The sequence below is a fragment of the Sphingopyxis sp. genome, assembly GCF_016704835.1.
GTDB lineage: Bacteria > Pseudomonadota > Alphaproteobacteria > Sphingomonadales > Sphingomonadaceae > Sphingopyxis.
On the sequence record NZ_JADIZJ010000001.1, the window covers coordinates 1,227,736 to 1,337,518 of the forward strand.

The window sequence follows — 109,783 nt, forward strand, 5'->3', positions numbered from 1 at the left end:
CCGTCGATCCAGTCGAGCGTCATCACCTTGCTGGTGGTACGGTCCCAGTCGATCGCGGGAACCTCATAGGTTGGCACCCCGACCATTGCGTCCTTGAGTTCGGATGCCGAAGCCGCCTCGCGCCGCAAGTCAAGCTCGCGCAACGTCCAGCGGCGGAAATTGGCGATCACCTCGCGCGGGCGCAGCCGCGTCGCTTCGCCGCCCAGCGCCTCCAGATGCGCCGCGGCCCATTCATAGGTGTCGATGTCGCGCGCAAACTGCTTATCGATGCCGGGGCGGCGGATCTTGACCGCCACTTGGCGGCCCTCGGTCGTCACCGCGCGGTGGACCTGCGCGATCGACGCGGAGCCGACGGGCTCGGGGTCGAATTCGGCATAAAGACTTTCCAGCGAAGCTTCGAAAGCCGCCTCGATTTCCTTCCGAATACGGTCGAACGCAACCGGAGCAAGGGCATCTTGAAGCGTCAACAGATTGCGCGCGGCTTCTTCGCCCACGATATCGGGGCGCGTAGCCAAGGTCTGGCCAAGCTTGACTGCCGCGGGACCGATCGCCTGAAACGCGGCGGCATAGTCGGGGATTCTCGGCTGAATTGTCCCGAAGCGCGCGATGCGGCAGAGGCGTTTAACCCCTAGCGGCGTGGTCGGCGCACTTTCGATCCCGCGCAGCGCCCCGTGGCGCGCGAGGATGCGACCCCATTTCAGCAGGCGCAGGATATGGGTGACGGGACGGGTCAAGCCTTCCACCCGCTATGAATGGCAACCAACCCGCCCATGATCGGCTCGACCTTGACGGCGGTGAAACCCGCAGCGCCGATCATTTTGGCAAATTCGGGCATCGTCGGGAAACGGCGGATCGATTCGATCAGATAGCGATAGCTATCCTCATCCTGCGCGATCAGCTTGCCGAGTTTGGGCACCAGATGATGCGAATAGGCGTCATAGGCCTGCGCGAACCCCGGCCATTCGTTGGTGGAAAATTCGAGGCAGAAGAACCGCCCGCCATAACGCAGCACGCGGTGCGCTTCCCTGAGCGCGGCGGGAATGTCGGTGACGTTGCGGATGCCGAACGCGATCGTGTAGGCGTCGAAAAACTGGTCGGGGAACGACAAGGTCTCGGCATTCTGCTCGCTCCATACGAGCGAATCGATCCCGCGCTCGGCGGCGCGCTCCATGCCTACGCCCAGCATGTCCGGGTTGATGTCAGCGACAGTGATGCTGGCGCCCGAGGGCTCCATGCGGAAAGCGATGTCGCCGGTGCCGCCCGCCATGTCGAGGATCGCCTCGCCTTCGCGCGGCTTCACGCGGCGCACGAAGCGGTCCTTCCACAATCGGTGCATACCCCCCGACATCGCGTCGTTCATAATGTCGTATTTGCGCGCGACGCGGCTGAACACCTCGCCGACCTTCGCGGTCTTCTCGGTTGCCGGAACCTGTTCATAGCCGAAGCTGACGGTGTCGGGAGTGGACATTGCGTGTACGCCTTTGCGCGGGGAGAAACGAAGTCGCACCGGCCTTTAGCCAAGGGTTGAAGCGCAAGCAAATGGCGCGTAGCCGCAGCAGGTCAGGATGATCTTATGCCCGAGCTGCCCGAAGTCGAAACCACCGTTCGCGGCTTGACGCCGCACCTGACTGGCCAGCGGCTGGTGCGCGTCTCGACGCTGCGCCCCGACCTGCGCCGTCCCTTTCCCGTTGATCTTGCCCAGCGCCTCACCGGATCGATCGTCACCGGTCTGTCGCGGCGCGCCAAATATGGCATCATCGCCACCGACCGCGGCGACCATATGATCTTTCATCTCGGCATGTCGGGCAGCTGGCGGATCGGTAACGGCGAGCCCGGCAAGCACGATCATCTGCTCATCGACACCGCGGCGGGACAGCGGCTCATGCTCCACGACCCGCGCCGATTCGGGTCGGTCGATCTGGTCGCGGGCGATCCGTTGACGGAATTTCCGGCGTTCATCACTCTCGGTCCCGAACCTTTGTCAGAAGCCTTCGACGCCGCCTACCTCGCCCGCGTGCTCGCGGGTCGCCGCGCGCCGATCAAGGCGATGCTGCTCTATCAGACGATCGTCGCTGGACTCGGCAATATCTATGTGTGCGAGGCGCTTAACATGGCGCGCATCCACCCGACGAAGCCTGCCGCCGATGTGTCGCGGGCAAAGCTCGCGGTGCTCGTCCCCGCGATCAAGGCGGTGCTCGAGGCGTCGATCGCGGCGGGCGGATCGACCCTGCGCGATTACAAGCAGCCCGATGGCGAACTTGGCTATTTCGCGAAAGACTGGCGCGTCTATGGCCGCGAAGGCGAGGCGTGCGAATGCGGCGGCGCGATCGCGCGGATCGTCCAGAGCGGCCGCTCGTCCTTCTATTGCCCTAAATGCCAGCGGTGATGCGGGGGCTTTTCCGCAAAAGCCATTGACCAAATGGGCCATGCTGGCTATGCGCGCACCCTTCGAGCAGGGTCCGGGTTACCGGAACCGGCCGTATCCGGACATTGATTCGCCTGTTTGCGCGATTCGGCTGCTCCGGTGACGCTGCGCTCCGACTGACTTAGACCGTTTGGAAACCGAGGAATTTATGGCCAATACGCCGCAGGCAAAAAAGCGCATCCGTCGCAACACCGCGCGCACCATCGTGAACAAGAATCGCGTCTCGCGCATCCGCACGCTGGTGAAGAAGGTCGAGAACGCGATCATCGCCGGTGACAAGGACGCTGCGGCGACCGCGCTGAAGGCGGCGCAGCCTGAGATGGCACGCGGCGTTGCCAAGGGCGTGCTGCACAAGAACACCGTCGCGCGCAAATTCTCGCGGCTGACCAAGAGCGTCAATACGATCGCCTGATCGGCGCTGTCCCGAAAGGGAACAAAAAAGACCCGCCGGTGTAGAGCCCGCGGGTCTTTTTTTGCGCCTCCGATTGTGACCGGACGATGGCAATTGTGTTGCGGTGCGGTAAGTGGCGGATTTACTGCGATTCGTTGATCTGTAACCGGATCGTAATATCTAAACAATTGAAAATATTAGAGAAAATACGGGTTTCGCGCGATTCCGGCCCCCCTGCCGAGTCAAGATTTTTATTTCAGTATTTTTACACCACCACCCCTTGCTCGACTCGCTTCGTCCTGACTAGACAGATGCGTCGTCGGCCTTCGCCGGTGGCCGCCACATCGACATGATTCGCACTTCTTCGGGCGCTTGATCCCGGAAAGGATGCTTGCGTTTGCGCGCAAGCGACGACTCGGCGTGTGGAGTGGCTGCGCGAAGGTTTCGAGGACGGGGGATCAGCGGGGGCGGTGCGGCGTGACAGAGAGCGGAAGACTTCATGGTGATGGTGCAAGGGATGGAGCGATGAGCGGTGACGCCGCCACGCTCTGGCCGCGCGTCGCCGAAGGCTTGCGCCGTGACCTCGGCGTGCGCACCTTTGACCATTGGCTGAAGCCCGTGCGCTTTGGCGATTATTGCGCCATGTCCGGCGTGGTGACGCTCGAAACCGTCAGCCGCTTTTCGGCCAATTGGATCAACGAACGCTTCGGCGACCGGCTCGAACTGGCTTGGCGCCAGCACCTGCCCACCGTGCGCGGTGTGACCGTGCGTGGCGGCGCCGGCGCGAGCGACCGCGCCGCGATCCTCGCGAACCCGCCGCTGCCGACCTTCGACACGCCCGTTCCGGCGGTGATCACCGTTCCGTCACCCTTCGATCCGCGCCTGTCGTTCGACCGCTTCGTGATCGCGCGGAGCAACATCCTCGCCGCCAACGCCGCGCGCCGCATGGCGATGGTCGAAGCGCCGCAGTTCAATCCGCTCTACCTCGCCTCTGGCACCGGGCAGGGCAAGACGCACCTGCTCCAGGCGATCGCGCAGGATTACGCCTCGGCGCATCCGACCGCGACGATCATCCTGATGTCGGCGGAAAAGTTCATGCTCGAATTCGTCGGCGCGATGCGCGGCGGCGACATGATGGCGTTCAAGGCACGGCTGCGTGCCGCCGACCTGCTGCTGCTCGACGATCTGCAATTCGTCATCGGCAAAAATTCGACGCAGGAAGAACTGCTCCACACGATCGACGACCTGATGACCGCGGGCAAGCGTCTGGTGGTCACCGCCGACCGTCCGCCGTCGATGCTCGACGGGGTCGAGGCGCGGCTGCTGTCGCGCCTGTCGGGCGGATTGGTTGCCGACATCGAAGCGCCCGAGGATGATCTGCGCGAACGCATCATCCGCCAGCGGCTGGCGCTGATGCCGATGCTCGATGTCCCCGACGATGTCGTCGCCTATCTGGTCAAGCATTTCACCCGCAACATCCGCGAGCTTGAGGGCGCGCTCAACAAACTGCTCGCTTATGCCGCGCTGACCGGCACGACGGTCGACCTTCGGCTGGCCGAAGACCGGCTCGCCGAAAATGTGCGCACCGCGCGCCCCCGGATCACGATCGACGAGATTCAGCGCGCGGTCTGCGCCCATTACCGGCTCGACAAGTCCGAAATGGCCTCGAAGCGCCGCGTCCGCGCGATCGCGCGCCCGCGCCAGGTCGCAATGTACCTGGCGAAGGAACTGACTCCGCGCTCCTATCCCGAAATCGGACGGCGCTTTGGCGGGCGCGACCATTCGACGGTGATCCACGCGGTACGCACGGTTGAGGCATTGCGCATCGCCGACAGCGAACTTGATGCGGAAATCGCAGCGATCCGGCGCAGTTTGAACAGCTGATTCACAGGCTTATCCCCGGAGTTATCCACATTGTGCAATGGCGGTGATGCGGGTGACGCCTTTGGGGTGGGAATCGGCCTTTCCCATTTCGCCCTCTCCGCGGAGGCCGGGATCTCAACCTCTCGGATTAACGCGCCGGCGAGATCCCGGCTTTCGCCGCGATGACATGGTTGTGGGTGACCGCATGTGGTCGCTAGTTGCCATTCGCAGCTGCAGAATATCAAACGCATCGAAAGGCCGTACGGCAGGGCTGGACATTCTCGCCCCCCTCTGGTGAAGCGCGCAGCATGGCTGAGGTCAAACTGCATCCCGACTGGCTCGCAGCGATCGGCGGCGAGTTCGCGCAGCCCTATATGGCGGCGCTGAAGGCATTTCTCAGCGCCGAGCGCGACAAGGGCAAAGTCATCTATCCGCAGCTGCGAGACTGGTTTGCGGCGCTTGATGCGACGCCGCCGCAGGATGCGCGCGTCGTCATCCTCGGGCAGGATCCGTATCACGGGCCGGGGCAGGCGCATGGGCTGTGCTTTTCGGTGCAGCCGGGGATGCGCGTGCCGCCGAGCCTGGTCAACATCTACAAGGAAATGCAGAGTGACATTGGCATTCCCCGCGCGTCGCACGGATACTTGGGGCATTGGGCGGAACAAGGCGTGCTGCTGCTCAACACTTGTCTGACCGTCGAGGCGGGACAGGCGGCGTCGCATCAGGGCAAGGGGTGGGAGAAGTTCACCGACGCCGTCGTCGCGGCGGTCGCCGCCGACCCGGCGCCGAAGGTTTTCATCCTGTGGGGCAGCCATGCGCAGAAGAAGGCGGCGGATGTTGCGGATTTGGGCGCGGGCAGCCCGCATCTGATCCTGCGCGCGCCGCATCCCTCGCCATTGTCGGCTCACAACGGCTTTTTCGGGTCGCGGCCGTTCAGCCAGGCGAATGATTTTCTGGCGGCGCACGGGCGCGGGACGATCGACTGGGCGTTGCCCGCCGTACCGCGGGAAACGTCAGGCGCGACACCTGCGTGAGCCTGTTATCCGATCCCCTCACGCTGCTCGTGCTCGCCATCTCGGTGATCCTGCTCGGGTTGGCCAAGGGCGGATTGTCGGGGGTCGGCGCGCTGGCGACTCCGATCGTCGCGCTCGTATTGCCGCCGACGCTCGCCGCGGCGCTGCTGCTGCCGATATTGATCGTGCAGGACGTCGTCAGCGTCTGGTCGTTCCGCAGGACATGGGACGGGTGGATCATCGGCTGGATGCTGCCCGGCGCTGCGGTCGGGATCGCCGCGGGCTATTTTTTCGCCGAGCAGGTTGATGAGGCTAAGCTGATGGCGGCGCTGGGCGCGATCACGCTGGCGTTCGGCGTCTATCGCCTGTGGGTCGAGCGTGGTGGGCGCGTCGTCGCGGCGTCGAGTTCACCCGGCTGGATCGGCAGCCTGTTCGGGGTCGCCACCGGCTTCACCAGCCAGATCGCGCATGCCGGCGGGCCGCCGTTTCAGATGTGGGTGACGCCGCGCCGCCTGCCGCATCTGGCGTTCGTCGGGACCAGTTCGGTGCTGTTTGCGGCGATCAACTGGATGAAGGTACCCGCCTATATCGCGCTCGGCGCGTTTCCGCACGAGGTGCTGGTCGCAGCAGCGCTACTGATGCCATTGGCGATCGTGTCAACATTGCTGACGGTGCGGTGGCTGAAACGGATCGATGGCGCGCGCTTCTATGTCCTGATTTACCTGTTGATGGTGCTGCTCGGTGCGAAGCTGATGTGGGACGGATTGGCGGGATAAGGGGCGACTTGTGGCGGCAAAAGGCGTAGGCTGCGCAGCGACGGGCACAGGCGTCCGCCCCCTTTCAAGGTATTGACCATGGCCAAAGGCCAAAAGAAGACGAGCCGCGAAGTCCGCAAGCCCAAGGCCGAAAAGCCGAAGAAGGCGAACGCCAGCAACCCGTCGACAAAGGTCGGGGTGGTCGCAGGCCTCGACAATATGAAGAAGTAACCGCGCCGCCGCCATGACCACAGCGACGATATTGGTCGATGCCGACGCCTGTCCCGTGAAGGACGAGATCTACCGTGTCGCTTGGCGGCACGAGGTTGCGGTGAAGGTGGTAAGTAACAGCCGCCTGCGCGTGCCAAACCACCCTCTGATTGAGCGGATCGTAGTGTCCGACGGCTTCGACGCCGCCGATGACTGGATCGCCGATGCGGCGGATGCGCAGAGCATCGTGGTCACCGCCGACATCCTGCTTGCCGACCGCGCGTTGAAGGCGGGCGCGACGGTGCTTGGCCCCAATGGCAAACCCTTCACCATGGCGTCGATCGGCCCTGCGATCGCGACGCACGCGATCATGGCTGATCTGCGCGCTGGCGGCGATCAGATCGGCGGCCCGCCGCCTTTTTCCAAGGCCGATCGCTCGCAATTCTTGCAGGTGCTCGACAGTGCGCTGGTGCGGCTGAAGCGCCGATAGCTTTTTCTTTCGTTTTATTTCAATGTTTTGATTATTTTCTTTGCGGCCAGTGACGGCGATCACGGCGGCGCCCCGCGGCGCGCGCCATAAATCGGTGCATCGGGAGCATCCCGAGCGAAATTCAAAACCCGATCACAGCAATCGAAAGGAAGAGACGATGACCAAGAAGATGCTTCTCGCCCCCGCGTTCGCGCTGACTCTCGCGCTGTCGGCGACCCCGGCAATGGCGCAGTCGGCGCAGCCCGCGCAGGGTAGCATGACGATTGTCACCAACCCGGTGCAGATCCTGATCGGCCTGCTGCTGCCCGCGGTGCAGAAGGTCCGCGAAGCCGCGGCGCGCTAAACGGCCGGAATATTCACCTCTGGCCCGGCGCACCACGCCGGACCGGCACCAACCCTTCCGCCGAAGCGACCCCGGCGGGAGGGTTGTTGTTTTGTGTATCCCTCGTCAGTTGCCAGCGCGGCGGTGCATGGCGAACGCGAATAGCAGCACCGCGGTGACGACTCCGACGATCACCCCGGCAGTAGAGGTGATCATGCTGATCGAAGCGGCGGGATCGGGCGCGTTCCACGCCCCGCTGCGCGTCTGTCCGACCATCCACCAGGCGCCGATGATTACGACCAGGTCGAGCCCGACCATCCCGACCAGCGCGCGCGTCGATTTTTTCATGGATCCATCCCCTTGTTGCCAAGGACGCCAGTCTATCATGATGTGCCGCCGATCGAAGCCGAAATCGCGCGGCGGGGCCGACTGGCATCGCGGGTCTTGACCGTCCAGCTTGCGCGCCGCATCCTCCCGCGATGCCGCGACTCTACACCAGCTTCGCCGATTTCTGGCCGTTTTACCTGCGCGAGCACAGCAAGGCGTCGACGCGGGCGTTGCACTATATCGGAACCAGCCTGGTCGTCTTGATTGCGATCGGAGCGGTGGTGAGCGGGCGGTGGGGGTGGCTGATCGCGTTGCCGCTCGCGGGCTATGCCTTTGCCTGGGCCGCGCATTTCGGGGTCGAGAAGAACCGGCCCGCGACTTTTACTTACCCACTGTGGAGTCTCGCGGCCGATTTCAAAATGTGGGGGCTATGGCTGACCGGGCGCCTCGGCGGCGAGCTCGGCAAGGCGGGGGTGCAGCGCTGATGCGCAGCCCGTCCAATCCCTATGTTCCAAGCCAAGGAGATATCGCATGACCGTCAATCGCGCATCCGCCCGCTACGAAGGTTTCGGCAAAGAGGGCAAGGGATCGATCACGACCAAGTCGGGGGTGCTCGACAAGCAGCCCTATGGGTTCGGGACGCGGTTCGAGGGTTTGCCGGGGACCAACCCCGAGGAGCTGATCGCGGCGGCGCATGCGGCATGCTTTACGATGGCGCTGTCGTTCGGGCTGGCGCGTGCGGGCTATGCGGGCGACACGCTGGAAACGAGCGCCGCGGTGACGCTGGACCAAGTCGAAGGTGGCTTCGAGATCAGCAAATCGGCGCTGACTCTGACCGGCAAGGTGCCGGGGATCAGCGCCGAGGAATTTGCCCGCATCGCCAAGGAAGCCGAGATGAACTGCCCGGTGTCGAAGCTGCTCGATTGCGAAATCTCGCTCGAGCATAGCCTTGAAAATTAGGCGGCGGCGAAGAACATCAGATAGACAAGCCGCCCATCGGCGAGGGTCGTGCCGAAACCCGCCGCGCTGTTGTGGAACATCCACGGGCTGAACAGGTTCGGCCGATTGCAGCGCATCGGCGGTGAAGCTTTTTTCCCAGCGCGCCGGGCCGGCACTGTCACGCGTGACCACCGCGTCGACCAGCGGGTTGATGTCGTTATATCCCGCGGCGGCGATGCCGCCGCGCGTGGTCGGGACGTGGTCGAGTCCGTTGCGGCAGTGACGATAGAAATCGGTGCCGCCCCGGCAATGTTCGGGCAGTCTGAGGTAGAGGATGCCCGAGTATTTGCGGGATCGATGTGAACGCCGCTGCGCCCGCGATCGCCCTTCAGTGTCAGGCGGCAGTGGCCGTGGCGGGTGCCCGCAGCTCCGATAACGGGCGTGCCGACGACGCGCGGGACATCGTCGTCGAGCCCTTTGACCGGCAGCGCGCGCGCCGACACGATGCCCGGATAATTGGCATTCTCGTCCCCGGTTTCATGGCCGAGCGCCAGCGACTGCCGCCGCAGTTCGTGCGGGTCGGCCGCGAAATCGTCGATCATAACAATGGCGGGGGTTATCGATGGGTCATCAGGTGCCGACGAGCAGGTTCCATTCCGCGTGCGGGGTATAGGGGCTCTCGCCGACATCGGGCAGTCTGGCGCGGTTCGCCTGCCAGTCGCGATGGTGGTTGCGCAGCATATAGGTGATGAAGCGCTCGGTCGCGGTGGGACGGTCGGCGGCGTCGATCCCCGCGTCGTCGGCGGCAAGCGTCTCGACCGCCGCCAATTGCGTGCGCGGGCAGCGCAGCACCAGGCTGGTCCACAGCCCGTCGTCGTCATGGTCCCCCTCGAACGCCGACGCGACACCGGCGTCAAACAGCCGTTGGCGTAGCGCACGAATGTCGGGATCGGCGTCGAGCGCAGTGACGCGGGAGACGGTGCTTGCGCTCCATGCCGCAGCATCCGGACCTGCCGCCTCGGCGTGCGACACGCGGTCACTCACCGCAATGCGGTCCTCGGCATCGCCGGGGAACTGCATCGCGCAACTGGTCAGGCCGATCAAGACGACCCGCGGCCGCAGCGCCAAGCTTAAGCGCTGTTTGGCCGCGCCGATTTCCAGCACGTCACGGGCTGCCATGATCCCTCATCATCCCTTCACCCAAGCGACCGATCAGCGACGGGGCGCAGCGCCGCCGTCAGAGCGGTCCATTTCCTGTTCGATCACGCGCCCGATTTCGGAGCGCTGCGATGGCGCGTAGAGATTGTTGGGGCTGGAATAAAGCCCCTTGAGAAAGCCGAAATCCCATTGGGTCAGCGTCACCGGCACTTCGCTGTCGGCGGCGGCGTCGAGGATGCGCAGGATTGTCTCCGGGGCCGCGGCGTCGATCCGCGCCGGTTCAATGCGAGCGAGCGCGCGCATCGCGGCGTAGTCGGCGAGTTGGGTTGTGGTCAGCCCGTCGAGCGCCTTGTTTTCGACAACGACGACCGCGGCCATAAACGCTGGACGAGCCGCAGCTGTTATCCGCGACGGGGTGCGCGTTGAGCGGTTGATCGGCATATCGGCCTCGTTCGAGATTGGGCGGCCGTCCGCGTTGACCATCGTCTGGATCTGCCACGCGGCAGAAGGGCCGGGCTCGGCGATGATCTTGCGGATCTGCGTCGGGGTCCGATCGCCGAACATATAGCTATGATCCTTGCCCAGCGCTTTGATAAACGAGGTTTTGTCAGCGGTTACCACGACAAGCAGATTGGGCTTGCAACCGGGCGCCGCGACATCGAGTCCGACCTCCTTTGCCACCGCCCGGATGCGATCGCGGACCGTGTCGCGCTGAGCATCGGGGATGCCAAAGGCGCCGGGGCAAACGGCGGCTTCAAATCGCGCGATCTGGCCACGCGGCGACGCCGGCGTGAGCGCGCCGACGAAGGATTCGATCTGCTGTTCGATATCGCGCTGGCCGATGACGACGATCGGCGCGTCATTCTGCGCCGCGGCGGGCGCGGCGAGCATTGCGGCGGTGAGCAGGACAAAGCGCATGGCAGGCTCCCGAAACTGGACGGCGACGATGCCGAAACCCGGCCGCGGGGACGGGCCGCCGCGCAGGTTCCGACAGCGTTCCATATGGCCCAGCCGGGCCGCCGCGTCGCGCGCGCTTCGACCAAGGGCAGGCGGGCGCCGACGAGAGGACGGACGCATTGGCAATGTGCGGCGCCCCTCCATCGACCTGCGACAGATCAGCGGCAGCGGCGTGGCGGCGCAATATCGCCGCCACGCCTAAGCTGGCCGAGGTTTAGCGGCAGCGCACGTCGTTGTTGTTGCCGCTGCGTTCGATCGCGCGTCCGGCGACCGCGCCGCCGATTGCGCCGAGGATGGTGCCGAGCGTTTCGGACCCGCCCGGAGCAATGACGTTGCCGGCGACGCCGCCGGCGATGCCGCCGACGATCAGCCCGGTCGAGCCGTCGTTGCGGCGGCAATAATATTTATTGTCGCGGCCGCGATACACCCGGTCGTTCGACGACAGGCGGCGTTCCTTGTAGCGGCGGTCGGTGCGGTAGTAATTGTCGGCATAATAGCCGCCATGGCGCGGGTCGGGGCGGTCATAATCATAATTGCCGTACTGGCTGTAGGTGTCGCGGTCATAATAGCCATAGCCGCCATCGTCATAAGCGGCACCAGCCCCGATACCGCCATAACCGCCGGTCGAGGCGCAGCCAGCCGCGAGCGCGGTCACAGCGGCGAGGGGGATCATCATCATCTTTTTCATCGAGGTCTCTCCAATGAGGTCGCGTGCGGGGCACGCGGGGTCGTATGTTTTACCCCTCTGGTTGATAGACCCCCGGTGGAGAGCTTGGTTCCGCGGTAGCGCGAGCGTTGCGGAGGATCAGTCGATGATCGGCGCGCCCTCCGCCTGCAAGCGGGCAAGATTGGCCTTCATCGCGGCGAGCACTTCGGGCGGGTGCGGCTCCCAGCTTGCGACTTCGCCGACGATGCGCAGCGGAGCGCGGCTGCGATAGCTGCGCGTCGGGTTGCCGGGGAATTTCTGGTCGGTCAAATTGGGATCGTCGCACCAGTCGCCGGTGGGTTCGACGATGTAGATGCGCTCGCGGCCGTCGACCGCCGCCAGCTCGCAACCCCAGATTGCGGACTCCAGCGCGGCGGAGAAATAGATCCACGACAGCGGCTTTTCGGTGCCATAATTGCTTGTCCAGCCCGCGGCGAGCAGGTCGCCCACCTGCAAATCGGCGCGGGTGCCATGGTAGAAGGTTGCGCCCCGATCGGGGCCGGTGGGTGAGGGGGCGTCGGTCACGAGACATTCGCTTGGTTGAAGGGCGGCGGTGCGGCCAAAGGGGCGTCCTTATGCGTCATCGGTCAGGCTGACCCAAAATGAAAATGCCGCGGATCGTCCCTTTTCCTGACTGGGCCATCATGGCTAAGCGGCACGGCGGCGTCGCGCCGTTTTTGCTCAAGATAAATTTACCATCCGCCGCTATACCGCGGCGATGCCCGATGTCCCCAACAGCCCAGCGAAACGCCTGATCGTGGGCGGGGTGCTGGTCGTCGGCGTTTCGGTCGCGGCGTCGATGCTGTTCACCCACCTGAGTTTCGTGGAGTTTGGCGACCTGAAATATGAAGGCGCGATGTGGGCGGCGGCGATCGTGCCGTTGCTGGTTGCGCCGACCGCCTATGGCTGGGTGGCGCTGCTGAGCTGGCGGTTGCACAAGGCGAACGCTGCGCTCGACACGCTGGCGCGGCGCGACGCGCTGACCGGGCTGCACAACCGCCGCGCTTTTGTCGAGGCGGCACGCGCGCGATTGGCAGCAGGCGCGCGGGTGCTGTTGCTGATCGCCGACATCGACCATTTCAAACGCATCAACGACAGCATGGGGCATGCCGCGGGCGACCTGGCGCTGGTCCATGCCGCCGGAGTGCTGGCAAAGGCGGCGCCCGCGGGCAGCATCGTCGCGCGGATCGGCGGCGAGGAATTCGCGCTGCTGGTCCCCGCGGCCACCGACCCCGCCGCGCTGGTGGAGCGGATCGCCGCCGAACTGGCGCATATGCCGGTGCTCGCGGCCCCGGGGCTGAAACGGATGACGTGCAGTTTCGGGGTCGCCGCGGCGCAGTCCGGCGAAGGGCTGGACAGCCTGTTGTCGCGCGCCGACGCCGCGCTTTATGCGGCGAAGGACGGCGGCCGCGACCGGATGGCGCTGGCGAGCTGATTTGCCGCGGCTAGCGGCTATTCGACATCGTCGGAGGGATCGAGCCGAACGGTCCACATCGGGTGGCGCTGCCCCGTACTGGAGGGCGGCGACAGCGCGATGTCGTGGCTGGGGACCATATCCTCGCCGGTCTCGATCCACCCGCGCCCGTCGCACTTGGGACAGGGGACGCGGATCGAGCGGTGGCTGACCAGGTCGATCTGGCTGTTCCACTGCCCATGGCCGCTGCAGACCGGGCAACGCACGTCGAGATCGCCGGTCCGGTGGCGGACCGAAATGCCGTCGAGCGCGTGCGGATCGTGCGGGCCGGTGCAGTGGACGATCTTCGAGGGGTGCGACATTGTGATACCTTCGTGGGGGCGGCCCTTGTTATCGGTCGGCTGCCAAAGTTCAGGCAAGTTCAGCCCAATGACGATGCGGTAACGGAGACGGAGCGAAAGCCCGAGGCAGTGCTGCCGCAGCGTCCGATACGTTGAAGCAGATGTGCAGATTGTGGGAAAGGGTTTTTGGGGCCGCGGTGCGCGAAATAGGATCGGGCCGTCCCATCCGCCATTGGCCGAAGGTCCGCAGAGCGGTGCGGAGGCGATCGCACCACCGGTCGCGGCGGCTTAACTTTGTCGCCGGGGAGCGGCATGATGCCGCCACCATGTGCAACCACTTTCAGAATCCCCCCTAGGCGCCGCCGACGTGGCGGCAATATGTTGGGATCGATCCGCACGATTATGAGCCGCCCTTTTCTCAGACGCGGATCGATGTGTGGCCGCGCCGGATGGCGATGTCGCCCGCACGGTCGATGGCGTGCGTTGCAGGCGAGATGGGGTGGGCAGTGCGGCTCACGCTGGCCGGGCAAGCGGCCGGAGACGACGGCGACCACATATGTCACCAACGTCGGCAACCTGGCCAGCCCGTTCTGGGCCAATATGCTGAAACGCCCGGCGCAGCGGTGGCTGGTGCCGATCAGCCGCTTTGCCGAACCCAGCCGGGGCCGGACGGCAAGGAGGCAAAAGATGAGCATTGGTTCCGCGTCGCGGACGGCGAGGTCGCGGGGCTGTGGCGCCGAACCGCGGTCGGCGATGCCCATGCATTCCTGACCTGCGCCCCCTACCCGCCGGTCGAGCTGCTGCACCCCAAGGCGATGCCAGCGAACTTGGCCGAGGAGGATTATGCGACATGGCGGGGCGGCGAAGCCGACGCGGCGGGGATGCTGACGATGCCGTTTCCGTCGCAACTGATGGTGGTGGGGTAGCGGCGGGTTACCCGATGATAACCAAGGCCAGCTTATCATGCCGCCCATGCCGAGTGAGATATTGGCCCTGATCGACAAACCGTTGCTGCTGGCACTTGTGCTGGCGGTCGGTGCGGCAATTGGCGTGGGGGCCGAGCGGATCGTCGAGGGGTGGAAGCGCGCCGAGCGGCGTGAGCGGTGGCAGAAGCGCGGCGGCAAGCGGCCATGGAGCGTCGGCAAGGCCAAGGCCGTGCCGGTGGCACCGCCGCCAAAGCCCGCCAGCCCGGTCGCGACCGCCGCCGAACAGCTCCGCGTCGTGATGGAAGCGGCGTTCACCGCTCGGCCCTTGTTCAATCAAGGCGAGCGGCGCTTGCTGACCGTGCTCGACAAGGCGCTGGCCGAGGAAAGCCCGGGCTGGCGCGCGATGGGGCAGGTGTCGCTCGGCGAGATTTTGGCGACCCCCAACGAGGCGGCCTTCTTTGCGGTCAATTCGAAGCGCGTCGATTTGCTGATCGTCGACGCCGACTGCCGCCCGCTTCACGCGGTCGAGATGCAGGGCACGGGGCATCATCTGAGCAACAACACCGCCGCGCGCGACGCGGTGAAACGCGAGGCGCTGCGCCGCGCGGGTATCGGCTATGTCGAGGTGGTCAGCGGCGATACGCCCGCCGAGGTGCGGACGATGGTGCGCAAGCTGGTGGGGCGGGCTCCCGGGGTCGGATAATCTGCCGCTTCAATGCGGCAGCGACGCTTTGTCTGCCACGATGGTCCGCACCTTGGCGGGTTCCAAGCATTGGCTCCTTTGACGACTGGACGACATTCCGCCGCAGGTCTGGTAAAAGCCCCTATCGGGCCGTCGGCATCGGTCGCGCGAAAATCGTGGGGGCAAGGCGAGATGATGGAGTGTTTCGGGGCACTGGTGGGCTGGGATCATCATGATGCGGGTGATCGCATCATGCTCCGGCTCGAAAGCGTGCAGTCTTCGGAAGCGGCAAAGAATCACGACCCCGACTTGTTCCGGTTCCTGATGACCAAGCAGCAGGCGGCGATCCTGGGCAATTATCTGGTTCGCATTTCCGGCCAGTCGCCGGTCGTTCCCAAAAAGCGGGGCTGGTTTCGTCGTCGCTTCAGCTGAGATTTCATTATCGTCACCCCGGGCTTGATCCGGAGTCCACGACTTCAGCGCTTTGCAAGTCTTCGCTCATGCGGCCCCCTGCTTATTTCAGCATCTGCCGATCGGCCCGACGGGTCAACCGGGTAGCGGTAAATGATGGCAGCACAGGGCCGATTTAACCCTGCCGGGGAAATAAGTGTTATCCGCCGAATCGCGCTCAATCGTGTTCGCGCCCGCCGGAACCCAGATAAAGTTCGCGGCCCGATTCTTCATAGACTTCGCTCATCTGCGCCATGCCCTTCTCCGCCTCTTCGACCGCAATGAAACCTTCGGTTTCCTGATTTTGCAAGCGGGCGAACTCCCGCACTTCCTGGCTGATCTTCATCGAGCAGAATTTCGGGCCGCACATGCTGCAGAAATGCGCGGTCTTGGCGCCTTCCGCCGGCAACGTCTGGTCGTGATATTGCTCCGCCGTGTCGGGGTCGAGCGACAGGTTGAACTGGTCGCGCCAGCGGAATTCGAAGCGCGCTTTCGATAGCGCGTCGTCGCGGACCTGCGCAGCGGGGTGGCCCTTGGCGAGGTCGGCGGCGTGGGCGGCCAGTTTGTAGGTGATGACGCCGACCTTCACATCGTCGCGGTCGGGCAGGCCGAGATGCTCCTTGGGCGTGACGTAGCAAAGCATCGCGGTGCCGTACCAGCCGATCTGCGCGGCGCCGATGCCGCTGGTGATATGGTCGTAACCCGGCGCGATGTCGGTGGTGAGCGGCCCGAGCGTGTAGAAGGGCGCCTCGCCGCACGCCTCCAGCTGCTTTTCCATATTCTCCTTGATCTTGTGCATTGGGACGTGGCCCGGACCCTCGATCATCACCTGTACGTCGTGCGCCCAGGCGCGCTTGGTAAGTTCGCCCAGCGTGTAGAGCTCGGCAAACTGCGCCTCATCGTTCGCGTCGTAGATGCTGCCGGGGCGCAGGCCATCGCCCAGCGAATAGGCGACGTCATAGGCCTTCATGATCTCGGTAATCTCGTCGAAGCGTTCGTAGAGGAAGCTTTCCTTGTGATGCGCGAGGCACCATTTCGCCATGATGCTGCCGCCGCGCGACACGATGCCGGTCATGCGCTTTGCGGCGAGGGGGACGTAGGGCAGGCGGACGCCGGCGTGGATGGTGAAATAGTCGACGCCCTGTTCGGCCTGTTCGATCAGCGTGTCGGCGAAGATTTCCCAGGTCAGATCCTCGGCGACGCCGCCGACCTTTTCGAGCGCCTGATAGATGGGGACGGTGCCGATCGGTACCGGTGAGTTGCGGATGATCCATTCGCGCGTGTCGTGGATGTTGCGCCCGGTCGACAAGTCCATGACGGTGTCGGCGCCCCAGCGGATCGACCAGACCATCTTGTCGACCTCGGCCGCGACGTCGCTGGCGACCGCGCTGTTGCCGATATTGGCGTTGATCTTGACGAGGAAGTTGCGGCCGATCGCCATCGGCTCGGATTCGGGGTGGTTGATGTTGTTGGGGATGATCGCGCGGCCGCGCGCCACCTCGTCGCGGACGAATTCCGGGGTGACATAATCGGGGATGCTGGCGCCGAAGCTTTCGCCGTCGCGCTTATATTCGGCGAGGCGCGCGCGGCCTAGATTTTCGCGCTCGGCGACATATTCCATCTCGGGCGTGATAATGCCGCGGCGGGCATAGTGCATCTGGCTGACGTTCTGCCCGGGCTTGGCGCGGAGCACCTGGCGGCGGACGTTGGGGAAGGCGGGGACGCCGCCCGAGCGATCCGGGCCGAGCTGGCCGTTATCCTCGGGCTTCACCTCGCGCTGGGCGACTTCCTCGACATCGCCGCGGCCGCGGATCCACTCAGCGCGGATCTCGGGGAGGCCGGCGTTGATGTCGATGGTGGCATTGGCGTCGGTGTAGGGGCCGCTGGTGTCATAGACGCGGACGGGGGGCTCGCCCGACGAGGGCTCGAGCATGATCTCGCGCATCGCGACGCGGATGCCGCTGCCGGTCTGGGTCGCGACATGGATCTTGCGGCTGCCGCGGATCGGGCCGGTAGTGACACCGATGGGCTGGGCTTGCGCTTTGTCGAGGCGGGAATCGATGTCGGCCATATGTTGTCGCTCCAAAATGTCGGAGCGAAAGACGGTTTTCCGGTGCGGAACGCCGACCCTCCCTCCGCCGGTATTATCCGGATCAGGTTCAACGGGTCGCGGTCTATTCCGCTCTCAACCTGCGTTTGCGCGGCAGGCTCCCCGGGGATGGCAGAGGTGTAGCGGGCCGTAGCGTCGCTGTCCATCGTAAGCGCCGCGGCCTGGCGGCGCTGGCGCGGTGTACCGGTGTGATCATGGACATTATTTCTGTGCGGATCAGCGATTAGGATCGCCTTTTCAGTCAGATGCGAAAGCCAAGCATCATGCGATCCGTGAACTGGCGAGCCGGGTGGGGCAATCGCTCGCAGTCGTGCTGGCCTGCTGGCTGTGGCCGTCAGCAGCGCAGGCGCAGAAATATGTCTGCAACGGTCCCGGGCCGCGAGCAGCTGCTGGGAATGTCGCCGGGCGGTCCGGGCGAGGCGCCCATGCCCGTCGGTGTGCGCGACGACGGAGGCGCCGCTCGCTAGTCGAGAAAGGGTCCGCGCGCACGGCGGCGGGCGGTGCTGGCGGAAACGCCGGCGAGGGTGCGGAAGTCGCGCGCCATATGCGCCTGGTCGGCAAAGCCGCGATCGGCGGCGTGGTCCGCAAGGGTGGATTCGCCGGGCAGCGTTGCGAACGCGCCCTGAAAACGCAGCAGGCGGAGGTACTGGCGCGGCGCCATGCCGACGTGGCTGGCGAACCAGCGTTGCTGCGCGCGCGGGTTCATCCCGGTCGCCTCGCCCATCGCGGCGACGCTGGTGGCAGCGACGATCGCGCGGCCGATGGCGGCGAGTTCGGGCGTGGCCGCCAGCCGTGTTTGGATGCCGGCAAAATCGGGGGATGGGATCGCCTGCCAGCGTCCGTGGAGCGCGGCGAGCGGGATGTCGCCGATCAGCTTCCACGCCCATGGCCACAGCCGTAGCGCCTCGAATGCGGCGTCGCCGCTAATTTCGAACGGCTGCGGGCGGTCGACGAGCCCGACGACGAAGCTGGCGGACTGTGCGCAGCCCCAGCGCGAGCGGCCGCGGGTGCGGCGGATGACTTCGATGCAACCATCGGGGGTTGCCTGTTGCGGCAGCCATTCGTCGGCTGCGCCGTCCGCTGCGAGCGTCCAGCGCGCTTTGACAAGCCCGGCGAGCGGCGGTGGCAGTGGGGTCTCGCGATAATCCATTGCGGCGGTTAGACGATGATTGTCGTGTCGGTTCAAGCCAGCATGCCGCGATGCTGGCAGGCGGGGGCGACAGGAGGCAGTTATGAAAATAATTTTGGCGATGACGGCTGCGGCGGTGCTGGCGGCGGCGAGTCCGGCGGCGACCGTCGACGATCTGGCTTGGCTCGCGGGGCAATGGAGCCGCGAGGAGGTTGAGCGCTGGACCGAGGAAAGCTGGACCCTGCCGCGCGGCGGGGTGATGTTGGGGCATAGCCGGTCGGGGCGCGGCGACAGCTTGCGCGAGTTCGAGTTTCTGCGGATCGCGGCGGGTGCCGATGGCGTCCCGGCCTATATCGCGCAACCCGGCGGGGGCGCAGCGGTAGCGTTCCGGCTGGTGCAGCGCGGTGGTACGAGCGCGACGTTCGAAAACGCCGCGCATGATTACCCGCAGCGCATCATTTATGTCCGCGACGGCGACGCGATGACCGCGACGGTGTCGCTGATCGACGGGTCAAAGCCGATGCGCTGGACCTTTCACCGCCGCTGATGGCCGTCATCAACGAACGCGACGCGCCGACTTTCCAAGATGGAAAATTATCACTTGCCAAAGTGGAAAGCGCGACCTATGACTTTCCATATTGGAAAGCATGGAGACAAGTGATGGACCCGATCGAAGCCCAGGCGGCGCTCGACAGCATGGCCGCGGCTCAGCGTGAATTCGCGGCGAGCGGCCCGAAATATCCACTGTGGCGGCATGTCGCCTTTGCCGCCGTAATCGGCGCTATCGTGCTCAGCCAGGGGTTCGGGCCGCCGCTTCAGATCCTGTTGTTCGTTCTTGCCATGGCGGCGGTTGCCTGGCTCGTTGTCGACGACCGACAGCGTTACGGGGTGTTCGTCAGCGGGTATCGCAAGGGGCGGACGCTGGGCGTGACATTGGCGTTGGTGGCGCTCGTGCTTGGAGCCATGAGCGCCGAAATCCATGCGCGGGTCAACGACCTATCGCTTGCGGTGAAATGGGGGATTGCGGCTGGCGCCTTTGTTGTCGCGCTTGCCGCCAGCCTGCTCTGGACGCGCATCTATGACCGCGAATTGCAGGACGGGGCGGCGTGACGATGGACGGCATCGACATGCTGCTCCATGCGCCGGCGCGGCTCCAGATCGCGGCTCTGCTCGCCAAGGTGACCGAGATGGAATTCGCCAAGCTGCGCGAGCTGTTAAAGGTCAGCGACTCGGTGCTGTCAAAGCATCTCTCGGCGCTGTCCGACGCCGGTTATGTTGCGCTGCGCAAGGCCGCCGAAGGCGGGCGGCAGCGCACCTGGGCGTCGTTGACGCGGGCCGGGATCCGCGCGCTTGATCGCCATGTTGCGGCGCTGCGCGCAATTGTTGCCCATCTGCCCGCTGCGGCCGAATAGGCGCGCTGACCCAGGTCAGCCCGTCCGGCGCGCCAGCCACACCCCTGCGACCATCAGCGCTATACCCGCGAACCGCCTGGCATCGACCGGAAAACGCAGCGATCCGAACAGCGCGAAATGGTCGATCACCGCGGCGCTGATCAGCTGGCCGACGAGGACGAAAAAGATCGCATTACCGACCCCGAATTTGGGCGCGATGAAGGTCACCGCGATAACGTAGAAGGCGACGAACAGCCCGCCAAAGTAGAATTGGACGGGGATGTCGGCGGTGAAACGGATCTGGCCGAGCGACCCGGTGATCAGCGCGCCGCCGGCGGCGATGAGGAAGGCGAGCCCAAACAGGATCATCGAGGCCGCCATCGGGCTGCCGAGGCGCGCACCGAGACCGCCGTTGAGCGCCGCGAGAATCGGGATGCCGACCCCGGTCAGCAGCATGATCGCGGCAAAGGCGGGGGCGTTGTTGGCGGTCATCGGGGCGGCTCTTTCGCGGATTGCGCGGCACGATAGTCGAGCACGGGCAGCCCGCCGATGCCCCAATTGCCCAGATCGACCTCGTCGATCGTCACCACCGTGGTCGCGGGATTCTTGCCGAGAATGCGCTGAAGCAATTCGGTAACGCCGCCGATCAGCTCGGCCTTTTGCTCGGGCGTCGCGCCTTCGCGGGTAATCTTGATGTTCACATAGGGCATCGGTCGGCTCCTCAGTTGGCGGTCTGCGCGGGCCAGCCCGGCATCGCGGGAAAGCCCGGCAGCGCGGCGATCCGGTCCGTCCATTCGCCGATTGCCGGCCAGCGGGCAAGGTCGATGTCCGCCTCGCCCGCGAGCGCCAGATAGGGGCTTGCGGCGAGGTCGGCGATGGTCAGCCGGTCGCCGACGAGCCAGCGATGCTGCGCCAGATGCGCCTCGATCACCGGCAGGAAGCGCGCGGCGACGGCCTGCGCCTGATCCTGGGCGATCGTCGCGCCAAACTGGCGCGCGAGGCGGAGCGCGGCGGGGCCGTTCGCGATTTCGTTGGCGGCGTGCGACAGCCAGAGCGCGATCTCACCGCGTTCCTCGGGGGTGCGGCCGCCCCAGTCGCCGGGGCGGTGGCGCGCGGCGAGATAGGTCAGGATCGCCTGACTGTCGCGCAGCGTGAGGTCGCCTTCGACATAGACGGGGATCTGGCGCATCGGGGTAAGCGCAGCGAAAGCGTCGGATTGGCGCGCGGCTGCGTCGGTCGGCCGTTCGTCCCAGGACAGGTCGAGGAAGGCGAGCGCCATGCGGACCTTGTGGGCGTTACCCGACAGCGGGGTGGCGAAGAGTTGAATCATCGTCAGTCTCCGGAAAGCTGGGCATGGAGCACGGCGTTTTCGGCGCGCAGCTGGTTGAGCTCGGCCGCCATCGGCTGGATCGCGGCGGAAATTTCGGCCTCGGTAAAGCGCGGCGTGATGTGCTGCGAACAATTCCATTCCCAGCCGATCACGTCGATCAGGAAGGCGCGTTCGGGGACCGCGCGATACCCTTCGGGCATTAGCGACGTCACCAGCGCGGGATCGTCGGCGAGCTCGATGCTGCGGGCGTGGCCGACAAGCTTCAGTCGGTCCTTGTTCGGATAGTCCATCAGGAACAGCGAGACGCGGTCGTTGCCCGCGAGGTTCGCGGTGCTGATATATTGCTTGTTGCCGCGAAAGTCGGCGAAGCCGATGCGGTTGCCCTCGATATGAAGCAGGAAGCCCGCGGGGCCGCCGCGGTGCTGCATATAGGGCCAGCCGTCGCCGTTGACGCTCGCCATGTAAAAGCTGTCGCGGAGCGCGATAAAGGCGAGCTCCTTGGCGGTCAGGTAGTCGGGGGTGCCGTCGGCGCCGGCGTCGAGTTTGAGATAGGAAGCACGCGACCCGTGCTGTTCCTGAAGCGCTTTGACCGCGTCGTCGAAAAGTGTGTGGCGATAATGTTGTGCCATCGTTCGGGACCCCTTTGCGATAGGAAGCGAGCGAAGACCGGGAGGAGGGACAGGCCTTCGTTCGCCCGACAGGATGTAGATAGTTGCTGAGTTTGTGATAATGAGAGAAGATCGAACAAGTTAATTCCTACAAACGGAATAATCATGGATCGCTTGCTCACCCTGGAAATGTTCGTCGCGGTCGCGAGCGAGGGCGGCTTCGCCGCGGCGGCGCGCAAGCTGGGTAGCTCGCCGCCCGCGGTAACGCGCGGGATCGCGGCGCTTGAGGCGCGGCTGGGGACGAGTCTGTTCCACCGTTCGACGCGCGCGGTCTCGCTCACCGATGCGGGGGCGGCGTTTCTGGAACAGGCGCGGCGCATCCTGGCCGACCTTGCGGGCGCCGAACGCGAGCTGCGCGGCGCCGAGGCCGAACCGCGCGGCCAGTTGCATCTGACCGCGCCCGTGATGTTCGGGCGGCTGCATGTGCTGCCGGTCGTCGGCGAGCTGATGGCGCAGTACCGCGAGCTGAGCATGCGGATGATGCTGATCGACCGCAACGTCCGGATCGTCGAGGAAGGGATCGACGTCGCGGTGCGGATCGGCCCGCTGGCCGATTCAAGTCTCAAGGCGGTCCGGATCGGCCGGGTGCGCCAAATGCTGGTCGCGAGCCCTGCCTATCTGTCACGGCGCGGTGCGCCGGCGAGCGCAGGCGACCTGGCGGGGCATGATCTGATTGCTGCGATGGGACCGCGCGCGGCGAGCGAATGGCAGTTCGCGTCGGGCCGCTGGCGGATCGAGCCGCGGCCGCGGCTGGTGCTCAACACGGTGGACGGCATTTTGGCGGCGGCCGAGGCGGGACTGGGGATCGCCAATCTGCTGAGTTATCAGGTCGTCGAAGCGGTCGATGCGGGGCGGCTGATTTCCCTGCTCGCCGACGACCAGCCGCCCGCGCTGCCGGTGCATCTTCTGTTCGAACCGGCGCGCGCGGGGTTGCCCGCGGTGCGGATGTTTGTCGAGGCGATGAAGCAGCGCGCGCGGCTGGCCGGGCTGGGATGACGAAAATATAAAGGGGTGACGGTCAGGTTAGATGCGCCGCCGACCGCACCCGCTCAAAACTGGTACGCCAGCCCGCCGCCGAGCAGCCATTGGTCGGCACTGCCTACTTGTGACACAAGCGGTGAATCAGCGAAGCGCGGCAGGAGGCGACCATATTGGGCGCCGCCGATCAGCACAAAGCCTTTGCGAAGATCGCCCGACAGGCCGTATGCGCCCGCGACGCCAATCGAATATTTACCCGCGCCCGCCTTTGTGCCTGCGCCGGTGTAGACCGGCAGGCCGCTTGCGGCGCTGCCAACGGGGTCGATGTCGTAATAATAGCGGCCAAAGCCTTTGCCATAGAAATTGACCGACGCCGATACGCCGATGAAGGCACGTTTCGAGAGCGGGCTGCCGTAATCGATCGTCGGCGACGCCGCCCAGCTGCCGTGGCCTCCCGACACGTCTTTTAGCGCTACGACGCGAAAGCCGATCTGATCATACTCACTGGTGAACACGCCGCTGTGGGTGACGCCGGCGAAAATTCCCGCTTCGACTGCCAGCTTACGTTTTCCGAGTGCCTCGACTTGCGGATCCTTGACGCTGCCGGTGCGGTCGGCGCGCAGGCTGATGATCGGGCCGAACTTGAAATCGGTTTTCTGGCCGCGGCGTTGCCGAATGAGATCGACCTGAAGATTGGTGCCGCGGGTCGAGAAAGAATAGCCGTCGTACCGGCCGCGAACATAAAAACCAGGCAGTAGTCGGCGCTCGTCCGAGCCGCTGTAATCGGGCGCGGTCAAAATCCCACCCGCCACCGAAATATAGTTGCGCGACCATTTGCGATCGCTGTCGCTATCGTCATCGCGCGCTGCAGGGAGAATGATATCATCATCGATATCGCCGGGTCCCTGGATATAGCCGGCCGTCTGGTCGTCACTTGGCGGCGGTGCGATTTGCCCCTGTTCGATCGGTACTGCGCGCGCCGTCGTCTCTTCGCCGGCTGCGGGCCGAACCGCAAAACCGACCATGATGAGCATGGCGACGCATGCGATTGGCCGCATCGGGCGAACAGAGCGGAGGAGCGGGGTCAAAGCGCGCATAATCGTCCTATATCTTGCCCCTCTTGCCGAGGCTGTAAGCGAAGGTCCAGATATTGCAAAGGCTTCGTCTTGCCCAAAGCTGGTTTTGGCCGCATCGTGCTTTTCATGCATCACCGCCACCTTGCCGCTTGCCTATCGCGCAGCTTTGCCGTTGGTTCCTGGCATAGCGTTATCCTGTTTGTCCAACCCATGCTGTCGCCGGCATGAACCGCATGCCGCGCTTGATCGGCTATGCGCTGATGGCGATTGCGGCGGCGCTCGCGCTGGCGCAGCGGCGCGGCGCGATCGACAGCGTCGGGCCGGTTCCAGTCGCTGCGCTCGCGCTGCTCGTCGGGATGATCGGGGTGATGCTAGTGTTCACCGACCTTATGGTGCGCGGGCTCTATGCGCAGATCGGCGCCGCAAAACGCGACGAAGGCGACGAGGGCTAGCCCCTTTTCGTTCGACAGTATCGGTGGTTACCATTATGACCGTGCGATGACCGATCGTCCGTCAACGCCGCTGCTCGACACGGTGGATGTCCCCGCCGACCTCCGCAAGCTGAAGCCCGAAGACCTCCGCCAGTTCGCCGACGAGCTGCGCGCCGAGATGATTTCGGCGGTCGGCACCACCGGCGGCCACTTGGGGTCCGGGCTGGGCGTTGTCGAGCTGACCACCGCGCTCCACTATGTGTTCGACACCCCGCGCGACAAAATCGTGTGGGACGTCGGGCATCAATGTTATCCGCACAAGATCGTCACCGGGCGTCGCGACCGCATCCGGACGCTGCGCACCGGCGGCGGCCTGTCGGGCTTCACCAAGCGCAGCGAAAGCGAGTATGATCCGTTCGGCGCCGCGCACAGCTCGACCTCGATCAGCGCGGCGCTGGGCTTTGCCATCGCCAACAAGCTGAAGGATCAGCCCGGCCGCGCGATCGCGGTGATCGGCGACGGGTCGATGTCGGCGGGCATGGCCTATGAGGCGATGAACAACGCCGGCGCGCGGGATGCCGGCTGATCGTCATCCTCAACGACAACGACATGTCGATCGCGCCGCCGGTTGGCGGGCTGTCGGCGTATCTTGCCAAGCTGGTGTCGTCGCGGCCGTTCCTCGAACTGCGCGAAATCGCCCGGCGTTTTGCGCGCAAATTGCCCGAGCCGCTCCATAAGGCAGCGAAAAAGATGGACGAATATGCGCGCGGCATGGCGATGGGCGGGACGCTGTTCGAAGAACTCGGCTTTTATTATGTCGGGCCGATCGACGGGCATAATCTCGACCATCTGATCCCGATCCTCGAGAATGTCCGCGACAGCGACCATGGCCCGGTGTTGATCCACGCGGTGACGATGAAGGGCAAGGGCTACGCCCCCGCCGAGGCCGCCGCCGACAAATATCACGGCGTCCAGAAATTCGACGTCATTACCGGCGAGCAGGCGAAAGCGCCGCCGGGACCGCCGCAGTATCAGAATGTGTTCGGCGAGACGCTGGCGAAGCTCGCCGATACCGATCCGCTCATTGTCGCGATTACCGCGGCGATGCCGTCGGGGACCGGGGTCGACAAATTCGCGAAAGCGCATCCGACGCGCAGCTTTGACGTCGGCATCGCCGAACAGCATGCGGTGACCTTTGCAGCGGGGCTCGCGGCGCAGGGGATGCGGCCGTTCTGCGCAATCTATTCGACCTTCCTGCAGCGCGCTTACGACCAGGTCGTCCATGATGTGGCGATCCAGAATCTGCCGGTGCGCTTCGCAATCGACCGTGCGGGGCTGGTGGGCGCCGACGGCTCGACGCATGCGGGCTCGTTCGACGTCACTTATCTGGCGACGCTGCCCAACATGGTGGTGATGGCGGCGGCCGACGAGGCCGAGCTGGTCCATATGACCTATACCGCCGCCGAATATGACGCGGGGCCGATCGCCTTCCGCTATCCGCGCGGCAACGGCACTGGGGTGGCGCTGCCCGAGGTTCCGGTGAAGCTGGAGATCGGCAAGGGGCGCGTCGTGCGCAGCGGCAAGACGGTCGCGATTTTCTCGCTCGGGACGCGGCTTGCCGAGGCGCTGAAAGCTGCCGACACGCTGGAGGCGCGGGGGCTGTCGACGAGTGTCATCGACCTGCGCTTCGCCAAGCCGCTCGACGAAGAGCTGATCCGCAAGACACTCGCGAACCACGAAGTGTGCGTGACGGTCGAGGAAGGCAGCGTCGGCGGGCTCGGCGCGCATGTGCTGACGCTCGCCAGCGACGAAGGGCTGATCGACGCCGGGCTGAAGCTGCGCACGCTCCGCCTGCCCGATGTGTTCCAGGATCAGGACAAGCCCGAACTGCAATATGACGCCGCGGGACTGAACGCGCCGCAGATCGTCGATTGCGTGCTCAAAGCGCTGCGCCACAACAGCGCGGGGGTCGAGGAAGCGGGCGCGCGGGCTTAGTCGGGATCGCAGGCAGCGGGGGCGCCAATGGATTTCCTGAAACTCATCCAGTCGCTCGACGAGCTGCTCTATGAGATCATGTCGTGGCTGGTCTTTTATCCGGTCACCTTGTGGCGCGCGCTCACCAAGCCGCTCAAGATGATGGATTATTCGGAGGCCGAGCTCGGCGATCCGGCTGAGCAGCAATATAGCGACACGCTGTCACCGCCGTTGTTCCTGTTGCTGACCGTCGCGTTGACGCATGCCGTCGAACTGTCACTGGTCGGTCAGGATCAGCTTGTTACCGACCGAACCGGGCTGAGCGTGTTCATCAGCGACGACAGCAGCCTGATCCTTATCCGCGTTGCCTTTTTCAGCATTTTTCCGCTGATCATGGCGGCGCGGATGGTGCGGGCGCGGCATGTGAAGCTTGACCGCGGACCGCTCAAGCCGCCCTTTTACAGCCAATGCTATGTCACCGCGCCGTTCGCGATGATAATCAGCGCTGCGTCGATCCTGATGCGGATGGGACGCATCGAGTGGGAGGTGGCGGGGCTGGCGCTGCTCGTATTTGCGCTGTTGTGGTTCGGCACGTTGCAGATCTTGTGGTTCGCGCACCATTTGCGGACGGGATACTGGCGCGCCGCGGGGCATGCCTCGCGCGCGATGGTCGAGGCGCTGGTGCTATTCACGGTGGTGTCACAGATTTTCCGCTGACCGCACCCAAGAAAACGGCCCGGAAAGCCCGAGCCGTTTTTCGTCGAACTTGCAGAGTGATCAGGCGCCAGGAATCGCCGCCTGTGCGTCGCGACCGTCACCTTCGGGGGCGGCGAGGATGTCGCGGACGACCAGACCCTTGTCAACGACCTGGGTGTCGGGGCTGCCGACCTGGCTGCGGATGCCTGGGTCGGCGCGGGCGCCGTCGGCGCTGCTGATCACCGCAGCTTCGTTGGGACTGCGGGCCGAGGGGCCGCCGAACAGCGCGCGCAGAGTCTGTTCCGCTGTCGATTCGCCGCCGGGGCGCGCGGTGCCGGGGGCGGGCGGGGTCAGCGAAAAGTCGGGCGGCACCACGAGCGGCGCCTGACGCGACACGGCAAATTCATCGGGACGGTCGCGGCTGAACAGACTGTTCGACCCGCAGGCCGACAGGGTGGTCGCGAAAATCGAGGCGGCCAGGATGGCGGTGGTCCGGTTCACTTGAATATTCTCCTATGCGCCCCGTTAATCGGCGCCCCCGTTTATTTGGCTGACGGCTTACCGTCCGTGCTGGCCGCCTTTTCGCCGAAGAGCAGCGCGCGCGCAACCAGCAAAAGCACACCGATCGAGATGCACGCATCGGCGACGTTAAAGATCATGAAAGGGCGAAAATCGCCGAAATGCAGATCGGCGAAATCGACCACATAGCCATAGCGGACCCGGTCGACGATATTGCCGAGCGCGCCGCCGAGGATCATCGCGAGCGCAATGACGTCGCCCTTTGCCTGTTCGCGCGTCATCCAGATGCCGACCGCGCCCGCGACGAGTGCGGTGACCGCCACGAGCGTCCAGCGCGTCGTGTCGGTGCAGCTGGCGAACATCGACAGCGAAATGCCGCAATTTTCGGCCCAGGTGAGGTTGAAGATGTCGACGATCTCGATCACGCGCTTCGCTTCCAGCGACAGCGGGGTGATGATGACCCATTTGGTGACCTGATCGAACAGGAAGGCGAAGGCCGCGATCAACAGGCCGAAACGCAGGTACGGCGAACGAGAGCTTGTCATGCCGCGTCCAATACCGTCTCGCAGCGATTGCACAAGCTGCCGTCCTCGGTCACTTCGGGGAGGTGGCGCCAGCAGCGGCCGCATTTGTGGTCGGTGGTCGGGGCGATCGTGATACCGTCATGACCAGGAACCAGATGCACGGTCCCTGAAATGAAAGCCTCCGCAAGATGATTGCGGTCCAAATCTTGAAGAATTGCGTTGAGATCGTTCATCGTGATTTCGGCTTCAAGGCTTGACCGAACCTGCTTTTCCCGGCGCAGCGGTTCAATCGCTTCCGTCACTTGCGCACGCAGAGCGCGGAGTTCCGTGTTGCGGATCACAAGTGCCTTGTCGCGCTCGAATGCCGGAAGCTCCGGCCACTCCAGCAGATGCACGCTTCCGGCTTCGGGATAACGCGTCCGCCACACCTCTTCACTGGTGAACACCAGTACCGGCGCCGCATAGCGCACCAGCGCGTGAAACAGTGTGTCGAGGACGGTCCGATAGGCGGCGCGCTCTGCGGTCTGCTTGCCAGTCGCGAGATTGACGTCGCAGTACAGCCGATCCTTGCGGATGTCGAAATAGAAGGCCGACAGATCCTCGTTGCAGAAATCGGCGAGCAGGCGCGTGTAAGTGTTGAAGTCGAAGTCATCGACCGCCTGATGCATCTTCGCGTCGAGGTCGGCGAGCAGCGAGAGCATATAGCGTTCGAGCTCGGGCATCGCCGAGACGTCGGAGATGCGTTGCTCCTCGGTGAAGCCGTCGAGCGCGCCGAGCAGATAGCGGAAGGTGTTGCGCAGCTTGCGATACTGGTCGGCGACACCTTTCAGGATTTCGTCGCCGATGCGGTGATCCTCGGTGAAATCGACGCTCAGCGCCCACAGGCGGATGATGTCGGCGCCGTTGGTTTCCATCACCTTGACGGGATCGGTCGTGTTGCCGACCGACTTCGACTGTTTGAGACCCTTCGAGTCCATCGTGAAGCCGTGGGTCAGCACCGCCTTGTATGGCGCCTGTCCGCGCGTGCCGCAGCTTTCGAGCAGGCTCGACTGGAACCAGCCGCGATGCTGGTCGCTGCCTTCGAGATATAGGTCGGCACTGTGGGTGCCGCCGTCGTGGCGGACGAGCGCGGGCCAGCGTCCGCTTTCGAGGACGAAGGCGTGGGTGCAGCCCGAATCGAACCAGACGTCGAGGATGTCGACGATGCGTTCGTAATCGGCAGCGTCATACGCGTCGCCGAGATACTCCTGCGCGCGCGTGTCGCTCCACGCATCGACGCCGGCCGCCTTCACCGCCGCGACGATGCGGTCGTTGACTTGCGGGTCGTTGAGGTACTGGCCGGTCTTGCGGTCGACGAACAAGGTGATCGGCACGCCCCACGCGCGCTGGCGGCTCAGCACCCAGTCGGGGCGGTCCTTGACCATCGACCCGATGCGGTTGCGTCCTTTTTCGGGCACGAAGCGCGTGCGGTCGATCGCGTGCATTGCGGCCTGCCGCAGCGTCGGCGCGGCGCAGAGATCCTCCTCGGCCGGGTTGATCGCGCCGCCTTCGCTTTCCCAGCGCTGCTCGCGCGGCGCCTTGGGCTCGATATGCGTCATCACCCGGTCCATCGGCACGAACCATTGCGGGGTGCAGCGATAGATGACCTTTGCCTTCGAGCGCCAGCTGTGCGGATAGCTGTGCTTGTAATCGGCCGAGCCGGCGAGGAGGCCGCCGGCGTCGCGCAGGTCGGTGCAGATCGGGCCGTCGGGTGCGTTGAATTTCGGGTTGATGACAGAGCCCTGACCGCCGAGCCAGCCCCAGTCTTCGCGATATTTGCCATCGCCCTCGACCGCGAACACGGGGTCGATGCCGTTCGCCTTGCACAGGTCGAAATCGTCCTCGCCATGATCGGGCGACATATGGACGAGCCCCGTGCCGCTGTCGGTGGTGACGAAATCGCCCGCGAGGAAGGGGCGCGGGCGGGCGAAGAAACCGCCGAGTGCGTGCATCGGGTGACGAGCGATGGTGCCGGCGAGGTCGGAGCCTTTGAAGCTGAGGCTACTGGCGTAATTCAGTTGTGCCACAGCGTCGTCGAGTGCCGGGGCGTCACCTGTTGCGCGAAACGACAAGCCAGTCCGCTGCAAGAAGCTTTCAACCAGATCGAAGGCTACCAGATAATCTCGGCCATCATCTGCTTTGACCAGATAATACTCGATCTCCGGGCCATAGGCCAAAGCCTGGTTGACCGGGATCGTCCAAGGCGTCGTCGTCCAGATCACCGCATGCGCGCCGACCAGTTCGGCGATCGGGCTCTCGACGATCTCGAAAGTGACATCGATCTGGGTCGAGACGATATCCTCATATTCGATCTCGGCTTCGGCGAGCGCGGTCTTTTCGACCGGCGACCACATCACCGGCTTGGCGCCGCGATAGAGCATGTCGTTCGCGGCGAATTTGAGCAGCTCGCGGACGATGGTGGCCTCGGCCTCATAATCCATCGTCAGATACGGGTGGTCCCAGTCGCCGCCGATGCCAAGGCGCTTCAATTGCTCGCGCTGGGTGTCGACCCAATGCTGCGCATAGGCGCGACATTCGGCGCGGAATTCCTCGACCGGCACCTCGTCCTTGTTCAGCTTTTTCTTGCGATATTGCTCCTCGACCTTCCACTCGATCGGCAGGCCGTGGCAGTCCCAGCCGGGGACGTAAGGCGCGTCCATGCCCTTCAGCGTCTGGGTGCGGACGACCATGTCCTTCAGGATATGGTTGAGCGCATGGCCGATGTGCATGTCGCCATTGGCATAGGGCGGGCCGTCGTGGAGGATGAACTGGTCGCGGCCGGCACGCGCGGCGCGAATCTGCCCCTCCAGATTGCCCTCGAGCCATTTCGCCAGAATCAGCGGCTCCTTCTGCGGCAGGCCGGCCTTCATCGGGAAGTCGGTCTTGGGCAGGAAGACGGTGTCGCGATAATCGCGTTGCTCGGCGGCGGGCGTGCTCTCGGTCATGGGGGCGGCGCTTAGCGCAGATTTGCGTGGGAGCAAACCTCTCTCCCTCTCCCTTCAAGGGAGAGGGCAGCGAGACTTGCCAGCTTGCTGCCTTAGTCGCAGCGGGTGAGGGGGGTGCTGTCGGAGGAGGAACCTCCCCGGGGGGCAGCAAGCTGCCAAGGCTGCGCAACCCTCTCCCACAAGGGGAGAGGGATTTACCTCTGCCGCGGCCGCAGCGCCGGCCCCACTGCGCCGATATCTTCGACCCAGATATAGCCGTTGAAACTGGCGGGGATTTTGGCGAGTTGCTGGGGAGTGGTCAGGCCCTCGTTCGATTTGCCGCGTTCATAGGGGCCGAACACGATCACGCGCGCGCCGACGCGGTCCATGCGGGCGATCAGGCGGTCGGGCCAGCCCCAGAACGCCCATTGATAGTTGATCGGGATCGCGATCACGCCGTTCCGGCAGCTTTCGGGAACGATGCCCGTCCAGCCGTACATCACATAGTCCTTGGAGCAGGCCAGCGCCTCGCGCTTGAGGTCGAACGACCAGTTGTCCGGGAGCAGTTCGCGCATCCGTTTGACCGGACGTTCGGCGCCGTAGAAGGCGTCGCCGAGTTTCTTGCTGTCGCGGCCCGAGGCTTGCAGGATCGCGAACAGCTGGTCGGCCTCGCGGGGGTTTTTCGATTTGAAGTTGAACAGGATCGGGTGAACGGGCAGCGCCGCGAGCCCCTCCTCGACGGTTGGCATCTTGCCGACGCCCTTGCCGCGCAAGGGGAAGGTTTTGCCGCCGTCGGCGGTGTAACCGTAACCGATGTCGAGGGTTTTGAGCTCGGCCAGCGTCAGGTCGCGGGTGTCGCCCTGGCCGTCGGTGCGGCAGTCGACGGTCCAGTCGTGGAACAGCACCATCTTGCCGTCCCTGGTCGGCGCGACGTCGATCTCGACCATATTGGCGCCGAGCCCGACCGCCCAGCGCATCGATTCGGGGGTGTTTTCGAACACCTCATGCTCGGGTGGGTAGGCGAAAGCGGCGGTGCAGGTGTCGCGGCCGACGGCGGCGCGCTTGTCGTAGAGGTGATAGACGCCGCGATGCGCGATGAGTTTGGGTTTGCCCGCGGGTGAAGGGGCGAGCCAGCTCGCGTTGCCGAGGGTCAGCCAGGCGATGAAGACGGCGAAGAGCCACAGCGCGATTCTGTTGCGGCGCTTCATCGGCTTCTTCTTTGGGTCTTCGAGCGCCAATGCCCAATCCGAATTGTCCGTCATCGTCCCCCCAATCTCGTCACCCCGGACGCGATCCGGGATCCATTCCCGCCGCGCTGCAGGGACCCCGGATCCCGTCCGGGGTGACGATGGGTTATCGATCGGCCAACAACAACTTGGCCGCGTCGCAATCCCTCGCAATCTGCGCCATCAGTGCGTCCATGCTGTCGTACTTCGCCTCAGGCCGGATGAAGGCGCGGAAGGCGACGTCGATTTCCTGCCCATAGATATCCTCAGCAAAGTCGAAGAAATGCGGTTCGAGCAATTCTTTCGGCGGATCGAAGCTGGGGCGGATGCCGAGGTTTGCGGCGCCTTTCAGGATGCGTCCGTCGGGGAGCTTTCCGGTGACTGCATAAATGCCGTAACGCGGGCGGAGGTAATTGCCCATATCGACATTGGCGGTCGGGAACCCCAGCAAACGCCCGTTTTTGTCACCATGCTCGACCCGCCCGCGCACGGTGAAGGGGCGGGTGAGCAGGCGCGCGGCAGTGGCGCAGTCGCCCGCGTGCAGCGCCTCGCGGATGCGGCTCGACGAGATGACTTCGGACTCGTCATCGACCGGGGCGACCATTTCGGTGAAGAAGCCATGGGTACGCGCGTGCTCGGCCAGCGTCACGACATCGCCGCCGCGGCCTTTGCCGAACACGAAGTCGCTGCCGGTGACGACCCCGGCGGCGCCAAAGCGATCGAGCAGCAGGTCGGTGATGAAATCCTGTGCCGTCGTTCCCGCGAGCGCGGCGTCGAAGGGCAGGACGAGCATCGCATCGGCGCCCGCCGCGGCGAACAGTTCCTGCCTTTGATCGAGCGTCGTGAGGCGGAAGGGCGGGATGTCGGGCTTGAAAAAGCGCACCGGATGCGGATCGAAGGTCGCGACGATCGCCGGGCGGCCCTCATCCTGCGCATGGCGGACGGCGCGGCTGACGACCGCCTGATGGCCGGCGTGGAAGCCATCGAAATTGCCGAGCGCAATCACCCCGCCGCGCAAGGCTTCTTCGATACGCTGGTGGCCGTCGAGGCGGATCATGGCGCGGGCGGTGCCAGCGGGACCAGCCCAGCCCTGAGCACGCGGACAGCGTTGCCACCCATTGCGGCGCGGACTTCGTCGTCGCTGAAGCCGGCATCGATCAGGGCCTGCGTCACCTGCGCCAGCTTCGACGTGTCGAAGCGCACGGTGGTGGCACCGTCATAGTCGCTGCCAAGCGCGACATGATTTATACCCACAAGGTCGCGGACATGCTTCATTGCCTTGGCGATGCTGGCGGGCGAGGTGTCGCAGATCGCGGCGTCCCAATATCCGATGCCGACCAGGCCGCCGGTCGCCGCGACGCCGCGGATCTGTTCGTCGCTGAGGTTGCGGTTGACCTTGCATGTTGCCTGCACCCCCCCGTGGCTCGATACGACCGGGCGGCGCGCCATTTTTAGGATGTCAGCGACGCAAGCGTTCGAGCAATGCGCGATGTCGACGACCATGCCCTTCGCTTCCATCGCGGTCACAACCTGCCGCCCGAGCGGAGTGAGCCCGCCTTTCTTAAGCCCGTGCATCGAGCCGGCGAGATCATTGTCGAAGAAATGGGTGAGCCCCGCCATGCGAAAGCCCGCGGCGTAGAGCTTGTCGAGATTGGCGAGCTTGCCTTCGAGCGGATGCAGGCCTTCGATGCTGAGCAGCGCGCCAGTGGTCAGCGGCTTGCCGCTGCGCGCCGCGAACAGCCCATCGAGATCGGCGGCAGTCGCGACCGCGCGCAGCTTGCCGTTCGACGCGGCGACCGCGCGGTGCAGTTTTTCGGCATGCCACAGCGAGCGTTCGAACAGCGAGTTCCACGTGCGCACCGGCTGGAGCTGCGCGATCACCAGGCTGGTGATATTGTCGGTGTCGCCGCTGTTGGCGTCATAATTCTGCCCCTTGGGCGACTTCGTCGTGCTGGCGAGGATTTGCAGCGCGACATTGCCGTCTTCGAGCCGCGGCAGGTCCATATGGCCGCGGTCGGCGCGGTCGAGAATGTTCCGCTTCCACAACAAGGTGTCGCTGTGCAAGTCGACGATCGTCAGCGTCTGGTGCAGCGCTTTCGCGCGGTCGCTGACTGCCGCGAGCGGCTTGCCGTCGATCTGATTGGTGCCGCGCTCGATGATGCCGGGGGCGAGCGCGAAGAAGGCGAGCGCGGCGACGGCGATGACGAGCAGGATTCCGATCAGCCAGCGGCGCATAGTCTAAATCCTTGTCAGCGTGACGAAGCTGTAGGCAGGGCGTCCGGCATCGTCGGCAGGATGATCTTCGCGCGCCACTTCGCGCCATGCCGCGTCCGGATATGCGATCACCGCGTCACCTTGGGGTTCGAGTGCAACTTCGGTGAGCTCGATGCGGTCGGCGAGCGGAAGAAACAGAGCGTAGATTTCGGCGCCGCCGATCACCATCACATGCGGGGCGTTGGCGCGTTTGAGCGCCTCTTCGACGCTCGCGACGGGCTCGGCGCCCTCGTCGAGCCAGTCGGGGTCGCGGGTGAGGACGATGTGTCGGCGTCCTTCGAGCACCGCGGGCAGGCTGTCGAAGGTCTTGCGCCCCATGATCATCGGGCGCCCCATCGTCAGCCGCTTGAAGCGGCGCAGATCGGCGGGCAGGTGCCAGGGCATCTTGCCGTTCGCGCCGATCACGCCATTGGCGGCGCGCGCGAGGATCAGGGTGATTTCGGGGTGGTTCATGCGGGGTTGGTTCCGACCCACGTGGCGTGGCCCAGCTTGCGGCCCGCGCGTACGTCGGTTTTGCCATAATGATGGACGTGGCACGCGCCGTCGGCGAGGAGCGCGGGTACGGTGGCGATGTCGGTGCCGATGAGGTTGCGCATCGTGACAGGCAGCGCGGTGGTCGCGGTGCTGCCGAGCGGCAACCCTGCGACGGCGCGGATGTGATTTTCGAACTGGCTGGTCACCGCCCCCTCGATCGTCCAGTGGCCGCTGTTGTGCACGCGCGGCGCCATCTCGTTGAAGATCGGGCCATCGTCGGTGGCGAAGAATTCGCCGGTAAGAACACCGACATAGTCGAGATCGTCGGCGATGCGCGCCATCAGCGCGCGCGCTTCGTCCTGCTGGTCGAGGATGATTTGCGGCGGCGGCAGGGTCGAGGTCGCGAGGATGCCATCTTTGTGCACATTGACGCTGCAGTCCCAGAAGCGCGTCTCGCCGTCGATGCCGCGCACCAGCAGCACGGAAAATTCATGCGCAAAGGTGACAAAGCCTTCGAGGATTGCGGCATGGCGATCGATGGTTTCCCATGCCGTGTCGGCATCGGCAGGGGTGGTGAGGCGGGCCTGTCCCTTGCCGTCATAGCCCATGCGCAGCGTTTTCAGGATCGCGGGAGCGCCGATGCCGGCCAACGCGGCGTCGAGCGCGGCGCGGTCGGGAACCGATGCAAAAGTGGCGGGGCGCCCGCCAAGCCCCGCGACGAACTGTTTTTCGATCAGCCGGTCCTGGGCGATTTCAAGCGCCTGCGCGCCGGGGCGCACCGACACATGCCCCGACAGGAAGCGCACGGTATCGACCGGCACATTCTCGAACTCGATCGTCACCGCGTCGCACGCAGCGGCAAAGGCGGCGAGGCGCGGTTCGTCGTCCCACGCCGCGTGGATATGGTGCGCGGCAACCTGCGCCGCGACGCTCTCACGCTCGGGGGCGTAGCTGTGCACCTGATAGCCGAGCTGCGCCGCGGCGACCGCGAGCATGCGGCCGAGCTGGCCGCCGCCCAGGATACCGATCGTCGAACCCGGTGCCAGCAAGCGATCAGCCCTCGCGAACGGGGATGGGAGCGACGTTGTCGGTCTGTTCGGCGCGCCATGCGTCGAGTTTTTGCGCCAGATCGGTGTCATTGTTCGCGAGCAGCGCGGCGGCAAATAAGCCAGCGTTGATCGCGCCTGGCTTGCCGATCGCGAAGGTCGCCACAGGGACGCCGCCGGGCATCTGGACGATCGAATAGAGGCTGTCGACGCCGTTCAATGCCGCTGACTGAATCGGGACACCGAGGACCGGCACCCGCGTCATCGATGCCACCATTCCGGGCAGGTGCGCGGCGCCGCCTGCTCCGGCGATAATGGCTTTGAGGCCGCGGTCCGCCGCGCTTTTGGCGTATGCGACGAGGCGGTCAGGGGTGCGGTGCGCCGAGACGATCTGCACCTCGTGCACGATGCCAAAATGTTCGAGGATCTGGACCGCGTGTGCCATCGTCGGCCAGTCCGATTGACTGCCCATGATAACCGCGACTTGCGGCGCGCTGTCGCCCATCACCCAACCCTCCACAAAGCGGCCGCGGTTCACCGGGTGAATCGCCGCCGCATCTCCCCTAGCGACTGCACCGCGCGCGGGCAACGGCACCCGTCATGCGAAAGTGCTGTGAATCGATCTCGGTCGGAGCCGGCCGTGCTGGCATAGGGATGGTGAGAAAACGCGCCGATCGAGCAGGCCGGTCCCGGTATCGACGCTTTGCCAAAGAAACCGCCAGCGGGAGCGATCGGCGCAGATCTCATCTACCTCGTTTTGGCACCCCGAACGGGTAATTGAGCTTCACTACCTTAGCGTTTACCGATTGGTATCAAGTCGCGTTTAGGTTGTGGCTCGAATAGTCATCGGCATCGGGCCGGGGAGCAAGCGTAGGTTTCGGGGACGTTGAATGGACAGCGTAGGGGGGGCACGGATCGCGGTCGATCAGTTCGGCGCACTATCCGTTGACTCCATCGAGGACCAGCTGCGGGACATCCGCCGGGAACGCGACGCGCTGCGTCGCGAAAACCGCGTATTGAAGATCGCGGTTGCCGAACTGGAGCGCGTGTCCGAACGCGACACGCTAACCCCGCTGTTCAACCGGCGCTATTTCCTGACCGCGATCCATCACCGGATGGCGCGCTTCGAACGTCATGCCGAGCGCGCGGCGGTCGTCTTTGTCGACGTCAACCAGCTGAAGTTGATCAACGACAGCTTTGGCCATGCCGCGGGCGACTTTGCGTTGATGGAGATTGCCAAGCGGCTCGCCGAATCGATCCGCGCGACCGACGTCGCAGCACGTATTGGCGGTGACGAATTCGGGCTGATCCTCGACCAGTCGAGCGAAGAGGGCGCGCGCGCCCAGATCGCGCGGCTTGGCGATGTGCTGACCGCGGCGCCGGCGGAGTATGACGGGCATCGGATCGCGCTGTCGGCATGCTTCGGTATCGCGATGCTCCAGTCGGGGATGACCGAATCGGACATATTGGCCGCCGCCGACCGCGACATGTATCGCAACAAACAGGGGCAGGGCTCGGCCCCCGGGCACCGCTGACATTGGTGCTAACCGCCTGTTAACCATAAGAGCGCATCGTCGGGACAGGACAGGGGGTGAATATGCGTACCCAAACCGACCCATATCATGACATTCAGGATCGGATCACCGGCCAGATCGGCGCACTTGCCGAAGCGCTGCCGCACTGCGCGCTGGCGCAGATCGTCCAGGGCATCGACGACATTCGCTGTCTGGCGCGCGATAATGGCTTTGCCGCGGTCGAAACGCTGGCGAGTCGGCTCGAATCGGCGGTCGCGGGGGGCGGCTATCGCGCCGCGATCCTGACCTATCTTGACGCGATGAGCGACGCTGTCCGCGTGCCCCGCGGGCCGCTACCCGCCGCCACGCACGAAGCGTGGCTGGCATCGGTCGCGATGCGCTTGGGGCATTGACCCGCTTCACCTGACGATCCAAACCCGAATTCATGGATGCAATCATGCTTGCGCTGGTGGCGGTACTGCTCGCCAACGCCGACGGGCGCAGCGGGATATTCCTGTCACGGCTGCTGAGCGCGCGATCGGACCGGCGCGTCGTCGTGGGCATCGCCTTTGGCGCCTTCCTTCTCAATGCCGTCATTGCGGCGACGGCGGGAGCGATCGCGAATCGCATGATCGGGCAGGGCGTGGCCGCGCTGCTCGTAGCGCTGGCGATGCTATCTGCCGCCGGGGCGCTGCTATGGCGCGGGCGGCCGTCGCTGTTCGATGACAAGGCTTTGGCGGTGACCCCGACGATGCTGGCAGGACGGATGCTGCTCGCGCAGTTCGGTGACCGCAGTCATTTCATGATCGGCGCGCTCGCGGCAACCAGCGGCGCTGGGCAATGGGCCGCGGCGGGCGCATTGGTCGGCTGGACGCTGGCAATGCTGCCCTTTCTGGCGTTTGGTCCGGGGCTCGCCGAACGGCGCGCAGCGCATGGCGTGCGCTGGGGAAGCGCCGCGATCCTGACGATCTGGGGCATTTTCACCGCGATGGAGGCTTTCGGGTTAATCGCATAAATCTGTCGACATTGTGCATCGTCATCGCTTTTGTCGATGACAGCGACCGACAGCTTTCGCGGGCAAAGCTTGTCTCGGCGCGCTATATGGTGGCCAGATAGAAAGGATATTTCCCATGTCCCAGAACAATCAGCCCGCCGTCGCCGATGCGCTCAATGCGTTACTCGCCGACAGTTTTACGCTCTATCTCAAGACGAAGAATTATCACTGGCACGTCCAGGGGCCGCGTTTTCGCGAACTACACCTGCTGTTCGACGAACAGGCGGCGCAGATCTTTGCGACCACCGACCTGATCGCCGAGCGGGTCCGCAAGAATGGCGTGCGTACGCTTCAGTCGATCGGCGACATCGGCCGCCGTGCGTCGATCCGCGACGATGACGCGGCGGGTCCCGACGCTGAAGCGATGATCCGGGCGCTGGCGGACGACAACAAGACTTTGCTCGCTCAGCTCAAAGAAGTGAAGGCCGCGGCGGAAGCCGATGGCGACATCGCGACGAGCGGCTTGGTCGACACTTGGGCCGACGAGACGCAGCAGCGGATCTGGTTTCTTGAAGCGACGCTGGGCTATTGATCGCGAAACACCGTTCCCCTTGATAGGGAGGGATAAGAAGCCTTGCCTCGTAGCGGCTAGGCGAAGTTGGTAGGGTGGCGGTGCGTTTTTGCACAAGGGTGTCAGGCCGAGACCGCACCCCACTGCCCTCAGAAAGGGGGAAGATTTTGATGCTGCTAACGAGGCGGGCAATCAATCTGATCAGCGCTGCTTCTTGGCCGTGGTCGCGGTGAAATCGGGGTCTTTTTTGGCCACCCAATCGACAAATTTGCGCACATTGGGGTCGGCCAGCAGGCCATCGACATCCATTCCGTGACGCTGCAGTTCCGAATTGGTGAAATTGGCGATCAGCGTTTGCTGGCAAATGGGGTGCATCGGCACCACTTCTCGCCCGCCCCGGCTCTTGGGAACGGGATGATGCCAGACAATCGTCTTGCCGGTGGGCCGGCCACAGAGCCAGCACGGCGGTACAGCCGTCGCCGGAGCCTCTTCGGTGCGATGCAGGTCCCCATAAGGGTCGTGTTTTGAATTTTTGCGGGCCATGCTGCTACCTGTAATGTCTGAGATCTGGAGCGATGCGGTCAGCATTGGTACAGCCGCGCCAATATGGGGCGCGTCGATCCCCCAATGAAAAGGGCGGCCCGCGAGCCGCCCTTTTCGTTTTTCTGTGCGACCGATCAGTCCTGATGCGGCTGAATGTTCACCGCGGCGAATTTGCCGCGGTCATCGACTTCGATGTCGAACGCGACGCGGTCGCCTTCGTCGAGGCCCGCCATGCCGGCGCGCTGCACCGCGCTGATGTGGACAAAGGCATCGGCCTGTCCGTCGTCGCGCGCGATAAAGCCGAAGCCCTTCGTCGTGTTGAAGAATTTGACGGTGCCCGAGGTGCGTTCGCCGGTCAGCTGACGACGGCCGCGCGCGCCGCCCGGGGCTGCGCCGGGGCCGCGATCGTCACGGCGCGGTCCGCTATCTTCGATCGGCATCGGCTCGCCTTCGATCTTGATATCGATCGCCGACACCTTGCCGTTGCGCTCGACGAGGGTGAAGCCGAGCGGCTGGCCCGAAGCGAGCCCCTGAAGCCCCGCTTGTTCGACCGCGCTGATGTGCACGAACACGTCCTCGCCGCCATCGTCGCGCGCGACAAAGCCGAAGCCTTTCGCCGCGTTGAAGAATTTGACGGTGCCATTGCCTTCGCCGACAACCTGTGCCGGCATGCCGCCGCCACGTCCGCCGCCGAAGCCGCCACCGCCGCCGCCGCGATCACCGCCACCGAAGCCGCCGCCTGGACGATCGCCGCCGCCGAAACCGCCACCGGGGCGGTCACCGCCGCCAAAGCCGCCGCGGTCGCCAAACCCGCCACCGCGATTGCCGCCGCCATAGCTGTCGCCGCCATAAGGTGCAGGTTCGAAGCTGTCGAAATTGCCGAAATCATCGCGCTTGCCGCGCCCCCGCTGGCCGCGGCGATCCTTGTTGAAACTCATTGTCTAATAGTCGCTTTCGGTTCGTCCATACCCCATTCGATCGGCGCCTTGCGCCGGACGGGGACGCACTACACCACGGGCACAGACTCGCCCCATGCCGCTAACGACGCAATATATAGCTTAAACAGATGGCATCTGCGAACGGAAAATTCAAAACTGCGATGCGGTCTGTCGCACAGTTTATCCCATCGTTGCGGCGGGCTGCTCGGGACCGCGAAAACCAGTCATTGAGCGGCAAGGCGGCTTCGCCTAAGGCGGGCGGATGACCGTATATTTCCACGAAGAAGATTTGCCCGCGGGTACGCTGGGTCCCGGCGCCGTCGCGATCGACACCGAAACCATGGGCCTCAACCCGCTGCGCGACCGGCTGTGTCTGGTGCAGATCAGCGACGGGTCGGGCGACGAGCACCTCGTCCGCTTTGCACCGGGCAGCGCTTATGACGCACCGGTACTCAAAGCGATATTGACTGACCCCAAAAGATTGAAATTATTCCATTTTGCGCGATTCGATATCGCGGCCCTGCAGCAGGCGCTCGGCGTCGTGACCGCGCCCGTCTATTGCACCAAGATCGCCTCGAAACTGATCCGCACCTACACCGACCGCCACGGGCTGAAGGAATTGGTGCGCGAATTGCTGGGCCAGGAGGTGTCGAAACAGCAGCAGTCGAGCGACTGGGGCGCCGCCGAACTCAGCGACGCGCAGCGCGATTATGCGGCGAGCGACGTGCGCTTTCTGCACGCCATGAAAGAGATCCTCGATGTGCGGCTGGCGCGCGAGGGGCGCACGCAATTGGCGCAGGCCTGTTTCGATTTCCTGCCGACGCGCGCCGTGCTCGACCTGGCCGGTTGGCCCGAGGTCGATATTTTCGCGCACACCTAAAGAGCGATTCGCATGTCCGAACGCGCCGATCTTGACCGCACGATGCGCCGCCTATGGGCGGCGAGTGGGTCAAGTCACGACCGCGTCGTGCGCATCCTGCGTTATGGCCTGCCGCTCGTCATCGGTGTCGTTGCCGCGGTGCTGGTTTTTTCACCTTTCTCTCAGCGCTCGGAAATCAGCTTCCTGCTCGCCAAGGACAAGGTCGATATGGCGACCGAGCGAATGAAGGTGACCCGCGCCGAATATCGCGGCCAGGATGCGAAGGGCCAGCCCTTTGCCCTGCTGGCGGGCAGCGCGGTGCAGAAGAGCTCGGCCGAACCGATCGTGCGCATGACCGACCTGTCGGGGGCGATCCGCCTGACCGACGGACCGGCGACGATCGTCGCCCGGAACAGCGCCTATAATATGGAAACCGAAAAGGTCGCGGTGCCGGGACTGGTCCAGGTCAAAAGCGCCGACGGATACAGGATCGATGCCAGCAATGTGTCGATCGACCTCAAAACCCGAACCCTGACCGGGCAGGGCGGCGTCAACGGGACGTTGAACATCGGCAATTTTTCGGCCAACCAGCTGTCCGCCGATCTCGACCAGCGGATCGTGCGCCTGCAGGGCAATGCGCGGCTGCGGATCAACCAGGGAGTGCTCAAATGAACCGCTTTTCGCCGATGAAGAGCCTGGTGGTGGCCGGTGCGGGCTTTGCGCTGACGAGCCTTGCTCTGTTGTCAGCGGGTACCGGCGGCGACCCCGCGCAGGCGCAGGCACTCGCGAACCACAACAGCAACGCCCCGGTCGATTTCGCCGCGAACAGCATCGAGGTGCAGGACCGCGCCGACCGCGTCGTGATTTCGGGCAATGTCCGCGTGACGCAGGCAGGGATGACCTTGACCGCGGCGCGGATGACCGTCGCTTATTCGCGTCAAGGCGGCACCGACGTCAACCGGCTGGACGCGACCGGCGGCGTCGTGGTGACCAAGGGTGACGAGCGCGCTTCGGGCAATGTCGCGATCTATGATCTCGACCGCCGTCTGATCACGATGGTCGGCAATGTCGAGTTGCGTCAGCGTGGCAATAATCTGCGCGGCGGGCGGATGGTGATCGATCTCAACAGCGGCCGCGCGACGGTCGACGGGCGCGGCGCGGCGCGCGGTCCCGATGGCAATCCGATCGCGGGCGGCACGGGCGGGCGCGTCACTGGCACCTTCACGGTACCGGAAAGAAAGCAGTAACCAGCGCTTTTTACGCTTCTGCAACCATGCGCCTTCACCATCGGCGCAGGGACCAGAACCATAGCGGTGCCGGGGGGACGCCGCGTTTCGAAAGCAAGCCCCCATGCGCTTCTCCCCGCTTGTTCCGCCGCGCCGCCCGTTGTTTGGCCGCCGTACCGAACCGCCTGCGGCGACCATCCCGGCCCCGACGTCCGAAGAACGGCGCCTGATCGACCGGATCCTGCGGCATGTGGGACCGCGCGAGAAATTCTAGCACGGCCGTCCTTATGGCCGTCATCCCGGCGAAGGCCGGCATCTCTCCGCTGCGGTTCGGCGTGCCGTTGAGATTCCGGCCGTTGCCGCGATGACGAATTGACACGGTTGCTTCATTTCCCCGTTCAGTTCGCTTGGCCTTCCGCCGCCGTGCCTCTACATGGGCGCCCATGCCGCCCGACACGCTCACTTCCGCCGACGCGGCCAAAGAACCGCCCGTTCTCGACACGCTGAAGCGTTTCCTGCCCTATTTATGGCCTGTGGGCCATACCGGGCACAAGGTGCGGATCGTTGGTGCGGGGCTGATCGTGCTCGCGTCGAAGGGCGTCCAGCTGTCGATGGGGTTCCTCTATGGCGCCGCGATCGACAAGATGGTGCCGGGGATGGAAGAGGGCGTCGCGCTAGCGATCGGGCTCGTCCTCGCTTATGCCGGCGCGCGCTTTGCCGGGGTGCTGTTCGATAATCTGCGCAACGTCGTGTTCGAGCGCGTCGGGCAGGATGCGACGCGCGAGCTGGCGATCGCCACCTTCAGCCACCTGCACGCGCTGAGCCTGCGTTTCCATCTCGCGCGGCGGACGGGCGAGGTGACCAAGGTGATCGAGCGCGGGACCAAGAGCATCGACACGATGCTCTATTTCCTGCTGTTCAACATCGCGCCGACGATCATCGAATTGCTCGCCGTGCTGATTATCTTCTGGACCAAGTTCAGCTTTGGCCTCGCCAGCGCGACCGCGCTGATGGTCATCGTTTATATCATCTTCACCCGCAAGGTGACCGACTGGCGCAACGCGCTGCGCACCCAGATGAACGACCTCGACACGCTGACCATCGGGCGCAGCGTCGACAGCCTGCTCAACTACGAGACGGTCAAATATTTCGGCGCCGAAGAGCGCGAAGCGGCGCGCTACCGCGACGTTGCCGATCGTTATGCCAAGGCCGCGGTGAAAAGTGAAAACAGCCTGGCGTGGCTCAACATCGGCCAGAGCCTGGTCACCAACGCCGCGTTGGCGGGCGCCATGGCGTACACCGTGTGGGGCTGGTCGACGGGTGAATATAAGGTCGGCGACGTGGTGCTGGTGAACACGCTGCTCGCGCAGCTGTTTCGCCCGCTCGACATGCTCGGCATGGTCTACCGCGTCATCCGCCAGGGGCTGATCGACATGGAGGCGATGTTCCGCCTGATCGACACGCCGCCCGAAATCAGCGACGCGCCGGGCGCGGGGCCGTTGGTGGTGAACGGCGGCGCGGTGGCGTTCGATAATGTGGTGTTCGGTTACGAGCCCGACCGCACGATCCTTAACGGGGTGAGCTTTGCGGTCGGTGCCGGCGAAACGCTGGCGATCGTCGGGCCGTCGGGCGCGGGCAAATCGACGATCGCGCGGCTATTGTTCCGTTTCTATGATCCGCAGGGCGGGCGGATCACGATCGACGATCAGGATATTGCCGCGGTGACGCAGGCCAGCCTGCGCGGCGCGATCGGCATCGTCCCGCAGGACACCGTGCTGTTCAACGACAGCATCGGCTATAACATCGCTTATGGCCGCGAAGGGGCGGGTGCCGACGAGGTCGCGGCGGCCGCCGAGGGCGCGGCGGTCGACGGCTTTATCGCGATCCTGCCGCAAGGTTATGATACCGAGGTCGGCGAACGTGGGTTGAAACTGTCGGGCGGCGAGAAACAGCGCGTCGCGATTGCGCGGACCCTGCTCAAAAACCCGCCGGTGCTGATCCTCGACGAAGCGACGAGCGCGCTCGACAGCCGCACCGAGGCGGCGATCCAGGACACGCTTGAACGGATTTCCGAACGCCGCACGACCTTGGTGATCGCACACCGGCTGTCGACGGTGACGGGTGCTGACCGCATCATCGTGCTCGACCACGGCCGCGTTGCGGAGACGGGGACGCACGACCAGCTGCTGCGGATGCGCGGGCTTTATGCCGATATGTGGGCGCGGCAGCAGGCGGAGAAGGAGGAGGGGACGGTTTAGTCCGCTTCTCTCACAACATTTCGAATATTATCGAATTATCCATTGACGCCCCGCTCTGATTTCCATATTTCGACAATTATCGAATCACGGAGGTGGCGATGGAGTCGGAGACGGTTGTTCGCGCGCTGAGCGCGCTCGCGCAGGAGCATCGGTTGGCGCTGTTCCGGCTGCTCGTACAGGCGGGGCCGGAAGGGCTTGCCGCGGGCGCGATTGCCGAGGCGCTGGGGGTGCCCGCGTCGTCACTCAGCTTTCACCTCGCGCAGTTGAACAACGCCGGGCTGATCGCGCAGCGGCGCGACGGCCGGTCGCTGATCTATTCGGCCGATTATGGCGCGATGACCGCGCTGCTTGGCTTCCTGATGGAAAATTGTTGCGGGGGCGCGGTCTGCGTGCCTGCCGCGCCCTGTAACACCAAAGATACGACAGAAAGGACTGCCGCATGAGCCGGTTTCATTTGCATGTCGGGGTTGCCGACCTCGACAAGTCGATCGCTTTTTACTCGGGGCTGTTCGGCACCGCGCCAAGCGTGACCAAGCCCGATTATGCGAAATGGATGCTCGACGATCCGCGAATCAATTTCGCGATCTCGGTGCGCGACGGCGCGCATCGCGGGATTGAGCATGTCGGCTTGCAGGTCGAGGATGAAGCGGAGCTGGCGGCGGTCTATGGGCGACTGAAAGATGCCGGAGCCCCGGTTTTGGAGGAAGGCGCGACGACCTGTTGTTACGCCAAATCCGAAAAGAGCTGGGTCGCCGATCCCGATGGCGTGGTGTGGGAAGCCTTCCTGACCAACGGCGAAGCGACGGTGTACGGCGACAGCCCCGATTTTGCGCTGCTGGCATCGGACAATGCCGCCGAGGGCGCGTGCTGCGTTCCCACCATGCCGCAGGCGGCTCCGGTCAAGGTCGGCTGCTGCTGACATGACCGCGGGGGAGGGGCTGAACATATTGGTGCTGTGTACGGGCAATTCGGCACGCAGTATTTTGGGCGAAGCCATCATCGCGCGAAAGGGCGCGGGCCGGGTTCGCGCGTACAGTGCAGGGAGCCAGCCGAAAGGCGTGCCGCATCCCGGCGCGCTCCGGCTCCTGGCGCGCGAGGGCTATGACATAGCGGCTTTCCGCTCGAAAAGCTGGGATGAATTTGCCGCGCCCGGCGCGCCGCGCATCGACATCGCGATCACCGTTTGTGCCAATGCGGCGGGCGAGGCGTGCCCGCTGTTCACCGGCGCGCCGGTGCGCGCGCATTGGGGGCTGCCCGATCCCGCCGATGTCGCATGCGACGAGGCGGCGGTCGATGCCGCCTTTGCCGAAACATACCGCCTGCTCGACATGCGCGTCCGTGCGATGCTGGCGCTGCCGCTCGAAACCATGACCCCGGCGGAGCGGCGCGCTGCGCTGAACGCCATTGGCGCGATGGAAGGGGCCGCCTGACATGCAACGCCGCCGCCTCGGCTTTCTCGACCGTTATCTGACGCTGTGGATTTTCCTCGCGATGGCATTGGGCGTCGCGCTGGGGACGCTGTTTCCGGCGCTGCCGGCGCGGATCGACGCGATGAGCGTCGGGACGACAAACCTGCCGATCGCGATCGGCCTGATCCTGATGATGTACCCGCCGCTGGCGCGGGTGCGCTATGCCGCGCTGCCGCAGGTGTTCGAGGATCGGCGGGTGCTGATGCTGTCGCTGGTCCAGAACTGGCTGATCGGCCCGGTGCTGATGTTCGTCCTCGCGGTGATCTTCCTGCGCGACGAGCCCGCCTATATGACCGGGGTTATCCTGATCGGCCTCGCGCGCTGCATCGCGATGGTGCTGGTGTGGAACCAGCTGGCGAAGGGCGACAATCAATATGTCGCGGCGCTGGTCGCGTTCAACTCGCTGTTCCAGATTCTGTTTTTCAGCGCCTATGCGTGGTTTTTCCTGACCTTCCTGCCGCCGTTGCTCGGGCTGGAGGGGCAGCTGATCGCCATCGACACCTGGATGATCGCCGAGGCGGTGCTGATCTATCTCGGCATCCCCTTCCTCGCCGGGTTCCTGACCCGCACGCTGCTGGTGCGCGCGAAGGGCGAGCAATGGTACGAAACCCGCTTCCTGCCGCGCATCGCGCCGATCACCCTGGTCGCGCTGCTGTTCACCATCGCCGCGATGTTCAGCCTAAAGGGCGGCGAAATCCTGACGCTGCCGTTCGACGCGCTGCGCATCGCGGTGCCGCTGACGATCTATTTCGTCCTACAATTTGTGATCAGTTTTGCGATGGGCAAATGGATTGCCGCCGATTATCCGCGCACCACCGCGGTCGCCTTTACCGCGGCGGGCAATAATTTCGAGCTGGCGATCGCGGTCGCGATTGCGGCGTTCGGGCTGGCTTCGCCGGTGGCCTTTGCCGCAGTGATCGGCCCGCTGGTCGAGGTGCCGGTGCTGATCCTGCTCGTCAACCTGGCCTTCTGGTTCGGGCGGCGCTGGTTCCCGGACAGCGTGCCGCACGACAACTGAGGCTTTTCACCACGAAATTCATTGGGTTGGGTTGACCCCCCGCGTGCCCGCCCCCTAGGCATGAACCATGCCGCATGACACCACCCTGATCGGTACCATCGTGGCCGGGCTTGGCGTCGCGTTCCTGATGGGCGCGCTGGCGCACCGGCTGCGGATTTCGCCGATTGCGGGCTATTTGCTCGCCGGAGTGCTCGTCGGGCCGTTTACGCCGGGGTTCGTCGCCGACACCGGGTTGGCGATGCAGCTGGCCGAGATCGGCGTCATCCTGCTGATGTTCGGGGTCGGGCTGCATTTTTCGCTGAAAGACTTGCTGTCGGTGCGCAAGATCGCAGTGCCGGGGGCGATTGCGCAAATTGCGGTGGCGTGGGCGCTCGGGATCATGCTCGGGCTGTGGCTCGGCTGGTCTATCGAGGGCAGCGCGGTGTTCGGGCTGGCGCTGTCGGTGGCGAGCACGGTTGTCCTACTGCGTGCCTTGCAGGCGCGCGACATGGTCGAGACCGAAAAGGGGCGGATCGCGGTCGGCTGGCTGATCGTCGAGGATCTGGTCATGGTGCTGGCGCTTGTCCTGCTGCCGGCGATGTTCGGCGATCGCGGCGATGAGGGAAGCAGCGCCGGACTGCTCCAATCGGCGGCAATCGTCCTGCTCAAGGTCGTCGGATTCGTCGCCTTCATGTTCGTGGTTGCGCGCCGCATCCTACCGTGGGTGCTGCATTGGGCCGCGCACACCGGGTCGCGCGAGCTGTTCCGACTTGCAGTGCTGGCGATCGCGTTGGGGGTGGCGTTCGGCGCGGCGGTGATTTTCGACGTGTCGTTCGCGCTCGGGGCGTTTTTCGCGGGCATGATTCTCGGCGAAACGCAGCTTAGCCGCCGCGCCGCCGAAGAAACGCTGCCGCTGCGCGATGCCTTTGCGGTACTGTTTTTCGTGTCGGTCGGCATGTTGTTTGACCCCAATGTGCTCGTCGAGCAACCGGGACCGGTGCTGGCGACGGTGGCGATCATCGTCATCGGCAAATCGCTCGCCGCCTTTGCGCTGGTCCGCGCGTTCGGTCACACGTCACAAACCGCGCTGACGGTGTCGGTCAGCCTGGCGCAGATCGGCGAATTTTCGTTCATCCTCGCGGGGCTGGGAGTTGGCTTGGGGGTGCTGCCCGAGACGGGACGCGATCTGATCTTGGCGGGTGCCTTGCTGTCGATCCTGGTCAACCCGATCCTGTTCACGCTGGCGGTGCGGCGCATCCGCGCCGACGCGGCGCCCGAACCGGTCGATACGGCGAGCGAGGAAGCCGCCGCGCTGTGCAACGCCGGCGTGGTGCTGATCGGCTTTGGCCGGGTGGGCAGCCATATCGGCACGCTGATCTGCGGGCGCGGCGAGGGGCTGACGGTGATCGAGGACCAGAAGGATATGGCGGCAGCCGCGCGAGCGACCGGCGCAACGGTGATCGTCGGCGACGCGACCAAGGAAAGCATTTTGCGGCAAGCGGGACTCGACACCGCATCGACCCTGCTGATCGCGATCCCCGAGGGCGTCGAGGCAGGAGCAATCGTGCGGCGGGCGCGTGCGATCAATCCGAAGCTGGTGATCGTGGCGCGCGCGCATTCGGACGAAGAGGTCGCAGATCTGGTGCGCCGCGGCGCCGACCATGTCGTGATGGCCGAACGCGAAACCGCGGCACGGATGGCGGAACGGGCGATGTTGACTTTGGTATAACCCCGGAAAAGGGTAGGAATGGATGAGACGGGGCTTCCCCCACTCCCGCAACTTGCCTATCGCCGCCTCACAATGTCCGCCGACGCGCTGCTCCCCCTCCTGAAATCCACCTTCGGCTTCGACCATTTCCGTGGCCGTCAAAGTGATGTTGTCGACCGCGTGATGGCGTGCCAGCGGACGCTGGCGGTGATGCCGACCGGGGCGGGCAAGTCGTTGACGTACCAGCTGCCCGCGGTCGCACTCGATGGCTGCGCCGTCGTCGTGTCGCCGCTGATCGCGCTGATGCACGACCAACTACGCGGGGCGCGCGCGGCCGGGATTCGCGCCGCCTCATTGACCAGCGTCGACGCCGATGGCGCCGAAACGCGGCAGCGCTATCGCGACGGCGAACTCGACCTCCTCTATGTGGCGCCCGAACGCGCGACGGGCGAGGGGTTTCGCGCGCTGCTCGAGGCAAAGACCCCAGCATTGTTCGCAATCGACGAGGCGCATTGCGTCAGTGAATGGGGACATGACTTCCGGCCCGACTACCGACTGCTGCGCCCGTTGCTCGATGCGTTTCCGGCGGTGCCGCGGCTCGCGCTGACCGCGACCGCCGACGCGCATACACGCGACGATATTTTGGTCCAGCTGGGGATCCCGCCTGAGGGGCTGATCCTTGCGGGCTTCGACCGGCCGAATATTCGTTACGCGATCCGGCCGCGGGTGACACCCGCACGCCAGCTGGTCGAATTCATCGCCGCCAATCCGGGGCCGGGGATCGTCTATTGCCCGACGCGCAGCGGCACCGAACGGCTGGCGGAGCAATTGGCGAAGGCGATGGGGCGGCCGGTCGCCGCCTATCACGCCGGGCTTGATCCCGAGGTGCGGGCGCGCGTCCAGCATGATTTTGTCGCGTCGGAGGACGGCATCGTCACTGCGACGGTCGCCTTCGGGATGGGGATCGACAAGCCCGACGTGCGCTTTGTCGCGCACGCCGCGCTGCCCAAATCGATCGAAAGCTACTATCAGGAAACCGGCCGCGCCGGCCGCGACGGCGACCCCGCTGAGGCGATGATGCTGTGGGGCGCCGACGATTTCGCCAAAGCAAGAATGAGGCTCAGCGAGCTGCCCGAGGCGCGCGTGCCGGGCGAGCGGGTGCGGTTGAACGCGCTCGCGGCGCTGGTCGAAACGGTCGAGTGCCGCCGCGCGCAGTTGCTGCGCCATTTCGGCGAAAATCCCCCGCCGCGCTGCGGTAATTGCGACAATTGCCTCGACCCCGCGGCGCAGGTCGACGCGACGGTGCTCGCGCAAAAGCTGCTGTCTGCGGTTTATCGCACCGGACAAAGCTATGGCGCGGGGCATATCGAGGCGGTGCTGACCGGGCGCAGCGACGAGCGGATCGTCGGCCGGGGCCATGACAAATTGTCGGTGTTCGGGATCGTCGCGGGCGACGAGGCGCGGCTGATCAAGTCGCTGGTGCGCACGCTGGTGGCGCGCGAGGCGCTCGAGACGACCGAGCATGGAGGGCTGATGCTCGGCCCGAGCGCGCGCGCGATGATGAAGGGCGTGGCACCGGTGCTGATTGCCGAGCCGCCGGTCAAGCGCACCAAACGCGAAGCGCGCGGCGGCGCTGGGGCGGGGGCTGCCAACCCGATCGGCGATCCGCTGTTCGACGCGCTCCGCGCGACGCGGCGCGAGCTCGCCGCCGAAGCCAATGTGCCGCCCTATGTGATCTTTCACGACGCGGTGCTGCGCGCGATGGCAACCGAAAAGCCCGCGACGGCGGACGCGATGGGGACGATCCCGGGGGTCGGAGCCAAAAAGCTCGAGGCGTGGGGCGATGCGTTTCTGGCGGTAATCCGCCACTTCTGACCCGATCAGCCGCCGCGCGGCTGGTCGATTTCGCAAATGACTAGTCTAATTCGGAACGCGGCGCGAAGAGCGCCGCCATCGTCGCCACTTCGCCTTTCATCGGGCCGCATCGCTTGTGTGGTTCCGATCGATGAAAGGATTACGACCATGAGCTCTCCCTTCGTTCGCGCGCTCGTCGCCGCATGGCTTGCCGCGTTTCCGATGACCGCGCAGGCGTCCGACGCCCCCGCAACCGTCCGCGTCGACATCCGCGCACTCGACCTCGGCGCGCCCGCCGACGTGAAGACAGCGCATCTCCGGCTCGCGCGCGCCGCGAAGGTGGCATGCCGCAACGATGTCGAGCATCTGACCATCCAGGCGCGCCGCGCGGCGCGCGAATGCCGCGACACGATGCGCGGGCTGGCGCTGAAAAAGCTGCGCTCCCGCCAGCTGCAGCAGCTCGCCGAGCAATGAGCCATGCCGCCCGAAGCCGGGCGTGTCGCCGACGGTGGCGTCCCGGCATTGCTTGCAGTAGCAGGGCGCGATGACGGCGCTGTTGATCCTCGATCCAATGATTCGTGGCGGCGCCATTGCGCTGTTCCTGCTGTGGATCGCGATCCTGGCGCGCGACTATCATGATGTGCTGGCCGCGCGCGTCGCCATCGCTATGAACCTGGCGATCATCGCTTATCTGCTCGTGCCTATCTTCCGGCCCGAGGGTCCGGCGCGGTTTCCCTATGCGATCTGCGATGCGCTTTCGGTGATGGTGCCGGCTTTTTTCTGGCTTTTCGTGCGGCTGTGGTTTGACGACCAGCAGCGGATTGGCTGGCGTAGCTGGCTGATCGTTGCTGTTTTCGCGATATTGCCGCTGATCCAGATTTCGTTGATCGGTGCGTTGGACTGGTTCAGTCTGGAAATCTGGGTGCTGGTGCGCATCGGCATGTTCGCCTTTGCGGTGGCAGGCATGTGGATCGCGTGGCGCGGGCGCGCCCACGACCTGATCGAAGCGCGGCGGGGCTTTCGCGCGGCGCTCGTCGGCGCGATCGGCGGCTTCATCCTGCTCGCAACCTTTATCGAGATGTTTCACAACCGGGACATGAACCCTGACCCTGGGCGATTTTTGACGTTGGTCGCTATCGTGATCGCCACCTTTGTCGTGTCGGTCGGCCTTTATCGCTTTCGCTTGGCCGAGCTGTTCGCGGCGCCGGGCATGGCGCCAAAACGTGTCAAACCGTCCGCCGCGCCGTCGTTACTCGCGCAACGATTGCACGCGGTGATGGCCGACGAGCGGGCGTACCGCGCCGAAGGTTTTTCGATCGCGATGCTCGCGGCGAGGCTGGGTGAACCTGAATATCGGGTGCGGCGCGCGATCAATGGCGAAATGGGCTTTCGCAATTTCACCGCCTTTCTGAACGGCTTTCGTCTCGACGAAATACGTGCGGCGCTCGCCGACCCGGCGCAGCGCGAGGTCCCGATCCTGACCATCGCGCTCGATGCGGGTTTCGGTTCGCTCGGGCCGTTCAACCGCGCCTTTCGCGATGCCGAGGGGATGACCCCGACCGATTATCGAGCGCGGGCAGGAGCGGCGCGGCTGGGCGATTCCGAAATCGGCTAGCCGATTTCTACCATTGCGGAGCGGGAATGCGGCGGGTGTGTTCCACCGGGGCATCCGCCACCGACAGGATTGTTTGATGTTCGACGCCATTCCACCGCTCCACATCTTGCTGACCAAGGGACCGTTCGTCTTTGCCTTCGATTTCGGGCGCTACCTGGTCGCGGCGGCCGCCGTCGCGGTGATCGTGTGGGGGCTGCGACGCACCACGCTGAGGACGCGCAAGATTCAGACGCGCGAGGCGACGATGGCCGACCAGCGCCGCGAATTCGCCCAGTCGGTCCAGACGGTGGGGGTCTATACTTTGGTGTCGGCGTTCATCATCTGGGGCATCGACATCGGGGTGCTGCACCGGTTCGAGGGCAGCTATGGCTGGGCGGGCGATCTGGCGCTGCTCGCGGCGATCATCGTCGCGCATGATGCCTATTTCTATTGGGTCCACCGCGCGATGCATCATCCGCGCCTGTTCAAGACCTTTCACCGCGCGCATCATCGCTCGATCACCCCGACGCCCTGGGCGGCGTACAGCTTTGCCATCCCCGAAGCCTTTGTGATGATCGCCTTCGTGCCGATCTGGCTGGCCCTTGTCGCGACCCCGGGATGGGTGATGCTGACGTGGATCCTGTTCCAGATCGTCCGCAACGCGATGGGGCATGCGGGGTTCGAGCTGCACCCGCGCTGGTGGCTGTCGACGCCGCTGACGCGCTGGATCAACACCACGACGCATCACGACCTGCACCACAGCGGCGGTTTCAACCGCAATTACGGACTCTATTTTACCTGGTGGGACCGATGGATGGGGACCGAGCATCCGCATTATGCGGAGCGCTTTCACGCGGTCGTCGCGCGCCCGGCGGGACAGGATCGCGACGCTGCGCCCGCGGCGGCGTAGCTTTCGCGCTTGTCAGTCAAACCGCGCGTCCTATACATCGCGGCGATGAGCGATTTTCGTACCCTGTCCGCCGACTATAGCGTCGCCCCACAGATATCCCTTGCGGATGTGGCCGAGGCGAAGGCCGCGGGCTTTGCGATGATCGTCAACAACCGACCCGATGGCGAGGAACCCGAAGCGCCGCAGGGCGACGACATCGCCGGGGCCGCGGCGGCCGAGGGCTTGGCCTATGCCGCGATCCCGGTGGGGCATGCGGGGTTCAGCCATCCGCAGCTCGACGCGCTCGACGCGGTGCTGGCGGGGGCGGCGGGGCCGGTGCTGGCCTATTGCCGCTCGGGGACGCGCTCGACCCATTTGTGGGCGTTGAACCGCGCGCGCGCGGGTGACGATGTCGACGCGATTTGCGAGGCGGCGGGTCATGCGGGTTATGATCTGTCGGGGCTGCGTCCGATGCTCGATGCGCTGGCGGGCGAGCGGTGACCCTCGCCGAACTGGCCCAGCTTGGCGGATCGGTGGTCGCGGTGCTGTTCGTCGTGTGGCTGGTGGGCAAGATGGGACTGGGCGCCGATCCGCGGATCGACGACGATGCGCACGCGATCCGCCTCGCCGAAGAGGCCGAGGCGGGCTTTCGCGGGATTGAGGTGGCGCGCGACCGCGCGGGCTTCGCGGCGATCGTCCGCAACGCCGAGGGACGCCAACTGCTGGTGCGCGCGCACGGCAATCATTTCGCGGCGCGGCCGATCGATAGCCATGTGATGGGGCGGCTCGACAAGGATTTCCTGACCCTCACGATGCCCGAAAAGACGTTCGGCGCCGTGACGCTGCATCTGGGCAAGGACGCCGGGATGTGGGCGTCGCGAATGCGGGAGATCGGGCGTGCCTGAACTTCCCGATCCGGTCACCTATGCGGTGCCCGCCTTCATCCTGCTGCTGATCGCCGAGATGATCATCTCGCTGCGCGCCGACAAAAGCCGGTACGAGGCGCGCGACACGCTGACCTCGTTGATGCTCGGCACTGGCAGCCAAGTCGCGGGCGCGCTGGTCGGCGCGGGGGTGATCGCGGCGTCGGTGTGGGTCTATCAGTTCCGGCTGTTCGACATCGGCATCGAATTCGCCAGCTGGTGGTGGGCGTGGGTGCTCTGCTTCTTCCTCGATGATCTGGCCTATTACGCCTTCCACCGTAGCGCCCACCGGGTGCGCTGGTTCTGGGCGAGCCATGTCATCCACCATTCGAGCCAGCATTATAATCTCTCGACCGCGCTGCGGCAGACGTGGACGGGCTTTTTCAGCCTGACTTTCCTGTTCCGCCTGCCCTTGTTTCTGATCGGCTTTCCGCCCGCGATGGTATTTTTCTGTGCGGGACTGAACCTGATCTATCAGTTCTGGATCCATACCGAGGCGATCAGGCGGTTGCCCCATTGGTTCGAGGCGGTGATGAACACCCCGTCGCACCACCGAGTCCACCACGGCGTCAACCCGCGCTATCTGGACGCCAATTATGCCGGGGTTTTCATCATCTGGGACAAGATGTTTGGCAGTTTCGTTTCCGAGCGCGACGACGAGCCGGTGCGCTATGGCATTGTCAAGCAGCTGGGAAGTTTCAACATATTGTGGGCGGCGGTCCATGAATGGGTCGGGATCGCGAAGGATGTGTGGGCTGCCCCGTGGAAGCATAAGCTGAGCTATATCTGGCGCGAGCCCGGTTGGAGCCACGATGGCAGCCGCGCGACGAGCGCGATGATCAAGGACCGCTGGGCAGCGGGGCGAACGAGCGAAGACGCGGCGGAGTGAGCCTGCGGTCGGCGCTAAGCCGCTTTGCGCGTTGGAAATATTGGGACGTCGTTGCTCTCGTCGCGGGCAGTATTCCCCCGGCCCTTCTTCTGGTCGCTTATTATGGCGGCAAGGAATTGAGCGGGCTGTCGGGTCCGTTCTTTCTCTCTGCCGTGCCACTTTACTTGCTGAGCGCCACTCTTGCGTGGCGGCGCGGAGACGGACGGCTGATTGCCGGGGGCTGCGTGATGCTGATGTTCGCAGTCGTCTTGATGCTGCCCGCTATTCTGGCGTCGGCGTTTCTTCTGGCCGTCTGCTTCACCGGAGACTGTATCTGACGCGCATAGCCCTTGCGTCGCCGTCTAATGACATTCATGTAAGTCCCGATTGACCACCGAACCGGTGGCGAGGGGAGCGGTACATGGATCAGTTCGACATCATTGTCATCGGCGGCGGCAGCGCGGGGAGCGCGGCGGCAGGACGGCTTGCCGAGGATGGGACGCGGACCGTGTGTCTGGTCGAGGCGGGCGGGACCAACGACATGGTGCGGGTCAAGACGCCGGGCCTGATGCCCTTCATCCCCCAATCGTCGAACTATCGATATGAGACGCTCCCTCAGCCAGGATTGAACGGCCGCACCGGATATCAGCCGCGCGGGCGCGGCCTGGGCGGATCGAGCGCGATCAATGCGATGGTCTACATCCGCGGCCACCGGTTCGATTACGAACAGTGGGAAGCGCTCGGTGCGACGGGGTGGAGCTATGCCGATGTGCTGCCGTACTTCAAACGCAGCGAAGGCAATGAGCGTGGCGGCGACGAATTTCATGGCGGCGACGGGCCGCTCAACGTCACCGACCAGCGCTGGCCCAATGTGACGAGCAAGCGCTTCATCGAGAGCGCGGCTGCGCTGCAATTGCCGCGGACGGGCGATTTCAATGGACCGAACAACGAAGGGTTCGGGCTTTATCAGGTGACGCAGAAGGGCGGCGAACGCTGGTCGGCGGCGCGCGCTTATGTCGAGCCGCTACGCGGGCGGGCGAACCTTGACATCCGCACTGGCGCGCTGGTCGAGAAGATATTGGTCGAGGACGGGCGCGCGACCGGCGTCGTGATCCGCCGCGGGTCGAAACGCGAGGCGCTGCGTGCGCGCGGTGGAGTGGTGCTGTCGGCGGGTGCCTTCGGCAGCCCGCAAATCCTGATGCTGTCGGGTATCGGGCCGGGCGCGCATCTGACGGATATGGGGTTGGACGTGGTGGCCGATCGCGCCGGAGTGGGCGACAATCTGCAGGACCATATCGACTATGTGTCGAGCTGGGAGACGCGCTCGACCGATCCGTTCGGCGACAGCCTTGGCGGCACCTGGCGGATGGTGAAGGCGATCTTCGAACATCGCACCCGGCGCAGCGGGATCATGACCACCTGTTTTGCCGAGGCTGGAGGCTTCTGGAAATCGCGCCCCGACCTGCCCGCGCCCGACATCCAATATCATTTCGTGCCCGCGATGCTCGAGGATCATGGGCGGGCCAAGGTCAAGGGGCACGGTTTTTCGTGCCACGCGTGCGTGCTGCGCCCGGAAAGCCGGGGGACGGTACGGCTGGCGTCCGCCGATGCCGCGGCGGCCCCCGCGATCGATCCGGGCTTCCTGACCGACGATCGCGACCTGGCGACACTGCGGGCCGGGGTGCGGATGATGCACCGCATCGCGGCGGCGCCACCGCTCTCGGACTATGCCGGGGCCGACCGGCATCCGGTGGATCTGGCCGACGACCGCGCGCTCGACACGCTGATCCGCAGCCGCGCCGACACCGTCTATCACCCCGTCGGCACGTGCCGGATGGGGAGCGATGCCGATGCTGTGGTCGATCCGACGCTGAAACTGAACGGGATCGCGGGGCTGTGGGTCGCGGACGCGAGCGTTATGCCGCGGCTGGTGTCGGGCAACACCAACGCGCCGAGCATCATGATCGGCGAGCGCGCGGCGGATTTTGTGAAGGCGGCTTTGGTATAGAATTGCCGCGCCTTCGGGAGGGCTTAAGTGAAGCACGCCGCTGCCAGCAATCGCCCATTTTGGGTCAGATCATAGCGGCTCGTCGGTGGCCGCATATCGATCACCTCGCGCCGCACCAATCCACGCTCACCCAGCGCTGACAGCCCCTGCGACAAGGCGCGCGGGGTGGCGGGTGCAAGCAGTCGCGAAAGCGCGTTGAATCGGTCGTGGCCGGCACTGATCCCGGCGACCAGCGCCAGGCTCCAGCGTGTTGTGGCCCCCGGCCGCAGGCCGATCGCGGCTTGTGCCTCGGCAATCATTGCGGCGCGCGCGGCGGCAACCATTCCCGCTTCGGTCAGTATATATTCGGGGCGCAGCGGGTGGCCATGGCCGGGGTTGCGCCGCACCCACCCAAGCGTCGCTGCCGCGTCGAGGGTACGGGTCAGGCTGTCGCGCGGCAGCCCCAGCCGATGAACCAGTTCGACGAAGCGCGCGCCGCGATGCGCCGCCAGATCGGCGAGCAGCGGCACCAGCCAGCGGTGGCTGCCGAGCTGGACAAGCAAAGGGTCGGCTGTGGTTGACCGCATTTACAACTAACTATACAAACCGGACCTTAGAGACAAGCGATATGGGACGGGCGATTCTGCGCGCGGCCGGTCGCTTTGCAGGCAAGGGAGAAATGGCATGGCGCTTCGGATCGGATCCGAACTCACCTGTTCGATGGGGGTCAAGGATATCACCGCGTCGATCGCCTGGTACGAACGGGTGATGCTGTGCAAGTTGCTCTACCGTGCCGACGAGATCGGCTGGTGCGAGCTCGCGACTCCGATGGCAGGGGTCAATATCGGGCTCAGTCAGGTCGAGACGGTGGCGCAGGGCGGCGGTGCAACCAATGTGTTCGAGGTCGCCGACATCGATGCGGCCAAGGCGCATCTCGATGCCGAGGGGGTGCGGCAGGATGGCGACATCCAGCATATCCCGGGGCTCGTCAAGCTCATCACCTTCTACGATCCCGACGGCAATGCCTTCATGTTTTCGCGGTCGGAGGCGGCGGCATGACGGTGCGGTGGGGCGCCGCGGCGCTGCGGCCCCCGCTGCGGCTCAGAACCCGGCGCCGTCGCTCGCTCCTGGCATGGGACGTGGACTGGCGCGGGGACCGCGTTCGGCAAAACGGCAACCGCGACGCTGGTGATCAAGGCGGCGCCCGATGGCAGCGCGACGGCGCTCGTCTATCGATTGGGGGCGCCGGGTACGCCGCCGATAGACTATGCGGCCGAGGCGATTTACCGCGTCGATGCCAACGGCGGGGTGCGCGGCAGCTGGAGCGACAACACGGGGCGCACGCGGCCGATCGGCGGGCGTATTGCGGCGTCGGAATGGCACAATCATTGGGGCACTGCCGATGTTGAAATCGGGCGCTCGACCTATGTGCTCAGGGCGCCCGATCGACTGATCGTCACCGATTCGGTGCTAAATGATGACGGCAGCTGGCGCGTCTTTGCGACGCTGCGCTTTCAGCGAACACCCTGAAATCAGGCACCTTCTGCGGCGGCCTGTTATGCGCGCAAAAAAAGAGGGCCGGGACTTGCGTCCCGGCCCAGCCTTTCAGGCTCTCCCCTCCTGAAACTGTTGACGCAATGAATGCCATATTAATGTCATGTTGGGAAGGCCTAAATTTGCGGCAAGCCTGCCTAATTATTGTGCAGTGCAGCGTGCAGCAAAACGTGGCCGGTCCGTCGCCGAACCGGCCCGTTTTTGGCTCGTAATGACGATCAGAACGTCTGGCGCGCGGTGATGCCAAAGGTGCGCGGCTGCCCGACCGTGTAACCGAGGCGCGCCCGCCCGCCGCGTTCGCGATCGAACGACAGCAGCGCATTTTCGTCGAACAGATTGTTGACGTAAGCGATCAGGGACAGACCATTGTCGAAATCGACCCCGGCGCTGAGATTGACCAGCTGATAGTCCGGCAATTGCAGGTCGACCGTCGTCGAAGAACTCGCCGGCGCGCCGCCGAAGGGCAGACCGTGGACGAAGGTCCGTGGGTTGTTTTCCTGATCGGCCGGCTGGGTGAAGCGGGTGCCGACATGCTGGAACGATGCGGCGACATACATGTTCGCGGCATCGCCGACCGGCCATTCATAGCTGCCCGACGCCGACAGCTGAAATTTCGGCACCGACGGCAGCCGGTTGCCGTCACGGATCCCCGTCGCGGTGGCGAGCACCCCGGGTAGGGTGGTGTCGAATTCAGCCTCGATCAGGCTGCCCGACAGGTTGAAATCAAGCCCGTCGGCGGGCGATAGCCCGAGTTCGAATTCGACCCCCATCGAATGTGCCTTGTCGACGTTGAAGACGATGCGCGACGAACAGCTGCCGGCATCGAGCGTGACCTGGAGATTCCTGATGTCGTTGTAGAAACCCGCGGCGTTGAAGGTGAAGCCGCGGCCCTGCGACTTGATCCCCAGCTCGTAATTCCACAGCGATTCGTCGTCATAATCCTGGAAACCGCCGAACAGCGCCGCGTCGGCGGGGGTGCAGAGCGGCAGGTTGAGGGGATCGTTGACACCACCGAGGCGGAAGCCCTTCGATGCCTGCGCATTGACCGTCACCGCATCGCTGAGTTCGTAGGACAGCAGGAAGCGCGGGGTGAAACCGCTCGACTTGGTGCTGTCGGTACGATTGTCGCCGTTGGCGAACAGCCCGCCCGATCTGAAGCTGCGCGTTTCCTTGAAGTCGTAATAACGCCCGCCCGCGGTCGCGGTGAACGCATCGCTGAGGTCATAGCTGACCTCGCCGAACAGCGCGAACTGCTTGATATCATATGGCAGGAAGGCGTTGTAGGGCGAATTGGCGGCAAAGCCGTTGGCCACCGCCGCCGAGGTTCCGGCGCCGAGCGTCGCATCGGTGAACGCGTCGTAACCGGGGGTCGGCAGCGTCTGGCTATAGACGCGATCAACCTTGGAATAGAAGGCGCCGAGCACCCACTGGAACGGGCTGTCATTGTCCGATGCGATGCGCAGTTCCTGCGACCAGGTTTCCAAGTCGGTGGTGTCGATCAGGTTCGACGGCAACAGCACCCCGGCGGTCGGGAAGCCAAGATCGACCGACACCGATCCGGTCAGCGCGCTGGCGTCGCGGCTGACCAAAATGTCGCGGTTGATATAGCTGGTGACCGACGTCAGCTTGGCGCCGCCAAGCCCGACATTGAGATTGAGGTCGGCGATCAGCGTTTCGTCTTCGAAGCCTTCGCGCAGCAGCAGATATTGCTCACGCTCGTCATAGGTGACCTGCGGCCGCGTCGTCGTGAAGCGGTTGCCATAGAGATTGTAGATATCCTGGCGGTTGAAGCCGTCGGCGGTGATCTTTTGATAGACCACGCGCGGGGTGATCGATAAATTATCGCTGGGCTCGAACGTCAGCGCGAGGCGGCCGCCATAGCGTTCGCCGCTGTTGACGTCATCGCCGCCCGCCGGGCCGACCGCGTTGATGAAGCCGCCGTAGCGGGTGTAATAGCCGACCGCGCGGATCGCTGCCGTGTCGCCCATCGGGATGTTGACTGCGCCCTTCAGATGGCCGCCGATGTCGTCGCCGTTGACAAGGTTGAGGTTCGCCTCGACGCTGCCTTCGGTCACCCCGATCTTCGGTTGGTTGGTGATGTAGCGGATGGTGCCGCCGACCGACCCCGAACCGAACAGGGTGCCCTGCGGCCCGCGCAGTGTTTCGACACGGTTGAGGTCGTAGAGGTCGATGTCGGGAGTGAATAGCGACAGCGAGATGACGCTTTCGTCGAGATAGACCCCGACCTGTTCCTTGACGCCGGGCTGGTCGCGCACAACTTGTCCCGCGGAAACGCCGCGTACCGACACCTGGCTTTGGCCCGGTCCGAGGTTCTGGACCGACAGGCCCGCGACGTTGCGCGACAGATCCTCGAGCGTTACGGCGCCCGATTTCTGGATATCCTCGGCCGTCTGGGCGTTGATCGAAAAGGGAATATCCTGAAGATTGGCGTCGCGCTTGGTCGCGGTGACGATGATGATGTTGCTGTCGTCTTCAGCGGCGCCGGCGTCTTGGGCCGCGGCGGGATTGCTGACGGCGATCGCGAGCAGCGACAGACCGGCCAGCATCGTGGAACGTGCGAGCATAATATCCTCCCTGTGAAGCGCGGAGCCATTCTGCCCCGTCGCGCCGTGAGAGGTGCGCCTGTCCGCGGCAATTCGCAATGGTCCGCGTATCCCACGCAACTAAATTACCGAGAGTTGTTGCGCGCCGGCCACAGTGGCGGAATGCAAGTATGGCGTGTCGCAGGGCAAAAAAATGGCCGGGGATAAACCCCGGCCAGTGGTTCGCAGGAGGAACCTGGTGAGGACCCCGCCGCCGCCGTTTGAAAGGAGAAAGCGTGCGGCGGCGGGTATCCTGTCTCGTCAAAGATTGTAAGCGCGCTCCCCATGTTCGGCGAGGTCGAGACCTTCCTGCTCGACGTCCTTCGACGGGCGCAGGCCGATGGTGTATTTGAGTCCAAGGAACAGCACCGCACTGACCACGCCGGTCCACAGGACGGTGGTGCCGACGGCCCAGATCTGCGTCATCACCTGGCCGGTCAGGTCGAACTCGCCAGCCTTGGCGACGGGCGCGGTGTAATCGATCCAGCCCTGACCTCCCCACGCCGGATTGGCGACGAAGCCGGTGCCGATCGCCCCGATGATGCCACCGATGGCGTGGATGCCAAACACGTCGAGCGAGTCGTCATATTTGAACTTCTTTTTCACCGTGGTGACGAAGAAGAAGCAGCCAAGCGAAGCGACGGCGCCGAGGAGGATCGCGGTGCCGGGATGGGCAAAGCCCGCTGCTGGGGTAATGGCGACCAGACCGGCGACCACGCCGGACACACCGCCCAGCAACGACGGTTTCTTGTGCACGATCTGCTCGATGATTGCCCAGGTCGCACCCGCGGCTGCCGTGGCGACCAGGGTGTTGATGAAGGCGAGCGCGCCAAATGCGTTGGCCTCAAGACCCGAGCCGGCGTTGAAGCCGAACCAGCCGATCCACAGCAACGAAGCGCCGATCATCGTCATGACCAGGTTGTGCGGGGGCATCGGTTCGGTATTATATCCGAGGCGCGGGCCGATCACGAGGCAGCCGACCAAGCCGGCAATACCAGCGTTGATATGGACGACCGTGCCGCCGGCAAAGTCAAGCGCACCCCAGCCCCACAGCAGGCCCATGTCAGTCGGCGCGGCGTGGAGGAAGTCCGGCCCGGCCCAGTACCACACCATGTGCGCGATCGGGAAATAGGCCAGCGTCAGCCAGAGCACCGTGAAGATGATCAGCGGCGTGAACTTTACGCGCTCAGCAAAAGCCCCGACGATCAGCGCCGGCGTGATGCAGGCAAAGGTCATCTGGAAGATCACGAAGACATATTCGGGCAGGTAGACCCCGTTCGAGAAGGTAGCGGCAAAGGTCGTCACATCGACGCCGGCGAGGAACGCCTTGTCGAGACCGCCGACAATCGTCGGGAATGGCGTACCGGTGGAGGTAAAGGCCATCGAATAGCCCCAGCTGAACCACACCAGCGCAGCGACGCAGACGATGGTCAGCACCTGCATCAGCACCGAAAGCATATTCTTGGCGCGGACAAGGCCGCCATAAAACAGCGCCAGCGCAGGCACCGACATCATCAGCACCAAGGCCGAGGCGACAAGCATCCAGGCCACGTCCCCTTTGTTGACCATCTCGGCGGTTGGCACGAAAGAGGCGGGAGCCACGGCTTCGGCAGCCGGCGCCGCCGGTGCGACCACCGCCGTTGCGGCGTCCTGCGCCCAGGCGGGCAGCGCGGCGAACAGCGACAGGCCGACGGCCCCGGCGCCCGCCGCAAATTTATTTGCGAACGTCATAATTTCCCCCTTCGTCATTACAGTGCCGCCTCGCCGGTCTCGCCGGTGCGGATGCGCACGGCCTGACCCACGTCGAGAACGAAAATCTTGCCGTCGCCGATCGACCCGGTCCCGGCACTTTGCTGGAGCGTTTCGACCACCCGCGGTGCGAGCGCGTCGTCGCAGACCAACTCGATCTTCACCTTCGGTACCATGTTGGTAGCGTATTCGGCGCCGCGATAGATTTCGGTCTGCCCTTTTTGCCGGCCGAACCCTTTGACCTCGGTCACGGTCATGCCAGCGATACCCAAGCCGGTGAGCGCTTCGCGCACCTCGTCGAGCTTGAACGGTTTAATGATTGCCAGGATCAATTTCATGATGCCCCCTTTTGCCCAATAGCACCATGTTGCACTGCAACAGCCGTGCCAGATTGCGCGGCGGCTGGAAAAGTTAACATTTTGTGACGGTTTTGGGCCGCGCAGGCGAATATTCGGTCGTTTGTTGGGCAGAATAGGCAGCGGGTTGCCTAAAATTTGGGCAAGTTGGTGCGCATCGCCCGCGCGAGGGGCGTTGCAGAGTCACGTGCCTCTGAAGGCGGTCGCGAGAGGCCTCATCCTGCCGCGATGAGCGAAGACGCCAGCGGCCCCAGCCGTCGCGGGGGGCGTTTCCGACACGGCTGCCTGCACCCGCGCCCAGATCGGCAGATGGTCCGATGCGCGCGCCGCGAGCGCGCTCTGATGCACGCCGGCGTCGACGGCTTCGAGATCGGGCGAGGCAAAGATGCGGTCGAGTTTCGCCACCGGACGGCGGCTGTGAAAACTGTGGCCGGTATCGACCAGCCGGTGGCGCTCACCGAAATCATGCAGGCAGCCGCCGCGATTGCGCCACTCGTTGCAGTCACCCATCAGGATCGTCGGCAAGTCTTCACCCTCGGCGATATGGCTGAGGATCGCGCGCGCCTGCTGGCGACGGCGGAGGCCTGAAATGTCGAGATGCATGCCGACGACGCGCAATCTGGTGTCACCGATACGGATCGTCGCGGCGACCGCGCCGCGCGGTTCGAGCGTCGGCAAATGCAGCGCGTGGCTTTCCTCGACCTCGGCGCCCTTGCGGACCAGCAGTGCGTTGCCATGCCAGCCGATACTGTGCGGGCGCCCGGTCAACCCGACGGGAACATAATCGCTATGCTCGTCGAACATATGCGGCGGGATCGCGCTGGCGCGGGTGCCGAAGCGCCGGTCGGCCTCTTGCAGCGCGATGATGTCGGCGTCGAGTTCGCCGAGCACCGACAGCACCCGCCCGGGGTCGCGGCGGCGGTCGAGCCCGATGCCCTTGCGCATATTGTAACTGGCGACTTTGATCATAGTGTCAGCGGTCTAGCGCTCCAGCCGCCAAGCCGTTCCCCGGATCCTCAAATTCCGCCAGCAACGCGCGGGCTTCGTCCAGATCCTCGTCGAGCACCATGATGCGCACCGGGATCAATAGTCCGACGCTTTCGGCGATGTTCATTCCCGCATCAAAACATACCGCGTGCACGCCCGCGCTTTCGATCCGGCCACGCAGCAATTCGGCCTCGGCGCCGTTCGGGAGGCGCACCAGTTCGACCAGAGGCATCAGGCGGGCTCGCCGGTGATGAAACGGTCGGTGGGGCGCGTCGACAGGCCGTCGATACTTTTGGTGCGGCCCTGGAGTTTTTCGACCCACAGTTCGGGGTCCGACTGGCGATGATATCTCTGCAGCGTGTCGCGCTCGTGCTGCAAGTCCATCATCGGCACGCCCCAGCCGCAGCTGGTTTGCACGCTGTCGACGTCGATCACGAAAATCTGCCGGGTGCCGGGGATCAGGGTGAAGTTTGCCGCGAGCGCGTCCCACTCGGCGTCCTGCGGCAGCACCGGGCGTCCGCGGCCATAGATGCGGAGGATCAGCGCGCTGCGATCGAAGGCGCAGAACATGATCGTGATGCGCCCGTCGGCGGCGAGATGCGCGTGGGTTTCATTGCCCGACCCGGCGAGGTCGAGATAGGCGACCTGCGTGGCGGATAGGACACGGAAGCTGTCGGCATAGCCTTTGGGCGACAGATTGATACGCGCGTCGGCGGCGGCGGTCGCGATGAAATAGACCGGCTGCTTTTCGATGAAGGCGATATGCTTTTCGGTCAGCGTGTCGGTGAATTCGGCCATGGCTGCGCTCCGCGGATGGAATGCGGCTGCCCTATCACCAATTCTTGCCTTCCTCCACAGCGGCTTCCTCTTCCGGGCGCGTCGGTCGGCCCAGCACGGCGTTGCGGTGCGGAAAGCGGCCGAAGCGGTCGATGATGTCGAAATGCTGCTGCGCATAATCGTGGAAGATCGAGTCGGCCAGCTGGCTCATCAGCCGCAACGATTCGCGCTGATCGGCGATGTCTTCGCTGTGTTCGAAGGGCAGATAAGCGAATTGCCGCCGCTCGTCGGGCCAATGCTGGTCCCAGCCGTGCGCGACGATCCCGCGCGCAATGGCGCGGGCGAGGCTGTCGGTGGCAAAGGCGTCGGCATGGCCGCGAAAGATGTTGCGCGGGATCTGGTCGAACAGGATCGCCCCGGCGAGCGCGGTATCGGGGTCGGTCAGGAAGGTTTCGGCAGGCTGCGACCGCAGCGCCGCATGCCAGCCTTTGGCAAGGTCGCGGATCTCGGCATCGAAATCGGGATCGCCGCCGTACCAGTCATCCATACCATACGCGTCGAACCAGAAGGCGAGGAGTCGCTGCGGCCAGTCGGCTGGCGGAGTGTGGGGTGTTTCAAGGGAGTCCGTCATTGCGAGCACAGCGAAGCAATCCAGCGCGGTTCACGAACGCTCTGGATTGCCGCGTCACTTTCGGCTCCTCGCAATGACGAAGGAAACAGGCTCACTCACCCTTGACGCGCCGATACGGCACAAATTTGCCGAGCGAGACGAAGCCGCTGTACATATGGCTTGAGCGGTCGTGGAGCTGGATCGAGTCGATGCTGCAAAGCTGGCTGCCCGATGTTTTCAACACAAGGATGTCGTCATCGTCGAGTGACGAAGCACCGCCATCGGGGCGATTGACCCACAGGGTGCTGCCGACCCGATAGATGATCGCGGTCTTATCGATGATCTGCGAGCTGCGGAGGCTGGTCAGGGGAAGGCAATCCTGCGGCTCGCCTGCGATGCGACCTTCGAGCAGCTTGGCAAGCTGATCCTCGGGTGCGAGCTTTTCGCGCGCCGAAGCGGTGGGCGAAGCTGCGAGTGCGGCGGCAGCAAAAAGCGCCGGAATAAGGTGACGCATGGTTCGACTCCTGTCTTCATCATACCCTACCCGCCTCCGCAATGCACCGGGGTGCGTGAACAGAGCCTGACTGGCGCCGGTCAGCACGCCCCGTCGGGCAGGGGAATACCCAGCGGGCCTTTGCATTTCTTCTTTTTCACCGGAGCCTCCGGGGTGCTGCTCCCCGTGCTCGATCCGCCCATGCCGCCGAAATCGGCGCCGATCAGCAGACTGGTGTGCGACCGGAAACGGACCTTCGCGGTCCAGTCGATATTCCAAACCACATTGCCCGCGGGCTTCGGCGGATACGAGAAATTGGCTTCTGGGCCAAAGGCGTTGAGGTTGCCGAACATCATCTCGCCCGATGCCTTTTTGACCTCGGCCGGAATCGCGCAGCTCGTCTGCGCCGGCGGCATCACGACCTTCTTGGTCACGAGGCCTGCGACGGTCGACGGCGGCAACCAGTCCCACAGCCCGCCGCCGAACTCGCGCGCGTTGCTGCTCGTCCACCACACCATATCGCCACCCGCGCTGCCGCGGTCCATGCCGCCGAACGCCCAGGCGACATAGCCGGTCGCCGGGACCAGCTGGTTCCAGCGGATCATCACCGACCCGTCGCCCTGCATCGTCGTTGATGCGTTGAGGCCAGGCATATAGTCCTGGGCGAGGGTGAAATTAATCTCTGGCCCGACATTGCCCGCGATCCGGTGCGCGCCGAGCAGCGACGATCCCGACGGCGGTTGTTTCGACGATTTGCTGTTCGGCCAACCGGCATAGGATTTGCTGTTGGTCGCCATCACTTCGCGGATGCGCGGCACCGTCGTGGTATAAAGGTTCGGGGGCATCTGCCCCGCGGCGAGCTTGGCGAAATCAATGATCACCGGCTGTCCCGGCCCGGCCTTGGCGCCGCAGCCCCAGAACAGCAGCAGGCGGCCCTTGGGACGCTCGAAATCCTTCGGCATTTCATTGCCGTCCTCGCGCGGTTGCGGCTTGCCGGGTTCGGGCCCCCACAACGGCACCGACTTGCCAAGCTTGGCCTGCGGCAGGAAGAAATGATCGGCCTTCACGGGGGGCGCACTCGGCGTCTGGCTCGATCCCAGCCGCAGTTCCAGTGTGTGCGCGATCTTGCCGTCGGGACCGCCGCCGAACATCATCCCCATCATATTGCCGACTCCGCGTCCGCCCGCCGCCATCGCGGCAAAACCCGACGCGGTCGCGACGTCCATTTCATAGCGTTCCTTGGGGCCGGTGCTTTTCTGGGCCGAACCGGGGACGGCGGCGAGCATCGCGGCGATGGCGGCGACGGAAACGAAACGCAGACTCGAACGCATGAATATCCTCCCTGTTGCCGGGAAAGACCCGGCGGATGATGCGGCCCGATTTCTTTTCTGTTTGGAGGACTATAGGCGCGGGAAGGCGGCCCGCCAAGTGAGGGTGATCACACACTATCGTCATTGCCAGCGTAGCGAAGCAATCTCCAGCTATCGGCCTTAGCTGAGGCCGATAGCTGGAGATTGCTGGGTGGCTACCGACGGTCTTTTTGTTGTTACGCCGTCCCGCCCACGGTCAACCCGCTGACCAGCAGGGTCGGCTGGCCGACCCCGGCGGGGACGCTCTGACCGCCCTTGCCGCAGATGCCGATGCCCTCGTCGATCGCCATGTCGTTGCCGATGCCCATGACCTTGGTCAGCACGCTCGGCCCGTCGCCGATCAGCGTCGCGCCCTTGATCGAATCGCCCAGCTTGCCATTCTCGATCTTGTAAGCCTCGGTGCAGCTGAAGACGAATTTGCCTGATACGATATCGACCTGCCCACCGCCGAAGCTCTTGGCGAAAATGCCGTTCTTGACGCGCGACAACAGCTCGGCGGGGTCGTCGTTGCCGCCCTTCATGAAGGTGTTGGTCATCCGCGGCATCGGCGCATGGGCGAAGCTTTCTCGGCGCCCGTTACCGGTCGGATCGACCCCCATCAGCCGCGCGTTGAGGCGGTCCTGCATATAGCCCTTGAGGATGCCGTCGTCGATCAGCACGGTCTCGCCGGTCGGGGTGCCTTCGTCGTCGATACTGAGCGAGCCGCGGCGACCGCCGCCGACCGGGCTGTCCATCGCGCCATCGTCGACCACCGTCACGCCGGGGGCGGCGACGCGCTCACCAATGCGGCCCGAGAAAGCGCTGGTGCCCTTGCGGTTGAAATCGCCTTCGAGGCCGTGGCCGACCGCTTCGTGGAGCAGCACGCCGGGCCAACCAGGGCCGAGCAGCACCGTGAACTCGCCCGCGGGGGCGTCGACCGCGCGGAGGTTGACCAGCGCCTGCGCCAGCGCCTCGTCGATCGCGCGGTTCCACTGTGCGGGCTCGAACAGATGATCGTACATGTAGCGCCCGCCGAGGCCGAACACGCCGGTTTCGCGGCGGCCATTTTCTTCGACGACGATCGAGACGTTGAGCCGGACGAGCGGGCGGATGTCGGTCGCGAGGAAACCGTCGGCGCGGACGATTTCGACCACCGACCAGCTGCCCGCGAGCGACACCGACACCTGCGCGATGCGCGGGTCGCGCGCACGCGCCGCGGCGTCGATTTCCTGGCAGAGCGCGACCTTCTTCGCAAAGGGGATAAGGTCGAGCGGGTTGGCTTCGTCATAGAGATGGCGGTTGGTGCGCGGCGGCGGCGCGGCGTGCGGCTGGTTCGACGGGTCGAGGAGCGCGAGCGTCTCGGCGGCGCGGCGGATCGCGCCGGCGCTGATGTCACTGGCGTGCGCAAAGCCCGTCATCTCGCCCGACACGGCGCGCAGGCCAAAACCGGCGTCGGTCGAATAATCGGCGGTCTTCAATCGGCCATCGTCGAACCCGAAGCTCTCGGTCGCGCGATATTGCAGATAAAGCTCGCCGTCGTCGGCCTTGGCGAGCGCCTCGCGCGCCAGCGCCTGCGCCAGATCGGGGTCGAGCGCGTCGGCGCGATAGAGGAAGCGGCGGGGGTCAGTGGGAATGGTCATGGCGCCGATATAGGCATGGCGCGCGGCCCGCGCAAACCGCCAATGATGGAATTAGAGGTAGTTTACCGTCAGCGTGAAGGTCCCGCTGTAATCGCCCGCGGGCTGGTTCGCCGGGACGGTGAGGGTACCGCCGATATAATAGGTCTGCACGCCGCTGGGCAGCAGCGTGCCGCCGAGCAACGCGATGCCGCCGCCCCCGGTGCTTGCGGCGCGAACCAGCGTGGCGGTCATCGACGGCGCGCCGCCGCCGGCGCGCGCCAGCGTCACCGACGTGCTGCCCGACACGAAGATGAGCAGGATACCACCGGTGCCTTGGAACACCGCGCGCTGCGCACTGGTGCCGACGAGAGTGACGCCGCCGCCCGACGTTCGCGCATTCGTCACGGGGTTGATGGTGACGGTGCCGCCGGTCGCGCCGCTGACCAGCGCCCCGAAATCGAGATCGTCAGTCTTGATCAGCGTGTTCGGGCGCACGACGGCGGCGTTGACGATGACATTGGTATCGGCCGCATGGACCGGCGCACACAGCAGCGCGCCCGCTACGGCCGCCGCGATGGTCAGGGCGCGAGCTGCGTCCCGACGGTGGATGGTCCCTCGAATCCCCACAGATTCTGCTCCTGTCTGGCACATTTATGCCAGCGGGACATGAGTCGATGATGCACGGGCGTGGTAAAGAGAGCGTTTACGTCTGACCGGGTCCGGCGTGATCGGCGATCCCGCCGACGCTTAAGCTTTGTCGGCGATCCCGCCGATAAGGATGAAGCGCCGGTCGCAATAGCCGCAATCGGCAAAGCCCGCATCGGGGTCGATCTCGAGCCACACGCGCGGGTGGCCGAGCGCGGCGTTGGCCAGTCCGTCTCCGGTGCCGTCGCAGGCGATGCGGGTATTGGGGGTGCGGATGGTTTCGGGGGCGGGCTGGGTCATCGACCGCGCCCATAGCAAGCGGGCGGGGCGGGAGCAATCGGGGTCTGTGCTCTTGATCCTCCCTGTCGCTAAGCGATGGGGGTGGCGGCGCGAAGTGCTGACGGATGGGCTTTGGCGCTACCGTGCCCCTCTACCGCCGTCTTCGGCGGCGATCCTCCTCCACCTCGCTGCGCGACAGGAAGGATTAGGGTGGGGACATACGGCACCGGCAAGCATTCTTGCGAACGCAGGTGGTCATCCGGTGCCGTTCTTCCCCCACAGAAGCCCTAAAGATAGTTGAGCGTGATCGTGAACGTGCCGCTGTAATCGCCGGGCGCCTGATTGGCGCCGACCTCGAGCGTCGCACCGACCGGGAAATTATAGTTGCCGAGCGGCGAGGTGATCCGAAAGCGCGTTGGAGTTGTCGACAGAAGCGCGGTCGGGGTGCTGCCGATTTCGAAATCGCGCACCCGCATCCGAACACCCGGCCCGGTGATCCAGATCGTGTTCGACCCCAGCGAGATGTTGACCTGGCGATTAAAGCTCCCGAGGCCGGCAAATCGTGCCGGTTCACCGACGTTGCCCGCCAGTGTTGCGCCGCCGGTGCGGCCGCGCGACCCGTCGGGTTCCAGCGTCACCGTGCCTGCCGCGTTCGACGGGATGATGCTGCCGAAATTGAGGTCGTTGACCTTGAAGAAGGAAAGCGGACGAAGCACGATGGCTTCGCTCTGCGCTTGCGCCGTTTGCTGGGCATGGGCCGGCGCTGCGATGGCCGCGGCCATCATCAGCGCGCAGGCGGCGATGCCGCGCAACGCAAGATGCGGGTTCTGGGTGTGTCTGGTCCTCACATCACCGGTCCTAGCGAGCATTTTCCAACATTGCGTTAACGCGGCGCTGGGCAAAGGCGTGGCCGCACATGAAGGCTTTTACAGGCGCAGGCGCGCGGCTATGGCACGGGGCATGACCGAAGCCGCCATCCGCATCGACGCCGTCTCCAAACTCTATGCCGGCGGCAAGCAGGCGCTCGACAATGTCAGTTTCGACGTGCCGCGTGGTCAGATTTTCGGTCTGCTCGGGCCGAACGGTGCGGGCAAGTCGACGCTGATCAACATCCTGGCAGGGCTCGTCAACAAGACGAGCGGGCATGCGAGCATCTGGGGCTTCGACATCGACGCCGATCCACGCAACGCCAAATATTCGATCGGTATCGTGCCACAGGAGATCGTCTTCGATCCCTTTTTCACGCCGTATGAGACGCTCGAGAATCAGGCCGGGCTCTATGGCGTACCGAAAGCGAAGCGCATTTCGGCCGACTTGCTGGCAGCGGTGCATCTCACCGACAAGCGCGACGCTTACGCACGGACCTTGTCGGGGGGAATGAAACGGCGATTGCTGGTCGCCAAGGCGATGGTCCATTCGCCGCCGATCATTGTGCTCGACGAGCCGACCGCGGGGGTCGATATCGAATTGCGCCAGCAGCTCTGGGAATATGTCCAGTCGCTCAACGATCGCGGCGTGACAGTGGTGCTGACGACGCATTATCTCGAAGAGGCCGAGGAGCTCTGCGACCGGATTGCGATCATCAACCATGGGAGACTGATCGCGAACAAGCCAACGCGCGAGCTGGTCGACATGGCGCGCGAGAAGATCGTCGTGGTGACGCTGGATCAGGACATCACCGACCTGCCAACGCATCCTGCCTTCGACAAGATCGAGCGCGAGGGGACGCGCGGCCTTGCAATCAGCTACAACAAGGATCGCATGAACGCGGGCGAAGTGCTCGCTGCGGTGAACGCGATGGGGCACGGCATCGTCGACGTGTCGACGCGCGAGGCCGATCTGGAAGATGTATTCCTGAATTTGACTCGCGCGGCGAATGGGTGACCCGCCTATCCCGTTCGCATCGAGCGAAGTCGAGACACCTCTCAGGACAGAGCCGAGCCGAGGGGCATCTCGACTTCGCTCGATGCGAACGGAATTTTGATGTCAGATAATATTCCCCACGATGTCATCATCATCGGCTCGGGCGCCGCGGGCCTCACGGCCGCGATTGCGCTCGCCGATCATTGCCGGGTGCTCGTGCTCGCGAAGGGCGAGCTTACCGGTGGGTCGACCGCGTGGGCGCAGGGCGGGATCGCCGCGGTGCTCGATGCAGGCGACACCTTTGACAATCATATCGAGGATACGATGGTCGCGGGCGCGGGACTGAACCGGCGCGACACGGTCGAGTTCGTGATCGAAAATGCCCCGCATGCAATCGAGCGGCTCGTCGAAATGGGGGTGCCGTTCAACAAGGATGCCGAGGCGCTGCACCTTACCCGCGAGGGCGGGCATTCGCACCGCCGCATCGTCCATGTCGACGACGCGACCGGCTGGGCGGTGCAGGCGGCGCTGCTCAAGACCGCCGAGGCGCATCCCAACATCACCCTGCTGCCCGGGCAGGCGTGCGTCGATCTGATCACCGGCCGGCATGAGGAACGCTATTCGGGGTCGGGACGCGTCTGGGGCGTCTATGCGCTCGATGAAAAGAGCGGGAAGGTCCACGCGCATGTCGGGCGCGCGACGATCCTCGCGAGCGGCGGCGCGGGGCGGGTCTATCAATTCTCGACCGCACCGCGCGGCGCGACCGGGGACGGCATCGCAATGGCGTGGCGCGCCGGTTGCCGCGTCTCCAACATGGAGATGATGCAGTTCCACCCAACCTGCCTCTACAATCTCGACGTCAAGAACTTCCTGATCACTGAGGCGGTGCGCGGCGAGGGCGGAATATTGAAGCATCCCGTCACCGGTCACCGCTATATGCCCGATTATGACGCCCGCGCCGAACTCGCGCCGCGCGATGTCGTGGCGCGCGCGAACGACGACCAGATCAAGCGTTCGGGGCTCGACTATGTCCATCTCGACATCAGCCACAAGGACCCCGATTTCGTCGCGGGGCATTTCCCGAACATCTATGAAAAGCTCCTGACGCTGGGCATCGACATGACGAAGCAGCCGATCCCGGTGGTGCCAGCGCAGCATTATACGTGCGGCGGGGTGCTGATCGACCTTGCCGGGCGGACCGACCTGCCTGGTCTTTATGCCGCGGGCGAATGCACCGAGAGCGGGCTGCACGGCGCGAACCGTCTGGCGTCGAACAGCCTGCTCGAATGTTTCGTGTTCGGCGAGGCGGCGGCGAAGGACATCATCGCGCGCTGGGACCAGCTCGAACCGCCCCCCGCGATCCGTCCGTGGGACGAAAGCCGCGTCACCGACTCCGACGAAGAGGTGGTAATCAAGCAAAACTGGACCGAGATCCGCCGCTTCATGTGGAATTATGTCGGCATCGTGCGGACGACCAAAAGGCTGGAGCGCGCGCGGCACCGCATCGACATGATGACGCACGAGGTCGAGGATTATTACGGGCACTTCCGCGTCACCACCGACCTGATCGAACTGCGCAACCTGCTGCAATGCGCCGAACTGATCGTGAAGAGCGCGCTCCACCGCAAGGAAAGCCGCGGGCTGCACTATACGCTCGATTATCCAGATATGCTGGCGCAGGCGGTCGATACGGTGTTGGTGCCCTAGAAACGATGGTCGCGACATATTCACTTGATGGCCGAGGGATTGATTATGGGGCTGCAGGTCATCGGGGCGGGATTTGGCCGAACGGGCACCATGTCGCTAAAATCGGCCCTCGAAACTCTGGGCTATTCCAAAACGCATCACATGGAAGAGGTTCTGCCCGACGCCCGGCAACGGCGGCTATGGCACGACGTTGCTGTCGGACTTCCCCCCGACTGGGATTCCATCTTCGACGGGTTCGCGGCGTCGGTCGATTTTCCCTCGAGCACTTATTACGCTGAATTGCTGGCGCACTTTCCCGATGCGAAGGTGGTGTTGTCGGTGCGCAATCCCGACAGATGGTACAAAAGCGCCAGCGAAACCATCTATGCGATCAGCAAGTCGTCCCCGCTATGGGCGCGGCGCTTCGTGACGCCTCTTCGCCACCTGCACGAGATGGTGGAAGGAACGGTCTGGCAGCGCGTCTTTCAGGGCCGATTCGAAGAAAAAGCGTATGCGACACAGGTTTTTCGCGATTATGTCGAGCAGGTGAAGGTCATTGTGCCCGCGGATAAATTGCTGATTTTCGAAGCTAGACAGGGCTGGGAGCCGCTGTGCGCTTTTCTTGGGAAGCCGGTACCGCCCATCCCCTTTCCGCATGTCAACGATTCCGCAGCATTCAAGCAAAGGATTCGCATCATTCGCGCCATGTTCTTCGCCGTTCACGCCGTGGCAGCGGCTGGCGCGGTCGCGCTACTATGGTGGGCGCTGCACTAGAACCCCATTTGAAGCATCCGCCCGACGAATATGAGCACGATCGCCCCTACCACGGACGCAAAACAGCCAGCGCCATGGAATTCGCGCTGCCCGCGCGAGATCACGAGTCCCGCGAGCAGCGATCCGCCGATCCCGAGCAGGATCGTCGCGATCCATCCCATCTGCACCGCGCCGGGATAGAAGAAGCGCGCGAGCGCGCCGATGACCAGGCCCGATATGATTGCGCCGATGATGTTGATCATGTGCCGAACCCTTCATTCAAAAACCGCTCGGCCAACGCTGCATGCAGCGCCGCCCCGCGCGCCATGACCTTTTCGTCGAGCACCATGCGGTTCGAGTGCAGCCCGCAGCACGCGCGCCAGTCGCTGCCCTCGGCGCTCGCGCCAAGCCAGAACATCGCGCCGGGGACTTTTTCGAGGACATAGGAGAAATCTTCGGCGCCCATCACCGGATGATCCATCGTCAGCCAGGCGGCCTCGCCGAAGGTTTCCTCGACGACCGCCTGCCCAAAGGTCACCGCGCGGCTGTCGCAGATGGTGACCGGGAAGCCCTCGTCGATGGTCACTTCGGCGGTGCAGCCATGCGCCTCGGCTAGTGCTGGCGCGAGGCGTTTCAGCTCGCGCGCCACCATCGCGCGGCGTTCGGGTGACAGCGTACGGATCGTGCCGAGCATCTCGGCGGTTTCGGGGATGATATTGTTCGTCGTTCCCGCCGATATCTTCGCGATCGTCACCACCGCGGGGTCGAAGACCGAGATGCGGCGCGTCACCATCGTCTGGATCGCGGTAACGATCGAACAGGCAACGGGGATCGGATCGATGGCATCGTGCGGCATCGACGCATGGCCGCCCGCGCCCTTCACCGTGATCGACAGGACATCGGACGAAGCGAGCAGCGGCCCCGCGCGCCCGGCGAAAATACCATGCGGGGCGTTCGGCATGATGTGGAGCGCGAAGGCGGCGTCGGGCAGCGGGTCGATGATCCCGTCATCAAGCATGAAGCGCGCGCCATGATGCCCCTCTTCGCCCGGCTGGAACATGAACATCACGGTGCCGGGCAACCGATCGCGCGCGGCGCACAGCAGCTTCGCGGCGCCGACGAGCATCGCCACATGCGTGTCATGCCCGCACGCGTGCATCGCGCCGGTCGTCTCGGAGGAGAAATCGAGCCCGGTGTCCTCGACCAGCGGCAGCGCATCCATGTCGCCGCGCAGCAGCACGGTGCGTCCATTTGCCGGCCCGCGCAGGATCGCGACCAACCCCGTCGTCGACCGCCCCTCGCGAAGTTCGAGCGGCAGGCCGGCGAGCGCGTCCTTTATCTTGGCGAGCGTCTTGGGGTTTTGCAGCCCGAGCTCGGGCTCGCGATGAATCGCGCGGCGCAGATCGACAAGGTCGTCGAGCAGCGTTTCGGCCTCGGCGGGCCAGCTACTGGTGGTCGTGAGCGTCATGCGCGGCCTCTCGTTCGCGGGCAGTGGGGCGTGGCAAGCATCCTGCCGCCGATCGGCCGCGAAGTCGAGGGCGCCGCTGCAGGCTACGCCAGCGCCGCGGCCGTCCGAAGTTTCCGCCCGGCGACCACCCGTAGCACGATCACTGCGACGACCAGCGCGACCGGCAGCGCGTACCAGCCGCTCAGGGGGATGCGCTTGCCGTTGGTGAAGATGAAGCTGAGCGCGACGATCCAGACGCCCCACCAGTGCAGCCGGGCCCATGCCTTGAGGCCAAGCGTCTTGACCATGCGGTCGAACGACGTCGCGGCGAGGAGGGCGATGAACAGATAGGCGGTGCCGCCGGTGACGATCGATTTGGGGTTCGTCAGCACCCAGAAGACCCCGGGATCGGTTTTCCACAGCGCGATGATCGCGAGTGCGTGGATGAAGTGCGACATCGCAAAGCCGAGGCCAAGCTGGCGCCGGTTACGGCGCAGCCAGCGGGTGAGGGCGCCGGGCCACAGTTTGACGGCGGCGGACGCGGCGAAGGCGGCGAGGAACAGGACGAGCGAGGTGCGCGCGGTGGCGCGGATGACCATGCGATAGCCGTCGGTGTCCCAGCCGATGACGAAGAGGAAACCCAGCGTCATCGCCGCGAGCGCCAACGTCAGCGTCCAGAACAGCCGCCAGCTTTCATTGCAGCCTTTTGTCGCCGTCGTTCCGGTTGTCATCGCCGTCATCGCATCCTCCGTCTGAAGCCTAGTGTTACTAGGTATAACTTGCATACCTAGCGTTGCAAAGCTAAATCGGCAGGCATGTCTGCGGAAATGCTTAAGGGCCATCTCGACGCCGTGCTGCTCGCCACGATCGGCGACGAGGCGCTGCACGGCTATGCGATCATCGAGGCGATCCGCGCGCGCAGCGGAGGCCATTTCGACCTGCCTGAAGGGACGATCTATCCGGCGCTACACCGGCTCGAACTCGCGGGGCTGCTGGCGAGCCGCTGGGTCCAGCCCGACGGCGGGCGCAAACGCCGCGTCTATGCGCTGACCGACGGCGGCCGCCAGTCGCTCGTCGAGCGGCGCGCGGGCTGGCAAAGCTTTGCCAGCGGCATCGATCTGGTGCTGGGCGCGCGCGCATGAACGGGCCGATCGCCGCCTATCTCGATGAACTCGATGATGTGCTGGCATTCGATCCGCGTCTATCGCGGCGGGTGCGCGACGAAATCGAATCGCATCTTTGCGACACCGCCGAACAGGTCGGTGAGGCAGATGCAGTGCGCCGTTTCGGACCGCCATCGGAAATCGCGCGCGCTTATGCCGAGGCGGCAATGCCCGACCGGCTGCGACGTTCGTGCGTCGCCGCGGCGCTGCTCGGCGGCGTGACTTTGCTGCTGATGCGGTTGCGGACGGTCATCCTCGATATTCCAGGCGGCGGCGATCCGCTGACCTGGTTCGACCGCGGCGGGCTGCTCGCGGCGCTGGCCTGCATTGGCGCGGCGTGGTGGATGGCGTCGCGCCGCCGAATCGCGCTGGTACGCCGCTGGTTGCATATTGCCGTCGGGAGTCTCGCGCTGTCGGTCGGGGCGAGTCTGGTGCGCGCGTTTCAGGGTGCGAGCGGCGATTCGGCGCACGCGCTGATCGTCGGGACGGCGCTGGTCGAGCTGATGCTGCTCGGCGCGCTGATGGCACAGCTCGCGCAGCTCGACCGCTACGCCCGGCGGCTGGCGGCTTAGCGTTTCCCCCCGAACAATTGTCGGCCCGCCAGGTCGAGCATGATCTCCTCGCTGCCGCCGCCGATCGCGTTGACGCGGACTTCGCGGTAGATGCGTTCGACCTTGCTGCCGGTGATGTACGACGCGCCGCCCAGCACCTGCGCCGCCTCGCGCGCGACCGCCTCCAGCATGCGTGTCGCCTGCACCTTGAGCATCGCGAAGTCGGCGGGGCGGTCCCTGCCGTTTTTCACCTGCCAGGCGCAAAGATCGACCCACGCCTGCGTCGCTTCGATCTGGCGTTCCATGTCGGCGAGCTTGATGCGTATCGACTGGTGGCCGACGAGCGGCTTGCCGAAGGTCTCACGATTCTGTGCCCACTCGGCCGCCTCGGCCATCGCGACGCGCGCATAGGCGCAGCAACCCATCGCCATGCCAAGCCGTTCCGAATTGAAGTTGCGCATGATGCCGATGAAGCCGCCATTCTCGTTGCCGATCAGATTTGCTTCGGGGACACGCACGTCGCTGAAATGGATCGCGGCGGTGTCGCTGCAGCGCCAGCCCATCTTGTCGAGACGGGTGCGTTCGATCCCCGGCGAATCCATATCGATGAGGAGCAGCGAGATGCCCGCAGCGCCCGGGCCGCCGGTGCGCACGGCGCAGGTCAGCCAGTCGGCGCGCATGCCCGACGTGATGAACATCTTGCCGCCGTTGACGATATAATGGTTGCCGTCGCGCACGGCCCTGGTCTTGAGGTTCGCGACGTCACTGCCCCCGCTCGCTTCGGTGATGCCGAGCGCGATGATCTTGTCGCCGCTGAGTACCGGCGGCGCGATGCGCAGCTTCAAGTCTTCGGAGCCGAGCGCCAGGATCGGCGGCAGGCCAATGCCGTGCGTCATCAGCGACGCCCCGAGCCCGCCCGCGCCGACCGCGGCGAGTTCCTCGGTCAGGACCAGCCCGTGGAAAATGTCGAAGCCTTCCGAATGGCCGCCATATTGTTCGGGGTAGCGCAGCCCGAGAATGCCCGCCTCGGCGGCTTTCTTGTGCAATTCGCGCGGCAGCTCGCCCTCAGCCTCCCAGCGGTCGATATGCGGCGCGATCTCGCGGGTGACGAAGCGGCGGACGCTTTGCGCCAGCGCCTCGTGGGTCTCGTCATAATAGGGCGATCTTGCACGCCAGTCGTCGAAGGCTGTCATGCGCCGATGCTGCGCGGGCTTGACGCTTGCGTCAAGCAAGGCTTGCGCCGCCCGCTCAAGCACTTAAGGTCAGGTTCCATGAACAAGTCCATCCTGCTCGCCGGCCTCGCCGCATTCGCCCTGATCTCCACCCCCGCCGTGGCGCAGAAATCGCCCGAAGCGATCGCCGAGGCCGCGCTCAAGCGCGCGCCGGTGTTCGATGGGCATAACGACGTACCCTGGGAGTTGCGCGGGCAGGTCGGCAATGTGATCAACGATTTCGATTTTCGCGACACCACCAAGCCCAAGCCTGACGGAACCGTAATGCACACCGACATTCAGCGCCTGCGGAAGGGACATGTCGGGGCGCAATTCTGGTCGGTCTATGTGCCGTCGAACACGAACGAGCAGCAGTCGGTGCAGCAGACGATCGAGCAGATCGACGTGGCGAAGCGGCTGATCGCCCGCTATCCGAACGACCTTGGTTTCGCGTCGACCTCGACCGAACTCGAACAGCAGATGAAGGCGGGCAAGGTAGCCGGGATGCTCGGCATCGAGGGCGGTCAGTCGATCGGCTCGTCGCTCGCGGTGCTGCGCGAAATGTACGGCATGGGGGTGCGCTACATGACGCTGACCCACGGCAAGAATGTGCCATGGGCCGACAGCGCGACCGATGCGCCCAAATATGACGGGCTCACCGATTTCGGGCGCAAAGTCGTGCAGGAAATGAACCGCATCGGGATGATCGTCGATCTGAGCCATGTCAGCGAAGCGACGATGAAGGACGCGCTCGAGGTATCGAAGGCGCCGGTTATGTTCAGCCATTCGGGTGTCCGCGCGGTCAACGATCATCCGCGCAACGTGCCCGACAGCGTGCTGCCTGCGGTGAAGGGCAATGGCGGCGTCGTGATGGTGGTGCTCTATGCCGCCTTCCTCGACCCCAAATTGCGCGCGCACGGTTTGTCGCGGACGGCGGAGAAGGCACGCCTTGAAGCGCTGTACGTCGGCAATCCCGACGGGGTCGCGCCGGCGCTGAAAGTGTGGGACGCTGCGAACCCCGCGCCGCAGCCACCGATCGGCATCGCAGCGGACCATATCGATCATATCAAAAAGACGATCGGCGTCGATCACATCGGGATCGGCGGCGATTATGACGGGATGGATGCCACCCCTGTCGGGCTGGAAGATGTCACGGGGTATCCGAAGCTGTTCGCCGAACTTGCGCGGCGGGGTTATTCGCAGGCCGAGCTGGAGAAGATTTCGAGCGGCAACATGCTGCGCGTGCTGAAGGCGGTCGAGGCCCATGCGGCCAGCCAGAAAGGGCAGTCGCCGGTCGAAACGCCGGTGGCGAAATAAAGAATTTCGCCATTGCAAGGAGCCGAAGGCGACGCGGCAATCCAGGCCGCGCGTGAACCAGCTCTGGATGGCTTCGCTTCGCTCGCCATGACGGATCAGGGTTTGCGTACCCCGAACGGCCACGCCACCGCCCCACTCGCCCATAGCGCCCACCAGATGATGACAGGTTGCAGCGCCAGCCGCGGCCCATGGTACCACCAGCTCAACGTCTCGCCGCCGATCGCGATATTAGCAAAGGCATGGTGGATATTCGCCGGCCATACGCACAGCGCATAGAGCGCGAGCCCCCAGCCCGCGGCGTTGCGCGTGACGGGGATCATCAATCCGATCGCGCCCAGCAGTTCGGCTACTCCGGTGGCGGCGATGACCGACTCGGGCTGAGGGACCCATGGCGGCGTGATCGCCAGGAAGGGTGCCGGACGCACGAGGTGCAGATACCCCGCATAGCCATATGCCAGCGCGAGCAGCCAGCGCAGCGCGGTACGGATGCCGTCCTTCAACGCCCAATTACTTCGCGCATCGCCTCGACACTGACGAATTTCTCGCGCGGATTGCCGTCAAGCGCGGCGGCAACTTCGGCCGCCTCGATCCGCCGCCAATCGGCGAAGGTAACCGGCGTGACTCCACGGCTGGCGAGCAAGACGTCTAGCCCCGGCCGCCCTGCCTTGCCTGCGCCTCGACCGACATCCTCCAATACCATCTCGGCGATGCGGGCGCCGTCGGGCTTGTTGGTGCCGATCGTCCCCGACGGCCCGCGCCGCGCCCAGCCGACGCAATAGAGGCCGGGCAGGATCCGACCGTCGTCATTGGCAAAGCGGCCGCGGCCATGTTCATAAGGGACACCGGGGACTGGCGGCGTCTGATAGCCGATGCAGCTGATGACAAGGCCCGCGTCGATCGTATAGGTCTCTCCGGTGCCGTGGCTGCGCAGCTCGGCATCGAGCGTCGTGCGTTCGACAACGATCCGTTCGGCATGCCCATCGCCCTCGATGGCCAGCGGCATTGCAAAAAAATCGAAATCGATCGTCACCGGTTTGGCGACCGGGTTGGCAGCAAAGCTGCGCAAATGCGTCACCGATTTGCGCATCCCGGGTTCGAGCAGCGCATCGTCGCCCTCGGGGGGCAGGTCCGCGGGGTCGACGCGCGGACTGGCGCGATCGAGGTGACCGAGCTCGCCGAGCTCCTTAGGCGTCATCGCGATCTGGTGCGGGCCGCGGCGACCCAGGATATGGATATGCCGCACCGCGCTCGCCGCCAGCTGCTCGCGCGCGTGCGCGACGATGTCGCTGCCGGCAAATTCGGCGGGGGTCTTGGCTAAGATGCGCGCGACATCCAGAGCGACATTACCGTTGCCGATCACCGCGACCCCGGCGGCGCCCAGCGGCGGGTTCAGGTCGGCGAAATCAGGATGGCCATTGTACCAGCCGACAAAGGCCGCGCTGCCGATAACCCCGGGCAGGTCGGCACCGGGGATGCCTAGCGGGCGGTCGTCCGGCGCCCCGGTCGCCAGCACCACCGCGTCGTATAATTCCACCAGCTCGTCTATCGCTACATCGGTGCCGACCGACACATGGCCGACAAACCGGACATTGTCGGCCATCGCTGTGCCCTCATATCGCCGCGACACTGCCTTGATCGACTGATGATCGGGCGCGACACCGGTGCGGATCAGGCCATATGGGACGGGCAGGCGGTCGATGACATCGACCGCAATATCGTCGGCTTTCTGCAAGGTTTCGGCGGTGTAATAGCCCGCAGGGCCCGACCCGACGATCGCGACATGACGCATCAACCCACTCCTTCGGGTGTCCGCGCGGGCGCGCGGCCCCTTGTCTGTTATGCTGCGATGCTAGCGGCGAAATGCGGCAGGGCAAGCGACCTTGTGCGCACGGGCACGGCGGCCTTGACAGCGCGCCCGTCGAATCATATTGCGCCCGCCTCTACTGCCCTGTCGTCTAATGGTAAGACTGCGGTTTCTGATACCGCCTATCGAGGTTCGAATCCTCGCGGGGCATCCAGATTTCCTTGTTAACAGCTTGTTTTAACGGGATAATTCCGGAAGCTCGAAAGCTTTCTCCATCATCTCCTCCCTCAGACTGCTTGGCCAGAAATGGCGAAGAATAGCCTTTGATCGGTGAGAATCTCTCTTGTGACCCCGGGAATTCTGACCAACCTTGGCCACGGAGCGACGGACGACGATCCAGTTAGCGTGAGGGCATTCGAGCGGTCGCTCGGGCTAGCGGGCAGCCTTGCCGGGCCCCCTTAACCTCCGCTTGCGCTGGTCTTCGGCAGCGCAGTCCAATTAGATCCATTTTCGGTTCCAGTTTTAGTTGATGATTACGATCGATCCGTTGGAAATAGGCACGCGCCCGTACAGTCAACTGGGCGAGTGACCGGGTTCCGCCACGTATGTCCAGGCAATTGCTAAAGGTGGCGGTACGTGCTCCAGACGCGCGTTTCCTTTGCTCGGTCACCTTTTCAACGAGCTTCGGCCGATAATTTCCTGGACAAGCTTTGTGCGCTTTTTTTGCTCCTCGTCAGAGCGGGCGCCACCAGACACAGGCCAGGACATCGGGCTTCGCTCTGCGGGAAAATGGCGTCATTGGCGTTCGAGCACATCACGCGTTTCCACGAGGCGCCACGCCCGAGACGGCGCGGTGGCGAGAGGGGCCCCCCACGCGAAAATCGCTGAAAGCGCCACGCTGACCTGCCGCGGGGCCATCGGAATATATTGCCGCATCGTCGCAAACCGGAGTGAATTGCCGAACGCAAAACTATCCTCGTCCTCGCCGAACAGATTTTCGACGCTCGCGGTTAAATTGAAGCTGTCCAGCGCCAAATGCGCTTCGAGCCCGCCTTCGATGAGTTTCCCCATCGGTCGGTCGACCAGCGGGTCGAAGCTGAGCCGCGACGGCCCGATGTAACGCAGGCGCAGCGCCAACGAGGCTGCAGCGCTGCCGATCTCGAAGTCGTGGCTGAGGGCGGCTCGGACGACATAGGACGGAATGACGGGCAGGCGCCGGTCATCGAGCGCGATGCCAAGATCGTTGCGGACAAGGCGCGCCGAGACAAGGCTGGCACCGCTATCGAGTTTCCATCCGCCGGTGAGCGGCAGCGACAGGCTCGCGTCGGCGCCGAAGATGCGACCCTCGCCGGCATTGCGGGTTTCGATCAGTCCGTCGCTTTCGAGCAGGTCGGACTGGATATGGTCCCAGCGGCTGTACCAGACGCCGGCATCAAGTTGCCCGCCGCCCAGCTGCTCTCGCCATCCCGCCTCGAGCGTTTGCAGTTCGTCGCCCTTGAGCAATTCCAACTGCCCCACCGAATTGATGTCCGACCCGCCTTGCCGGACGGCAGAACCGTAGCGCAGGTAGATCAGCGTATCGCTGCGCGGACGCCAGGACAGCGCGGCGCTCGGCGTAAAGCCGGTCCGTCTGACGCGTTGATATTCCTCCCTCAAAGGCGCGAGTCGCGACTCCGAGACGCGGGTGTGGAACGCGCGGCCGCCAACCTCGAGGCTGACCGTCGGTGCGAGCGCGAAGCCGACATCGCCGAACAGCGCGAGGTCGCTCGTCGTCCGCCGATCATCGTCGATGAGCAGCTCCGCATTGTCGGACGCCAGCGAGACGACGAATTCCTGTCTGGCTTGGACATGCGACAGGCCGACGAGCCAGCGGATCGGTCCGCGGTCGCTGCTGACGCGCAGCTCGTTATCGAGCACACGATATTGCCGATCGTCGCTGAGGATGAGCGGGTTTGCGAGTCCGAACTGGCTCGCGCCGATCGTCGCATCCAGTCTGTCGTCGACCTCGTGCCAGGTCATTCCGCTGACCAGCTCGACGGCCACATCGCCGTCGCGCGTCAGGCGCGCGGCCATATGGCTGAGGTCATTGTCGTGCGGTTCGGGGCGCTGGCCAGCGCGCGCGCGCGCACCGGGGGCATAGACATATTGGCTGTCGCGCGACCCCAGAAACTGGACGAGTCCTGACAGGTCGAGCCGCCAGCGGTCGCCGAGCTCGACGCCAAGCGCCGCGCGGGCGCCCTCGACGCGCGTGCGGTTGGCGTTTCGGCGTGATCCAGTGTCGATCCACCCCGGTTCGTCGGTGCGGTAGCCGACCAGCCGCAGCGCCGCCGTTCCCCGGACGAGAGGCAGATTGACGATCGCCGATCCCGACAATCCGGTTCCGCCGCCCGATACTAGAGTGGCGCCGCCGGTCATGCTGGCCGCGAAGCTTTCGGTATCGGGGCGCCGGGTGACGATATGATAGGTACCGCCGAGCGCGCCGGTCCCGTAGAGCGATCCTTGCGGCCCTTGATCACCTCGACGCGCTCGACGTCGACAAGCCGAAGATCGGGATCGGGCGCCGAATAGGTGAGCGTGAGCCATCGAGGACGATGGCCACGGTCGATTGGCTTTCGCCATTAAACGGGCTGTCGGCGATACCTCGCAGGAACATGCGGTTCCGCCGGGTCCCAGGCCGGTCGCAGAGAACCCGTCCACCGCCGATGCGACGCGTGCGGTATCCGACGCCGGGTCCATCGCGTCAGACGCCGATGGTATGTAGACCGACACCGCCAGAGGCAGATTGGCGAGCGGAGCCTCGCGCTTGGTCGCCGTGACGATGATTGTCCCGGGATCGTCCATATTTCGCGGCTTGTTATCAACAACTGTCGGCGGTGCGGCGCTCGCAGCAGGCCGGCTCTCGATCCGCCACGCATTGTCGCCGACGCGGCGCGCGATATAGGCGGTGCCCGCCAGCAGGCGCGCAAGTGCCTGATCGACGGTCAGGCGGCCGTGAATCGCGGGCGTGCGCAGATTAGGCAGCAGCCCGTCCATACCGATCGATACCCCCGCTTCGCGCGACAGTTCGCCGATCGCCCGCGGCAAGGTGGTGGCGGGAATGTCGATCGTCTGGCGTGCGGGTTCGCGCGCGTCAGCGGGCGGGCAATTCCAGGCGATAGCCGTCATCGCGGCGGTCAAGCCGAAGGCCCATGAGCCGCGAAAGATCGCGAAGCGCAGCCTGCCCATCGCCAATGACCAACGTCCCCGAAAACTGCCGGGCGGCGACGGTGTCGGCGACCACGACCTTCACGCCCGCATAGCGGGACAGGTCGGCCGCGACCAGCGCCAATGGGGCGCCGTCGTAACTGAGGCGCCCGCTGCGCCAAGCTCAATCTGTTCGCCTGGCACGGCGCGAACGCGCGCGACATGCGTCCTGCCATCGACCTGCAGACTGCTGCCTTTGCCCAGTTCGATGCTGCGTGAGAGGCGCGCGCCGGACACCTTCACCCAGCCGTCGGCCACCGCGACACGCACGCCGCCGGCGGCGGTCTGGACGTCGAAGCGCGTGCCGATGTCGCTGATCGTCAGGCCGTCGGCGGTGATCGCTATTTTGCGGCCGCGATCGTGACGAATATCGACCCGCGCCCCGCCGGCCAACGCGAAACGGTCCTGGTGGCGCCCCGACACTTCGAGCCGGCTTTTGGGCGCGAGTTCGATCCGCGACCCATCGTCGAGCGCGATCGAGCGCATCGTCGTTCCGGTGACGTAGATAGCGGGGTCGGGTTCGGCGAGGCGCGGCACGAGCAAAGTCGCGACCAAAGCTGCCGCAACCGCGCCGCCGCCCCAGTGAAGCCATGACGGACGGCGGGCCGCCACTGGCGCGGGTTCTGCGTCATTGGCGGGGATCGCGATCAGCGGTGCCAACGTATCGCGATGCGCGTCGACGACGGCGCCCGTCAGCATCATCTGATCATAGACAAGCGAATGACGCGGATCGGACTCCAGCCACAGTGTCAGGCCGTCCCAATCCATGTCGTCGGTGTCGCTTGCGGCATGCCATGCGGCGGCTTCGGCGACAATCTTGTCCAGTTCCCCATTCATAATTTTTCATCCGGTCGCGGCCTAGCCGCGTCTGGTGCCCTGCCATTGTAACGCCGCGGCGTCGAAAAATCCGCAGTCGGCCAGCGCATCGCGCAAATGTTTCATCGCAAGCGCGAGATGTTTCTCCACCCCGCTGCGGCTGATACCCATGATGGCAGCAACCTCGGCCTGGCCGTGGCCGTCGAAGCGGTGCAGGCGCAAGGCACGCTGCGCTCCTGGGGGGCAGCGCCGCGATCGCCTGCGCCAGAAGATCGGCTTCCTGCTGTCGCGCCAAATTTTCGTCGGCCGGAAGGTCGGGATCGGCGCGCAAGTCACTGCCACGGCCTCGCCGTCACCCCTCGAAAGCCAGCGCCGATCGCGCTGCATCGCGCGATATTGACCGCGGCGCCGATCGAGCAAAGATTGTTCGCCATGCGAAACAGATAAGCGCGGCCATTGGCGATCGGACCGCTCGGGTCATTGGCGGCTTTCAGCCACAATTCCTGCAGGCAGTCGTCGGTGTCGTCGGCGTTGCCGCACCGCGCGCGCAGGAATCGCAGCAATTCGCCGCGATGCTGGTCGAACAGCGATGCGAGACCGGCGGTCGGCTCCATTGCGGCAAAATGTCTCCCGACCGGGGGCGCCGCGCCGAAACTCATCGGGTCGCAATGGCGAAGAGCCCCGTTACTGACTTTGTGATCGGTTTCGCTTGCACCGAAATGCCCTCTCGCGCAAATCCCGCCGCAACGAAAATGTCGAACAGCGCGCTTTCGTCATAGAGTCGGTGGAACCCGGCGCGAGTGAACGACCAGCTACGCATCGCGTCGCGGTGGGTGACATAGGCAACGACCCGCCCGCCGGGTTTGAGGATCCGGCGCAGGCGTGCGAGCGCGATCCCGTCCGCGTCGCAGAAATAGAGCATGTTGAGGAGCAGTGCGGCGTCGAAGCTTGCCTCGGGAAAGTCCATCGTTTCCAGGCTGGCGCGATGCACAGTACCGGCGCCAGCGAGCCGCGCCGCCGCCATGCGCGCCATGAGATCGGACGGATCGATCCCGATCACTTTTGCGTTGGCGCGCTGGCGTAACGCCGCGAGCGCCGCGCCCGTGCCGCACCCGACGTCGAGGATTTTCTCGCCCGCGCGCGGATCGAGCAGATCGAGCGCGAGGCGGGTCGGCTTGCGGTTCGCCAGGTCCATAGCAAGGCCAACGAACCGCCCGGCCGCGCCGTGCGGCCGGGCGAGCTGTCCGGCAAAAGCGGTTGCCAATGCCATATCTTATTTGGCCTTGGCGAGCAGCGCCTGTACCTCGCGGCGGCGGCCGGCGTCCCACACCGGGCGGGTCGCATCATGCGGTGCGTGAGTGCCTTTTGCAGGAACGAGCGCGCGCCCTTTGCATCGCCCTGATCGAGCAGGAAATCGCCGTAGAAATAATTGGCGTCGAGGCCGCCGGGGTCGAGCGCCAGCGCTTCCTTGAGCAGCTTGCGTGCCTTGTCATCGTCCCCGAAACCAATTGGCGATCCGGGCACCTTGAAATAGAGGACGCCCAGGCTCATCGCGGCGCCGCCATTCGCGGCGCGCGGATTGATCGCATAGGCGCGGGCGATGATATCGCGCGCCTTGGTGGCGAGCCCGAGCTTGTGCAGGAAGTTCGCGCGGTTGGCCTGTTCGCTGGTGACGATCCCTGCCACAACAGCGGTTCGGCCTTGCCCGGATTGCGCGCGACGATCTGTGCGGCCTGTTTCGCAAGCGCATCGAGCGCTTTGGTCTGCGTGCTCGATCCGCGCACTTCATAGACGATATGCGCCCAGCCATCGTTGATCGATTTGACGTCCTCGGTAACACCGGCGAGGACAGCGACCGGCATCGTGGCGATAACCATGGCCGCGAACGCGGCGGTCAGTGTCATTCGTATCTTCATCGCTTTTTACTCCATTGTCTTCATCAGGAAAATTCAGCGCGGGCGCGCTTGATCTGCGGCGCGAGGCCGGAGTCGATCAGCGCGGGGGACACGGCGTTGAGCGCCGCATAGACGCGTTCGATCAGGCCGATGCTGACCGTCGCGCGCTTGGCCAGAATCGCCGCGACAATACGCTCGGCCACCCAGTCGGGTGCGTCGGCCTTCATCCCCGTGATTTCGAGAAAGCGGTTGACGTCGGCATTGTTGAAGGGCGTGCGCGCGGCGCGCGGATTGATGTGGGTCACGGTCACGCCGGTGCCGCCGAGTTCGCGCCGCAATCCCTGACTGAGCGCGGCGAGGCCGGCCTTACTGCTCGAATAGGCAGCAAACCACGGATAGGGGATGGAACCGAGCACCGATCCGATGTTGACGATCTGGCCATGGCCGCGCCGCCGCATCGGTCCCGCCACCGCGCGCGCCAGCACCGCCGGGACGAGCAGATTGACGCGGTAGCACAGCGCGAGCGCCTCGACCGGCTGGCTCTCGTGCAAGCCAAAGCGTTGAATGCCCGCGATGTTGACCAGGATGTCGGGCGGGTCGTTTGCGAGCCGGTCGGTAAGCGCCGCGAGCGCCGCGTCGTCCGCCAGGTCGGTGACGATATTCGCGTCGCATGCGACGCTTTCGATACGGTCGATGCCGATCGTTTGCGCGCCCGCCGCAGCGAGCAAGCGGGCAACTGGCGTGCCGAGGCCGCCCGCTGCGCCGGTGATCGCGACGCGTTTGCCTTCAAGCGAACGCATGCGCGGGCTCCAGTTCGATTGCGGCGAAGATGCCGCCAAATAGGCCGAATATCTCCTGTGCCATCGTCAGGATGGCATCATGGTCCCGCAGGATCGTCGAGGCCGTTCACCAGCCCTGGCAAAGAAGGCCATATGCTCCTGGTCGAGTGCGCCGTGCGAGGTCAGATAGGTGAACGCCTGCGGTGGGAGGCCGAGATTCTTGGCGACCGCCGAAGCGCCGCGCGTCGCGAAGGCGACGCTGACGCTTTCCAGCACATAGACCATGCCGAAGAAGGCCATCGCATTGCCGCTCGCGATCCGGGCGTAGGCATGATCGACCATCGCTTCCGTCGCGGGTGCCGGCTCGTGCCTGCGATTGCGAGACCATCAGGAAGCGCAGCCGTTCGCGGACGGTGCGTGCCTCTAGCTCGGTGAAGAAAAGGGGCGGACGGTCCAGATAGGCGGAACGGATCGCATCGCGGCGGAGGCGGCCATTGCCTGTCAATAGCCCGTTCACCGGCGTAAAATGCGCGGCCTCGCGCCATGCGCCTATTCGGGCATATGCGGGCAGTTTATCATTCGCTTTGGCAACCGCCGCGGCCAGATCGGCGTCGGGATGGCTCGGAACGAGCAGCGCAGCCGGGGCCGGAAGCCCGTCGCCATAAACCATCGCCTGCGTGATTTCGGGTTGCTCGATCAGTGCGGCCTCGACCCATTCAGGCGAAATATTGCGACCGAAGCTGGTGATGATCAGGTTCGATTTGCGCCCTTCGATATGCAGTCGGCCTTCGCTGTCGACAGAACCAATATCGCCGGTGTGAAGCGGCGATGCTGGCGCTTCACCGCCCACCGCGCCGAGGCAGATCGGACCGTCGAGAATGATTTCGCCATCGTCGGCGATCCGTGCGACCATATGCGGCAGGCAGCGGCCGACCGAAGACGGATCGTCGTCTCCCGCGTCCTGCAGCGAGACGACCGAGGCACATTCGGTCAGGCCATAGCCCTGCCGGACGGGCAGGCCGAGCCGGCGGGCGCGGTCCATCAAGGATCGATGTCCGCGCGCCGCCGACCGCGATCAGCGTCAGGAGCGGCAAGCGCAGGCCCGTCGTCTCCATGACGCGAACCAAGCCCTCGAGATATTCGGGAACAAGGATCAGCGAGGTGATGCGCTGTTCGGCGATAATCTTCGTCGCCTTGGCGAAATCGGGTTGGAAAGGGTCGGCGAGCCCGATCACCGCCTGCGGCGGACAGACATAGCAGCCGCCCGCGAGCAGGGTCGGGAAGAAACCTGCCACGGTCTCCAGAAGAATGCCTGGCGGCAAGAGCGCGAGATGCCGCCCGGCATGCTCGGCGCCCACAGCCTCGACCACCGATTGCGCAACCGTAACCATATGATCGGACGAAAGGCAGATGCCTTTGGGCGTGCCCGTCGATCCCGAGGTAAAGGTAATCCGCGCCGTCCCGCGTGGAAGCAGGACGGGCGCGGACCTGCGGGACCGGGCCGTTCCCAAGGGGCTTTATATCGGGTCGGGTTCGGCGCCGCATAGGGCGATGGCGTGGCGCGCCTGCTCGCGCGTGAAAAAGGCCGGCAACGACATCACCGGGATCTCGGCACGGAGCAGCGCGAGCTCGACGATCGACGTCTCGGTTCCATGATCGCTTTGCAGCGCCACGGCACGGCCGATCTCGTACCGCGCTGCCAGCGCGAACGATCGCTCGGTCAGGGCGGCCCACAAGGCCTCGTAGGTCACGGGAGCAGCATCGAGCGCATCGAGCGCGATGCGCTGGGGATTGGCGGAGGCATGGGCGGCAATGGCTTCAAACAACGGCATGTCAGGCGACCTCGCGGCGAAATCGGCGGTGGAGAAAGGCGTTGATGGCCTCTTGGCCCTCCGAAATGACGCCGATGCAGATGCGGGGATCCTGGTCGAAATAGCCGCCCCAATCGGTGGCTGCCGGGCCAAGACGGTCGCGGCGGGCCTCGGCGATCTCGACGATCGGCACGCCGATGCGCTGGAACATCTGCCGCAGCGGTCGCGTTAGCGTGGCGACGGCAATCTCACCAAGGGTCGACAGGTCGTTCGCGGCGGCGCCCCACAGCAGGATCATCGCCTGCGGGCTCACCGCGGCGAAATTGCCGATCTCGATGATCTGCGCCCGCGCGACCGGACGCGAATAGGCTGCACTCACGAGGGCCTCGACCGGCTGATCGAGATAGGCCTCCAGGAAGAGCGGATCGATCCCGGCGCGGGCGTAGCCCAGCGCCGCGGTCGATTCCTGCTCGGTGCGGCAGCGGATATAGGCGGCAAAGTTCGGCGACAGATTGGCGCCGAAAATTTCGCGATAGCGATGACCGATCATCTGCAGTTCTGCTTGGGGCGGCATGCATATCTCCTTGCACTCACACCGAAGACGCCGCCGCGCCGCGTCCTCCACAGTCGGAAAAATGCGATCGGCAAAATATTCTGGGGGAATGAGCGCCGCTGCGCCCGATCGCGGCAAACCTTGCTTTGCAAATCGGCCGCGCTAATATCGCGACCGGCAGTCAAGGGGCTTTGCTTGCCGTATCGGGCCCCCTTGGTCCTCGAAATGAGGGATATTGCCATGCAGAAATTTCTGACCGTCTTCGGTGCCGCAACCCTGTTGTCGATCGCCGCGCCAGCCCATGCCAGCGACAAGGGCTGGGACGATGCAGGCTCGATCGCACGCGACGCGCTGGTGGTTGCGGCCTTCGGCGTGCCTGCTGTACAGGGCGACTGGGATGGCGCATTACAGGCTGGCGGCAGCGTCGTCGTCGCCGGCGGGCTGTCTTATGGGCTCAAGCAAGCCTTCCCCGAACGCCGCCCCGACGGCAGCGATAACGAGAGCTTCCCGTCGGGGCACACGTCGGTGTCGTTTGCCGCCGCCGCGACGTTACAGAACCGCTATGGCTGGAAGGTCGGCGTGCCCGCGCAACTCGTCGCCGCCTTTGTCGGTCTGAGCCGTGTCGAGGCGAACAAGCACCATGTCCACGACGTGCTCGTCGGCGTAGTGATCGGCGAAGCGTCAGGTTTTCTGATCACGCGCAGAGCCAATGATTGCATCCAGGTCTTTCCTTGGGGCGACGCGAAGAGCGGCGGTGTCGCGATGACGATGCGGTTCTGAGGCGCCTGCAAAGCATTTAGCTGCACTCGGCTTTCGCCGTTCTGGATCGCGTTCGGCAGCTGAAGAGTTCGCCTGGACAAAGCCAGACTGGAACGGATCGACCGAGTTCGCTCGATACTGATCAAGGACGGTAGTAAACAAATTAGGGCTGGAACCGGCCATCATTCTCACCTCGCTCGGATGTCGCTGATCCTCTGGCCTGTCCACCGCCGGATCGCGCGCCGCAGGTTAGCGCTATCGCTAAAACCCACTTTCCAGGCTACGTCATCCACACTCATGCGGGTCGTCTGCAGATATTCGATGGCGAGCTTGCGGCGCACGTCATCGACGATCTCGCCATAGCTGGTCTCCTCGGCGGCGAGGCGGCGGCGCAGCGTTCGCTCCTGCATGCCGAGTTGATCAGCAATCCCCTTCATCGATGGAAAGTGGTTTGGGGCGAGCAGCAGGAGCTGATAGACCTCGCCGGACAGTCCCGAAGAAATCCGCGACTGACCAATCAAACGATCACACGTCTCTTCCAGCATCGTCCTTGTAAGCCGGTTTCCCAACTCCGGCGTCTGCTCGAGAATGCCGATCGGGTAGTGAAGTTCGTTAGCTTCCTGGTCGTACAGGCAAGGGCAGGACAGTTCGCGCTCATCGTTTGCGCAGTGGGCGTCCTGCGTCAGCGCGAATAGTGCCCGGACCGGCAGATTGTCCGATCCGGCGGTATCGCGAATATGGGTGTATGTCATTTTCATCTGCTGACGGACGAGAAATGTCCGCACCTCGCTGCTCATGACGTCGCGGTAGATTTCGTTGAATTGCCATATCGCGATCTCGCCCTCGGCGCGCCAGCCGAGGCGCACGGTGGGGGTAGCGAGCGGCTGGTATCGCACCGCGAAATCGAAAAAGTCGCGCATCGTTGGCGAGCACATCAGCGCATAGCCATACATGCCATAAGCCGACAGATGGAGCCGTGAGCCGATCGCAAAGGCATCGCTGAACTCGGCGCCAGCGGCGACGATGTTGTCGCAAGCAACGAGATATTGCCCGATCGATGTAAGCGTGTGCGGATCGCGAACCTGGGAGAGCGTCAGCCCTGTTCGGTCAAGGACTGTCTCCGGCATGATGCCGCGGCTCGCCACAGTGTCGATGACCGTCGCCAGCTTGAACGGAGCGAAGATGCGCTGATTGAGCGAGGGGAAGCCGGCCCGTGCGTTGCGGACGGCCACTCCCGTCTGATCGTCTTCGTCGGTCACGGCTGCGTCCCTTCAAAATATGTGTCCGCTAAAGACACAGTGATGTCCGCTGATGCTCTTACCAATGCGTCTGCCAAACCATAAGAAAGACATCAAGCCGGCAAAGTGCGGCAGCGGACGCGTCCGTGAAAAAGATAAATCACAGGCAGGGAAGAGGACCATCATGTCGATCAGAACCATTGTCGCGGGAAGCCGTGCGCGCACGCTGTGTGGATCCGCAATCTTAGGAGCCTTGCTGGGCATTCCGCCCGCGGCCTTTGCCCAAAGCGCCAGCACTGGCAGTCAGATCGAAGGCAATGGGACTGAGTCCGACAGCGAAATCGTCGTCACTGGCACGAGCATTCGCGGCATTCCGCCGACCGGATCGGGCCTCATCAGCGTATCGCGCGACGACGCCAAGCTGATTGGCGCGGCCAGCACGCCCGAATTGCTGGCAACAGTTCCGCAGCTCAACAGTTTCAACACCGCGCCGCGCACGAGCAATGGCGGACTCGGCTCCTTCGCCCCAGGCCTGCGCGGCTTGCCGCCCAGCGCGACCTTACCGTTGATGAACGGCCACCGGCTGATCTCGGGCAGCACCCAGCAGACCAACCCTGACTATCCGTTCCTTCCCGAACTCGCGATCGAGCGTGTCGAGATCGTCGCTGACGGCGCTTCGGCGATCTACGGTTCGGACGCGGTCGCGGGCGTGGTCAACTTCATTACCCGCAAACGCGTCTCGGGGTTTGAGGCCAATGTCCGATACGGCTTCGCGGACGACTATCACGCCTTCAACGCGGGCGGAATCTTCGGTCACGAGTGGAGCAGCGGCTCTTTTGTCGCGGCCTACCAATATGCCGAGAACAGCAACATCACGGGCGCCGACCGCCGCTACCGCTCGCTCGATTTCCGGGCCGCCGGGGGTGTCGATACGCGCTCGGCCGTGTGTCCGAATGCGAACGTCAACCTCTTCACCGGGACGATTTATGCCGCGCCCAGCCTCGCGCCGGGCCTGAACACCTGCGACCCGCGCGGCCCGGTCGATCTGGTGCCCGAGAACCGGACGCACAGCGTCTTCGTCTCGGCGCGCCAAGAGCTGTCGTCGAACATCACCTTGTGGGGCGACCTCCTTTATTCGGATCGCGAGGATGTCGTTCAGGCGGCCCTGCCGGGGCAGACCTTCGTGCTCTTGACCGCGGCCAATCCATTCTTCCGGGCGCCCCCGGGAACCGGCGCCCTGTTCGAGTTCGTCGATTTTCGTCCCGATAATCTCGTCGGCGCCGATCATTTCGATCAGACCTTCCGGGTCCGGACCGGAAACGCCACCGCCGGGATCGACGTCAAATTGCCCGGCAGTTTCAAGGCCAGCCTGTATGGCACCTATAATTGGTCGCGCAACGACACGTTCCAGCCGGGGATCAATACCACGGCTTTGGCCGCGGCGGCCGCAGGGACCACGGTGGCGACCGCCCTCGATCCCTTCGGCACTCGTACCAACCCCGCGGTGGTCGCCGCCATTCTTAACAATCCTACCGATTTCACCAACCGGCAGCGCACCCGGATCGGTGCCGTCAAGATCGACGGGCCGCTGGCAGATCTGCCGGGCGGGGAACTCAAGATCGCCGCCGGCGCCGAATATCGCCGCGAAACCTATCGGCAGCGCGGATCGAGCGGCGGCGTCGGATTTCCCGAGGATCTCGATCGTGACGTGAAATCGGTATATGGCGAATTGTTCGTGCCGATTTTCGGCGAGGGAAATGCCGCGCCGATGGTCCGCAGCCTCGCGCTGTCGCTGTCGGGCCGATATGACCATTACAGCGATTTCGGTTCGACCACCAATCCGAAGGTCGGCATCACCTGGGAGCCTGTGGAGGGGCTGAACCTGCTGGGCAGCTACGGCCGTTCCTTCCGGGCGCCGGGGCTGCGCGATCTCGGCTCAACCGTCGGATCCTACTATGCAGCCGCCGCGCTGGTCGATGCCTTCGGCGCGCGCGATCCTCTGCGCGGCGCGACCCAAGTCAACACGATCCTGCTCTTCGGCGGCAATCAGAATCTGAAACCCGAAAAGGCGCGCACCTTTTCACTCGGCGCCGATTTCCGGCCCAGCTTTGCCCCCGGATTCAGCGCCGGCGCGACCTTCTACGACATCAAATATGATGATGTCATCGGCACGCCGTCGGGGCTCGGTGCGCTCATTTTCACCGACCCCACCTTCGCGCCGCTTGTTACGCGCAACCCGAGCGCGGCGCAGGTCAGTGCGGCGATCGCGAACACCGTTCCGTTTTTCTACACCTTCGCCGCGGTGCCGACGATCGGGAACATCCTGGACCTGCGGCAGGGCAACTTCGGAATTAGAAAGACCAACGGCATCGATTTCGACGTGCGCTATCGGCACACGGCGGGTTTCGGCACCGTCTGCGGCGGCATCGCGGGCAATTATATCCTGAAATACCGGACGCAATTGTCACCGACCTCGGCAGTCAGCAACTCGCTCGACGCCGGAATTCCGCGGACGACCCTGCGCACGACCGTCGGTGTCACGGCGGGTCCAGTGACCTTCGTCAACTTCGTCAACCATCGCAGCGGGGTCACCGCGCCCTTCGCAACGCCGACCGGCTCGAGCCTCTACAAGGCCAAGGGGTACACAACGGTCGACCTGCGCCTGTCGTTGAGATTGCCGGATCTCGGCTTTGCCAGGGGGACGGAAGTCGGAATGCAGATCAACGATCTGTTCGACGCGACGCCGCCCTTCTTCCCGGGCACCGACGGCATTGGCGGATCCTACAACGCCATTGGCCGCTATGCGGCGATGAGCCTGCGCACGTCGTTCTGATCCGGGGCGGCGGCCTCGGTGGAGGTCGCCGCTTGCCGCTCTCCGCGCCCTGGTCAAACCGCATAATCGATGCGGCGACCTCCGCCGCCCACCTGATTGAGATAGGTTTGTCGTTCGATGAGTGATGCCGGCACCAGCGCGATCGTCTCCGGCCCCATCCCGCAGATTCGCCTGTTTACCGATTGGCTGGATGCCAACCGAAACCTGCAATTCGGCGACTATGAGGAGTTATGGGCGTGGTCGGTCGCGGAACTCGAAGCCTTCTGGCAGAGTGTCTGGGACTATTTCGAACTCCAATCGCCGACGCCGTTTGATTCGGTGCTCGGCCAAAAGACCATGCCGGGCGCGCGCTGGTTCGCGGGCGCAGAGGTTAATTATGCGCAGCAGGTCTTTCGCCACGTCGATCTTGCGGAGGCGGCTGGCCAGCCCGCGATCGTCGCGGAAAATGAACGCGGCGAAACGGCCGAGCTCAGCTGGCCCGAATTGCGTCGGCAATCGGCGTCGCTGGCGCTCGAACTGCGCCGACACGGGATCGGACGGGGCGACCGGGTCGCAGCCTATCTTCCCAACATTCCCGCCGCCGTCGTCGGCTTGCTGGCGTGTGCGAGCCTCGGCGCGATCTGGACGCTGTGTTCGCCCGATATGGGCACCAATGCCGTGCTCGACCGGCTGCGCCAGACCGAGCCCAAGGCGCTGATTGCGGTCGACGGCGTATTTTATGCCGGAAAGGCCATGGACCGCAGCGTGGCGGTGGCCGAAATTCGGCGTCAGTTGCCGAGTATCGAGGCGTTCTTCATCCTTGTCAGTGGCTTCGGCGATACCGACGTGCCCGGTGCCGTCGCTTTTGGCGAGGCAATCGGACGCGACGACGCCGCGGTCGATGCGTTCGAACCTGAATGGCTGGCGTTCGACCATCCGCTCTGGATTCTCTATTCGAGCGGCACCACCGGCCTTCCCAAGCCGATCGTGCACGGCCATGGCGGGATCATCCTCGCCACGTGTGCCGGCCAGCACCATTTTGATCTGGGGGCCAGCTACAGCCCGAACAATTTCGGCGACCGCTTCCACTGGTACAGCGCCACCGGCTGGGTGATGTGGAATGTTCAGGTCGGGGGGCTGCTGAGCGGTACCACAATCTGCCTGTTCGACGGGTCGCCGAGTGGACCGAAAACCGATCCCGACTGGTCCCGGCTATGGGCGTTCGCGGCACGTAACCGCGTGACCTGGTTCGGGGCGGGAGCGGCTTTTTTCACCAGCTGCGAGAAGGCTGGCGTGGACCTCGCCCAAATCGGCAATCTCGAGAAAATTCGCGCGCTCGGCAGCACCGGCTCGCCGCTTCCTCCAGACGTGCAACGCTGGGGCACCGCGCAATTTGCCGCTCTGGGCCGGCCGGATATCTGGTGGTGCAATGTCAGCGGCGGCACCGAAATCGCCGCCGCCTTCATGGCAGGCAATCCTGAGCTGGCCGACACGCCGGGACGGTTGCAATGTCGCCACCTTGGGGCGGCGATCGAGGCCTGGGACGAGCAGGGTCGACCTGTGATCGGCGAAGTCGGCGAACTGGTTTGCACCCGTCCGTTTCCGAGCATGCCCCTATATTTCTGGGGCGATGACGACGGCAGTCGCTATCAGGAGTCCTATTTCGCCGATTGGCCCGGCATCTGGCGGCACGGCGATTGGCTGACGATCGGCGTCGACGGCAGCTGTACGATTTCGGGTCGCAGCGACGCGACGATCAACCGGCACGGGTTGCGCATGGGGACGGCCGAAATCTATTCGGCGGTCGAGCGCCTGCCGGGGGTCGCGGATAGCATGATGATCGATGTCGAAGGCGAAACCGGCGACAGCGTATTGCTGCTGTTCGTGGTCGCCGCCGAGGGGCACCGCGTCGACGCGTCGATGGAAGCGGCAGTCGCATCGGCCATACGGGGCAGCTTGTCGCCTCGGTTCGTGCCCGATCGCCTCATCGCGGCACCGGGCATTCCGTACACGCTGTCGGGCAAGAAGCAGGAATTGCCGATCAAGCGGCTGTATGCCGGCTGGCCTGCGGCCAAGGTTATCAATGCCGATGCGATTGCTACGCCCGAAGTGCTTCCTTGGTATATCGAGCAGGCCCGACTCTGGCGATGCGAGGCTGCCGCAGAGACGACGCGAGCGTGACGCGGCGATCACTGGATCGAGAAGAACGAGTGTTTGGCTGGGAAGGGCAGGGCATATGGCGATGAATAGATCTTTGAATCGACGGGCTGTTGCGGATCGGCGAGCACCGAGCAGTCGTGGCCTCGTGCTCGGCATGTTGTGTTTCGTCTACGTGCTGAACTTCCTCGATCGGCAACTCGTCTCGATCCTTGCCAAGCCAATCCAGGACAGCCTGCAGATCACCGACAGCGAGCTTGGCCGGATTACCGGATTCTATTTCGCTTTATTCTATTGCTTCATCGCCATCCCCGTCGGCTGGTTGGCCGACCGCACAAACCGCGTGAAAGTCCTCTCGATCGCATGCGGCGTATGGAGCGCGGCGACGGCAGCATGTGGCATGGCGGGAAATTACGGTCAGCTGGTTATCGCGCGCATGGCCGTAGGAGTGGGCGAAGCGGGCGGCGTGCCCCCATCCTACGCGATCATCTCCGACAGCTTTCCGCGCGAGCAACGCGGCACCGCCATGGGCATCTTCAATCTTGGCCCACCAATTGGCTCGGCACTGGGAGTCGCGTTTGGGGCGTCGCTGGCGGCAGCCTTTGACTGGCGCGTTCCATTCTATGTCGTCGGCGTCATCGGCATCGTCACTGCGGTGATCGTGTATCTGTTCATTCCCGAACCCGAGCGTGGGCAGTTCGACCCGGCGCCGCTTCCTTCGGACTCCGCCAAGCCTGTCGGTAGTTTCGGACAGGCCATCCGAAGTTTTTTCAGTAACAAGATCCTGGTCGTCGCCGCGCTCGCCAGCGGGGCCGCCAATTTCATCACCTATGGCCTCAGCAATTTCGCGACGCTTTTCCTGATGCGCGAGAAGGGCATGGCGCTGGAGCAGGTCGCGATCTGGTATGCGCTGGCCGTCGGCCTCGGCATGGGCGCGGGTATATTCGTTTCCGGACGGCTCATCGATCGCTTTGGCGCCACGAACAAGACCGCCTACGCCAGCATTCCGGCGGTCTCGCTGGTGCTCGCCTTGCCCTTCTTTCTCGGCTTCGCTTCGGCGGACCGATGGGAGTTGGCGCTCGCCTTGCTGTGCGTGCCGCTGTTCCTCAACTCCTTTTTCCTCCCGGCAACGGTCACTTTCGTCCAGGGTGAGGTCGCACCGGGAGCGCGGGTCATTTCGGGCGCTTTGCTGCTCCTCGTGATGAACCTGATAGGCCTTGGCCTGGGGCCGACATTCGTCGGCATGGCGAGCGACTTCTTTCGTCCTGAATATGGCGAGCATGCCTTGCGGATGGCTTACTATGCGCTCGCTCCGATGTATCTCGTCGCGGCGCTTCTCTTCCTGTGGCTTGCCCTGCTGATCAAGCGATCGCCGGGCGGTGTAGCCGATACGCACGGCTGAAGCTGGTCAGCAGGGATGGATGACAAGTTTTGCGGAGACGATCATGAAGCAGCGAGATGCCTTTGCCGCGATAGCGGCCGTGATGATGGGAGTGATGGCGCCAACCGAAGCTGCGGCTTATGTCCATGCGGCTGCGCCGGATGGGCCCACTGCGCGGTGCAGCGCGCTCGGTGCGTTGCACCTTTCCGACACCCGCGTCGTCAGCGCCACGCTCGTTCCGGCCAAGGCTGCCGAGACGAACGTCGGGCGCGCGACGCCGGGCTATCGCAGCTTCTGCCGTGTCGTCGCACGCGTCCAGTCGGCGTCCGATTCCGATATCGGCGTCGAAATATGGTTGCCTGCAGATGGCTGGGTCGGCGTCTTTCACGGCAATGGTAGCGGCGGGTTCGGGGGCGCCTTCACCACCGGCTATTCGGGAATGGTCGACGGACTGCGGCGCGGGTTTGCGACCGCGACTACGGATACCGGGACAGCCCCGGCGTCGCCGCTCGAGGGCGATGCGCTGATCGGTCAGCCGCGCAAATGGCGCGACTGGGGGCGGCTGTCGACGCATGTCATGACAACGACCGGAAAGGCGATCACTAAGGCCTTCTATGGCCGCGATGCCAAACGCTCCTACTATACCGGCTGTTCGACCGGCGGTCAGCAAGGCCTGATAGAATCGCTTTATTACCCCGCCGATTATGACGGTATCCTCGTGGGGGCGCCGGTCATAAACCGGACCTGGGGCCATGCCGCGGTGCTTTGGGACTATGCCGCGGCGCATCGCACCCCCGGCAGCCGTCTCTCCGACGCCAAGCTGAAATTGCTCAACAGGGCGGCGATCGCAACCTGCTGGCGACAGGGTCACGGACTGGCGGGCGACCGGTTCATTTCGGATCCCATGAGCTGCAAATTCGATCCGGGGGTCGTGCAATGCACCGGCGCGGGGTCGGACAGCTGTCTGACCGAAGGCGAGGTCGCGACGGCGCGCGCGTTTTATTCAGGGCCAACGAACCGCGATGGCAAGGCGAGCTATTTCGGCTGGCTGCCCGGCAGCGAAATGCCCGACACGTTTGGCTGGTCCTTCCTGCAAACCCCGATCGACGATCAGCCACCCTTTGGGGGACTCTTCAAATGGGTGTTCGGCGCCGGTTGGGACTGGAAGGCCTTCGATTTCAATCGCGACATGCCGGCGGTCCAGGCCCGCCTCGATCCGATCGTGAACGACGCCACGCGCGGCAGTCTCGGTGCATTTGCCGCGCGCGGCGGCAAGCTGATCATCTATCATGGGCTGGCCGACACGCTGGTGGCGCCGGCTCAGTCGGTGGCCTTTTATGAGCGGCACGCAGCGCAGCTTGGCGGTATCGACAAGCTTGCGGACAATGCGCGCCTGTTCCTGGCGCCCGGCATGATGCACTGTGGCGGCGGCACCGGCCCCGATGCCTTCAACGGCACGCTCGGTATCCCTCCGCAGCCGCCGGCCTATGACGCGCAACACGATCTGTTCTCGGCGCTGATCGACTGGACTGACAAGGGCGATGCGCCCGATCAAGTCATCGCAACGAAATTCGCGAGCGAGGATGCGGGCAAGATCGACATGCAGCGTCCGCTGTGCGCCTATCCTCAAAAGGCTGTATATCGGGGTTGGGGCTCGACCCTGTCCGCTAGCAGCTTTCGTTGCGTCGTACCTGACGGCAACTGAGCCGGAGCCTCGCACGCCGTAGAAGGATGCAGCCGCGGCGCGTCAGCGATGGGCGGTGCATATGCTGGATCGCAGGCAGTTCGCCGGCCTTGCGGCCGCGAGCGCAGGAGCCGTGCTCGCCGAGCCGTGTGCGTCCGTAGGTGCGATCGGGTTCCCAGCACCCGCGTCGCGGCACGTGCCGGGCGAACGGCGCGTCGCAGTCTATCTGCCGCCAGGCTATGTTCGATGCACGGCTCGTGCACGAATATCGGCTGGTCGTCGCGGCACACCACTGTCTTCGATCGGCATATCCGCGGGCATATCCTCACAGGCCGGACAGGTGATAAGCTGCCGCAATGGTAGCTTCAGACCAGCATTGTGCGACATTTGAGATAGAGGCCCTGGCGGCTGGCGACGGGACCGTCGCTTGCCGAGCTCGCCCTGAAAACTGCGCACGGCAAATTGCCGCCGCGAATGCAATCGGAGGCAATTGAATGGCCTCGCTCGCAGATGCATTCAACATTGCAGATATGGCTGCGCTCGCCCGGCGCGCCTTGCCGCTGCCGATCCGTGATTATCTGGAGGGCGGCGCCGAGGACGAGTGGACCCTGGCGCGCAACCGCTCGGTGTTCGACGAATGGGCGCTCGCGCAGCATACGCTTGTTGATGTGAGTCACGTCGATGCTGGCACCGAGCTTCTCGGATATCGGAGCGCGATGCCGCTGATGCTGTCGCCGACCGGCATGTCGCAGCTGTTCCATGCCTCGGGCGAAGCGGCGGTCGCGCGCGCGGCGGCCGCAGCGGGCGTGCCCTATGGCCTCTCGACGATGGCGACGACTTCGATCGAGGCGATCGCGGCAACGGCTGTGAGCCGTTATTTCCAGCTGTATCTCTTTCGCGACCGCGGATTGACGAAAGCCCTGCTCGAGCGCGCCGCGGCGAACGGCTATGGGGCGCTCTGCCTGACCGTCGACACCGCAATTGCGGGCAATCGCGAGCGTGATCGGCGCAGCGGCATGATCATGCCGCCGCGCTTCACTCTCGGCAGTCTGATGAGCTTCGCGATGCATCCGCGATGGTCGCTCGGCGCGCTGAAGAACCGCTCCTTTCAACTCGCCAATGTCGTCGAACATGTTGGCGATATCGGCAGCGCGGGTACGAGTGTCATCGACTATGTGAACGGGCAGTTCGATCGGTCGGCGACGTGGAACGACCTCACGTGGTTGCGCGCGCAATGGTCCGGGAGGCTGGTGATCAAGGGCGCGATGATGCCCGAGGATTGTGCGAGCGCCGTCGCATGCGGCGTCGATGCGATCATGGTGTCCAATCATGGTGGTCGCCAGCTCGATACTGCGGCAACGCCGATCGACTATCTCCCCGCGATCCGCGACCGGATCCAGAATGATGCGCAACTGATTGCCGACGGAGGCATACGCCGTGGCACCGACGTGCTGAAGGCAATCGCGCTCGGCGCCGACGGCTGCTCCATCGGCCGGCCCTATCTCTATGGGCTCGCGGCGGCCGGCGAGGCGGGCGTGGCGCGAGTGCTGGCGATTCTCCGCGGCGAGATCGAGCGCGACATGGGTCTGATGGGCCGGACGCGCATCGCCGACATTACCGCAGACGATGTCGAGCATATTTCGCAGTTTCGCTGGAAACCGGGCAGCGTCCGGGATTCGGCGACACCGATGCGAATTGCGCCATTGCGCGCCGGACAAGCATCGATATCAAGCGATGCGTACGCTTTGGGCTTCCGCTAATGCAATGCGGACAGTGAGCAATGGGCCGATGGGAGTCGGCGTGTCCGGCACATTTCTTCATCCGCTAGGCATATCGGCGGTTCTAGCCGCAGAACCGAACCAGATGATACGCTGGTGTCATGAACAACCTATGCAATAGCACATCAGTCCAAATCGAAGGCGGCGCGATCCGCGGCAGCATTTGTGGCTCGGTCGTACGCTTTCTTGGTATTCCCTACGCGGCTCCGCCGCAGCGTTTTGAATTGCCGCGGCTTCCGGTCAGCTGGGACGGCGTTCGGAACATGGACGATCCGGGACCTCCGGCACCGCACCGGATCAGGCCTTTTCCCGCGATCGATCCTTCCCCCCTGGTCGGGCACGGCAGCGATGGCAGCGATGGTGATTATCTGCGCCTCAACATCTGGGCGCCGCGCGAAGCCGTGGCGGCGCCGGTTATGGTGTTCATCCATGGCGGCGGTTTTGTCGCCGGCAGCAAGGATGCGACGGTGCATGATGGCAGCGCTTTTGCTGCGTCAGGCGTCATCTGCGTCGCGATCAATTACCGCATGGGGATCGACGGTTTTCTGCCGGTTCCGGGGGCGCCGACCAACCTGGGGCTGCGCGATATATTGTTCGCGCTGGCGTGGGTGCAGCGCAATATTGCGGTGTTTGGCGGCGATCCGGCAAATGTCACGGTGTTTGGTGAGAGCGCCGGGGCGATGGCGATCGCTGACCTCGTCACCTCGCCGCTGGCCGAGGGAATGTTCGCGCGGGCGATCATCCAGAGCGGGCATGGCGCAATGGTGCGCGAGATCGACGTGGCGCAGCGGCTGGTGCGGAAGTTGGCGAAAGTGCTGCGTATCGTGCCCGATGCAAACGGGTTTCTACCGGTGTCCAACACAGATGCGATGGATGCGCTCGACAAGGTGGCGAAGCCTTGGGCGATCGACTTGCGAGACAAGGACGGGCGCGAACCGGTTTATGGGATCAGCCGGTTCATCCCGGTTTACGGCGACGATGTGCTGCCGAGAAGCCGATCGACGCGCTGCATAAAGGCGCCGGGCGCGACGTGGAAGTTGTCATCGGCACTAATGCCGATGAGATGAACCTGTATTTTGTGCCCACCGGGGTGCGCAAAAAGATCGGCGGGTTGCTTGCGCGCTGGCTGCTCGGGCGGTCGCATCCGCAGGCGAAGGCGGCGCTGATGGCTTATGGTTACAAGCAGAAGGGGATGCGGCCGGGCGAGGCGATGACGCGCGCGATGACCGATCTCGTGTTCCGCTGGCCCGCGCGGCAATATGCCGCGGCGCATCAGGGCAAGACGTGGCTGTACGAGTTCGACTGGCGATCGCCCGCGTGCGACGGCGAACTGGGCGCGTGCCATGGGATCGAAATGCCGTTTGTGTTCAAGACGCTGCCGACCGTCACCGGGCCGCGGGGGCTGGCGGGGATGGACCCGCCGCAGGCGCTGGCCGAGCATGTCCACGATCTGTGGGCGGGCTTCGCACGCAGCGGATCGATGCCGTGGCCCGAGTTCGACGCCGATCGAATGGTGTATCAGATGACGCGCGGCGAAGCGGTCCATGAACCGGTGATGCCCGCCGCCGCCTTCGTGCCGGAATAGGTCGATGTATCTTGCGAAGCTGCGGCTTGACGGACGCACGGCCTTTGTGACGGGCGGCGCGCAGGGGATTGGGTTGGCGGCGGCAGAAGCGCTGGCCGAGGCTGGCGCGCGGGTGACGATCGCAGACCGCGATGCCGCCGCGCTCGATCGCGCGGTCACCGACCTTGGTGCCAAAGGCTATGCCGTTTTTGCCGAGGCGCTCGACGTGACCGATAGCGCCGCAGTCGATGCCGCCGCAGCGGCAATGCTCGCGCGCGAGGGACGGATCGACATCCTGATCAATAATGCCGGGATCGCGCGCAGCGAGACCGCCGCCGAGGATGTCGCCGACGAACGCTGGCTGAACGTGCTCGATGTGAACCTCAATGGCAGCTTCTGGTGCGCGCGCGCTTTTGGGCGGCACATGCTCGCGGCGGGGCGCGGGAGCATCGTCAATATCGGGTCGATGTCGGGCTTCATCGTCAACCGGCCGCAGCCGCAAAGCTATTATAACGCGTCGAAAGCGGCGGTGCATCAGCTGACCAAGAGTCTGGCCGCCGAATGGGCGGCGCGCGGCGTGCGGGTGAATGCGGTGGCACCGACTTATATTGCGACGCCGCTGAACGCTTTTGCCGACAAGGAGGGTGAGATGTATCGCCGCTGGATCGACGGGACGCCGATGGCGCGGCTGGGCGAGCCCGAGGAGGTCGCGGCGGTAATCCTGTTCCTGGCGTCGGATATGGCAAGCTTGATGACCGGGAGCGTGGTGCTGGCTGACGGCGGGTATAGCTGTTGGTAGCGGACGCCACAAAGCATCGTCATTTCGCGCCAAGCGAAGCAATCCAGGGCGGTGTACGCCACTCTGGATTGCTTCGCTTGGCTCGCATGACGGGATGGGACACCCGCGCTCTGCAAACCCGGTCTGCGGATCGGCACAATCGACGACCTTTCATATAGGTTCAAAAGCTGTCAGATAGGTTTCTGCAGGGCGGCCTGGACCGCCTCTTTTGGGGATGTCTGATGACCAAACTGAATTTTGCCGTTTCCACCGCCGTGCTGGCAACGATGCTCGCCGCCGCGCCGGCCTTTGCGCAGGATGCTGCCGGGGCGGCGGCCGCCGAAGGCGAGGACGACGGCGTGATCGTGGTGACTGCACGCAAGCGCGACGAAACATTGTCCGATGTGCCGATCGCAGTGACCGCGATCGATGGCGACACACTGACCGCGCGCGGGATCAATTCGGTGCGCGAGGCGGCGGTCCTGTCGCCGGGGCTCAACATCAACAGCGACGGCAGCGGCCGTGCGTTTGTTGCGATCCGCGGCGTCGGGGTGACGCTGGTGCAGTCGGTGCAGCCGGGGGTCGGCCTGTTCATCGACGGCATCTACCAGCCGAACACCGCCTACCTCAACAACCCTTTGCTCGATGTCGAGCGCATCGAAGTGCTGCGCGGGCCGCAGGGTACGCTCTATGGCAAGAATACGCTGGGCGGCGCGATCAACGTCATTACCCGCGCCCCGAGCGACGTGTTCGAGGCGCGCGCCAATGGCAGCTACGCCGGCCCCGACAACAGCTGGCTGGTGTCGGGCGCGGTGAGCGGGCCGATCGCGGGCGATGTGCTCGGGTTCCGGATTGCCGCCTCGCACCGTCAGCAGGACGGTTTCCTGACCAACACGCTGCTCAACAAGGACGCCAATCGCTTCAACACCGATTCGATCAACGCGACACTGCGTCTCGCGCCTTCGGACGGCTTTTCGCTGACGATCAAAGGCTATTATGACTGGGTCGACGGGGTGAACACACCCTATTCGCGCGTTAGCGGGCCGACCGATTATCGGCGAGATATCCAGTTCAATGCCCTGAACGAAATTTCGTACAAATATCGCGGCATCAACGCGCGCGCCGAAGCCGATCTGGGCGGCGGGTCAAAGCTGAGCGTCATCGGCGCCTATGACATGCGCAACAGCTTCGCGCCCGACAACGACGGCGATTTCGGCCCAACCAATACGGTGCGCACTGTCGGCCGCGACAGCCTGCGCACGATGACGCTGGAAACGCGGCTCGACAGCGAATGGACCGATCAGATTTCGACGCTCGTCGGGGTCTTTTATAGCAATGAGGCGACGCGTGCGAATGTCACCGACACGATCTCGCTCGTCCATCCGGTCTTTGGCCCGATCAGCATCGTGCGCAACACGGTGGCGAAGAATGTCGCCGACACCTATGCGGCTTTCGGCACCATGTTCTGGAAACCCAACTCCGATTGGGAAGTCGCGCTGGGGCTGCGTTACGATCGTGAGAACCGGGTTTCGCGCAGCGCGATTTCGGGCGCCATCCTGCCGATTGCGAAGCTCAAATCAAGCGAGTGGCAGCCCAAGCTCACCGTATCGCGCAAATGGACCCCCGACCTGATGACCTATGTGTCGGTCGCGCGCGGCTATCGCGGTGGCGGGTTTAACGCGCCGACGGCACCGACGCGCACTTATAACGGAGACTCGGCATGGACTTATGAAGCGGGGGCGAAATATGCGACGCCCCGGCTGATGCTGTCGGGCGCGGTTTTCTACAATGATTACAAGAATTATATCGGGCTCAACTCGATTGCACCGGCGGCGGGCGGCGGGCTTGTCACCGTCGATCTCAACAGCGGCGACGTCGAAAGCTATGGTGTCGAACTCGAAGCGATGGTGCGGCCGGTGTCCGCCTGGACGATCCGCGGCGGCTTTACCTATATGCACGCGCGCATCACCGACGACAGCGCCTATGTCAGCACGACCGGGCGCCAGCTGTCGTCCGACCGGCTGACCTTTCAGCCCGACTGGCTCGCCAACATCTCGACCGACTACCGGATCGAGATGGGCGGCGACGATGAAGTCGTGCTGAGCGCCGGGCTGTTCGGCAAGGGCAAGCGGCTGGCGGCGACGCTGAATGAGACGACGCCGACGTTCCTCGACAGCTATTGGCTGACCAACGCGTCGATCGCGTATCGCACCGGTCCGGTCGAGATTGCGCTGTTCGCCAACAATCTGTTCAATACCGAATATTTCGAAAGCTATATCGAAAAGACGACGCTGGCGCTCGCCGGGCTGCCCGCCTCCGACCTTGGCATCACGGGCGACCGCCGCCGTTACGGCGTGCGTGCCAGCCTGAAGTTCTGACGATGGCGGGGATGGCGCATTCGGACGAACGCAGGCCGCTCCCCGCCAGCCTGGTAGGGGCGCTGGAGGAGCGGTTTGGGGACCGTTTCCAGCGGGGGGACGCGGTGCTCGGGCAGCATGGATCGAGCGAGTCCCATTTCGCCACCGTGCTGCCCGACGCTGTTGTCTTTGCGCATTCGACCGACGATGTCGTCGCGCTGGTGAAGCTCTGTGCGGCGGCCGACATTCCGATCGTGCCGTTCGGCGCCGGGACGTCGATCGAGGGCAATGCGCTGGCGATCAACGGCGGCATCTCGCTCGACATGAGTCAGATGGACCAGGTGCTCGCGGTCAACGCCGAGGATTTCGACTGCGTCGTCCAGCCCGGGGTACGCCGCGAAGAGCTCAACGTCCATTTGCGCGACCAGGGGCTATTCTTTCCAATCGACCCTGGTGCCAATGCGACGATCGGCGGCATGGCGTCGACGCGTGCGTCGGGCACCAACGCGGTGCGCTATGGGACGATGAAGGACACCGTGCTCAGCCTTCAAATCGTGACGCCGCAAGGGACGGTGATCCGCACCGCGCGCCGCGCGCGCAAGTCCGCGGCGGGCTATGATCTGACTCGGCTGTATGTCGGCTCGGAAGGCACGCTGGGCATCATCACCGAGGTCACGCTGCGGCTGCATCCGGTTCCCGAAACGATTTCGGCGGCGGTGTGCAGCTTCGATACGTTGGGCGGCGCAGTCGATACCGTGGTGCAGTCGATCCAGTGCGCGGTGCCACTGGCGCGGGTCGAGATTCTCGACACCAAACAGATGATCGCGGTCAACCGCTGGTCGAAGCTCGACTATCCCGAGGCGCCAACGCTGTTCTTCGAATTCCACGGCAGCGCGATGAATGTTGCCGAGCAGGTTGAGACGGTGAAGGCGCTGGCGGAAGCCAATGGCGGCAGCGCGTTCAACTGGTCGAACCTCCCTGAAGAACGCTCCAAATTGTGGCGCGCGCGACATGAGGCCTATTATGCGGCCGTGAATATGCGCGCCGGGGCGATCGGGTGGGCGACCGACGTCTGTGTGCCGATCAGCCGCCTCGCCGAGTGTATCGCCGAAACGCATATCGATCTCGAGACGTCATCGGTTCCCGCGACCATCCTGGGCCATGTCGGGGACGGCAATTTTCACGTCATCTTCTCGATTGATCCGCAGGCGCCCGCAGAGATGGCGCAAGTCGAGGCGATCAACGCGCGCCTCGTCGAGCGCGCGCTGGCGATGGACGGGACGTGCACCGGCGAGCATGGCATCGGCATTGGCAAGCAGGAATGGCTGGTCGCCGAGTTGGGCGACGCGGTCGAACAGATGCGGATGATCAAGCGCGCGCTCGATCCCCAGAATTTGCTCAACCCCGGCAAGATCTTCGCGCTATGATGGCGGCGCAGGCTGAACCGCTCGCGTTGCCCAACGCGCGGCTGACCGCGCCCGCGACCCTTGTCCCGCTGTTGCTGCTCGCGCTGGTCGCGACGATGGGTTTCACCGCGCTCGGCAGCTTTGGCACGATACAGGAAAGCGCCAAGGCCGAGCTGGGGATGAGCGACGATGCGCTGGCGCTGATCCAGGGGCTTGGTGCTGCGGTGCCGATGGTGCTGTTTTCGATCCCGATCGGCATATTGGTCGACCGGCGCAACCGGGTACGGCTGACGATCGGGCTGGCGCTGCTCTGGACGCTTGGGACGTTGCTCACCGCCTTTGCGCCGAGCGCAGGGCTGCTTACCGCAGCGCGGATGCTGGTCGGCATCGGTTCGACCGGTTCGCTCACCGCGGCGCTTTCGCTGTGCGCCGATTTTTGCGCGCCCGAGCAGCGTGGACGCGCGATGCTGATCGTCAATCTCGGCAAGGCGCTGGGGGTGGCGCTCGGTTTTGCACTGACCGGCTGGCTGTTCGGGTTGCTGACCGATTTTTCGGCGATCGGCTGGCTCGGCGAACTTGCGCCGTG

120 protein-coding genes, 1 tRNA gene, 5 pseudogenes and 1 riboswitch (2 of these 127 running past the window's edge) are annotated in these 109,783 nt (G+C 64.6%); of the genes and pseudogenes, 64 read left to right on the top strand and 62 right to left on the bottom strand.

Annotated elements, in window-relative coordinates; genetic code table 11:
• Window positions 1-734, bottom strand: the 5' portion of a protein-coding gene (gene ubiB / locus IPF76_RS06005; protein ID WP_293840915.1) for a 2-polyprenylphenol 6-hydroxylase. 811 nt of this gene lie to the left of the window's left edge; only the first 734 of its 1,545 coding nucleotides appear in the window; the start codon lies at window positions 732-734; its stop codon lies off the left edge, out of view.
• Window positions 731-1,468, bottom strand: coding sequence for a class I SAM-dependent methyltransferase (locus IPF76_RS06010; protein ID WP_293840917.1), 738 nt, complete (start codon window positions 1,466-1,468; stop codon window positions 731-733). Before IPF76_RS06010 ends, ubiB begins: the two co-directional genes overlap by 4 nt.
• A 105-nt stretch (window positions 1,469-1,573) precedes the next feature.
• Between IPF76_RS06010 and mutM the strand changes: the two genes are divergently transcribed.
• From mutM to IPF76_RS06050, 8 genes are all read left to right on the top strand, one after another.
• The gene (gene mutM, locus IPF76_RS06015) at window positions 1,574-2,386 is read left to right on the top strand and encodes a bifunctional DNA-formamidopyrimidine glycosylase/DNA-(apurinic or apyrimidinic site) lyase (RefSeq protein ID WP_293840920.1); all 813 of its coding nucleotides are present in this window, start codon (window positions 1,574-1,576) and stop codon (window positions 2,384-2,386) included.
• Between the two features lie 187 nt (window positions 2,387-2,573).
• Window positions 2,574-2,837 (top strand): 30S ribosomal protein S20, encoded by a 264-nt coding sequence (gene rpsT / locus IPF76_RS06020; protein ID WP_293840923.1) that lies wholly within the window; start codon window positions 2,574-2,576, stop codon window positions 2,835-2,837.
• Between the two features lie 504 nt (window positions 2,838-3,341).
• Complete coding sequence (dnaA, locus tag IPF76_RS06025; RefSeq protein ID WP_293840926.1) at window positions 3,342-4,700, top strand: chromosomal replication initiator protein DnaA; 1,359 nt, start codon at window positions 3,342-3,344, stop codon at window positions 4,698-4,700.
• Between the two features lie 287 nt (window positions 4,701-4,987).
• On the top strand, window positions 4,988-5,713 hold the full coding sequence (ung, locus tag IPF76_RS06030; protein ID WP_293840929.1) for a uracil-DNA glycosylase: 726 nt from the start codon (window positions 4,988-4,990) through the stop codon (window positions 5,711-5,713).
• Window positions 5,710-6,468 carry a sulfite exporter TauE/SafE family protein gene (locus IPF76_RS06035; RefSeq protein WP_293840932.1) on the top strand — a complete coding sequence of 253 codons (759 nt, stop codon included), beginning with the start codon at window positions 5,710-5,712 and terminating at the stop codon, window positions 6,466-6,468. Before ung ends, IPF76_RS06035 begins: the two co-directional genes overlap by 4 nt.
• A 78-nt stretch (window positions 6,469-6,546) precedes the next feature.
• Window positions 6,547-6,678 (top strand): hypothetical protein, encoded by a 132-nt coding sequence (locus tag IPF76_RS06040; RefSeq protein WP_293840935.1) that lies wholly within the window; start codon window positions 6,547-6,549, stop codon window positions 6,676-6,678.
• 13 nt (window positions 6,679-6,691) lie between these two features.
• Window positions 6,692-7,147: a YaiI/YqxD family protein gene (locus tag IPF76_RS06045; RefSeq protein ID WP_293840938.1), complete on the top strand. Its 456-nt coding sequence runs from the start codon at window positions 6,692-6,694 to the stop codon at window positions 7,145-7,147.
• Window positions 7,148-7,304: 157 nt separating this feature from the next.
• Window positions 7,305-7,490 carry a hypothetical protein gene (locus IPF76_RS06050; RefSeq protein ID WP_293840940.1) on the top strand — a complete coding sequence of 62 codons (186 nt, stop codon included), beginning with the start codon at window positions 7,305-7,307 and terminating at the stop codon, window positions 7,488-7,490.
• Between the two features lie 105 nt (window positions 7,491-7,595).
• Here IPF76_RS06050 and IPF76_RS06055 read toward each other — a convergent pair whose 3' ends face one another.
• Complete coding sequence (locus IPF76_RS06055; RefSeq protein WP_293840943.1) at window positions 7,596-7,817, bottom strand: hypothetical protein; 222 nt, start codon at window positions 7,815-7,817, stop codon at window positions 7,596-7,598.
• Between the two features lie 131 nt (window positions 7,818-7,948).
• Here IPF76_RS06055 and IPF76_RS06060 point away from each other — a divergent pair, with 131 nt between their 5' ends.
• Both IPF76_RS06060 and IPF76_RS06065 read left to right on the top strand, forming a co-directional pair.
• Window positions 7,949-8,281, top strand: coding sequence for a DUF962 domain-containing protein (locus IPF76_RS06060; RefSeq protein WP_293840946.1), 333 nt, complete (start codon window positions 7,949-7,951; stop codon window positions 8,279-8,281).
• Window positions 8,282-8,327: 46 nt separating this feature from the next.
• Complete coding sequence (locus IPF76_RS06065) at window positions 8,328-8,756, top strand: OsmC family protein (protein ID WP_293840949.1); 429 nt, start codon at window positions 8,328-8,330, stop codon at window positions 8,754-8,756.
• Here IPF76_RS06065 and IPF76_RS06070 read toward each other — a convergent pair.
• From IPF76_RS06070 to arr, 5 genes are all read right to left on the bottom strand, one after another.
• Window positions 8,753-9,337 carry a hypothetical protein gene (locus tag IPF76_RS06070; protein ID WP_293840952.1) on the bottom strand — a complete coding sequence of 195 codons (585 nt, stop codon included), beginning with the start codon at window positions 9,335-9,337 and terminating at the stop codon, window positions 8,753-8,755. The two genes, IPF76_RS06065 and IPF76_RS06070, sit on opposite strands and share 4 nt — an antisense overlap.
• Window positions 9,338-9,365: 28 nt before the next feature.
• Window positions 9,366-9,914 carry a hypothetical protein gene (locus tag IPF76_RS06075; RefSeq protein ID WP_293840954.1) on the bottom strand — a complete coding sequence of 183 codons (549 nt, stop codon included), beginning with the start codon at window positions 9,912-9,914 and terminating at the stop codon, window positions 9,366-9,368.
• A gap of 33 nt (window positions 9,915-9,947) precedes the next feature.
• A complete protein-coding gene (locus IPF76_RS06080; protein WP_293840957.1) occupies window positions 9,948-10,895 on the bottom strand; it encodes a hypothetical protein in 948 nt (315 codons plus the stop codon).
• A 169-nt stretch (window positions 10,896-11,064) separates the two neighbouring features.
• The gene (locus tag IPF76_RS06085; protein ID WP_293840960.1) at window positions 11,065-11,538 is read right to left on the bottom strand and encodes a glycine zipper 2TM domain-containing protein; all 474 of its coding nucleotides are present in this window, start codon (window positions 11,536-11,538) and stop codon (window positions 11,065-11,067) included.
• A 117-nt stretch (window positions 11,539-11,655) separates the two neighbouring features.
• Window positions 11,656-12,081, bottom strand: a complete 426-nt coding sequence (arr, locus tag IPF76_RS06090; protein ID WP_293840963.1) for an NAD(+)--rifampin ADP-ribosyltransferase — start codon at window positions 12,079-12,081, stop codon at window positions 11,656-11,658.
• Between the two features lie 193 nt (window positions 12,082-12,274).
• Here arr and IPF76_RS06095 point away from each other — a divergent pair, with 193 nt between their 5' ends.
• Window positions 12,275-12,991 (top strand): GGDEF domain-containing protein, encoded by a 717-nt coding sequence (locus tag IPF76_RS06095; RefSeq protein WP_293840966.1) that lies wholly within the window; start codon window positions 12,275-12,277, stop codon window positions 12,989-12,991.
• Window positions 12,992-13,008: 17 nt separating this feature from the next.
• Here the strand turns inward: IPF76_RS06095 and IPF76_RS06100 are convergent, their stop codons facing one another.
• Window positions 13,009-13,332 carry a hypothetical protein gene (locus IPF76_RS06100; protein ID WP_293840968.1) on the bottom strand — a complete coding sequence of 108 codons (324 nt, stop codon included), beginning with the start codon at window positions 13,330-13,332 and terminating at the stop codon, window positions 13,009-13,011.
• A 428-nt stretch (window positions 13,333-13,760) separates the two neighbouring features.
• On the opposite strand from IPF76_RS06100, the gene IPF76_RS06105 reads away from it, so the two are divergent.
• From IPF76_RS06105 to IPF76_RS06115, 3 genes are all read left to right on the top strand, one after another.
• Entirely contained in the window at window positions 13,761-14,237 is a 477-nt protein-coding gene (locus IPF76_RS06105; RefSeq protein ID WP_293840971.1) for a hypothetical protein, read from the top strand.
• A gap of 37 nt (window positions 14,238-14,274) precedes the next feature.
• Window positions 14,275-14,940: a DUF2726 domain-containing protein gene (locus IPF76_RS06110; protein WP_293840973.1), complete on the top strand. Its 666-nt coding sequence runs from the start codon at window positions 14,275-14,277 to the stop codon at window positions 14,938-14,940.
• A 171-nt stretch (window positions 14,941-15,111) separates the two neighbouring features.
• On the top strand, window positions 15,112-15,351 hold the full coding sequence (locus IPF76_RS06115) for a hypothetical protein (protein WP_293840976.1): 240 nt from the start codon (window positions 15,112-15,114) through the stop codon (window positions 15,349-15,351).
• 196 nt (window positions 15,352-15,547) lie between these two features.
• Here the strand turns inward: IPF76_RS06115 and thiC are convergent, their stop codons facing one another.
• Window positions 15,548-17,440: a phosphomethylpyrimidine synthase ThiC gene (gene thiC, locus IPF76_RS06120; protein ID WP_293840979.1), complete on the bottom strand. Its 1,893-nt coding sequence runs from the start codon at window positions 17,438-17,440 to the stop codon at window positions 15,548-15,550.
• A gap of 42 nt (window positions 17,441-17,482) precedes the next feature.
• A riboswitch (TPP riboswitch) is annotated at window positions 17,483-17,594 on the bottom strand.
• Window positions 17,595-17,942: 348 nt separating this feature from the next.
• Complete coding sequence (locus IPF76_RS06125; RefSeq protein ID WP_293840982.1) at window positions 17,943-18,629, bottom strand: helix-turn-helix domain-containing protein; 687 nt, start codon at window positions 18,627-18,629, stop codon at window positions 17,943-17,945.
• A gap of 82 nt (window positions 18,630-18,711) precedes the next feature.
• Here IPF76_RS06125 and IPF76_RS06130 point away from each other — a divergent pair, with 82 nt between their 5' ends.
• The 3 genes from IPF76_RS06130 to IPF76_RS06140 all read left to right on the top strand — a co-directional run bounded on the left by IPF76_RS06130 (window position 18,712) and on the right by IPF76_RS06140 (window position 20,020).
• Window positions 18,712-19,155, top strand: a complete 444-nt coding sequence (locus tag IPF76_RS06130) for a DUF6265 family protein (protein WP_293840985.1) — start codon at window positions 18,712-18,714, stop codon at window positions 19,153-19,155.
• Window positions 19,156-19,268: 113 nt separating this feature from the next.
• Entirely contained in the window at window positions 19,269-19,718 is a 450-nt protein-coding gene (locus IPF76_RS06135; protein ID WP_293840988.1) for a hypothetical protein, read from the top strand.
• Window positions 19,719-19,720: 2 nt separating this feature from the next.
• Window positions 19,721-20,020 carry a transcriptional regulator gene (locus IPF76_RS06140; RefSeq protein WP_293841968.1) on the top strand — a complete coding sequence of 100 codons (300 nt, stop codon included), beginning with the start codon at window positions 19,721-19,723 and terminating at the stop codon, window positions 20,018-20,020.
• A 15-nt stretch (window positions 20,021-20,035) separates the two neighbouring features.
• Here the strand turns inward: IPF76_RS06140 and IPF76_RS06145 are convergent, their stop codons facing one another.
• From IPF76_RS06145 to IPF76_RS06160, 4 genes are read right to left on the bottom strand one after another with little or no spacing between them, the layout of a single operon-like run.
• Window positions 20,036-20,491, bottom strand: coding sequence for a DMT family transporter (locus IPF76_RS06145; protein ID WP_293840990.1), 456 nt, complete (start codon window positions 20,489-20,491; stop codon window positions 20,036-20,038).
• Window positions 20,488-20,709 carry a 4-oxalocrotonate tautomerase family protein gene (locus tag IPF76_RS06150; RefSeq protein ID WP_293840992.1) on the bottom strand — a complete coding sequence of 74 codons (222 nt, stop codon included), beginning with the start codon at window positions 20,707-20,709 and terminating at the stop codon, window positions 20,488-20,490. Before IPF76_RS06150 ends, IPF76_RS06145 begins: the two co-directional genes overlap by 4 nt.
• A gap of 11 nt (window positions 20,710-20,720) precedes the next feature.
• Window positions 20,721-21,329 (bottom strand): glutathione S-transferase N-terminal domain-containing protein, encoded by a 609-nt coding sequence (locus IPF76_RS06155; RefSeq protein ID WP_293840994.1) that lies wholly within the window; start codon window positions 21,327-21,329, stop codon window positions 20,721-20,723.
• A 2-nt stretch (window positions 21,330-21,331) separates the two neighbouring features.
• Window positions 21,332-21,958, bottom strand: a complete 627-nt coding sequence (locus IPF76_RS06160; protein WP_293840996.1) for a pyridoxamine 5'-phosphate oxidase family protein — start codon at window positions 21,956-21,958, stop codon at window positions 21,332-21,334.
• Window positions 21,959-22,102: 144 nt separating this feature from the next.
• On the opposite strand from IPF76_RS06160, the gene IPF76_RS06165 reads away from it, so the two are divergent.
• Window positions 22,103-22,993 carry a LysR family transcriptional regulator gene (locus IPF76_RS06165; RefSeq protein ID WP_293840998.1) on the top strand — a complete coding sequence of 297 codons (891 nt, stop codon included), beginning with the start codon at window positions 22,103-22,105 and terminating at the stop codon, window positions 22,991-22,993.
• A gap of 53 nt (window positions 22,994-23,046) precedes the next feature.
• Here IPF76_RS06165 and IPF76_RS06170 read toward each other — a convergent pair whose 3' ends face one another.
• Window positions 23,047-24,009: a MipA/OmpV family protein gene (locus IPF76_RS06170; RefSeq protein WP_293841000.1), complete on the bottom strand. Its 963-nt coding sequence runs from the start codon at window positions 24,007-24,009 to the stop codon at window positions 23,047-23,049.
• Window positions 24,010-24,284: 275 nt separating this feature from the next.
• On the opposite strand from IPF76_RS06170, the gene IPF76_RS06175 reads away from it, so the two are divergent.
• From IPF76_RS06175 to IPF76_RS06185, 3 genes and pseudogenes are all read left to right on the top strand, one after another.
• Window positions 24,285-24,503, top strand: coding sequence for a hypothetical protein (locus tag IPF76_RS06175; RefSeq protein WP_293841002.1), 219 nt, complete (start codon window positions 24,285-24,287; stop codon window positions 24,501-24,503).
• Window positions 24,504-24,549: 46 nt separating this feature from the next.
• Window positions 24,550-26,477, top strand: a pseudogene (dxs, locus tag IPF76_RS06180) (1-deoxy-D-xylulose-5-phosphate synthase).
• A 27-nt stretch (window positions 26,478-26,504) separates the two neighbouring features.
• On the top strand, window positions 26,505-27,173 hold the full coding sequence (locus IPF76_RS06185; protein ID WP_293841005.1) for a hypothetical protein: 669 nt from the start codon (window positions 26,505-26,507) through the stop codon (window positions 27,171-27,173).
• A 60-nt stretch (window positions 27,174-27,233) separates the two neighbouring features.
• Here the strand turns inward: IPF76_RS06185 and IPF76_RS06190 are convergent, their stop codons facing one another.
• The 9 genes from IPF76_RS06190 to purE all read right to left on the bottom strand — a co-directional run bounded on the left by IPF76_RS06190 (window position 27,234) and on the right by purE (window position 36,683).
• Window positions 27,234-27,653 (bottom strand): DUF3035 domain-containing protein, encoded by a 420-nt coding sequence (locus tag IPF76_RS06190; RefSeq protein WP_293841008.1) that lies wholly within the window; start codon window positions 27,651-27,653, stop codon window positions 27,234-27,236.
• A 41-nt stretch (window positions 27,654-27,694) separates the two neighbouring features.
• Entirely contained in the window at window positions 27,695-28,216 is a 522-nt protein-coding gene (gene lspA, locus IPF76_RS06195; RefSeq protein ID WP_293841011.1) for a signal peptidase II, read from the bottom strand.
• Complete coding sequence (gene ileS, locus IPF76_RS06200; protein ID WP_293841014.1) at window positions 28,213-31,179, bottom strand: isoleucine--tRNA ligase; 2,967 nt, start codon at window positions 31,177-31,179, stop codon at window positions 28,213-28,215. Before ileS ends, lspA begins: the two co-directional genes overlap by 4 nt.
• A 194-nt stretch (window positions 31,180-31,373) precedes the next feature.
• A complete protein-coding gene (locus IPF76_RS06205; RefSeq protein WP_293841017.1) occupies window positions 31,374-32,420 on the bottom strand; it encodes a glycerophosphodiester phosphodiesterase family protein in 1,047 nt (348 codons plus the stop codon).
• A gap of 91 nt (window positions 32,421-32,511) precedes the next feature.
• A complete protein-coding gene (locus IPF76_RS06210; protein ID WP_293841020.1) occupies window positions 32,512-33,441 on the bottom strand; it encodes a bifunctional riboflavin kinase/FAD synthetase in 930 nt (309 codons plus the stop codon).
• Window positions 33,438-34,619 carry a dipeptidase gene (locus IPF76_RS06215; RefSeq protein ID WP_293841023.1) on the bottom strand — a complete coding sequence of 394 codons (1,182 nt, stop codon included), beginning with the start codon at window positions 34,617-34,619 and terminating at the stop codon, window positions 33,438-33,440. The genes IPF76_RS06210 and IPF76_RS06215 overlap by 4 nt, the downstream gene beginning before the upstream one ends.
• 3 nt (window positions 34,620-34,622) lie before the next feature.
• Window positions 34,623-35,111 carry a dihydrofolate reductase gene (locus IPF76_RS06220; RefSeq protein ID WP_293841026.1) on the bottom strand — a complete coding sequence of 163 codons (489 nt, stop codon included), beginning with the start codon at window positions 35,109-35,111 and terminating at the stop codon, window positions 34,623-34,625.
• Window positions 35,108-36,181 (bottom strand): 5-(carboxyamino)imidazole ribonucleotide synthase, encoded by a 1,074-nt coding sequence (locus IPF76_RS06225; RefSeq protein WP_293841029.1) that lies wholly within the window; start codon window positions 36,179-36,181, stop codon window positions 35,108-35,110. The genes IPF76_RS06220 and IPF76_RS06225 overlap by 4 nt, the downstream gene beginning before the upstream one ends.
• 4 nt (window positions 36,182-36,185) lie before the next feature.
• Entirely contained in the window at window positions 36,186-36,683 is a 498-nt protein-coding gene (purE, locus tag IPF76_RS06230; RefSeq protein ID WP_293841971.1) for a 5-(carboxyamino)imidazole ribonucleotide mutase, read from the bottom strand.
• Window positions 36,684-37,068: 385 nt separating this feature from the next.
• Here purE and IPF76_RS06235 point away from each other — a divergent pair, with 385 nt between their 5' ends.
• From IPF76_RS06235 to IPF76_RS06250, 4 genes are all read left to right on the top strand, one after another.
• Entirely contained in the window at window positions 37,069-37,713 is a 645-nt protein-coding gene (locus IPF76_RS06235; RefSeq protein WP_293841032.1) for a GGDEF domain-containing protein, read from the top strand.
• A 62-nt stretch (window positions 37,714-37,775) separates the two neighbouring features.
• Window positions 37,776-38,105, top strand: a complete 330-nt coding sequence (locus tag IPF76_RS06240) for a hypothetical protein (RefSeq protein WP_293841035.1) — start codon at window positions 37,776-37,778, stop codon at window positions 38,103-38,105.
• Window positions 38,106-38,149: 44 nt separating this feature from the next.
• Entirely contained in the window at window positions 38,150-38,707 is a 558-nt protein-coding gene (locus IPF76_RS06245) for a hypothetical protein (protein ID WP_293841038.1), read from the top strand.
• Window positions 38,708-38,822: 115 nt separating this feature from the next.
• Window positions 38,823-39,278 (top strand): DNA starvation/stationary phase protection protein, encoded by a 456-nt coding sequence (locus tag IPF76_RS06250; RefSeq protein WP_293841041.1) that lies wholly within the window; start codon window positions 38,823-38,825, stop codon window positions 39,276-39,278.
• A gap of 180 nt (window positions 39,279-39,458) precedes the next feature.
• Here the strand turns inward: IPF76_RS06250 and IPF76_RS06255 are convergent, their stop codons facing one another.
• Both IPF76_RS06255 and IPF76_RS06260 read right to left on the bottom strand, forming a co-directional pair.
• Window positions 39,459-39,800: a hypothetical protein gene (locus tag IPF76_RS06255; protein WP_293841974.1), complete on the bottom strand. Its 342-nt coding sequence runs from the start codon at window positions 39,798-39,800 to the stop codon at window positions 39,459-39,461.
• Between the two features lie 134 nt (window positions 39,801-39,934).
• The gene (locus IPF76_RS06260) at window positions 39,935-40,738 is read right to left on the bottom strand and encodes a cold-shock protein (protein WP_293841043.1); all 804 of its coding nucleotides are present in this window, start codon (window positions 40,736-40,738) and stop codon (window positions 39,935-39,937) included.
• A 262-nt stretch (window positions 40,739-41,000) separates the two neighbouring features.
• Between IPF76_RS06260 and IPF76_RS06265 the strand changes: the two genes are divergently transcribed.
• From IPF76_RS06265 to IPF76_RS06355, 19 genes are all read left to right on the top strand, one after another.
• A complete protein-coding gene (locus IPF76_RS06265) occupies window positions 41,001-41,618 on the top strand; it encodes a ribonuclease H-like domain-containing protein (RefSeq protein WP_293841047.1) in 618 nt (205 codons plus the stop codon).
• A 12-nt stretch (window positions 41,619-41,630) separates the two neighbouring features.
• Window positions 41,631-42,269 (top strand): LPS export ABC transporter periplasmic protein LptC, encoded by a 639-nt coding sequence (gene lptC, locus IPF76_RS06270; protein ID WP_293841050.1) that lies wholly within the window; start codon window positions 41,631-41,633, stop codon window positions 42,267-42,269.
• Complete coding sequence (locus tag IPF76_RS06275) at window positions 42,266-42,844, top strand: LptA/OstA family protein (RefSeq protein WP_293841053.1); 579 nt, start codon at window positions 42,266-42,268, stop codon at window positions 42,842-42,844. Before lptC ends, IPF76_RS06275 begins: the two co-directional genes overlap by 4 nt.
• 103 nt (window positions 42,845-42,947) lie before the next feature.
• Window positions 42,948-43,097 (top strand): hypothetical protein, encoded by a 150-nt coding sequence (locus tag IPF76_RS06280; protein ID WP_293841056.1) that lies wholly within the window; start codon window positions 42,948-42,950, stop codon window positions 43,095-43,097.
• 169 nt (window positions 43,098-43,266) lie between these two features.
• A complete protein-coding gene (locus IPF76_RS06285) occupies window positions 43,267-45,081 on the top strand; it encodes an ABC transporter ATP-binding protein/permease (RefSeq protein WP_293841058.1) in 1,815 nt (604 codons plus the stop codon).
• A 98-nt stretch (window positions 45,082-45,179) separates the two neighbouring features.
• Entirely contained in the window at window positions 45,180-45,524 is a 345-nt protein-coding gene (locus tag IPF76_RS06290) for a metalloregulator ArsR/SmtB family transcription factor (protein WP_293841061.1), read from the top strand.
• A complete protein-coding gene (locus IPF76_RS06295; protein WP_293841064.1) occupies window positions 45,521-46,000 on the top strand; it encodes an ArsI/CadI family heavy metal resistance metalloenzyme in 480 nt (159 codons plus the stop codon). The genes IPF76_RS06290 and IPF76_RS06295 overlap by 4 nt, the downstream gene beginning before the upstream one ends.
• Before the next feature lies 1 nt (window position 46,001).
• The gene (locus IPF76_RS06300) at window positions 46,002-46,511 is read left to right on the top strand and encodes an arsenate reductase ArsC (protein ID WP_293841067.1); all 510 of its coding nucleotides are present in this window, start codon (window positions 46,002-46,004) and stop codon (window positions 46,509-46,511) included.
• Between the two features lies 1 nt (window position 46,512).
• Entirely contained in the window at window positions 46,513-47,568 is a 1,056-nt protein-coding gene (gene arsB, locus IPF76_RS06305) for an ACR3 family arsenite efflux transporter (protein ID WP_293841070.1), read from the top strand.
• A 67-nt stretch (window positions 47,569-47,635) separates the two neighbouring features.
• Complete coding sequence (gene ybaL, locus IPF76_RS06310) at window positions 47,636-49,276, top strand: YbaL family putative K(+) efflux transporter (RefSeq protein WP_293841073.1); 1,641 nt, start codon at window positions 47,636-47,638, stop codon at window positions 49,274-49,276.
• A 72-nt stretch (window positions 49,277-49,348) separates the two neighbouring features.
• The gene (gene recQ, locus IPF76_RS06315) at window positions 49,349-51,130 is read left to right on the top strand and encodes a DNA helicase RecQ (protein ID WP_293841976.1); all 1,782 of its coding nucleotides are present in this window, start codon (window positions 49,349-49,351) and stop codon (window positions 51,128-51,130) included.
• A 147-nt stretch (window positions 51,131-51,277) separates the two neighbouring features.
• On the top strand, window positions 51,278-51,583 hold the full coding sequence (locus IPF76_RS06320; protein WP_293841075.1) for a UrcA family protein: 306 nt from the start codon (window positions 51,278-51,280) through the stop codon (window positions 51,581-51,583).
• Window positions 51,584-51,653: 70 nt separating this feature from the next.
• A complete protein-coding gene (locus IPF76_RS06325) occupies window positions 51,654-52,724 on the top strand; it encodes a helix-turn-helix domain-containing protein (protein WP_293841078.1) in 1,071 nt (356 codons plus the stop codon).
• A 76-nt stretch (window positions 52,725-52,800) separates the two neighbouring features.
• Complete coding sequence (locus IPF76_RS06330) at window positions 52,801-53,613, top strand: sterol desaturase family protein (protein ID WP_293841081.1); 813 nt, start codon at window positions 52,801-52,803, stop codon at window positions 53,611-53,613.
• A 45-nt stretch (window positions 53,614-53,658) separates the two neighbouring features.
• On the top strand, window positions 53,659-54,093 hold the full coding sequence (locus IPF76_RS06335) for a TIGR01244 family sulfur transferase (RefSeq protein ID WP_293841084.1): 435 nt from the start codon (window positions 53,659-53,661) through the stop codon (window positions 54,091-54,093).
• Window positions 54,090-54,497, top strand: a complete 408-nt coding sequence (locus IPF76_RS06340) for a hypothetical protein (protein ID WP_293841086.1) — start codon at window positions 54,090-54,092, stop codon at window positions 54,495-54,497. The genes IPF76_RS06335 and IPF76_RS06340 overlap by 4 nt, the downstream gene beginning before the upstream one ends.
• Window positions 54,490-55,404: a sterol desaturase family protein gene (locus IPF76_RS06345; RefSeq protein ID WP_293841089.1), complete on the top strand. Its 915-nt coding sequence runs from the start codon at window positions 54,490-54,492 to the stop codon at window positions 55,402-55,404. The genes IPF76_RS06340 and IPF76_RS06345 overlap by 8 nt, the downstream gene beginning before the upstream one ends.
• Window positions 55,401-55,721 carry a hypothetical protein gene (locus tag IPF76_RS06350; protein ID WP_293841091.1) on the top strand — a complete coding sequence of 107 codons (321 nt, stop codon included), beginning with the start codon at window positions 55,401-55,403 and terminating at the stop codon, window positions 55,719-55,721. Before IPF76_RS06345 ends, IPF76_RS06350 begins: the two co-directional genes overlap by 4 nt.
• 83 nt (window positions 55,722-55,804) lie before the next feature.
• A complete protein-coding gene (locus IPF76_RS06355; protein WP_293841094.1) occupies window positions 55,805-57,391 on the top strand; it encodes a GMC family oxidoreductase N-terminal domain-containing protein in 1,587 nt (528 codons plus the stop codon).
• A gap of 23 nt (window positions 57,392-57,414) precedes the next feature.
• Here IPF76_RS06355 and IPF76_RS06360 read toward each other — a convergent pair whose 3' ends face one another.
• A complete protein-coding gene (locus tag IPF76_RS06360) occupies window positions 57,415-57,957 on the bottom strand; it encodes a winged helix-turn-helix transcriptional regulator (protein ID WP_293841097.1) in 543 nt (180 codons plus the stop codon).
• Between the two features lie 97 nt (window positions 57,958-58,054).
• On the opposite strand from IPF76_RS06360, the gene IPF76_RS06365 reads away from it, so the two are divergent.
• Both IPF76_RS06365 and IPF76_RS06370 read left to right on the top strand, forming a co-directional pair.
• The gene (locus tag IPF76_RS06365; RefSeq protein WP_293841100.1) at window positions 58,055-58,429 is read left to right on the top strand and encodes a VOC family protein; all 375 of its coding nucleotides are present in this window, start codon (window positions 58,055-58,057) and stop codon (window positions 58,427-58,429) included.
• 129 nt (window positions 58,430-58,558) lie between these two features.
• A complete protein-coding gene (locus IPF76_RS06370) occupies window positions 58,559-58,900 on the top strand; it encodes a hypothetical protein (RefSeq protein ID WP_293841103.1) in 342 nt (113 codons plus the stop codon).
• Between the two features lie 242 nt (window positions 58,901-59,142).
• Here IPF76_RS06370 and IPF76_RS06375 read toward each other — a convergent pair whose 3' ends face one another.
• The 13 genes from IPF76_RS06375 to IPF76_RS06435 all read right to left on the bottom strand — a co-directional run bounded on the left by IPF76_RS06375 (window position 59,143) and on the right by IPF76_RS06435 (window position 71,239).
• The gene (locus IPF76_RS06375; RefSeq protein ID WP_293841106.1) at window positions 59,143-61,509 is read right to left on the bottom strand and encodes a TonB-dependent receptor; all 2,367 of its coding nucleotides are present in this window, start codon (window positions 61,507-61,509) and stop codon (window positions 59,143-59,145) included.
• Window positions 61,510-61,788: 279 nt separating this feature from the next.
• Window positions 61,789-63,258: an ammonium transporter gene (locus IPF76_RS06380; RefSeq protein WP_293841109.1), complete on the bottom strand. Its 1,470-nt coding sequence runs from the start codon at window positions 63,256-63,258 to the stop codon at window positions 61,789-61,791.
• 17 nt (window positions 63,259-63,275) lie between these two features.
• Window positions 63,276-63,614: a P-II family nitrogen regulator gene (locus tag IPF76_RS06385; RefSeq protein WP_003043080.1), complete on the bottom strand. Its 339-nt coding sequence runs from the start codon at window positions 63,612-63,614 to the stop codon at window positions 63,276-63,278.
• Window positions 63,615-63,815: 201 nt separating this feature from the next.
• The gene (locus IPF76_RS06390) at window positions 63,816-64,601 is read right to left on the bottom strand and encodes an endonuclease/exonuclease/phosphatase family protein (protein WP_293841111.1); all 786 of its coding nucleotides are present in this window, start codon (window positions 64,599-64,601) and stop codon (window positions 63,816-63,818) included.
• A gap of 4 nt (window positions 64,602-64,605) precedes the next feature.
• The gene (locus IPF76_RS06395; protein WP_293841114.1) at window positions 64,606-64,851 is read right to left on the bottom strand and encodes a DUF2007 domain-containing protein; all 246 of its coding nucleotides are present in this window, start codon (window positions 64,849-64,851) and stop codon (window positions 64,606-64,608) included.
• On the bottom strand, window positions 64,851-65,417 hold the full coding sequence (locus tag IPF76_RS06400) for a pyridoxamine 5'-phosphate oxidase family protein (protein ID WP_293841116.1): 567 nt from the start codon (window positions 65,415-65,417) through the stop codon (window positions 64,851-64,853). Before IPF76_RS06400 ends, IPF76_RS06395 begins: the two co-directional genes overlap by 1 nt.
• 34 nt (window positions 65,418-65,451) lie before the next feature.
• Window positions 65,452-66,027, bottom strand: a complete 576-nt coding sequence (locus tag IPF76_RS06405; RefSeq protein ID WP_293841119.1) for a DUF924 family protein — start codon at window positions 66,025-66,027, stop codon at window positions 65,452-65,454.
• A gap of 91 nt (window positions 66,028-66,118) precedes the next feature.
• Window positions 66,119-66,520, bottom strand: coding sequence for a hypothetical protein (locus IPF76_RS06410; protein WP_293841121.1), 402 nt, complete (start codon window positions 66,518-66,520; stop codon window positions 66,119-66,121).
• 80 nt (window positions 66,521-66,600) lie between these two features.
• A complete protein-coding gene (locus IPF76_RS06415; RefSeq protein WP_293841124.1) occupies window positions 66,601-67,830 on the bottom strand; it encodes a hypothetical protein in 1,230 nt (409 codons plus the stop codon).
• Window positions 67,831-68,045: 215 nt separating this feature from the next.
• On the bottom strand, window positions 68,046-69,488 hold the full coding sequence (gene tldD / locus IPF76_RS06420; protein WP_293841127.1) for a metalloprotease TldD: 1,443 nt from the start codon (window positions 69,486-69,488) through the stop codon (window positions 68,046-68,048).
• Window positions 69,489-69,539: 51 nt separating this feature from the next.
• Window positions 69,540-70,094, bottom strand: a complete 555-nt coding sequence (locus tag IPF76_RS06425; RefSeq protein ID WP_293841130.1) for a DUF4402 domain-containing protein — start codon at window positions 70,092-70,094, stop codon at window positions 69,540-69,542.
• Between the two features lie 120 nt (window positions 70,095-70,214).
• Window positions 70,215-70,412, bottom strand: coding sequence for a zinc-finger domain-containing protein (locus IPF76_RS06430; RefSeq protein WP_293841133.1), 198 nt, complete (start codon window positions 70,410-70,412; stop codon window positions 70,215-70,217).
• A 266-nt stretch (window positions 70,413-70,678) separates the two neighbouring features.
• Window positions 70,679-71,239: a DUF4402 domain-containing protein gene (locus tag IPF76_RS06435; RefSeq protein ID WP_293841136.1), complete on the bottom strand. Its 561-nt coding sequence runs from the start codon at window positions 71,237-71,239 to the stop codon at window positions 70,679-70,681.
• 112 nt (window positions 71,240-71,351) lie between these two features.
• Here IPF76_RS06435 and IPF76_RS06440 point away from each other — a divergent pair, with 112 nt between their 5' ends.
• The 3 genes from IPF76_RS06440 (at window position 71,352) to IPF76_RS06450 (ending at window position 74,714) form a co-directional block, all read left to right on the top strand.
• The gene (locus tag IPF76_RS06440; RefSeq protein ID WP_293841138.1) at window positions 71,352-72,275 is read left to right on the top strand and encodes an ABC transporter ATP-binding protein; all 924 of its coding nucleotides are present in this window, start codon (window positions 71,352-71,354) and stop codon (window positions 72,273-72,275) included.
• 99 nt (window positions 72,276-72,374) lie between these two features.
• Entirely contained in the window at window positions 72,375-73,961 is a 1,587-nt protein-coding gene (gene nadB, locus IPF76_RS06445; RefSeq protein ID WP_293841141.1) for an L-aspartate oxidase, read from the top strand.
• A gap of 27 nt (window positions 73,962-73,988) precedes the next feature.
• A complete protein-coding gene (locus tag IPF76_RS06450; protein ID WP_293841144.1) occupies window positions 73,989-74,714 on the top strand; it encodes a sulfotransferase family protein in 726 nt (241 codons plus the stop codon).
• Here the strand turns inward: IPF76_RS06450 and IPF76_RS06455 are convergent.
• The 3 genes from IPF76_RS06455 to IPF76_RS06465 form a co-directional block, all read right to left on the bottom strand.
• Window positions 74,711-74,956: a GlsB/YeaQ/YmgE family stress response membrane protein gene (locus IPF76_RS06455; RefSeq protein ID WP_293841147.1), complete on the bottom strand. Its 246-nt coding sequence runs from the start codon at window positions 74,954-74,956 to the stop codon at window positions 74,711-74,713. The two genes, IPF76_RS06450 and IPF76_RS06455, sit on opposite strands and share 4 nt — an antisense overlap.
• A complete protein-coding gene (locus tag IPF76_RS06460) occupies window positions 74,953-76,161 on the bottom strand; it encodes a M20 family metallopeptidase (RefSeq protein ID WP_293841150.1) in 1,209 nt (402 codons plus the stop codon). The genes IPF76_RS06455 and IPF76_RS06460 overlap by 4 nt, the downstream gene beginning before the upstream one ends.
• A gap of 83 nt (window positions 76,162-76,244) precedes the next feature.
• Window positions 76,245-76,880 carry a ferric reductase-like transmembrane domain-containing protein gene (locus tag IPF76_RS06465; RefSeq protein ID WP_293841153.1) on the bottom strand — a complete coding sequence of 212 codons (636 nt, stop codon included), beginning with the start codon at window positions 76,878-76,880 and terminating at the stop codon, window positions 76,245-76,247.
• 75 nt (window positions 76,881-76,955) lie between these two features.
• On the opposite strand from IPF76_RS06465, the gene IPF76_RS06470 reads away from it, so the two are divergent.
• Both IPF76_RS06470 and IPF76_RS06475 read left to right on the top strand, forming a co-directional pair.
• The gene (locus IPF76_RS06470; protein ID WP_293841156.1) at window positions 76,956-77,282 is read left to right on the top strand and encodes a helix-turn-helix transcriptional regulator; all 327 of its coding nucleotides are present in this window, start codon (window positions 76,956-76,958) and stop codon (window positions 77,280-77,282) included.
• Window positions 77,279-77,875: a hypothetical protein gene (locus tag IPF76_RS06475; RefSeq protein ID WP_293841159.1), complete on the top strand. Its 597-nt coding sequence runs from the start codon at window positions 77,279-77,281 to the stop codon at window positions 77,873-77,875. The genes IPF76_RS06470 and IPF76_RS06475 overlap by 4 nt, the downstream gene beginning before the upstream one ends.
• On the opposite strand, the gene IPF76_RS06480 is transcribed toward IPF76_RS06475, so the two are convergent.
• Complete coding sequence (locus IPF76_RS06480) at window positions 77,872-79,047, bottom strand: acyl-CoA dehydrogenase family protein (protein WP_293841162.1); 1,176 nt, start codon at window positions 79,045-79,047, stop codon at window positions 77,872-77,874. The two genes, IPF76_RS06475 and IPF76_RS06480, sit on opposite strands and share 4 nt — an antisense overlap.
• A 78-nt stretch (window positions 79,048-79,125) precedes the next feature.
• Between IPF76_RS06480 and IPF76_RS06485 the strand changes: the two genes are divergently transcribed.
• Entirely contained in the window at window positions 79,126-80,382 is a 1,257-nt protein-coding gene (locus IPF76_RS06485) for a dipeptidase (protein ID WP_293841165.1), read from the top strand.
• Window positions 80,383-80,477: 95 nt separating this feature from the next.
• On the opposite strand, the gene IPF76_RS06490 is transcribed toward IPF76_RS06485, so the two are convergent.
• Both IPF76_RS06490 and IPF76_RS06495 read right to left on the bottom strand, forming a co-directional pair.
• Window positions 80,478-80,882 carry a DoxX family protein gene (locus IPF76_RS06490; protein WP_293841168.1) on the bottom strand — a complete coding sequence of 135 codons (405 nt, stop codon included), beginning with the start codon at window positions 80,880-80,882 and terminating at the stop codon, window positions 80,478-80,480.
• Window positions 80,879-82,171: an FAD-dependent oxidoreductase gene (locus IPF76_RS06495; protein WP_293841171.1), complete on the bottom strand. Its 1,293-nt coding sequence runs from the start codon at window positions 82,169-82,171 to the stop codon at window positions 80,879-80,881. The genes IPF76_RS06490 and IPF76_RS06495 overlap by 4 nt, the downstream gene beginning before the upstream one ends.
• 155 nt (window positions 82,172-82,326) lie before the next feature.
• Between IPF76_RS06495 and IPF76_RS06500 the strand changes: the two genes are divergently transcribed.
• Window positions 82,327-82,400, top strand: a tRNA-Gln gene (locus IPF76_RS06500).
• A gap of 581 nt (window positions 82,401-82,981) precedes the next feature.
• Here IPF76_RS06500 and IPF76_RS06505 read toward each other — a convergent pair.
• The 14 genes and pseudogenes from IPF76_RS06505 to IPF76_RS06570 form a co-directional block, all read right to left on the bottom strand.
• Entirely contained in the window at window positions 82,982-85,351 is a 2,370-nt protein-coding gene (locus IPF76_RS06505) for a TonB-dependent receptor (protein ID WP_293841174.1), read from the bottom strand.
• Window positions 85,317-85,514 carry a hypothetical protein gene (locus tag IPF76_RS06510; RefSeq protein WP_293841177.1) on the bottom strand — a complete coding sequence of 66 codons (198 nt, stop codon included), beginning with the start codon at window positions 85,512-85,514 and terminating at the stop codon, window positions 85,317-85,319. Before IPF76_RS06510 ends, IPF76_RS06505 begins: the two co-directional genes overlap by 35 nt.
• Window positions 85,472-86,266 (bottom strand): FecR domain-containing protein, encoded by a 795-nt coding sequence (locus tag IPF76_RS06515; RefSeq protein ID WP_293841179.1) that lies wholly within the window; start codon window positions 86,264-86,266, stop codon window positions 85,472-85,474. The genes IPF76_RS06510 and IPF76_RS06515 overlap by 43 nt, the downstream gene beginning before the upstream one ends.
• Before the next feature lie 21 nt (window positions 86,267-86,287).
• Window positions 86,288-86,467: a sigma factor-like helix-turn-helix DNA-binding protein gene (locus IPF76_RS06520; RefSeq protein WP_293841182.1), complete on the bottom strand. Its 180-nt coding sequence runs from the start codon at window positions 86,465-86,467 to the stop codon at window positions 86,288-86,290.
• Between the two features lie 110 nt (window positions 86,468-86,577).
• Entirely contained in the window at window positions 86,578-86,904 is a 327-nt protein-coding gene (locus IPF76_RS06525; protein ID WP_293841185.1) for a sigma factor, read from the bottom strand.
• Window positions 86,901-87,515 (bottom strand): methyltransferase domain-containing protein, encoded by a 615-nt coding sequence (locus IPF76_RS06530; protein ID WP_293841188.1) that lies wholly within the window; start codon window positions 87,513-87,515, stop codon window positions 86,901-86,903. Before IPF76_RS06530 ends, IPF76_RS06525 begins: the two co-directional genes overlap by 4 nt.
• 146 nt (window positions 87,516-87,661) lie before the next feature.
• Window positions 87,662-87,796, bottom strand: a pseudogene (locus IPF76_RS06535) (hypothetical protein); the annotation flags it as partial.
• The gene (locus tag IPF76_RS06540) at window positions 87,793-88,161 is read right to left on the bottom strand and encodes a hypothetical protein (RefSeq protein WP_293841191.1); all 369 of its coding nucleotides are present in this window, start codon (window positions 88,159-88,161) and stop codon (window positions 87,793-87,795) included. The pseudogene IPF76_RS06535 and the gene IPF76_RS06540, both read right to left, overlap by 4 nt.
• A gap of 23 nt (window positions 88,162-88,184) precedes the next feature.
• Window positions 88,185-88,940 carry an SDR family NAD(P)-dependent oxidoreductase gene (locus tag IPF76_RS06545; RefSeq protein ID WP_293841194.1) on the bottom strand — a complete coding sequence of 252 codons (756 nt, stop codon included), beginning with the start codon at window positions 88,938-88,940 and terminating at the stop codon, window positions 88,185-88,187.
• A gap of 66 nt (window positions 88,941-89,006) precedes the next feature.
• Window positions 89,007-89,261 (bottom strand): iron-containing redox enzyme family protein, encoded by a 255-nt coding sequence (locus IPF76_RS06550; protein WP_293841197.1) that lies wholly within the window; start codon window positions 89,259-89,261, stop codon window positions 89,007-89,009.
• 604 nt (window positions 89,262-89,865) lie between these two features.
• Window positions 89,866-89,961, bottom strand: a pseudogene (locus IPF76_RS20715) (hypothetical protein); the annotation flags it as partial.
• A gap of 73 nt (window positions 89,962-90,034) precedes the next feature.
• Window positions 90,035-90,430 (bottom strand): annotated as a pseudogene (locus tag IPF76_RS06560) (AMP-binding protein); the annotation flags it as partial.
• Between the two features lie 6 nt (window positions 90,431-90,436).
• On the bottom strand, window positions 90,437-90,751 hold the full coding sequence (locus IPF76_RS06565; protein ID WP_293841200.1) for a hypothetical protein: 315 nt from the start codon (window positions 90,749-90,751) through the stop codon (window positions 90,437-90,439).
• A 1-nt stretch (window position 90,752) separates the two neighbouring features.
• Window positions 90,753-91,304, bottom strand: a complete 552-nt coding sequence (locus IPF76_RS06570) for a thermostable hemolysin (protein WP_293841203.1) — start codon at window positions 91,302-91,304, stop codon at window positions 90,753-90,755.
• Between the two features lie 219 nt (window positions 91,305-91,523).
• Here IPF76_RS06570 and IPF76_RS06575 point away from each other — a divergent pair, with 219 nt between their 5' ends.
• Entirely contained in the window at window positions 91,524-92,063 is a 540-nt protein-coding gene (locus IPF76_RS06575) for a phosphatase PAP2 family protein (RefSeq protein ID WP_293841206.1), read from the top strand.
• Between the two features lie 167 nt (window positions 92,064-92,230).
• On the opposite strand, the gene IPF76_RS06580 is transcribed toward IPF76_RS06575, so the two are convergent.
• Window positions 92,231-93,301: an AraC family transcriptional regulator gene (locus tag IPF76_RS06580; RefSeq protein ID WP_293841209.1), complete on the bottom strand. Its 1,071-nt coding sequence runs from the start codon at window positions 93,299-93,301 to the stop codon at window positions 92,231-92,233.
• Window positions 93,302-93,464: 163 nt separating this feature from the next.
• Between IPF76_RS06580 and IPF76_RS06585 the strand changes: the two genes are divergently transcribed.
• From IPF76_RS06585 to IPF76_RS06630, 10 genes and pseudogenes are all read left to right on the top strand, one after another.
• On the top strand, window positions 93,465-96,113 hold the full coding sequence (locus IPF76_RS06585; RefSeq protein ID WP_293841212.1) for a TonB-dependent receptor: 2,649 nt from the start codon (window positions 93,465-93,467) through the stop codon (window positions 96,111-96,113).
• Between the two features lie 117 nt (window positions 96,114-96,230).
• A complete protein-coding gene (locus tag IPF76_RS06590) occupies window positions 96,231-98,273 on the top strand; it encodes an acetoacetate--CoA ligase (protein WP_293841215.1) in 2,043 nt (680 codons plus the stop codon).
• Between the two features lie 133 nt (window positions 98,274-98,406).
• Complete coding sequence (locus IPF76_RS06595) at window positions 98,407-99,651, top strand: MFS transporter (RefSeq protein ID WP_293841978.1); 1,245 nt, start codon at window positions 98,407-98,409, stop codon at window positions 99,649-99,651.
• Window positions 99,652-99,694: 43 nt separating this feature from the next.
• Window positions 99,695-101,335, top strand: a complete 1,641-nt coding sequence (locus tag IPF76_RS06600; protein ID WP_293841218.1) for a tannase/feruloyl esterase family alpha/beta hydrolase — start codon at window positions 99,695-99,697, stop codon at window positions 101,333-101,335.
• A gap of 473 nt (window positions 101,336-101,808) precedes the next feature.
• Window positions 101,809-103,074, top strand: coding sequence for an alpha-hydroxy acid oxidase (locus IPF76_RS06605; RefSeq protein ID WP_293841221.1), 1,266 nt, complete (start codon window positions 101,809-101,811; stop codon window positions 103,072-103,074).
• Between the two features lie 119 nt (window positions 103,075-103,193).
• Window positions 103,194-104,677, top strand: a pseudogene (locus tag IPF76_RS06610) (carboxylesterase family protein).
• Between the two features lie 4 nt (window positions 104,678-104,681).
• The gene (locus tag IPF76_RS06615) at window positions 104,682-105,455 is read left to right on the top strand and encodes a glucose 1-dehydrogenase (RefSeq protein WP_293841224.1); all 774 of its coding nucleotides are present in this window, start codon (window positions 104,682-104,684) and stop codon (window positions 105,453-105,455) included.
• A 221-nt stretch (window positions 105,456-105,676) separates the two neighbouring features.
• Window positions 105,677-107,812, top strand: a complete 2,136-nt coding sequence (locus IPF76_RS06620; RefSeq protein ID WP_293841227.1) for a TonB-dependent receptor — start codon at window positions 105,677-105,679, stop codon at window positions 107,810-107,812.
• Window positions 107,813-107,814: 2 nt separating this feature from the next.
• Window positions 107,815-109,218: an FAD-linked oxidase C-terminal domain-containing protein gene (locus IPF76_RS06625; RefSeq protein ID WP_293841232.1), complete on the top strand. Its 1,404-nt coding sequence runs from the start codon at window positions 107,815-107,817 to the stop codon at window positions 109,216-109,218.
• A protein-coding gene (locus tag IPF76_RS06630) for an MFS transporter (RefSeq protein ID WP_293841235.1) crosses the window boundary here: on the top strand, window positions 109,215-109,783 show its beginning. The gene runs 760 nt beyond the window's last position; the window shows 569 of its 1,329 coding nt (coding positions 1-569); the start codon lies at window positions 109,215-109,217; the stop codon falls past the right edge of the window. Before IPF76_RS06625 ends, IPF76_RS06630 begins: the two co-directional genes overlap by 4 nt.

Bases quoted from the DNA above. Each gene is read 5' to 3' on its own strand.
- IPF76_RS06220 (WP_293841026.1), bottom strand. From the start codon at position 35,111: ATGAACCACCCCGAAATCACCCTGATCCTCGCGCGCGCCGCCAATGGC.
- thiC (WP_293840979.1), bottom strand. From the start codon at position 17,440: ATGGCCGACATCGATTCCCGCCTCGACAAAGCGCAAGCCCAGCCCATC.
- IPF76_RS06565 (WP_293841200.1), bottom strand. From the start codon at position 90,751: ATGCCGTTGTTTGAAGCCATTGCCGCCCATGCCTCCGCCAATCCCCAG.
- IPF76_RS06570 (WP_293841203.1), bottom strand. From the start codon at position 91,304: ATGCCGCCCCAAGCAGAACTGCAGATGATCGGTCATCGCTATCGCGAA.
- IPF76_RS06060 (WP_293840946.1), top strand. From the start codon at position 7,949: ATGCCGCGACTCTACACCAGCTTCGCCGATTTCTGGCCGTTTTACCTG.
- IPF76_RS06045 (WP_293840938.1), top strand. From the start codon at position 6,692: ATGACCACAGCGACGATATTGGTCGATGCCGACGCCTGTCCCGTGAAG.
- IPF76_RS06050 (WP_293840940.1), top strand. From the start codon at position 7,305: ATGACCAAGAAGATGCTTCTCGCCCCCGCGTTCGCGCTGACTCTCGCG.
- IPF76_RS06430 (WP_293841133.1), bottom strand. From the start codon at position 70,412: ATGACCCAGCCCGCCCCCGAAACCATCCGCACCCCCAATACCCGCATC.
- IPF76_RS06215 (WP_293841023.1), bottom strand. From the start codon at position 34,619: ATGCGCCGCTGGCTGATCGGAATCCTGCTCGTCATCGCCGTCGCCGCG.
- IPF76_RS06400 (WP_293841116.1), bottom strand. From the start codon at position 65,417: ATGGCCGAATTCACCGACACGCTGACCGAAAAGCATATCGCCTTCATC.
- IPF76_RS06620 (WP_293841227.1), top strand. From the start codon at position 105,677: ATGACCAAACTGAATTTTGCCGTTTCCACCGCCGTGCTGGCAACGATG.
- IPF76_RS06110 (WP_293840973.1), top strand. From the start codon at position 14,275: ATGCCGCCCATGCCGAGTGAGATATTGGCCCTGATCGACAAACCGTTG.
- IPF76_RS06250 (WP_293841041.1), top strand. From the start codon at position 38,823: ATGTCCCAGAACAATCAGCCCGCCGTCGCCGATGCGCTCAATGCGTTA.
- IPF76_RS06205 (WP_293841017.1), bottom strand. From the start codon at position 32,420: ATGACGGACAATTCGGATTGGGCATTGGCGCTCGAAGACCCAAAGAAG.
- IPF76_RS06165 (WP_293840998.1), top strand. From the start codon at position 22,103: ATGGATCGCTTGCTCACCCTGGAAATGTTCGTCGCGGTCGCGAGCGAG.
- IPF76_RS06265 (WP_293841047.1), top strand. From the start codon at position 41,001: ATGACCGTATATTTCCACGAAGAAGATTTGCCCGCGGGTACGCTGGGT.
- IPF76_RS06275 (WP_293841053.1), top strand. From the start codon at position 42,266: ATGAACCGCTTTTCGCCGATGAAGAGCCTGGTGGTGGCCGGTGCGGGC.
- nadB (WP_293841141.1), top strand. From the start codon at position 72,375: ATGTCAGATAATATTCCCCACGATGTCATCATCATCGGCTCGGGCGCC.
- IPF76_RS06460 (WP_293841150.1), bottom strand. From the start codon at position 76,161: ATGACGCTCACGACCACCAGTAGCTGGCCCGCCGAGGCCGAAACGCTG.
- IPF76_RS06415 (WP_293841124.1), bottom strand. From the start codon at position 67,830: ATGCGTTCGAGTCTGCGTTTCGTTTCCGTCGCCGCCATCGCCGCGATG.
- IPF76_RS06295 (WP_293841064.1), top strand. From the start codon at position 45,521: ATGAGCCGGTTTCATTTGCATGTCGGGGTTGCCGACCTCGACAAGTCG.
- IPF76_RS06125 (WP_293840982.1), bottom strand. From the start codon at position 18,629: ATGGATTATCGCGAGACCCCACTGCCACCGCCGCTCGCCGGGCTTGTC.
- IPF76_RS06485 (WP_293841165.1), top strand. From the start codon at position 79,126: ATGAACAAGTCCATCCTGCTCGCCGGCCTCGCCGCATTCGCCCTGATC.
- IPF76_RS06550 (WP_293841197.1), bottom strand. From the start codon at position 89,261: ATGGTCGATCATGCCTACGCCCGGATCGCGAGCGGCAATGCGATGGCC.
- IPF76_RS06395 (WP_293841114.1), bottom strand. From the start codon at position 64,851: ATGCCTCTGGTCGAACTGGTGCGCCTCCCGAACGGCGCCGAGGCCGAA.
- IPF76_RS06280 (WP_293841056.1), top strand. From the start codon at position 42,948: ATGCGCTTCTCCCCGCTTGTTCCGCCGCGCCGCCCGTTGTTTGGCCGC.
- IPF76_RS06615 (WP_293841224.1), top strand. From the start codon at position 104,682: ATGTATCTTGCGAAGCTGCGGCTTGACGGACGCACGGCCTTTGTGACG.
- IPF76_RS06145 (WP_293840990.1), bottom strand. From the start codon at position 20,491: ATGACCGCCAACAACGCCCCCGCCTTTGCCGCGATCATGCTGCTGACC.
- IPF76_RS06075 (WP_293840954.1), bottom strand. From the start codon at position 9,914: ATGGCAGCCCGTGACGTGCTGGAAATCGGCGCGGCCAAACAGCGCTTA.
- arsB (WP_293841070.1), top strand. From the start codon at position 46,513: ATGCAACGCCGCCGCCTCGGCTTTCTCGACCGTTATCTGACGCTGTGG.
- IPF76_RS06210 (WP_293841020.1), bottom strand. From the start codon at position 33,441: ATGATCCGCCTCGACGGCCACCAGCGTATCGAAGAAGCCTTGCGCGGC.
- IPF76_RS06585 (WP_293841212.1), top strand. From the start codon at position 93,465: ATGTCGATCAGAACCATTGTCGCGGGAAGCCGTGCGCGCACGCTGTGT.
- IPF76_RS06440 (WP_293841138.1), top strand. From the start codon at position 71,352: ATGACCGAAGCCGCCATCCGCATCGACGCCGTCTCCAAACTCTATGCC.
- IPF76_RS06455 (WP_293841147.1), bottom strand. From the start codon at position 74,956: ATGATCAACATCATCGGCGCAATCATATCGGGCCTGGTCATCGGCGCG.
- IPF76_RS06540 (WP_293841191.1), bottom strand. From the start codon at position 88,161: ATGAAGATACGAATGACACTGACCGCCGCGTTCGCGGCCATGGTTATC.
- IPF76_RS06160 (WP_293840996.1), bottom strand. From the start codon at position 21,958: ATGGCACAACATTATCGCCACACACTTTTCGACGACGCGGTCAAAGCG.
- IPF76_RS06170 (WP_293841000.1), bottom strand. From the start codon at position 24,009: ATGCTCATCATGGTCGGTTTTGCGGTTCGGCCCGCAGCCGGCGAAGAG.
- IPF76_RS06235 (WP_293841032.1), top strand. From the start codon at position 37,069: ATGGACAGCGTAGGGGGGGCACGGATCGCGGTCGATCAGTTCGGCGCA.
- IPF76_RS06525 (WP_293841185.1), bottom strand. From the start codon at position 86,904: ATGAGTTTCGGCGCGGCGCCCCCGGTCGGGAGACATTTTGCCGCAATG.
- IPF76_RS06625 (WP_293841232.1), top strand. From the start codon at position 107,815: ATGGCGGGGATGGCGCATTCGGACGAACGCAGGCCGCTCCCCGCCAGC.
- IPF76_RS06010 (WP_293840917.1), bottom strand. From the start codon at position 1,468: ATGTCCACTCCCGACACCGTCAGCTTCGGCTATGAACAGGTTCCGGCA.
- IPF76_RS06325 (WP_293841078.1), top strand. From the start codon at position 51,654: ATGACGGCGCTGTTGATCCTCGATCCAATGATTCGTGGCGGCGCCATT.
- IPF76_RS06300 (WP_293841067.1), top strand. From the start codon at position 46,002: ATGACCGCGGGGGAGGGGCTGAACATATTGGTGCTGTGTACGGGCAAT.
- IPF76_RS06130 (WP_293840985.1), top strand. From the start codon at position 18,712: ATGAAAATAATTTTGGCGATGACGGCTGCGGCGGTGCTGGCGGCGGCG.
- IPF76_RS06240 (WP_293841035.1), top strand. From the start codon at position 37,776: ATGCGTACCCAAACCGACCCATATCATGACATTCAGGATCGGATCACC.
- IPF76_RS06255 (WP_293841974.1), bottom strand. From the start codon at position 39,800: ATGGCCCGCAAAAATTCAAAACACGACCCTTATGGGGACCTGCATCGC.
- IPF76_RS06065 (WP_293840949.1), top strand. From the start codon at position 8,328: ATGACCGTCAATCGCGCATCCGCCCGCTACGAAGGTTTCGGCAAAGAG.
- IPF76_RS06450 (WP_293841144.1), top strand. From the start codon at position 73,989: ATGGCCGAGGGATTGATTATGGGGCTGCAGGTCATCGGGGCGGGATTT.
- IPF76_RS06590 (WP_293841215.1), top strand. From the start codon at position 96,231: ATGAGTGATGCCGGCACCAGCGCGATCGTCTCCGGCCCCATCCCGCAG.
- IPF76_RS06480 (WP_293841162.1), bottom strand. From the start codon at position 79,047: ATGACAGCCTTCGACGACTGGCGTGCAAGATCGCCCTATTATGACGAG.
- ybaL (WP_293841073.1), top strand. From the start codon at position 47,636: ATGCCGCATGACACCACCCTGATCGGTACCATCGTGGCCGGGCTTGGC.
- IPF76_RS06505 (WP_293841174.1), bottom strand. From the start codon at position 85,351: ATGACGGCTATCGCCTGGAATTGCCCGCCCGCTGACGCGCGCGAACCC.
- IPF76_RS06260 (WP_293841043.1), bottom strand. From the start codon at position 40,738: ATGAGTTTCAACAAGGATCGCCGCGGCCAGCGGGGGCGCGGCAAGCGC.
- IPF76_RS06545 (WP_293841194.1), bottom strand. From the start codon at position 88,940: ATGCGTTCGCTTGAAGGCAAACGCGTCGCGATCACCGGCGCAGCGGGC.
- IPF76_RS06070 (WP_293840952.1), bottom strand. From the start codon at position 9,337: ATGATCGACGATTTCGCGGCCGACCCGCACGAACTGCGGCGGCAGTCG.
- IPF76_RS06140 (WP_293841968.1), top strand. From the start codon at position 19,721: ATGGACGGCATCGACATGCTGCTCCATGCGCCGGCGCGGCTCCAGATC.
- IPF76_RS06595 (WP_293841978.1), top strand. From the start codon at position 98,407: ATGTTGTGTTTCGTCTACGTGCTGAACTTCCTCGATCGGCAACTCGTC.
- IPF76_RS06290 (WP_293841061.1), top strand. From the start codon at position 45,180: ATGGAGTCGGAGACGGTTGTTCGCGCGCTGAGCGCGCTCGCGCAGGAG.
- IPF76_RS06470 (WP_293841156.1), top strand. From the start codon at position 76,956: ATGTCTGCGGAAATGCTTAAGGGCCATCTCGACGCCGTGCTGCTCGCC.
- IPF76_RS06245 (WP_293841038.1), top strand. From the start codon at position 38,150: ATGCTTGCGCTGGTGGCGGTACTGCTCGCCAACGCCGACGGGCGCAGC.
- IPF76_RS06380 (WP_293841109.1), bottom strand. From the start codon at position 63,258: ATGACGTTCGCAAATAAATTTGCGGCGGGCGCCGGGGCCGTCGGCCTG.
- ung (WP_293840929.1), top strand. From the start codon at position 4,988: ATGGCTGAGGTCAAACTGCATCCCGACTGGCTCGCAGCGATCGGCGGC.
- rpsT (WP_293840923.1), top strand. From the start codon at position 2,574: ATGGCCAATACGCCGCAGGCAAAAAAGCGCATCCGTCGCAACACCGCG.
- IPF76_RS06175 (WP_293841002.1), top strand. From the start codon at position 24,285: ATGCCGCGCTTGATCGGCTATGCGCTGATGGCGATTGCGGCGGCGCTC.
- IPF76_RS06330 (WP_293841081.1), top strand. From the start codon at position 52,801: ATGTTCGACGCCATTCCACCGCTCCACATCTTGCTGACCAAGGGACCG.
- IPF76_RS06515 (WP_293841179.1), bottom strand. From the start codon at position 86,266: ATGAATGGGGAACTGGACAAGATTGTCGCCGAAGCCGCCGCATGGCAT.
- lptC (WP_293841050.1), top strand. From the start codon at position 41,631: ATGTCCGAACGCGCCGATCTTGACCGCACGATGCGCCGCCTATGGGCG.
- IPF76_RS06355 (WP_293841094.1), top strand. From the start codon at position 55,805: ATGGATCAGTTCGACATCATTGTCATCGGCGGCGGCAGCGCGGGGAGC.
- IPF76_RS06405 (WP_293841119.1), bottom strand. From the start codon at position 66,027: ATGACGGACTCCCTTGAAACACCCCACACTCCGCCAGCCGACTGGCCG.
- IPF76_RS06285 (WP_293841058.1), top strand. From the start codon at position 43,267: ATGCCGCCCGACACGCTCACTTCCGCCGACGCGGCCAAAGAACCGCCC.
- IPF76_RS06040 (WP_293840935.1), top strand. From the start codon at position 6,547: ATGGCCAAAGGCCAAAAGAAGACGAGCCGCGAAGTCCGCAAGCCCAAG.
- IPF76_RS06080 (WP_293840957.1), bottom strand. From the start codon at position 10,895: ATGGAACGCTGTCGGAACCTGCGCGGCGGCCCGTCCCCGCGGCCGGGT.
- lspA (WP_293841011.1), bottom strand. From the start codon at position 28,216: ATGACAAGCTCTCGTTCGCCGTACCTGCGTTTCGGCCTGTTGATCGCG.
- IPF76_RS06530 (WP_293841188.1), bottom strand. From the start codon at position 87,515: ATGGCATTGGCAACCGCTTTTGCCGGACAGCTCGCCCGGCCGCACGGC.
- IPF76_RS06105 (WP_293840971.1), top strand. From the start codon at position 13,761: ATGGCGATGTCGCCCGCACGGTCGATGGCGTGCGTTGCAGGCGAGATG.
- mutM (WP_293840920.1), top strand. From the start codon at position 1,574: ATGCCCGAGCTGCCCGAAGTCGAAACCACCGTTCGCGGCTTGACGCCG.
- IPF76_RS06385 (WP_003043080.1), bottom strand. From the start codon at position 63,614: ATGAAATTGATCCTGGCAATCATTAAACCGTTCAAGCTCGACGAGGTG.
- IPF76_RS06185 (WP_293841005.1), top strand. From the start codon at position 26,505: ATGGATTTCCTGAAACTCATCCAGTCGCTCGACGAGCTGCTCTATGAG.
- IPF76_RS06360 (WP_293841097.1), bottom strand. From the start codon at position 57,957: ATGCGGTCAACCACAGCCGACCCTTTGCTTGTCCAGCTCGGCAGCCAC.
- IPF76_RS06100 (WP_293840968.1), bottom strand. From the start codon at position 13,332: ATGTCGCACCCCTCGAAGATCGTCCACTGCACCGGCCCGCACGATCCG.
- IPF76_RS06390 (WP_293841111.1), bottom strand. From the start codon at position 64,601: ATGATCAAAGTCGCCAGTTACAATATGCGCAAGGGCATCGGGCTCGAC.
- IPF76_RS06055 (WP_293840943.1), bottom strand. From the start codon at position 7,817: ATGAAAAAATCGACGCGCGCGCTGGTCGGGATGGTCGGGCTCGACCTG.
- purE (WP_293841971.1), bottom strand. From the start codon at position 36,683: ATGGGCGACAGCGCGCCGCAAGTCGCGGTTATCATGGGCAGTCAATCG.
- IPF76_RS06335 (WP_293841084.1), top strand. From the start codon at position 53,659: ATGAGCGATTTTCGTACCCTGTCCGCCGACTATAGCGTCGCCCCACAG.
- IPF76_RS06495 (WP_293841171.1), bottom strand. From the start codon at position 82,171: ATGCGTCATGTCGCGATCGTCGGGTCGGGCCCTGCGGGCTATTACACC.
- recQ (WP_293841976.1), top strand. From the start codon at position 49,349: ATGTCCGCCGACGCGCTGCTCCCCCTCCTGAAATCCACCTTCGGCTTC.
- IPF76_RS06465 (WP_293841153.1), bottom strand. From the start codon at position 76,880: ATGACGGCGATGACAACCGGAACGACGGCGACAAAAGGCTGCAATGAA.
- IPF76_RS06605 (WP_293841221.1), top strand. From the start codon at position 101,809: ATGGCCTCGCTCGCAGATGCATTCAACATTGCAGATATGGCTGCGCTC.
- IPF76_RS06320 (WP_293841075.1), top strand. From the start codon at position 51,278: ATGAGCTCTCCCTTCGTTCGCGCGCTCGTCGCCGCATGGCTTGCCGCG.
- tldD (WP_293841127.1), bottom strand. From the start codon at position 69,488: ATGACCATTCCCACTGACCCCCGCCGCTTCCTCTATCGCGCCGACGCG.
- IPF76_RS06375 (WP_293841106.1), bottom strand. From the start codon at position 61,509: ATGCTCGCACGTTCCACGATGCTGGCCGGTCTGTCGCTGCTCGCGATC.
- IPF76_RS06155 (WP_293840994.1), bottom strand. From the start codon at position 21,329: ATGATTCAACTCTTCGCCACCCCGCTGTCGGGTAACGCCCACAAGGTC.
- IPF76_RS06115 (WP_293840976.1), top strand. From the start codon at position 15,112: ATGATGGAGTGTTTCGGGGCACTGGTGGGCTGGGATCATCATGATGCG.
- IPF76_RS06095 (WP_293840966.1), top strand. From the start codon at position 12,275: ATGCCCGATGTCCCCAACAGCCCAGCGAAACGCCTGATCGTGGGCGGG.
- dnaA (WP_293840926.1), top strand. From the start codon at position 3,342: ATGAGCGGTGACGCCGCCACGCTCTGGCCGCGCGTCGCCGAAGGCTTG.
- IPF76_RS06475 (WP_293841159.1), top strand. From the start codon at position 77,279: ATGAACGGGCCGATCGCCGCCTATCTCGATGAACTCGATGATGTGCTG.
- IPF76_RS06150 (WP_293840992.1), bottom strand. From the start codon at position 20,709: ATGCCCTATGTGAACATCAAGATTACCCGCGAAGGCGCGACGCCCGAG.
- IPF76_RS06600 (WP_293841218.1), top strand. From the start codon at position 99,695: ATGAAGCAGCGAGATGCCTTTGCCGCGATAGCGGCCGTGATGATGGGA.
- IPF76_RS06575 (WP_293841206.1), top strand. From the start codon at position 91,524: ATGCAGAAATTTCTGACCGTCTTCGGTGCCGCAACCCTGTTGTCGATC.
- IPF76_RS06085 (WP_293840960.1), bottom strand. From the start codon at position 11,538: ATGAAAAAGATGATGATGATCCCCCTCGCCGCTGTGACCGCGCTCGCG.
- IPF76_RS06410 (WP_293841121.1), bottom strand. From the start codon at position 66,520: ATGCGTCACCTTATTCCGGCGCTTTTTGCTGCCGCCGCACTCGCAGCT.
- ileS (WP_293841014.1), bottom strand. From the start codon at position 31,179: ATGACCGAGAGCACGCCCGCCGCCGAGCAACGCGATTATCGCGACACC.
- IPF76_RS06135 (WP_293840988.1), top strand. From the start codon at position 19,269: ATGGACCCGATCGAAGCCCAGGCGGCGCTCGACAGCATGGCCGCGGCT.
- IPF76_RS06365 (WP_293841100.1), top strand. From the start codon at position 58,055: ATGGCGCTTCGGATCGGATCCGAACTCACCTGTTCGATGGGGGTCAAG.